This is a genomic window from Glycomyces rhizosphaerae (assembly GCF_042647865.1).
In the GTDB taxonomy this organism is placed as follows: Bacteria; Actinomycetota; Actinomycetes; order Mycobacteriales; family Micromonosporaceae; genus Glycomyces; species Glycomyces rhizosphaerae.
In genome coordinates, this window is the sequence record NZ_JBHRWO010000014.1 from 1 (window position 1) to 90,517 (window position 90,517).

Annotated in this window: 79 protein-coding genes and 1 riboswitch; of the genes, 64 read left to right on the top strand and 15 right to left on the bottom strand. The window is 69.9% G+C overall.

Annotated features, from left to right (window positions below; all coding sequences use genetic code 11):
* Window positions 1–532: 532 nt before the first annotated feature.
* From ACFO8M_RS16855 to ACFO8M_RS16895, 9 genes are all read left to right on the top strand, one after another.
* Window positions 533–3,868 (top strand): DUF4132 domain-containing protein, encoded by a 3,336-nt coding sequence (locus tag ACFO8M_RS16855; RefSeq protein ID WP_387977664.1) that lies wholly within the window; start codon window positions 533–535, stop codon window positions 3,866–3,868.
* A 95-nt stretch (window positions 3,869–3,963) separates the two neighbouring features.
* The gene (locus ACFO8M_RS16860; RefSeq protein WP_387977666.1) at window positions 3,964–6,105 is read left to right on the top strand and encodes a DUF4132 domain-containing protein; all 2,142 of its coding nucleotides are present in this window, start codon (window positions 3,964–3,966) and stop codon (window positions 6,103–6,105) included.
* A gap of 107 nt (window positions 6,106–6,212) precedes the next feature.
* On the top strand, window positions 6,213–9,536 hold the full coding sequence (locus ACFO8M_RS16865; RefSeq protein ID WP_387977668.1) for a DUF4132 domain-containing protein: 3,324 nt from the start codon (window positions 6,213–6,215) through the stop codon (window positions 9,534–9,536).
* On the top strand, window positions 9,533–9,703 hold the full coding sequence (locus tag ACFO8M_RS16870) for a hypothetical protein (protein WP_387977669.1): 171 nt from the start codon (window positions 9,533–9,535) through the stop codon (window positions 9,701–9,703). Before ACFO8M_RS16865 ends, ACFO8M_RS16870 begins: the two co-directional genes overlap by 4 nt.
* Window positions 9,700–10,794 (top strand): ATP-binding protein, encoded by a 1,095-nt coding sequence (locus ACFO8M_RS16875; RefSeq protein WP_387977671.1) that lies wholly within the window; start codon window positions 9,700–9,702, stop codon window positions 10,792–10,794. The genes ACFO8M_RS16870 and ACFO8M_RS16875 overlap by 4 nt, the downstream gene beginning before the upstream one ends.
* Entirely contained in the window at window positions 10,791–13,070 is a 2,280-nt protein-coding gene (locus tag ACFO8M_RS16880) for a DUF5682 family protein (RefSeq protein WP_387977673.1), read from the top strand. The genes ACFO8M_RS16875 and ACFO8M_RS16880 overlap by 4 nt, the downstream gene beginning before the upstream one ends.
* Window positions 13,070–14,221, top strand: coding sequence for a VWA domain-containing protein (locus tag ACFO8M_RS16885; RefSeq protein ID WP_387977675.1), 1,152 nt, complete (start codon window positions 13,070–13,072; stop codon window positions 14,219–14,221). Before ACFO8M_RS16880 ends, ACFO8M_RS16885 begins: the two co-directional genes overlap by 1 nt.
* Complete coding sequence (locus tag ACFO8M_RS16890) at window positions 14,218–16,176, top strand: hypothetical protein (protein ID WP_387977677.1); 1,959 nt, start codon at window positions 14,218–14,220, stop codon at window positions 16,174–16,176. Before ACFO8M_RS16885 ends, ACFO8M_RS16890 begins: the two co-directional genes overlap by 4 nt.
* A 113-nt stretch (window positions 16,177–16,289) precedes the next feature.
* Window positions 16,290–17,423 (top strand): NAD(P)-dependent malic enzyme, encoded by a 1,134-nt coding sequence (locus tag ACFO8M_RS16895; protein WP_387977798.1) that lies wholly within the window; start codon window positions 16,290–16,292, stop codon window positions 17,421–17,423.
* 93 nt (window positions 17,424–17,516) lie between these two features.
* Here ACFO8M_RS16895 and ACFO8M_RS16900 read toward each other — a convergent pair whose 3' ends face one another.
* From ACFO8M_RS16900 to ACFO8M_RS16910, 3 genes are all read right to left on the bottom strand, one after another.
* Complete coding sequence (locus tag ACFO8M_RS16900) at window positions 17,517–18,485, bottom strand: ADP-ribosylglycohydrolase family protein (RefSeq protein ID WP_387977679.1); 969 nt, start codon at window positions 18,483–18,485, stop codon at window positions 17,517–17,519.
* A gap of 221 nt (window positions 18,486–18,706) precedes the next feature.
* Window positions 18,707–19,264, bottom strand: coding sequence for a hypothetical protein (locus ACFO8M_RS16905; RefSeq protein WP_387977681.1), 558 nt, complete (start codon window positions 19,262–19,264; stop codon window positions 18,707–18,709).
* A gap of 104 nt (window positions 19,265–19,368) precedes the next feature.
* Window positions 19,369–20,343, bottom strand: a complete 975-nt coding sequence (locus ACFO8M_RS16910) for a COX15/CtaA family protein (protein ID WP_387977683.1) — start codon at window positions 20,341–20,343, stop codon at window positions 19,369–19,371.
* 165 nt (window positions 20,344–20,508) lie between these two features.
* Between ACFO8M_RS16910 and ACFO8M_RS16915 the strand changes: the two genes are divergently transcribed.
* Genes ACFO8M_RS16915 through ACFO8M_RS16955 form a run of 9 tightly spaced genes read left to right on the top strand, consistent with a single transcriptional unit; the run spans window position 20,509 to window position 27,798 of the window.
* Window positions 20,509–21,243 carry a helix-turn-helix transcriptional regulator gene (locus ACFO8M_RS16915; RefSeq protein WP_387977685.1) on the top strand — a complete coding sequence of 245 codons (735 nt, stop codon included), beginning with the start codon at window positions 20,509–20,511 and terminating at the stop codon, window positions 21,241–21,243.
* 27 nt (window positions 21,244–21,270) lie between these two features.
* Window positions 21,271–22,704, top strand: a complete 1,434-nt coding sequence (gene sufB, locus ACFO8M_RS16920; protein WP_387977687.1) for a Fe-S cluster assembly protein SufB — start codon at window positions 21,271–21,273, stop codon at window positions 22,702–22,704.
* Between the two features lie 34 nt (window positions 22,705–22,738).
* Complete coding sequence (gene sufD, locus ACFO8M_RS16925; protein ID WP_387977689.1) at window positions 22,739–23,947, top strand: Fe-S cluster assembly protein SufD; 1,209 nt, start codon at window positions 22,739–22,741, stop codon at window positions 23,945–23,947.
* Window positions 23,948–24,286, top strand: a complete 339-nt coding sequence (locus tag ACFO8M_RS16930) for a non-heme iron oxygenase ferredoxin subunit (protein ID WP_270109809.1) — start codon at window positions 23,948–23,950, stop codon at window positions 24,284–24,286.
* Between the two features lie 11 nt (window positions 24,287–24,297).
* A complete protein-coding gene (gene sufC / locus ACFO8M_RS16935) occupies window positions 24,298–25,059 on the top strand; it encodes a Fe-S cluster assembly ATPase SufC (RefSeq protein ID WP_387977691.1) in 762 nt (253 codons plus the stop codon).
* A 20-nt stretch (window positions 25,060–25,079) separates the two neighbouring features.
* On the top strand, window positions 25,080–26,348 hold the full coding sequence (locus ACFO8M_RS16940) for a cysteine desulfurase (RefSeq protein ID WP_387977693.1): 1,269 nt from the start codon (window positions 25,080–25,082) through the stop codon (window positions 26,346–26,348).
* On the top strand, window positions 26,348–26,806 hold the full coding sequence (gene sufU, locus ACFO8M_RS16945) for a Fe-S cluster assembly sulfur transfer protein SufU (protein ID WP_387977695.1): 459 nt from the start codon (window positions 26,348–26,350) through the stop codon (window positions 26,804–26,806). The genes ACFO8M_RS16940 and sufU overlap by 1 nt, the downstream gene beginning before the upstream one ends.
* Entirely contained in the window at window positions 26,803–27,141 is a 339-nt protein-coding gene (locus ACFO8M_RS16950; protein WP_387977697.1) for a metal-sulfur cluster assembly factor, read from the top strand. The genes sufU and ACFO8M_RS16950 overlap by 4 nt, the downstream gene beginning before the upstream one ends.
* A gap of 3 nt (window positions 27,142–27,144) precedes the next feature.
* Entirely contained in the window at window positions 27,145–27,798 is a 654-nt protein-coding gene (locus tag ACFO8M_RS16955; RefSeq protein ID WP_387977698.1) for an acVLRF1 family peptidyl-tRNA hydrolase, read from the top strand.
* A 16-nt stretch (window positions 27,799–27,814) separates the two neighbouring features.
* On the opposite strand, the gene ACFO8M_RS16960 is transcribed toward ACFO8M_RS16955, so the two are convergent.
* The 6 genes from ACFO8M_RS16960 to ACFO8M_RS16985 all read right to left on the bottom strand — a co-directional run bounded on the left by ACFO8M_RS16960 (window position 27,815) and on the right by ACFO8M_RS16985 (window position 34,950).
* Window positions 27,815–28,504, bottom strand: coding sequence for an aspartate/glutamate racemase family protein (locus ACFO8M_RS16960; RefSeq protein ID WP_387977700.1), 690 nt, complete (start codon window positions 28,502–28,504; stop codon window positions 27,815–27,817).
* Between the two features lie 53 nt (window positions 28,505–28,557).
* The gene (locus ACFO8M_RS16965) at window positions 28,558–29,172 is read right to left on the bottom strand and encodes an NADPH-dependent F420 reductase (RefSeq protein WP_387977702.1); all 615 of its coding nucleotides are present in this window, start codon (window positions 29,170–29,172) and stop codon (window positions 28,558–28,560) included.
* A 32-nt stretch (window positions 29,173–29,204) separates the two neighbouring features.
* Complete coding sequence (locus tag ACFO8M_RS16970) at window positions 29,205–30,812, bottom strand: MDR family MFS transporter (protein ID WP_387977704.1); 1,608 nt, start codon at window positions 30,810–30,812, stop codon at window positions 29,205–29,207.
* A gap of 61 nt (window positions 30,813–30,873) precedes the next feature.
* Complete coding sequence (locus ACFO8M_RS16975; protein WP_387977706.1) at window positions 30,874–32,781, bottom strand: beta-galactosidase; 1,908 nt, start codon at window positions 32,779–32,781, stop codon at window positions 30,874–30,876.
* A gap of 182 nt (window positions 32,782–32,963) precedes the next feature.
* On the bottom strand, window positions 32,964–33,680 hold the full coding sequence (locus ACFO8M_RS16980; RefSeq protein WP_387977800.1) for a type 1 glutamine amidotransferase: 717 nt from the start codon (window positions 33,678–33,680) through the stop codon (window positions 32,964–32,966).
* A 25-nt stretch (window positions 33,681–33,705) separates the two neighbouring features.
* Entirely contained in the window at window positions 33,706–34,950 is a 1,245-nt protein-coding gene (locus ACFO8M_RS16985) for a Mur ligase family protein (protein WP_387977708.1), read from the bottom strand.
* A 552-nt stretch (window positions 34,951–35,502) separates the two neighbouring features.
* Here ACFO8M_RS16985 and mraZ point away from each other — a divergent pair.
* The 5 genes from mraZ to ACFO8M_RS17010 all read left to right on the top strand — a co-directional run bounded on the left by mraZ (window position 35,503) and on the right by ACFO8M_RS17010 (window position 40,728).
* Window positions 35,503–35,934 carry a division/cell wall cluster transcriptional repressor MraZ gene (gene mraZ, locus ACFO8M_RS16990; protein WP_270123649.1) on the top strand — a complete coding sequence of 144 codons (432 nt, stop codon included), beginning with the start codon at window positions 35,503–35,505 and terminating at the stop codon, window positions 35,932–35,934.
* Between the two features lie 17 nt (window positions 35,935–35,951).
* Complete coding sequence (gene rsmH, locus ACFO8M_RS16995; protein WP_387977710.1) at window positions 35,952–36,920, top strand: 16S rRNA (cytosine(1402)-N(4))-methyltransferase RsmH; 969 nt, start codon at window positions 35,952–35,954, stop codon at window positions 36,918–36,920.
* Complete coding sequence (locus ACFO8M_RS17000; protein WP_387977712.1) at window positions 36,917–37,489, top strand: hypothetical protein; 573 nt, start codon at window positions 36,917–36,919, stop codon at window positions 37,487–37,489. Before rsmH ends, ACFO8M_RS17000 begins: the two co-directional genes overlap by 4 nt.
* Window positions 37,490–37,497: 8 nt before the next feature.
* Window positions 37,498–39,702 (top strand): peptidoglycan D,D-transpeptidase FtsI family protein, encoded by a 2,205-nt coding sequence (locus ACFO8M_RS17005; RefSeq protein WP_387977713.1) that lies wholly within the window; start codon window positions 37,498–37,500, stop codon window positions 39,700–39,702.
* Window positions 39,703–39,813: 111 nt separating this feature from the next.
* The gene (locus ACFO8M_RS17010; protein ID WP_387977715.1) at window positions 39,814–40,728 is read left to right on the top strand and encodes a proteasome assembly chaperone family protein; all 915 of its coding nucleotides are present in this window, start codon (window positions 39,814–39,816) and stop codon (window positions 40,726–40,728) included.
* 61 nt (window positions 40,729–40,789) lie between these two features.
* Here the strand turns inward: ACFO8M_RS17010 and typA are convergent, their stop codons facing one another.
* Window positions 40,790–42,661 carry a translational GTPase TypA gene (gene typA, locus ACFO8M_RS17015; RefSeq protein WP_387977717.1) on the bottom strand — a complete coding sequence of 624 codons (1,872 nt, stop codon included), beginning with the start codon at window positions 42,659–42,661 and terminating at the stop codon, window positions 40,790–40,792.
* Window positions 42,662–42,838: 177 nt separating this feature from the next.
* Between typA and gsmA the strand changes: the two genes are divergently transcribed.
* From gsmA to ACFO8M_RS17035, 4 genes are all read left to right on the top strand, one after another.
* Entirely contained in the window at window positions 42,839–43,900 is a 1,062-nt protein-coding gene (gsmA, locus tag ACFO8M_RS17020; RefSeq protein ID WP_387977718.1) for a sporangiospore maturation cell wall hydrolase GsmA, read from the top strand.
* 200 nt (window positions 43,901–44,100) lie between these two features.
* Complete coding sequence (uvrA, locus tag ACFO8M_RS17025; protein ID WP_387977720.1) at window positions 44,101–47,061, top strand: excinuclease ABC subunit UvrA; 2,961 nt, start codon at window positions 44,101–44,103, stop codon at window positions 47,059–47,061.
* Window positions 47,062–47,173: 112 nt separating this feature from the next.
* The gene (locus tag ACFO8M_RS17030) at window positions 47,174–47,782 is read left to right on the top strand and encodes a prepilin peptidase (protein WP_387977722.1); all 609 of its coding nucleotides are present in this window, start codon (window positions 47,174–47,176) and stop codon (window positions 47,780–47,782) included.
* Window positions 47,783–47,929: 147 nt separating this feature from the next.
* On the top strand, window positions 47,930–48,301 hold the full coding sequence (locus ACFO8M_RS17035) for a hypothetical protein (RefSeq protein ID WP_387977724.1): 372 nt from the start codon (window positions 47,930–47,932) through the stop codon (window positions 48,299–48,301).
* Window positions 48,302–48,412: 111 nt separating this feature from the next.
* Here the strand turns inward: ACFO8M_RS17035 and ACFO8M_RS17040 are convergent, their stop codons facing one another.
* Together ACFO8M_RS17040 and ACFO8M_RS17045 are read right to left on the bottom strand one after the other, a co-directional pair.
* On the bottom strand, window positions 48,413–50,989 hold the full coding sequence (locus ACFO8M_RS17040) for a glycoside hydrolase family 9 protein (RefSeq protein ID WP_387977726.1): 2,577 nt from the start codon (window positions 50,987–50,989) through the stop codon (window positions 48,413–48,415).
* Window positions 50,990–51,061: 72 nt separating this feature from the next.
* Complete coding sequence (locus ACFO8M_RS17045) at window positions 51,062–52,045, bottom strand: LacI family DNA-binding transcriptional regulator (protein ID WP_387977728.1); 984 nt, start codon at window positions 52,043–52,045, stop codon at window positions 51,062–51,064.
* Between the two features lie 281 nt (window positions 52,046–52,326).
* On the opposite strand from ACFO8M_RS17045, the gene ACFO8M_RS17050 reads away from it, so the two are divergent.
* The 6 genes from ACFO8M_RS17050 to nusB all read left to right on the top strand — a co-directional run bounded on the left by ACFO8M_RS17050 (window position 52,327) and on the right by nusB (window position 57,078).
* Window positions 52,327–52,680, top strand: a complete 354-nt coding sequence (locus tag ACFO8M_RS17050; protein WP_387977729.1) for a cupin domain-containing protein — start codon at window positions 52,327–52,329, stop codon at window positions 52,678–52,680.
* Between the two features lie 126 nt (window positions 52,681–52,806).
* Entirely contained in the window at window positions 52,807–53,985 is a 1,179-nt protein-coding gene (gene aroC / locus ACFO8M_RS17055; protein WP_387977731.1) for a chorismate synthase, read from the top strand.
* Window positions 53,985–55,541, top strand: coding sequence for a 3-dehydroquinate synthase (gene aroB, locus ACFO8M_RS17060; protein WP_387977733.1), 1,557 nt, complete (start codon window positions 53,985–53,987; stop codon window positions 55,539–55,541). The genes aroC and aroB overlap by 1 nt, the downstream gene beginning before the upstream one ends.
* The gene (aroQ, locus tag ACFO8M_RS17065) at window positions 55,538–55,963 is read left to right on the top strand and encodes a type II 3-dehydroquinate dehydratase (RefSeq protein WP_387977735.1); all 426 of its coding nucleotides are present in this window, start codon (window positions 55,538–55,540) and stop codon (window positions 55,961–55,963) included. Before aroB ends, aroQ begins: the two co-directional genes overlap by 4 nt.
* Window positions 55,964–56,074: 111 nt before the next feature.
* Window positions 56,075–56,632, top strand: coding sequence for an elongation factor P (gene efp / locus ACFO8M_RS17070; RefSeq protein WP_387977737.1), 558 nt, complete (start codon window positions 56,075–56,077; stop codon window positions 56,630–56,632).
* A gap of 2 nt (window positions 56,633–56,634) precedes the next feature.
* Window positions 56,635–57,078, top strand: a complete 444-nt coding sequence (gene nusB, locus ACFO8M_RS17075) for a transcription antitermination factor NusB (protein ID WP_387977739.1) — start codon at window positions 56,635–56,637, stop codon at window positions 57,076–57,078.
* Between the two features lie 67 nt (window positions 57,079–57,145).
* On the opposite strand, the gene ACFO8M_RS17080 is transcribed toward nusB, so the two are convergent.
* The gene (locus tag ACFO8M_RS17080) at window positions 57,146–57,646 is read right to left on the bottom strand and encodes a transcriptional regulator (RefSeq protein WP_387977741.1); all 501 of its coding nucleotides are present in this window, start codon (window positions 57,644–57,646) and stop codon (window positions 57,146–57,148) included.
* 272 nt (window positions 57,647–57,918) lie between these two features.
* On the opposite strand from ACFO8M_RS17080, the gene pyrR reads away from it, so the two are divergent.
* The 13 genes from pyrR (at window position 57,919) to ACFO8M_RS17145 (ending at window position 73,200) form a co-directional block, all read left to right on the top strand.
* Window positions 57,919–58,497 (top strand): bifunctional pyr operon transcriptional regulator/uracil phosphoribosyltransferase PyrR, encoded by a 579-nt coding sequence (gene pyrR, locus ACFO8M_RS17085; RefSeq protein ID WP_387977743.1) that lies wholly within the window; start codon window positions 57,919–57,921, stop codon window positions 58,495–58,497.
* Window positions 58,494–59,414 carry an aspartate carbamoyltransferase catalytic subunit gene (locus ACFO8M_RS17090; protein WP_387977745.1) on the top strand — a complete coding sequence of 307 codons (921 nt, stop codon included), beginning with the start codon at window positions 58,494–58,496 and terminating at the stop codon, window positions 59,412–59,414. Before pyrR ends, ACFO8M_RS17090 begins: the two co-directional genes overlap by 4 nt.
* Window positions 59,411–60,709 carry a dihydroorotase gene (locus ACFO8M_RS17095; protein ID WP_387977747.1) on the top strand — a complete coding sequence of 433 codons (1,299 nt, stop codon included), beginning with the start codon at window positions 59,411–59,413 and terminating at the stop codon, window positions 60,707–60,709. Before ACFO8M_RS17090 ends, ACFO8M_RS17095 begins: the two co-directional genes overlap by 4 nt.
* The gene (gene carA / locus ACFO8M_RS17100) at window positions 60,706–61,836 is read left to right on the top strand and encodes a glutamine-hydrolyzing carbamoyl-phosphate synthase small subunit (protein WP_387977749.1); all 1,131 of its coding nucleotides are present in this window, start codon (window positions 60,706–60,708) and stop codon (window positions 61,834–61,836) included. The genes ACFO8M_RS17095 and carA overlap by 4 nt, the downstream gene beginning before the upstream one ends.
* Window positions 61,829–65,146: a carbamoyl-phosphate synthase large subunit gene (carB, locus tag ACFO8M_RS17105; RefSeq protein ID WP_387977751.1), complete on the top strand. Its 3,318-nt coding sequence runs from the start codon at window positions 61,829–61,831 to the stop codon at window positions 65,144–65,146. Before carA ends, carB begins: the two co-directional genes overlap by 8 nt.
* Window positions 65,147–65,253: 107 nt before the next feature.
* Complete coding sequence (locus ACFO8M_RS17110; protein WP_387977753.1) at window positions 65,254–66,339, top strand: quinone-dependent dihydroorotate dehydrogenase; 1,086 nt, start codon at window positions 65,254–65,256, stop codon at window positions 66,337–66,339.
* Between the two features lie 19 nt (window positions 66,340–66,358).
* Window positions 66,359–67,276, top strand: a complete 918-nt coding sequence (pyrF, locus tag ACFO8M_RS17115) for an orotidine-5'-phosphate decarboxylase (protein ID WP_387977755.1) — start codon at window positions 66,359–66,361, stop codon at window positions 67,274–67,276.
* Window positions 67,277–67,424: 148 nt separating this feature from the next.
* Window positions 67,425–67,748 carry an integration host factor, actinobacterial type gene (gene mihF, locus ACFO8M_RS17120; RefSeq protein WP_136528615.1) on the top strand — a complete coding sequence of 108 codons (324 nt, stop codon included), beginning with the start codon at window positions 67,425–67,427 and terminating at the stop codon, window positions 67,746–67,748.
* A gap of 20 nt (window positions 67,749–67,768) precedes the next feature.
* A complete protein-coding gene (gene gmk / locus ACFO8M_RS17125) occupies window positions 67,769–68,380 on the top strand; it encodes a guanylate kinase (RefSeq protein ID WP_387977757.1) in 612 nt (203 codons plus the stop codon).
* 54 nt (window positions 68,381–68,434) lie between these two features.
* A complete protein-coding gene (gene rpoZ, locus ACFO8M_RS17130) occupies window positions 68,435–68,707 on the top strand; it encodes a DNA-directed RNA polymerase subunit omega (protein WP_026923083.1) in 273 nt (90 codons plus the stop codon).
* A 9-nt stretch (window positions 68,708–68,716) separates the two neighbouring features.
* Entirely contained in the window at window positions 68,717–69,907 is a 1,191-nt protein-coding gene (coaBC, locus tag ACFO8M_RS17135; protein ID WP_387977759.1) for a bifunctional phosphopantothenoylcysteine decarboxylase/phosphopantothenate--cysteine ligase CoaBC, read from the top strand.
* 117 nt (window positions 69,908–70,024) lie between these two features.
* A complete protein-coding gene (metK, locus tag ACFO8M_RS17140; protein ID WP_387977761.1) occupies window positions 70,025–71,218 on the top strand; it encodes a methionine adenosyltransferase in 1,194 nt (397 codons plus the stop codon).
* 92 nt (window positions 71,219–71,310) lie between these two features.
* Window positions 71,311–73,200 carry a primosomal protein N' gene (locus ACFO8M_RS17145; RefSeq protein ID WP_387977802.1) on the top strand — a complete coding sequence of 630 codons (1,890 nt, stop codon included), beginning with the start codon at window positions 71,311–71,313 and terminating at the stop codon, window positions 73,198–73,200.
* Window positions 73,201–73,241: 41 nt separating this feature from the next.
* On the opposite strand, the gene ACFO8M_RS17150 is transcribed toward ACFO8M_RS17145, so the two are convergent.
* Window positions 73,242–73,751: a DUF4190 domain-containing protein gene (locus tag ACFO8M_RS17150; protein WP_387977763.1), complete on the bottom strand. Its 510-nt coding sequence runs from the start codon at window positions 73,749–73,751 to the stop codon at window positions 73,242–73,244.
* Window positions 73,752–73,832: 81 nt separating this feature from the next.
* On the opposite strand from ACFO8M_RS17150, the gene ACFO8M_RS17155 reads away from it, so the two are divergent.
* Window positions 73,833–74,588, top strand: coding sequence for a DUF72 domain-containing protein (locus ACFO8M_RS17155; RefSeq protein WP_387977765.1), 756 nt, complete (start codon window positions 73,833–73,835; stop codon window positions 74,586–74,588).
* Here the strand turns inward: ACFO8M_RS17155 and ACFO8M_RS17160 are convergent, their stop codons facing one another.
* Window positions 74,589–74,855: a hypothetical protein gene (locus ACFO8M_RS17160; RefSeq protein ID WP_387977767.1), complete on the bottom strand. Its 267-nt coding sequence runs from the start codon at window positions 74,853–74,855 to the stop codon at window positions 74,589–74,591.
* Between the two features lie 243 nt (window positions 74,856–75,098).
* Here ACFO8M_RS17160 and ACFO8M_RS17165 point away from each other — a divergent pair, with 243 nt between their 5' ends.
* The 17 genes from ACFO8M_RS17165 (at window position 75,099) to ribH (ending at window position 90,420) form a co-directional block, all read left to right on the top strand.
* Window positions 75,099–75,578 (top strand): VOC family protein, encoded by a 480-nt coding sequence (locus ACFO8M_RS17165; protein ID WP_387977769.1) that lies wholly within the window; start codon window positions 75,099–75,101, stop codon window positions 75,576–75,578.
* A 94-nt stretch (window positions 75,579–75,672) separates the two neighbouring features.
* Complete coding sequence (locus tag ACFO8M_RS17170; RefSeq protein ID WP_387977771.1) at window positions 75,673–76,923, top strand: sensor histidine kinase; 1,251 nt, start codon at window positions 75,673–75,675, stop codon at window positions 76,921–76,923.
* On the top strand, window positions 76,920–77,561 hold the full coding sequence (locus ACFO8M_RS17175) for a response regulator (RefSeq protein WP_387977773.1): 642 nt from the start codon (window positions 76,920–76,922) through the stop codon (window positions 77,559–77,561). Before ACFO8M_RS17170 ends, ACFO8M_RS17175 begins: the two co-directional genes overlap by 4 nt.
* A gap of 248 nt (window positions 77,562–77,809) precedes the next feature.
* The gene (locus ACFO8M_RS17180; protein ID WP_360416224.1) at window positions 77,810–78,175 is read left to right on the top strand and encodes a GntR family transcriptional regulator; all 366 of its coding nucleotides are present in this window, start codon (window positions 77,810–77,812) and stop codon (window positions 78,173–78,175) included.
* Complete coding sequence (locus ACFO8M_RS17185) at window positions 78,172–79,050, top strand: ATP-binding cassette domain-containing protein (protein ID WP_387977775.1); 879 nt, start codon at window positions 78,172–78,174, stop codon at window positions 79,048–79,050. Before ACFO8M_RS17180 ends, ACFO8M_RS17185 begins: the two co-directional genes overlap by 4 nt.
* A gap of 2 nt (window positions 79,051–79,052) precedes the next feature.
* Window positions 79,053–79,811, top strand: coding sequence for a hypothetical protein (locus tag ACFO8M_RS17190; protein WP_387977777.1), 759 nt, complete (start codon window positions 79,053–79,055; stop codon window positions 79,809–79,811).
* A gap of 2 nt (window positions 79,812–79,813) precedes the next feature.
* On the top strand, window positions 79,814–80,521 hold the full coding sequence (locus ACFO8M_RS17195; RefSeq protein WP_387977779.1) for a hypothetical protein: 708 nt from the start codon (window positions 79,814–79,816) through the stop codon (window positions 80,519–80,521).
* 2 nt (window positions 80,522–80,523) lie between these two features.
* Window positions 80,524–81,228, top strand: coding sequence for a hypothetical protein (locus ACFO8M_RS17200; RefSeq protein ID WP_387977781.1), 705 nt, complete (start codon window positions 80,524–80,526; stop codon window positions 81,226–81,228).
* Between the two features lie 235 nt (window positions 81,229–81,463).
* Complete coding sequence (gene def, locus ACFO8M_RS17205) at window positions 81,464–82,015, top strand: peptide deformylase (protein ID WP_387977783.1); 552 nt, start codon at window positions 81,464–81,466, stop codon at window positions 82,013–82,015.
* Window positions 82,012–82,935: a methionyl-tRNA formyltransferase gene (fmt, locus tag ACFO8M_RS17210; protein WP_387977785.1), complete on the top strand. Its 924-nt coding sequence runs from the start codon at window positions 82,012–82,014 to the stop codon at window positions 82,933–82,935. The genes def and fmt overlap by 4 nt, the downstream gene beginning before the upstream one ends.
* Window positions 82,893–84,308 (top strand): RsmB/NOP family class I SAM-dependent RNA methyltransferase, encoded by a 1,416-nt coding sequence (locus ACFO8M_RS17215; protein ID WP_387977804.1) that lies wholly within the window; start codon window positions 82,893–82,895, stop codon window positions 84,306–84,308. Before fmt ends, ACFO8M_RS17215 begins: the two co-directional genes overlap by 43 nt.
* Window positions 84,309–84,478: 170 nt before the next feature.
* Window positions 84,479–85,843, top strand: coding sequence for a glycoside hydrolase family 6 protein (locus tag ACFO8M_RS17220; protein WP_387977787.1), 1,365 nt, complete (start codon window positions 84,479–84,481; stop codon window positions 85,841–85,843).
* A 226-nt stretch (window positions 85,844–86,069) separates the two neighbouring features.
* Window positions 86,070–86,765 carry a ribulose-phosphate 3-epimerase gene (rpe, locus tag ACFO8M_RS17225; protein ID WP_387977789.1) on the top strand — a complete coding sequence of 232 codons (696 nt, stop codon included), beginning with the start codon at window positions 86,070–86,072 and terminating at the stop codon, window positions 86,763–86,765.
* Between the two features lie 52 nt (window positions 86,766–86,817).
* Window positions 86,818–87,804: a GGDEF domain-containing response regulator gene (locus ACFO8M_RS17230; RefSeq protein ID WP_387977791.1), complete on the top strand. Its 987-nt coding sequence runs from the start codon at window positions 86,818–86,820 to the stop codon at window positions 87,802–87,804.
* Between the two features lie 79 nt (window positions 87,805–87,883).
* Window positions 87,884–88,025: riboswitch (FMN riboswitch) on the top strand.
* Between the two features lie 88 nt (window positions 88,026–88,113).
* Window positions 88,114–88,701, top strand: a complete 588-nt coding sequence (locus ACFO8M_RS17235) for a riboflavin synthase (RefSeq protein WP_387977793.1) — start codon at window positions 88,114–88,116, stop codon at window positions 88,699–88,701.
* The gene (locus tag ACFO8M_RS17240) at window positions 88,701–89,948 is read left to right on the top strand and encodes a bifunctional 3,4-dihydroxy-2-butanone-4-phosphate synthase/GTP cyclohydrolase II (RefSeq protein ID WP_387977795.1); all 1,248 of its coding nucleotides are present in this window, start codon (window positions 88,701–88,703) and stop codon (window positions 89,946–89,948) included. The genes ACFO8M_RS17235 and ACFO8M_RS17240 overlap by 1 nt, the downstream gene beginning before the upstream one ends.
* Before the next feature lies 1 nt (window position 89,949).
* Entirely contained in the window at window positions 89,950–90,420 is a 471-nt protein-coding gene (ribH, locus tag ACFO8M_RS17245; RefSeq protein ID WP_387977797.1) for a 6,7-dimethyl-8-ribityllumazine synthase, read from the top strand.
* The last annotated feature ends 97 nt before the right edge of the window (window positions 90,421–90,517 follow it).

Consider the following 90,517-nt stretch of genomic DNA (forward strand, 5'->3'; position numbering starts at 1 on the left):
GCACCAGGCCGGGAGCTACCCGACACCAATCCTGCTGCAACCCACACTAATCGGCTTGGCTTAGTCTGCGTTGCACCTACCCGACACCTGTACAGATTCCCTGTCCCTGTGCGTACTCCAATCATCCCACCCCACACCCCCAACCGCATCACCCACACGATGACAACATCCTCACCTTTCACACCAACCCCGCAGAGCCGCAACACAACCCCCACCCACCCCACCCCGCCCCGCCACACACCCACCCCGCCCCGCCCCGGGACGATCCCGACCAGACGGCCGACCACGCCCCGACCCGCCACCCGCCCCCGTCGATGCCGCCCTTGTCTTGAACCCCCGGCCCGCAACAAACCCCACCCACGCCGCCACCGCCACCGAACCCCGCAGACACCCCCACACCCGACAACCGCCCCCAACCGAACGCCAGTGCCCCTAGAAACCAAGGGAGAGGCCGCACTGTGTTCTGCGCGATTCGATTACGTTGCGCACCAATGCGAATACGGTGTCGTACCCGGTGCCTATGCTGTCGCCCATGAGTGAATCCGAGACTCCCTCCATTGAGGTGGCGCTGCCCGACGAGGACCGCCTGGCCTTCCCCTCGAGCTGGAACCGTTTCGTGCATCCCCGCCGCGGCGCTAACTCGCGCAAGATCAAGCTCGATCCGGAGGCCGGGCGCGCCCTCCTCGCCGCACGAGGCGATCGGATTCGCATGCACCTCCGTCAATGCGCCGAACATGAGTTCGCCGCCCCTGGATCGGCCTTCCTCGACGGCACGGCCGACGTGCGCGGCGCGGCGGTCGTCATGCTGCTTGCGAAGCTCGCATTCGGGACGACGCCGCCCTCGTACCGACCGATGTTCGACCTGATCGCGGTCGAGCACGGCCTGCCGTTCGCCGCCGCCGCGCTCGCCGAGGCCCTCGCCATCGACCTTGAACGGACCATGCCGCCCAATGACATCAGCCTCTCGTGGCGCCCGCTGACCGACCACGGCTGGTCGAAACTCCAGGACCACAAGGAAATCCGCGAGGTCCGCGCGCTCATCGCCGGGGACGCCGACTACGCGGCCGTCATCGCCGCCCTGGCCGAACGCCGCACCAGCCGCGAACTCCGTCTGGCGGTGAGCGTGCTGGTTCCCGACGAGGAGACCTGGCTGTCGGAGGTCTGCGAAGAGCGCCAGGCCAAGCCGTCCACCAAGGGCTATGCGAAACTGCTCCTTGAGCTGATCACCACCGAAGGACAGCTCGCGGCGCTAGAAGTGGACGCGAGTTCGTTCTACTGGCTGCCGGCCGCCGAAGCGGCCGACCTCCTCCACCGACTCGGAGCCGCAGCGCTGCCCGTCTTCGAACAGCTTCTCGGCGGCTACATCGACTCCAACGATCGGAAGAACCTCTACCGGGCGTTCGCGGCGATGCCGAGCGACGACGCCATGACGGCGCTCCTGGACCGGATCGACGATGCGGCCGCCATCGGATTCGCGATGGAGGCCGCCGCGAACTTCCCCAGACGAGCCCTGAAACTGATCGCCCGCCTCCTCCCGAGCGCCGACGCCGACGAGCGCAAACGCCTGTCCGCGCTCCTCCACTCGAACCCGATCCTCCTCGACGTCGCACTGCCGCACACGGATCCGGCCGTACAGGAGGCGATCGCCGGCCTCACTGACAAGCTCCGTCCTTACCCGGACGCCCCGGACGAGGCCGTTCCGTCGTTGCTCGCCTCGCCTCCCTGGGGCACCGGCACGGCTGCGAGCGAGGCGATCGTCGTCAAGGGCCTGGAACCGGCGCCGATCAGCCGGATGGTCTGGGCCGAAGGCGAGTACGAAGCCTGGTCCGAGGTGCATCAATACCGTTTCAACCGCTACAGCAAAGGCGACTGGGACCAGGCGCGCTGGGAGACCGAGGCGCAGCAATTCGAGGCCAGGACCCCTGACGACCAGTCGACCGTGCTCGCACTCGCGCCCCGAGAGCTCGCCGCCGGACTGCTGCCGAAGTGGCGGGCGGAGCACAACTACTTCCACACCGAGACCCTCCAGCGCATACTGACGAACCTGGGGGCCGACGCGACCCAGCAGGTGCTGAACGCGACGAGTTACGACCCGGACCAGCGCCGCCTCCTGCTGATGCCCATCGCGCACCTCGCCGTGGCCCGGTACGCCGCCGACGCGCTCGTGCGGCTGAAGACCTTGAGGCCCTTCGCGATCGCGTGGTTCGATCGGCACAGCGCCGACGCCGCCGCGCTGCTCGTCCCAGACGCGCTCAGCAAGGCCAAGAAGCGCCGGACCGCCGCGGAGACCGCCCTCGGCTACCTCGCCGCGAACCACGGCGCGGACATGGTGCGCGAGGCCGCCGTCCAGTACGGCGACGAGGCCGCCGCCGCGATCGCTGCGCTCGTCGACGTCGACCCGCTCATGCCCGTCGGCGTCCAGGTCCCCGAGCCCGGCGCTTGGGCCGCACCGATGGCGCTGCCGCAGGTCCTGCTCTACGGTCGCGAGCAGGCACTGCCGAACGCCGCCGTCAAGAACCTCATCACCGTGCTCGCCATCGGCACCCCCGAATACGAGTACGCAGGCGTCGCGGTCGTCGCCGAGACCTGCGACCGAATCTCGTTGGCGCGCTTCTCGATCGCGCTGTTCGAACAGTGGCTCGCCACCGGAGCGCCCTCAGAGGACGGTTGGGCCCTGACGCAGCTGGCGCACTTCGCCGACGACGAGGCGGTGCGCGTGCTCGGTCCGCTCGTCGCGCGATGGCCGGGCGAGAACCAGCACCAGCGGGCCGTCAAGGGCCTCAAGGCACTGGGCGCGATCGGCACCGAGGCCGCGCTGCGGGCGATCAACCAGATCGCCGAGAAGGCCAAGTTCGCCGCGATCAAAGCCGAAGCGGGGGAGCAGATCGACGCGATCGCCGCCAATCTGGGGCTGACCAGCGAGCAGCTGGGCGACCGGCTCGTGCCCGACTTCGGGCTGCGCGAGGAGTCCGCGCTCGTCATCGACTACGGGCCCAGGCAGTTCAAGGTCGGCTTCGACGAAGCGCTCAAGCCGTTCGTCACCGACATGGACGGCAAGCCGCGCAAGAGCCTGCCGAAACCGGGCGCGAAGGACGACGAGCTGCTGGCCGACGCCTCGTTCAAACGGTTCGCGGCCTTGCGGAAGGAGCTGCGAACCGTCGCCGCCGACCAGGTGAAGCGGCTCGAACGGGCCATGGTGCAGGGCCGGACGTGGACGCCCGCCGAATTCGACGAGCATTTCGTGCGGCACCCGCTCGTATGGCATCTGGCGAAGCGTCTGGTGTGGATCGCCGAGGCCGACGGTTCGCGCACGGCTTTCCGCCTCGCGGAGGACAAGGGCTGCACCGATGTCGAGGAAGAGGATCTGAAGCTTCCCGCGCACGCGGCGATCCGGCTCGCGCACCCCGCGATCATGGGCGGGGAGGTCGACGCGTGGGCGGAGATCTTCGCCGACTACGAGATCCTCCAGCCCTTCGAGCAGCTGGGGCGGCCGGTCATGGCGTTCACGAAGGAGGAACTGCAGACCGGCCGTCTGACGCGGTTCGAAGGGGTCTCGGTCCCTGTCGGCAAACTCCTGGGGCTCACCGGCAGAGGCTGGGAACGGGCCGCGCCGCAGGACGCGGGCATCGAACCGGGCATGTCGCACCGGATGGCCGGCAACCGGTACCTCGTGCTCGATCTCGACCCGGGCATCTGGGTCGGCGCGATCGACCAGTGCCCCGACCAGACAGTCCGGAAGGTCGTGGTCGCGTCCAGCAGCCTGAGCGGCTGGAACGTACCTGACCCGAGGACCGACTTCGGCCCGATCGACCCCGTGGTCGCCTCCGAGGCGCTGGTGGCGCTTTCGAAGGCCACTGATGTCGGTTGACAGTCGCACCGTCCTCCAATGCTCTGCAAGACGCCTCCGCCTCCCGAAAGCTGGACATGTCCGATCACGTTGCGCCACAAGAACAGCGACCCGATGTGACCGTCGAACCGACGCCCGACCTCCCCGAGGCGGCGCTTGCCGACCTTCCGAAGGTGCTCGTCTCCCCGCCCTGGGCCGAGCCGCGCAGGAGCCGCCCGCCCAGGGAGATCCCCGGCCTCCGAGTCCCCGCCCCGCAGCTCGTCAGCCGGGCCGGAGAGTTCGAGCGGGCCATGGCCCTCGAACCCGACCTCGTCGAATGGGACCCCGAGACCTATTGGGAAGACTCCGTGGGGGACCGGGTCCACAGCTACCGTCCGGAATGGAAGCTCACCAACAGCCTCCTCTCCCAACTCGCCCGCGGCGGACCGCGCTTCGCCGACGAGGCCGTCGAGCACATCAAGAACTCCCCGTGGCATGGCCGCGCCCTCATCCCGATTCGCAGCACCCCGGCCGCCGCGGTCGCCGCGCACTGGTTCCTCCGGCTCGACGCCGGGCGCAGCGCCGGTCTCGACTGGTTCGACCGGCACGGCCTCCACGCAGTGCCCCTCCTCGTTCCGGAGGCCTTCGGCCCCAAGGGTTACCAGCGCACCACCGCCCGCGGCGCGCTGCGCCTCCTCTCCTGGCGGTACGGCCCCGAGGCCGTCATCCGCGGTGCCGAAACCCATGGCCCCGAAGCGGTCGAGGGCGTCACCGCCGTGCTCGCCGACTACCCCGACCGGCCGCTGCTGAACAACCCGTCCGCGGGCTCGATCCATGCCCAGGACGAGCTCCCGCCCGTCCTCACCGCCGACAGGAAGGCGATCCTGCCGCCCAGCGCCGTCTCGCACCTGATCGCGGTGCTCTCTCAATGGTCGCCGCGTACCCCGTACCCCGCGGTCGAGACCGTCGTCGCAGCCTGCGACACCGCCTCGCTCGCGCGCTTCTCGCTCGCGCTGGCGCAGCGGTACCAGTTCACGAACTGGACGGTGGGCCAGCTCGCCCGCTTCGGCGGCTCCGAGGCCGCCGCCCTGATTGAGGCGCATGCCAAGAAGTCTGGCGCCCGATACCTCGCGCAGACCGGCTTGGCGCTCGAGACTCTTGCGGCCTTCCCGGTCGACATCGGGTTCCCGGTGCTGTATCGCCTCTCGCGCAGCAGAATGCACTCTTCGGTCCGGGAGCTCGCAGAGTCGCAGGCCTCCGCCGTCGCGGCCCGCGCCGGGTCCGAAGTGGAACCACTTGCTGATCGGGGCGCCCCCACGCTCGGCCTCGACGACCCCGCCCGGCTCACGCTCGACTTCGGGCCGCGGGCCTTCCACATCAGGGCGGACGACCGACTCAACCTCAGTGTCGTCGACGCCGCCGGGAAGACCCGTGCGCGCCCGCCGCGCCCCGGTGTCCGCGACGACGCCGAGACCGCCGCCGCGTCCCTCTCCCGCTTCCGCAAGCTCGCCAAGGACCTCGCCGCCGAACGCGAATTCCAGAGCGACCGCCTCAAGGACGCGATGCTCACCAGCCGGGTCTGGCGGCCCGACGAGTTCTCCCACCTCGTCGCGCACCCGGTCCTGGCCCCGATCGCCCGCGGCCTCCTCTGGATCGGCGAGACCTCCGCTGGGCCCCAAGGGTTCCGCCTCGCCGAGGACGGCAGCTTCGCGGACGTGAACGACAAGCCGCTCGATCTCCTCGACGACGCCCGCGTCCGCCTCGCGCACCCCGTGCTCCTCGGTCCTGACCTCCCACTCTGGACCGAGGTCTTCGCCGACTACCAGATCCTGCAGCCGTTCGGTCAGCTCGTCCGGCCGGCGCTGACGCTCACCGTAGAGGAGGCGCGCACCGGCGTCCTCGACCGGTTCTCCGGTGCGACCGCCACGTTCGGCGCACTCAAGGAAGTGCTCGACTGGAAGCGGCTCCACTGGGACGAGCTGCCCGACTGGGCCGTTAGGCCGTACTCCTACCTGTTCGCCCGCGACCTTCCGCGCGCGGCGCTGAACGCCGAGAGTGCCGCTATCGTCGGCAACGCCCACCTCCTCGCCGAGATCGACCCGAGCCCCGACCACGACGAGCCCGATGTCGAAGGCCGCCACCGGATCCTCTGGGTCTGGTTCTCGCCCACCAAGAACCGCCGCCGCGGCGTCCCCACGCTGCGCGGTGACGCCCTCGACCCCGTCCTCGTCGCCGAGCTCCTCGCCGGTCTCGGCCGCGCCACCGGCCTCCACCACTGAGCGGGAAGCCGCCATTGCCGAACGCAGCCGCTGCCGAAACAAAGTCCATAGTGGTCGGTCGGGTAGTTGTTCACGGCATGTCGCACCCGGGTTATACGGTGTCCGGCATGGCGAACCCCCTTCACGAGCAAGCCCCCGAGATCCCCGCCGACTGGGAACCGCTGCTCCTGCCGCGGCGAGGCCGCCGACCGGGGACACCGGTGGCGCTCGACCCCGAGGCCCCCAAGATCGTCCAGGAGCTGCTGAACTGGGGCGAGCTGCAACTGCGGGTGGCGCTCGGCAGGCCGAGCAACCACGCGTTCGCCGAGTCCGGGAACGCGTTCCTCGACGGCGAGGCCGACCCCCGGGGGGCCGCCATCGCAGCGGTTCTCCTGGCAGGCGCTCCAAATCGCAAGTCCACTTCGATCCTGCGGCCCGAACTCGACGCCTGGGTCATCGAGCACGGCCTGCCGTTCGCCGTCTGCGCCACCGTCCACCGGTTGACGGTCGCGAACGCCCGCTACTTCCACCGCACCCGCGACGAGCTCCCGGTAAATATCGATCTCACGCAAGGGAAGCTCGAATGGCACTACTACACCGGGATCGGGCGGGAGCTTCGCTACGGCATCGCCGCGATCCGCGGCCTGCTCGCCGCCGCTTCTGAAGACGAGTACGCCGAGGTGGTCGCCGCCGTCGCCGCCCACCGGGCCACCCTAGCCACGCGCCTGGCCGCCGCGTTCCTGCTGCCCGATGAACGGGACTGGGTCGCCGAGTCGTGCGACGAGTACCAGCAGCACCAGGCCCGCCACCGCAAACCCGATCCGCTGCTGTGGCTTTCGATCGACGATCCGGCGCTCCTCGGCCGGGCGGGTCTGAGCGCGTTCCCGGCCGACGACTGCACGCCCGCTGTCGTGGCCGCGATCGTTGACAACCTGGGACCGGCGAGCCTGCCGGTCCTCACCGAGACGCTGCGCCGCAAACCGAAAGCCGACGAACGCCGGATCCTGCTGCGAGGCATCGCGGCCCTGCCGACCGACGCGGCGATCCAGTACTTGATCGGCCGACTCGCCGAGCCCTTCGTCGCGGAGGCTCTGGCGGAGTCCGCCGAGCGCTTCCCCGTCAACTTCCTCAGGGGCGCGACCCGCGCGACCGGCGCATCGCCGAGGCTCGCCGCGATCGTCCGCCGCGTCGACCCCGAAGCCCTGGCCCGCCTCACCGAACCCGAGCGGGCCGATGTTCAGGCGCTCCTCGACGCCGCCTCTGTGGTCCCCGAGGCCGATCCTGCTCACCTGCCGCCGCTGCTGACCACTCCACCGTGGACCGTCAAGCGGCCCAAGCGGAAACCGGTGGTCATCGAGGGCCTGGTCCCGCCGGACACGAAACGTCTGGAATGGAGCGATGTCGAACGCGCCGAGCGAGCGTCGTACAAACCGGTCTTCGGCGCAGGCTCCTGGAGCTGGCGGATCGGACACCAGGCCGACTACTACCGCGACCTGCCTCCCTTCTACGCCGAAGCGCCGATGGAACTGGTCCGCCCCTTCTTCGACCAGTGGAACGGCGAATGCCGCTACACCTTCGGGGACGAACTCCAGCAGATCCTGTGGCGGTTCGGGGAAGAGGCGATCGACCGGATCGTCGGCCTGCTCAAGACCCGCACTGAGCGCCATGCCGCCCTACCGCCGATCTTCAGCGCCGGGGCCGCCAGGCTCGCCGCCGACTGGTTGCTCCGGCTCAAGACGGCCCGGCCCAGCGCGTTCCGATGGTTCGAACGGCACGGACTGGACGCAGTGCCGATGCTCGTCCCCGATGCCCTGGGCACCGACAAGAAGGCCCGCCAAGCGGCCGAAGCCGCGCTGGCGCACCTCGCCGCGAGCCACGGCCTCGACGCGGTCGCCGGGGCCGCCGAGCCGTTCGGCCCGGAGGCCGCGGCCGCGATCCGCGCCGTCGCCGACCGCGACCCCCTTGAGCCACAAGGCAAGCTGCCGAGTGCCAACGGACTGGCGGACCCGGAGCTGCTGCCGCAGGTCCTGCTGCAAGGCGCAGGGCAGGCACTCCCGGTCGCTTCGGTGCCGCACCTGGTGACCGTCCTTTCGCTGACGAACCTCGATGTGCCTTACGCGGGAACCGAAGTGATCGCCGAGACCTGCGACGCCGCCTCGCTCACGCGATTCTCGTGGGCGCTGTTCGAACTGTGGATCGCGGGCGGCTCCGACGCGAAGGGCAACTGGACGCTCACCCAGCTGGCCCGTTTCGCCGACGACGACACCGTTCGCCGCCTGGCCCCGATGATCCGCGAATGGCCCGGTGAAGGCCAGCACAAACGTGCCGTCACCGGGCTCGCGGTGCTCGGCGCGATCGGATCCGAGGAGGCCCTGCGGGCGATCCAGGGCATCGCAGACAAGGTGAAGTTCAAGGGCCTCAAGGAAGAAGCACGCCGCCAGATCGACCTGATCGCCGAGGACCTGGGCCTCACCAGTGAGCAGTTGGCCGACCGCCTCGTGCCCGACTTCGGCCTCGGCGACTCGGGCGCTCTGGTGCTCGACTACGGTCCCCGCGTCTTCACCGTCGGCTTCGACGAGCAGCTCAGACCGTTCGTCACCGATGGCGACGGCAAACCCCGCAAGAGCCTCCCGAAGCCCGGTGCGAAGGACGACCCCGAGACCGCAGAGGCCGCCTACCGCCGGTTCGCTCAGCTGCGCAAGGACCTCCGCGCCGTTGCAGCGGACCAGGTCCGCCGGCTCGAAGCGGCCATGGTCGCGTCCCGCACGTGGACTCTGGCCGAGTTCCGGCAGTGCTTCGCGGAGCACGCCTTCATGTCCCATCTCGCGCGCCGCGTGCTGTGGCAGGCCACCGTCGACGGTGAGCCGGTCGCGTTCCGCGTCGCCGAGGACCGCACGTACACCGATGTCGAGGACGACGAACTGGAACTCCACGAGGACGCGGTCATCCGCCTCGCCCACCCCCTCCACTTCGGCGAGGCGACGCTCGCGGCCTGGTCGCAGGTGTTCGCCGACTACGAGATCCTGCAACCGTTCCCGCAGCTCGCCCGCCCGGCCATGGTCTTGACGGAGGAAGAACTCGCCACCGGCGAGCTGACCCGCTTCGACAAGATCGAAGTCGAGTCCGGCCCGCTGCTCGGGCTCACCAAGCACGGCTGGCACCGAAGCGATCCTCAGGACGCCGGGATCGAACCGGGACTGTACTTCCCGCTGCCCGGCGGCGGCTCGCTCGTCATGCTCCTCAATGAAGGCCTCTGGGTCGGCGCGATGGACGACGTGCCCGCGCAGACCTTCGAACTGCGCTGGTCCGCAGGAGGATTCCACGATTGGACGGCGGACCGCGAACGAGCGAAGGCCGTCGTGAACCGGCTCGACCCGGTGACCGTCTCCGAGATCCTGCTGATCCTCGACCGCCTCACCGGCGGCCGTGCGGCCGGGAACCCGGTCTCATGACCGATCGCACCGCAGCACGAGAACACCGGTTCACGATCCCCGCGAATCGCCACCCCGACTATGCTGAGCCCCTGCCGGGCAAGGCGATCGACTCTGTCATCGCCGCCGAGCTCCTCGGTGCACTGACCGCAGCCACCCGACCGGACCCCCTGGAAAGCCGAGCATGACCGACACCACCGCGAACACCGCCGAACCGCGCCTCCAGCGCCCGCCCGCCGAGCGCCGCTACGCCTCAGAGCTCGCGAAGCTCGCCGCCGAGGACGAGTCGCCCCGCCCGCCGGGTTGGGCGCTGAGCCTCCAGGCCGCCCGGACCTTCATCTGCGGCGACGACTCGCGCGGCATCAGCCGCAAGTTCGTGGGCGACCCCTCGCTCATCGACCGCGCGCTCGTCACGCTCGCCACCAACCGCGGGCTCATGCTCGTCGGCGAGCCCGGCACCGCCAAATCGCTGCTGTCCGAACTCATCGCGGCCGCCGTCTCGGGCGACTCCACCCTCACCATCCAAGGTGGAGCGTCCACCACGGAAGACCAGATCGCCTACTCCTGGAACTACTCGCTGCTCGTCTCCGAAGGCCCCACCGAACGCGCGCTCGTGCCCGCGCCGCTCCTGCGCGGCATGTCGGAAGGCCGCGTCGTGCGCTTCGAGGAGATCACCCGCTGCCCCCTCGAAGTCCAGGACTCGCTGCTCTCGCCCCTGTCGGACCGGGTGCTCGCCATCCCCGAACTCGAAGGCGACTCGATGGTCTTCGCCCGCGAGGGCTTCAACATCATCGCGACCGCCAACACCCGCGACCGCGGCGTGAACGAGATGAGCGCGGCCCTCAAGCGCCGCTTCAATTTCGAGACGGTCTTCCCCATCGCCGACTTCAAGACCGAACTCGACCTCGTCGAGGCCGAGGCCGCCGCCGCCCTGTCGCGCTCGGGTGTGCCCGCGCCGCCGTCGCGGGACGTGCTCGAAGTGCTCGTGCGGGTCTTCCGCGACCTCCGCACCGGCGACGCGAACTCCGGCCGCCCGCAGGCCGTCATGTCCACCGCCGAAGCCGTCTCCGTCGCCCACGCCGTCGGCATCAAGGCCTGGTACCTGCGCGGCGGCAACGCCGAGGCGGGGGACATCGTGGACTGCATGGCCGGGGCCGCCGCCAAGGACAACGCCGAAGACCTCGCGCGCCTGCGCCGCTACCTCGAACAGAAGGCCCCCAAACACAAAGGCCCGCACTGGGAATCGCTCTACCGGGCCCGGAACCTGCTGCCGGGATGAGCGACCACCTCCACATCCAGGGCGTGCGGCACCACTCGCCCGCCTGCGCCCGCCTCGTCGCCGATCGGATCGAGGAGCTGCGGCCCGCCGCCGTGCTCATCGAGGGCCCGGCGGACTTCAACGACCGCCTCGGCGAGCTCGCCCTCGAACACACGCTGCCCGTGGCGATCTACTCGTACGCGAGCACCGACCTGGCGGTGCAGCGCACCTGGGCGCCGATGTGCGACTACTCGCCCGAGTGGATCGCGCTCACCGAGGGCCGCAAGGCTGGGGCCGAGGTGCGCTTCATCGACCTCCCCGCCTGGCACCGGGCCTTCGACGGCGTCGAGAACCGCTACTCGGACGCCGAGCGCCGCTACACCGACGCGACCGACCGGCTCTGCAGCGCCTTCGCCGTCGACAACGTGGACGCGCTCTGGGACCACCTCGTCGAAGTCGCCGACCCTGAAGGACTCGCCGAACGCCTCGACCAGTACTTCGACATCGTGCGCGGCGAAGCCGACGCCGACGCCACCGACAGCGCCCGCGAAGCGTATATGGCCCACTGGATCCGCGCGACCCTCGCCGGAACCGACGGCCCGGTCCTCGTCGTCTGCGGCGGCTTCCACGCCCCGGCGCTGCGCCGCCTCGTCGAGGACGGCATGGCGGACGCCTCCACCCCTGAACTCCCCGAACCGCCCGAAGGCACCGAGGTCGGCGGCTACCTCGTGCCCTACTCCTTCAAGCGCCTCGACGCCTTCGCCGGGTACCAGTCCGGGATGCCCTCGCCCGAGTACTACCAGCGGCTCTGGGAGGCCGGGCCCGAATCGGCCGCCGACACGCTCGTCCAGCGCATCACCAAGCGCCTGCGCGGCCGCGGACTCCACGTCTCCACTTCGGACCTCATTGGAGCGCGCAGCCTCACCGAGGGCCTCTCGCGCCTGCGCGGCCACGAGCGTCCCGGCCGCACCGACCTCCTCGACGGCCTCGCCAGCGCCCTCATCAGCGACGACCTCGAACAGCCGCTCCCGTGGACCCGCCGCGGTTCCCTCACGGCCGGAACGCATCCGGTGGTGGTCGAGATGACCGCGGCGCTCACCGGCGAACGCGTCGGCACCCTCCACCCGGACACCCCCCGGCCGCCGCTCGTCGACGACGTCGAAGCCGAGATGGAACGCCTCGGCCTCGACCGCGACGGCCCGCTGCGCCTCGACCTCGCCAAACCCAAGGACCTCGAACGCAGCCGCGTCCTCCACTGCATGCGGCTCCTGCGCGTCCCCGGCGTGAGCCGCACCGGCGGCCCCACGGCCGGCGCCGACGTCACCGCCGAGGAGCACTGGACCCTCGACGCCAGCGCCGACCGCCTCCCCGTGCTCATCGAGTCCGGGGCGCTCGGCGCGACGCTCGGCGACGCCGCCCAGACCGTCCTCGAACAGCGCGCCGACGGCGAAAAGGCCCTCGACGCGTTGGCGGCCATGCTGTTCGACGCGGCTCTGTGCGGCCGCGCCCACCTCACCGACCGGCTCGGCACCGCCGTCGAATCCGCTGTGGACGACAGCGGCGACCTCGGCGAGGTCGGTCCCGCGCTCGCCACAGTCCTGGCGCTGTGGCGCCACGACCACCTGTTCGGCACCGCCGGGAGCAACCTCTACGCCGCCGTGGTCACCACCTGCGCCGACCGCATCCTGTGGCTCGCCGAGGGACTCCACGCCGGGCCCGGCCCGGCCGACCTCGGGCGCCTCCACGCGATGCGGGCGCTGCGCGACGCCGTGCGGCACGCTCCGGGACTCACGCCACCGGCCGTGTCGGTTGCCGCTGCGGCCCAACGGATCGCGATCGACGGTCAAGCGCCGCCGGACCTGCGCGGAGCGGCCCTCGGCCTCGCCTGGGCGCTCGGCGCGACAGCGAACGCGGCCGAGGCCGCCGCCGGAGCGGGCGATCCCGACCGCCTCGGCGACTGGCTCGCCGGGCTCTTCGCGGTCGCCCGTGAAGAAGTCCTCGCCGAAGCCGAGGACGGCGGCGTGGTGTCCGCAGTGGACGAACTCGTCGCCGACCTCAACGAGGACGAGTTCCTGGTCGCGCTTCCCGCGCTGCGCCAGGCCTTCGGCATGTTCCCGCCCCGCGAGCGGGGCCTCATCGCCGAACGCCTCGTCGCCGCACGCGGCGGCGGTGACGCCCGCGGCCTCACCGCGAGGCTCGCGGTCGACCCGGTCGTCGTCGCGTCCTCGATGGCCCTCGAAGCCCGCGTCGACGCCGCCCTCGCCCGCGAAGACCTCGTATTCGGAGGAGAGTCCTGATGGGGGACCAGCAACAGCACGCCGACCTGCAGCGCTGGCGGCTGATCCTCGGCCCCGCAGCCGAAGCCAGCACCGGCGGCCTCAACAAGGCGAACGCCGGCCGTGACGCCGCCCTCGACTGGCTCTACGGCCGCGACGACGACCTCGGCAAGCGCGGCGTGCGCCGCGGCGGCACCCGCGACGGTGCGCGCGGTGCGGGGGACGAGGCCTCGGCTCTCACCACTGTGGACTGGCTCGACGGCATCCACAAGCTCTTCCCGAAGGAGACCATCGAGCGGCTCGAACGCGACGCGGTCGAACGCTACGAGATCCACGACGTCCTCACCAACCCCGAAGTCCTCGAACGCATCGAGCCGAGCCCGGCCCTCCTCAAAGCGGTCCTGCGCACGAAGCACCTGATGAACCCGCAGGTGCTCGCGGCCGCCCGCCGCATCGTCGAAGAGGTCGTCCAGCGCCTGGTCGAGAAGCTCTCCGTGCAGGTGCGCACCGTATTCACCGGCAGCCGCACCCGCAAGCCCAGCAGGCACCGCCGCGCCCGCGACTTCGACCTCAAGCGCACGCTCCGCGCCAACCTCAAGCACTACCGGCCCGAGGAGCGGCGCGTCGCCATCGAGCGCCCGGAGTTCCACTCCCGCACCTCGAAGCGCCTGGAGCAGTGGCAGCTCGTGCTCCTGGTCGACCAGTCCGGGTCCATGACCGGCTCGGTCATCCACTCGGCCGTCACGGCCGCGTGCCTGCACGCCCTGCCCGGCCTGAAGACCCACCTGATCGCGTTCGACACCGCCGTGGTCGACATGACCTCCGATGTGGACGACCCCGTGGAACTGCTCATGAAGGTCCAGCTCGGCGGCGGCACCGACATCGCGCGCGCCGTCGAATACGGGGCCGGGCTCATCGAGAACCCGCGGCGCTCCATCGTCGCCCTCATCAGCGACTTCTACGAGGGCGGCAGCGAAGGCAGGCTCGTCCACCTCGTCAAGCAACTGTGCGAGCAGGGCACCCAGGTGCTCGGCCTCGCCGCCCTCGACGAGGACGCCAACCCGATCTACGACCACCACATGGCCTCCCGCCTCACGAACGTGGGCGCCCACGTCGGCGCCATGACCCCCTCCCACCTGGTCGAATTCGTCGCAGAAAGACTCGGTACATGAGAGCCGACCTCCTCGCCCTCACTCCCGACGCCCTTGCGGCCCTGGCCAACCGCGGCCTCGTCAAGCGCGCCGCCAAGGACCTCGACGCCGGCGCCGTCCCCACCGTGTCGCTCGCCGAGGACGGCACCCTCACCGCCGTCTTCCCCGACGGCGCCGAAGCCGTGCTCCCTGCCGCGGGCGGCCTCGAAGGCGCCACCTGCACCTGCGGCGCCCCCGGAAAATGCCGCCACCGCGTCGGCGCGGTCCTCGCCTACCAGCGCGAACAGCAAGCACCCCAACAGGACCCACCAGCCGAACCGCCGGTCGTCGAACCGGTCGCGAGCCCCGCCGCCATCACCGACGAGCAGCTGCGCGAAGTCCTCGGCCACCACGCCCTCAAAGCCGCCGAGCAGACCCGCAAGGCCGGGTACACCGCCCGCCTCGTCTGGCCCGGCCCCGACCGGCCCGCCGTCGCGGAACTGCCCGCGGCCACCGTGAGCTTCCTCGTCCCCGGCCTCGGCTACGTCCACACCGACGCCACCGGCCCCGCCCGCGACGCCAACATCGTCCTCGCCGTCTGGGCCTTCCGCGACGCCGCCGAAGGCACCGCCACCGCCACCGTCAGCGTCGGCGGCGACGCCGCGTCCGACGGCCTCGCCGAAGCCCTCACCCTCGCCGAACGCGTCCTCCTCGACGGCGCGACCGGCGCCGACGGCGTCCTGCGCGCCGCCCTCCAACGCGAATCGAAGGCCCTCACCCGCCGCCGCGCCCACTGGCCCGCCGGGGCCGTCGACGCCCTCGTCGACCAGCTCCAGCACTACGAGGACCGCTCCGCCGCGTACGACCCCCTGCACCTGGCGACCCTCCTCGCCGAACTCCCCGCGCGCGCCCGTGCCTCCTCGCGTCGTTCAGAGGCACAGTCGGACGGCACCCCCACCGCCCAGATCCTCGGCAGCGAGGAGGCCGCCGCCACCCCGCTCACCCTCGTGCGCCTCACCGGCCTCGGCGCCCGCGTCGCCGCCGTCGGCGACACCCGCACCCTCGAGATCTACCTGGCCCAACCCGAGACCGGCATGGTCCTCGCCGTCCAACGCGACTGGCCCGCGACGGAAGCCGACGCCCTGACCGGCGCCGCACTCGCGTCGCGCCGCCTCGCCGGCTGCAAGATCGGCGCGCTGGCCTCGGGCAACACCGTCACCGAAGCGGCCTCGCGCACCGCGGCCCGCGCGCTCAAGCTCGGCACCGGCCGCCTCGCCAAGACCCAGGTGCTCCCGCTCGGCTCGGCCTGGAACGACCTCCCGGCCTCCCTGCGCGCCACCGACCTCGACGCCCTGGCCGCCGAACTCGCCGCCCGCCCGCCCGCACTGGTGCGTCCGCGCGTCGCCGCCGAGTCCCTGCGCGTGATCGCCCTCGAGGAGGCCGAACTCCTCGGCTACGACCCGGCCTCGCAGTGCCTCGAAGGCCGCATCACCGCCACGAACGGCGGCAGCGCCCGCCTGCGCGTCCCGCACAACGCCGCCGCCCCCGGAGCGCTCGAAGCGGTCGAGAAGGCCCTGACCCGCGGTGTCATCGCCGTCGCCGGGCACGTGCGGCGCCACCGCGGTGTGCTCATCGTCGAGCCCACCGCGCTGCTCACCGAGGACGGCCCGGTCATCCCCGATTTCGCCCCGGGGGACGACACCGCCGAGCTGGCCGCCGCGGACGCGACGGCCCCGACCGATCCGGTCGCCGCCGCGATCGAGGGCGCGCTCCTCGCCTGCGCCGATCTCGCGCATCAGGGCCTGCGCGGGGCCCGCGAGCCCTCCCGTGTCCGCGTCGAGGCCGCCGCAGCCGAACTGCGACGTGTCGGACTCCAAAGAGCCGCAGCCGGTTTCGTGCAACTGTCCAAGGCGTTGGGCGACGAGGACGGCAGTGCGAAATGCGCGGCCTGGACGGCCGCGACCGTCCGAATGCTGGTCACCGCTGAGCTACACTGACGGCCTGGGTAACCCCCAGTCTCAACTCCAGCCACTCGTATCTCAGCCGGAGCCATCCGTTCGGCGTTCAAAGAGTCGGCGATCATCATCGAAGCAATGAGGCTTGCACCGTGATCGACCTCCAAGACCCGATCTTCCTCGCCCACCGCGGCGGCAAACTGCGCACCAGCGCCACCGTTCCGCTCGAATCCCGCGAGGACCTCGCCGTCGCCTACACGCCCGGAGTGGCCCGCGTCTGCGAGGCCATCGCCGCCGACGAGTCCCTCGCGCGGACGCACACCTGGCGCTCGAACCTCGTCGCCGTGGTCACCGACGGCACCGCCGTCCTCGGGCTCGGCGACATCGGCCCCGCCGCCTCACTTCCCGTGATGGAGGGCAAGGCCGCCCTGTTCCGCCAGTTCGCCGACGTCGACGCCGTGCCGATCTGCCTGGACACCAAGGACCCCGACGAGATCGTGGCCGCCGTCGCGGCCATCGCCCCGTCCTTCGGCGGGATCAACCTGGAGGACATCTCCGCCCCGCGCTGCTTCGAGATCGAGGACCGCCTCAAGGCCCTCCTCGACATCCCGGTCTTCCACGACGACCAGCACGGCACCGCCGTCGTGGTCCTCGCCGCGCTCACCAGCGCCCTCCGCCTCCAAGGCCGCCGCGCCGAAGACCTCACCGTCGCCATCGTCGGCGCGGGCGCCGCGGGCGTCGCGATCACCAAGATCCTCAACGAAGCCGGCGTCGGCGACCTCATCGTCTGCGACTCCACCGGGATCATCCACGAGGGCCGCGAGCGCCTCAACCCGGTGAAGGAGCGGCTGGCGGCCATGACGAACCGGACCGGCCGCAGCGGCGGCGTCACCGAAGCGCTCAGGGGCGCGGACGTCCTCGTCGGCGTCTCAGGCGGCTCGGTCCCCGAATCCGCGCTCGAAGGCATGGCGGACAACGCGATCGTGTTCGCGCTCGCCAACCCGACACCGGAGGTCGGCCCCGAGGTCGCCGCGAAGTACGCCGCGATCGTGGCCACCGGCCGCAGCGACTATCCGAACCAGATCAACAACGTCCTCGCGTTCCCCGGGATCTTCCGCGGCGCACTCGACGCCGGGGCCCCGCAGATCACCGAGGCCATGAAACTCGCCGCGGCCCAGGCGATCGCGGACATCGCCGCTGAGGACCTCGCCGCCGACCGCATCGTGCCCTCGCCGCTCGACCCCCGGGTCGCCCCGGCCGTCGCCGCAGCGGTGAAAACAGCGGCCTGACAACGACGTGAAAGGGCGGCCCGGCGTGTGCCGGGCCGCCCTCCGTTCAGCTTGGCACACGCGAGCTTTGCTCGCAGTGCGACGGCTCGGGGCTCAAGCGTCGGCGGCCATGAGGCCGGCGAGCGCCGCGATCACTTCGCGTCCCTCCACTTGCGAGGCCCATTCTCGCGGGAGCGCCGCGGCGCCGTACGCGGCGCCGTAGAGGTTCCCGAGGATCGCGCCGGTGGAGTCGGAGTCGCCGCTGTGGCTCACCGCGGCGGTGAGGCCCTTGCGCACGTCGTCGGTGCCGAGCAGGCAGTAGACGGCGATCGCGAGCGCCTCCTCCGCGACCCAGCCCTCGCCGAGCGGTACGCAGGTGTTCGGGCCGGGAGGGACGTTCCCGGCAAGCTTGTAGGCCCGCTGGAGCGCGTCGGCGGTCTCGGAGCGGTCGATGCCGTCGCGCAGGTGCATCATGGTCTCGGAGACGGCGCGCTGCGGAGTCGCGCCGAGCATCAAGTGCGCCACGATCATCGCGAACGCGCCCGCCGAGGCCCCGGCGGTCGGGTGGCCGTGGGTCAGCGCCGAGCACCGCTCGGCGAACGCGAAGGCCTCGACAGGTCCGAAGTAGAGTCCGAACGGGGCCGAGCGCATGACGGTGCCGCAGCCCTTCGAGTTCGGGTTCACACCGGGCCTCGCTCCCTCCTGGAGCCCGGTCATGCAGGCCCGGCCCGGGGCGCGGCGGTCGTAGAGCCACGGTTGGGCGGCCAGGCCCTCGGATGCCATGGGCGGCATGGGCTCTTCCTGCGTCACGAGCCAGCGTAGGTAGGCGAGGCGCACCTGCTCTACGAACGTCTCCGAACTCGCGCCGGGCTGGGCGAGGAGGAGGCCCTCGACGGTGAAGAGGGTCATCTGGGTGTCGTCGGAGATCCTGTTCCGGCGCAGCTCGGTGACCCCTTCGGGCCCCCAGGACTCCTTGATCCGGTCCCAGTGGCTGAACTCGACCTGGTAGCCGAGAGCGTCGCCGACGGCCCCGCCGAGCAGGCACCCGAGGGTGCGGTCGGCTTGCGTGATCGCTGCATGCACGCCGGGATTGTATGGCCGTCTTGCCACCGTTGGTCCGGGGGAGTACGCATTGCCACCGACATCGACCTCGAAGGCCAGCACCTCAAGGGCAAACCTGGGCAACGAGTTCACCTGCGAATTCGAGCCCCACTCGGTCACCTTCATCACCCTGAAACCACAAGAGCGCCAGTAAAACCGAACGCGGCCCCGGGCAAAAGCCCGGGGCCGCAACTGCTTTCGGCTCATTCGCCGCGAGGCCTCCGCGTGATCGCGGCGATCATGAGCGAGCCGAAGAACAGTGCGATGAGCCCGACGAACGCTGCGATTCCCATCCATCCGACCGGGTTCAAGCTGCCGTTGGCGAGGTCCTCGAAGAACACGCCCAGCGTATGGTTCCGGGGGCCGAAGCCGCTTTCGGCGACACCGAACATGGTGAACGAGTAGGCCGCGTACACACCGGTCCCGAGCGCGGTCACCCAGGCCAGGGTGTTGACCTTCAGCCGAGCCCTCGCACTGCCCGAGCGAAGCGGTGCCAGCCATTTGGCGCCGGCCGCGATCAGCAGGATCGTGGCGGTCAGCGGCAGCCAGATCGGAGTGGTGACGAGCGCCCACTCCCAGGCCAGCAGGTCCCACGGATTGCCCTCGTTGGGGTCGTCGAAGTCGTAGACGGTCGCGATCGCGTAGTGCACGATCCCGAGCCCCACCACGACCGCACCCAGGACCATGAGCCCGCGCAACCAGCGAGCGGCGGTCAGATCCCGGTCGCCCGCTTGCGATAGCCCGGATTCGATTGCTGCCATTGAAGTTCGGCCCTTTGTTCGCGGAACGGAGAAGACGCAGAGAATACGCCGCTCACGCTCGCCCCGGTTGCTTCGAGACTTCGCCGATCGACCGGCGAACCGGGTCAGGCGACCGGTTCGGGTTCGATGATGCGGTCGCCTTCGCGGTCGCCGTGGATCTCGTAGTGGAGGGGCACCGCGTGAACGTGCGGCTCGCGCTTCCGCAAGCTGAAGGGGACCGCGACCGCCGAGACCCAGAGGACGCCGGCGCCGAGCATGTGGAGGCCGACCAGGAGCTCCGGCAGGCCCAGGTAGTACTGCGTGTAGCCGATGACCCCCTGCAGAAGCTCGACCGCGAGCAGGGCGTAGGCCACGCGCTTGGCCGATTCCGGGGCCTTCACCGCGTGCAGTGCCGCGATCAGGGCCACGGTCATCCCGAGCAGGAGCCACACCAGGTCGGCGTGGAGCTGGGACATCAGTGCCGGGTCCATGCCGTTGCGCGGGGTGTCCGCGTCGCCCGCGTGGGGGCCCGATCCGGTCACGACCACGCCGAGCACGATCACGGCCGCCGCGACCGCCACAAGGCCCCGTCCGAGCACTTGGACCGCACGCGGTACCAGTGGCACCACCTCGCCGTCCGGCTCGCCCGAGCGCACGTACAGCGCCACCGAGAGCGCCACCAGCGGGATCGAGGCCAGGAAGTGCAGCCCCACGATCCACGGGTTCAGATTCGTCCAGACGGTGACGCCGCCGATGATCGCCTGCGCGGGCACGTACAGCAGCCCCGCCGCGGCGAGCTTCACCAGGGACGTCCGGCGCGGGATCCGCAGCCAGGCCGCCAGGAGCGCGCCCACCGCGACGGCGATGAGCAGGAACGTCAGCACCCGGTTCCCGAACTCGATGACCCCGTAGATCCCCATCTCAGGGGTCGCCACCAGGGAATCGGTCGTGCACGTCGGCCATTCGGGGCAGCCCAGGCCCGATTCGGTCAGGCGCACCGCGCCGCCGGTCACGATGATGCCGACGTTCGCGATCACGCTCGCGAGCGCCCACCGGCGCACCGCGCCCGGCCTGCCAAACCACCGCTGCAACAGGTTCACCGCGCGAATCTAACCCCCGCAGGCAGAACTGTTTTTCTCCGGGTCTCGCAGTGTGGGCTGGAGCGGCGCAAGAGGATTGTGAGGTTAGGCAAACCTGCGTGCCCCGTCTCACCGTCAGCCATCTCGACGTGCCGCAGCGAATTAAGTAACATTTACCTTGTGGAAATGGTGACGAGGGCTATCAGCCACTCGACGGACGGGGACACCCGCCGTCGAGTGACCAGGTTGCTGCTCGAACGCGGCCACGCCACGGCCGCCGAGCTCGCAGCAGCTCTCGGCATCACCGCCACCGCCACCCGCCGCCATCTCGACGTGATGGAAGCCGAAGGCCAGGTCGAGACCCGCGTGGTCAAGACCGCCGGACGCGGAAGGCCCGCGAAGAGCTACCAGCTCACGCCCGCCGCCCGCACCAACAACCTCGGCCACACCTACGACGACCTGGCGATGGAGGCACTGCGCTGGATCCGCCGCTTCGAAGGCGAGGACGCCGTAGGCGGCTTCGCCGCCGAGCAGGTCGCGCGCTTGGAGGCCCGTTGCCGGGCCGCCATGGACGCGGTCGACTCGGACGACCCGATGGCGCGCGCTCAGGCGCTGGCGTCCGCCATGTCGGGCGAGGGCTACGCCGCAACGGCGTCGGTCATCGCCTCGGGCGGGCAGATCTGCCAGCATCACTGCCCGGTGGCGGGCGTGGCCGCGGAGTTCCCGCAGCTGTGCGAGGCGGAGACCAGGGTGATCAGCCGCCTGCTGGGCGTTCACGTCCAGCGCCTGGCGACGATCGCCAACGGGGACGGGGTGTGCACCACCCACGTGCCCGGCACGAATCGCGGCCTCCGGGCCGCGACAGCAGGCGAAGGAGGCGGCCCGGTGCCGCTGCCCGATCCTGAACGCGCAGACCGATAACCCGACAGGTCAAAGGTGAGACTTGAGATGACCGACACGCAGAAGCCCGAGCCGCTCAGCCAGGAAGAGGCCCTCGCCTCCCTGGAGCGGTACGAGTACGGCTGGGCCGACTCCGACGCCGCCGGCGAAAACGCGCGCCGCGGGCTGACCGAACAGGTCGTCCGCGACATCTCCGCGCGCAAGGCCGAACCCGAATGGATGCTCGACCTGCGCCTGAAGGGCCTCAAGCTCTTCGGCCGCAAGCCCATGCCCAACTGGGGCGCCGACCTGTCCGGCATCGACTTCGACAACATCAAGTACTACGTCGAGGCGTCCGAGAAGCAGGCCGAGTCCTGGGAGGATCTGCCCGAGGACATCAAGAAGACCTACGACAAGCTGGGCATCCCCGAGGCCGAGCGCCAGCAGCTCGTCTCCGGCGTGGCCGCCCAGTACGAGTCCACGGTGCTCTACCACTCCATCCGCGAGGACCTGGAGCAGCAGGGCGTCGTCTTCATGGACACCGACACCGGCCTGCGCGAGCACCCGGAGATCTTCAAGGAGTACTTCGGCTCCGTGATCCCGGTGGGCGACAACAAGTTCGCCGCGCTCAACACCGCCACCTGGTCCGGCGGCTCGTTCATCTACGTGCCCAAGGGCGTCCACGTCGACATCCCGCTCCAGGCCTACTTCCGGATCAACACCGAGAACATGGGCCAGTTCGAGCGCACGCTGATCATCGCCGACGAGGGCTCGTTCGTGCACTACATCGAGGGCTGCACCGCCCCGGTGTACTCCTCGGACTCGCTGCACTCCGCGGTCGTGGAGATCATCGTCAAGAAGGACGCCCGCGTCCGCTACACGACCATCCAGAACTGGTCGTCCAACGTCTACAACCTGGTCACCAAGCGCGCCATCGCCGAGCAGGGCGCGACCATGGAATGGGTCGACGGCAACCTCGGCTCCAAGGTCACCATGAAGTACCCGGCCGTGGTCATGGTCGGCGAGCACGCCAAGGGCGAGGTCCTCTCGGTCGCGATGGCCGGCGCCGGCCAGCACCAGGACACCGGCGCGAAGATGACCCACGCCGCGCCGCACACCTCCTCGACGATCGTCTCCAAGTCGATCTCGCGCGGCGGCGGCCGCACCTCGTACCGCGGTCTGGTCAAGGTCGACGAGGGCTCCCACCACTCGAAGTCCACGGTCAAGTGCGACGCGCTGCTGGTCGACACCGTCTCGCGCTCCGACACCTACCCGTACGTCGACATCCGCGAGGACGACGTCGACATGGGCCACGAGGCCACCGTGTCCAAGATCGGCGAGGACCAGATGTTCTACCTCATGAGCCGCGGTCTCACCGAGGACGAGGCGGCTGCGATGATCGTGCGCGGCTTCATCGAGCCCATCGCCAAGGAACTCCCGATGGAGTACGCCCTGGAACTCAACCGCCTGATCGAGCTCCAGATGGAAGGCGCCGTCGGTTAGTCGGCCCGGCTAGGACTAGGAAACCAGAGATTTTATGAGCATCGAATTGGCAGTCGCCAAGCCGCACACCCACGGCGTCGGCGAGGCGCCCCCGAAGACCAAGTCGCAGCTGCTGCGCTCCTACGAGCCCGCGGACTTCCCGGCCCTCACCGGCCGGGAAGAGGACTGGCGCTTCACGCCCGTCAAGCGCCTCGCCGGGCTCGACAGCCTCGAGACCGCCCCGGCGGTCAAGGCCGCCGAGTACGCGATCCGCAGCCTGCCCGAAGGGGTCACCGCCGAAGCCGTCGGCAAGGACGACAAGCGCCTGGGCTCCATCCTCAAGCCCTTCGACCGGCCCAGCGCCATCGCATGGGCCAAGAGCGAGAAGGCCCTGCTCGTCGCCGTCGCGCCCGAAGCGCAGGTCACCGAGCCGGTCTGGATCGACGTGACCGGCGGCGGCCTCGACGGCGCCACCTGGGCCCACACCTTCATCGAGGTCGGCCACCACGCCGACGTCACCTTGATCGTGCGGCACACCGGCCTGGCCCGCCTCGGCGACAACGTGGAGATCTCGGTCGGCGACGGCGCGCACCTGCGCCTGGTCGTCGTGGCCGAATGGGACCGCGAGTCCACCCACGTCGAGCACCAGAAGGCCCGCCTCGGCCGCGACGCCAAACTCGACCACATCGCCGTCACGCTCGGCGGCGACCTGGTCCGCCAGTACCTGTCGGTCGACTACGCCGCCCAGGGCGGCTCCGTGGACGCCTTCGGCCTCTACTTCGCCGACGCCGGCCAGCACCTGGAGCAGCGCCAGCTCGTGGACCACGCGGTCCCCGACTGCCGCTCCAACGTGAACTACCGCGGCGCCCTCCAAGGCGACGGCGCGCACACCGTGTGGATCGGCGACGTCCTCATCCAGGACGCGGCCACCGGCACGGACACCTACGAGATCAACCGGAACCTCGTGCTCTCCGACGGCGCCCGCGCCGACTCCGTGCCGAACCTCGAGATCGAGACCGGCGAGATCGTCGGCGCCGGCCACGCCTCGACCACCGGGCGCTTCGACGAGGAGCACCTGTTCTACCTCCAGTCGAGGGGCATTCCCGAAGCGGAGGCCCGCCGCCTGGTCGTCAAGGGCTTCTTCAACGAGATCGTCCAGAAGATCCCCGACGAGGGCCTGCGCGAAGAGCTCACCGAGCTCGTCGTCGCGCGCCTCGACGCCGGAAAGTTCCTCGCACCCGCGGATGTCGAGGCCGGTGCGTAAATGACCGACAACGACTTCCTGCGCGTATGCGCGCTCGACGAACTGCCGGAGGGCGAGGCCATCGCGGCCGACATCCACGGCACGTCGATCGTGCTCGTACGCAAAGGCGACGAAGCCTTCGCCCTCTACGACGAGTGCTCCCACGCAGCCGTGGCGCTCTCCGAGGGCGACGTCGAGGACTGCTCGATCGAATGCTGGCTGCACGGGTCGACCTTCGACCTGCGCACCGGCAAGCCGTCCGGGCCGCCCGCCACGACCGCGGTCGCGACCTATCCGATCGAGATCCGCGACGGCGACGTCTATCTCAGCCTGAAGCCCAAGACCACCGAAAACGCCTGAAGGAAACAGTTATGAGCAAGCTCGAGATCCGCGACCTGCACGTCTCGGTCAACACCGACGAGGGCGCCAAGCCGATCCTGCACGGCGTCGACCTGACCATCAGCTCCGGCGAGACCCACGCCATCATGGGCCCCAACGGCTCCGGCAAGTCGACCCTGGCCTACTCGCTGGCCGGTCACCCGAAGTACGAGATCACCTCCGGCTCCGTCCTGCTCGACGGCGAGGACGTCCTCGCGATGACCGTCGACGAGCGCGCCCGCGCCGGCCTCTTCCTCGCCATGCAGTACCCGGTCGAGGTCCCCGGCGTCTCGGTCTCCAACTTCCTCCGCACCGCCAAGACCGCGGTCGACGGCGAGGCCCCCAAGATCCGCACCTGGATGAAGGACCTCAAAGGCGCCATGGCCGAGCTGAAGATGGACGAGGCGTTCATCAACCGCAACGTCAACGAGGGGTTCTCCGGCGGCGAGAAGAAGCGCCATGAGATTCTTCAGATGGAGCTGCTCAAGCCCAAGATGGCCATCCTCGACGAGACCGACTCCGGCCTCGACGTCGACGCCCTCCGCATCGTCTCCGAGGGCATCAACCACGCCAAGGCCACGAGCAACCCCGGCGTCCTGCTCATCACGCATTACACGCGCATCCTGCGGTACGTGAAGCCCGACTTCGTCCACGTCTTCGTCGACGGCAAGATCGCCGAAGAGGGCGGGCCCGAACTCGCCGACAAACTCGAAGCCGAAGGCTACGAGTCCTACGTCGGCGCGAAGGCCGCCTAGCCAAAAGGAAGAAGGAGCCCGTGGAGCCTGCAAGCAAGCTCGACGTCGAGGCCATCCGCGCCGACTTCCCGATCCTGCGCCGCAGGATCGGGGACAAGACGCTGGCCTACCTCGACTCGGCCGCGACCTCGCAGAAGCCCGTCCAGGTCGTCGAGGCCATGCGCCGCTTCACCGAGCACTCGAACGCGAACATCTCGCGCTCGGTCCACACGCTCGGTTCCGAGGCCACCGTGGCCTACGAGGGCGCCCGCGCCCGCGTCGCCGAGTTCATCGGGGCCGGGAACCCGAACGAAGTGGTGTTCACCAAGAACTCCACCGAGTCGATCAACCTGATGGCCTACGCGTTCCAGAACGCCGCCTTCGACCCGTCCGCCGACTCGCGCTTCAAGCTCGGCCCCGGCGACGAGGTCGTGGTGACCGAGATGGAGCACCACGCCAACCTCATCCCCTGGCAGCAGCTCTGCCTGCGGACCGGCGCGACGCTCAAGTGGATCGGCATCACCGACGCCGGGCGCCTCGACATCGAGAACCTCAACGACGTCATCACCGAACGCACGAAGGTCATCTCGTTCGTGCACGTCGCGAACCTGCTGGGCACGGTCAACCCGACCTCGCAGATCACCGCCCGCGCCCGCGAGGTCGGCGCCCTGGTCGGCCTCGACGCCTCCCAGTCCGTCCCGCACATTCCCGTGGACGTGGCCGAGCTCGGCGTCGACTTCATCGCCTTCACCGGACACAAGATGCTCGGCCCGACCGGCATCGGCGTCCTGTGGGCGAAGGCCGAACTGCTCGACGCGATGCCGCCGTTCCTCACCGGTGGCTCGATGATCGAGACCGTCACCATGGAGCGCACCACCTTCGCCAAGGCCCCGGCCAAGTTCGAGGCCGGCACGCCGCCGATCGCCGAGGCCGTGGGCCTCGCCGCCGCGATCGACTACCTCGACAAGCTCGGCATGGCGAACGTGCGCGCGCACGAGAAGGAACTCGCCGCCTACATGATCGAGCAGCTCGAGGGCGTCGAGGGCCTCAAGATCATCGGCCCGCGCGTCCCGATCGGGCGCAGCGCCACCGTCTCGTTCACATTCGCGGACATCCACCCGCACGACGTCGGGCAGATCCTCGACGCCGAGGGCATCGCCGTCCGAGTCGGCCACCACTGCGCCAAACCCACCTGCGCGCGCTTCGGCGTCAACGCCACCACGCGCGCCTCCGGGTACATCTACAACACCCACGAGGAAATAGACCGGCTCGTGGAGGCGTTGGGCCAGGTGCGAAAGGTGTTCGGCTGATGAATCTCGACGAGCTGTACCAGGAAGTCATCCTGGACCACTACAAGCGCCCGCGCGGCGCGGGTCTGCGCGAACCCTTCGAGGGCGAGTCGCACCAGGTCAACCCGACCTGCGGCGACGAGATCACCCTCAGGGTCCACGTGGAGGGCGACAAGGTCGCCGACGTCTCCTACGACAACGTCGGCTGCTCGATCTCCAAGGCCTCCGCCTCCGTGATGTACGAACTGGTCAACGGCACTACGGTGGACGACGCGCTGGCGAAGCTGGCCGAGTTCACCGAGCTGATGAACTCGAAGGGCCAGAGCGAGGGCGATGAGGAGTCTCTCGAGGACGCCATCGCGTTCGCGGGCGTCTCGAAGTACCCGATGCGCGTCAAATGCGCGCTGCTGGGCTGGATGGCGTTCAAGGACGCGCTAGTCCGCGCTGAAGCCTCGATCCCCGGAAGGACCGACGCATGACCGACACTGTGAAGGCGAAAGAGGATGACATCCTCGAAGCCATGAAAGACGTGGTCGACCCCGAGCTGGGCATCAACGTCGTCGACCTCGGCCTGATCTACGGCGTGCACGTCGACGAGCAGAACGTGGTCACCCTCGACATGACCCTGACCTCGGCGGCCTGCCCGCTGACGGATGTCATCGAGGACCAGTCCCGCTCCGCGCTGACCAGCGGTCCTGAGGGCGGCCTCGCCGCCGACCTCAAGATCAACTGGGTGTGGATCCCGCCGTGGGGCCCGGACAAGATCACCGACGACGGCCGCGACCAGCTTCGCGCCTTGGGCTTTAACGTCTAAATGGTGAAGATCCGCCCCGCCTCAGGCGGCGGCAAGATAGTCGAGGTCGAACCCGAACGGCTCCCCAGGTGGGTCGCGAACTTCGCCGAACGCAACGGCGGCATCGCGAACCACCACGCCGAATGCGACGCCTGGACGATCGAATCGAACGAGGGAACGTCGGCCAGTGTCACGTGGACACTGGCCGACGGCCTACCCGCCGACTGGCTCCTGGACGACGACCCCCTGAAGGCCGCCGAGCACCTGCGTGATTACGCGCTGGAACCCCGCCGCATCGCGGTCCTGTTGGCACGCAAGGGCGCGTACTCGGTCGGCATCCTCGCGGACGGCCGTGTCGAAGTCTCGAAGACCGACACCGCCTACGTACAAGGCACGACCAAGGCCGGCGGCCAGTCCCAGCAGCGGTTCGCACGCCGCCGCGAAGGCCAGGCGAAGGCGGCCGAGAAGCGCGCCCGGGACGCGGTCTTCGCCGTCCTCGGCAATGCCGAATTCGACGCCCTGATCACCGGCGGCCCGGTCGAGGGCATCCTCGAAGACCCCCGCCTCGCGAAGCTGCACCCGGCCGTCCACTTCGGTGACATCGCCGAGCCGAAGCAGGCCTTGCTGACCGAAACCGCCTACCGCGCCATCGGGTTCCGGATCACCCTCCCCAACTGACCGGCTTCCGCAACGGTCAGTCCAGCGCGAGACCGACGAGGCGCTCGGCGTGGATCCGGGTCGAGTCGAAGACCGGGACGGGGCTGTCGGCGGCGCTGACGAGCAGCGGGATCTCGGTGCAGCCGAAGATGATCCCCGCGGCGCCGCGCTCGGCGAGGCGCGCCATGCCGCGTCGGTAGACCTCACGCGATTCCTCGCGCAAGACACCGAGGGTCAGTTCCCCGTAAATGATGTCGTGGACCGCGGCTCGCTCCTCGGCGGGCGGGACCAGCACCTCGACGCCCAGTTCGGCCATGCGGTCCTTGTAGAAGTCCATCTCCATCGTGTACCGGGTGCCGAGCAGCCCGACGCGAGTGATCCCGGCGGCTTTGACGGCGTCGGCCGTGACGTCCACCAGGTGCACGAACGGCACTGAGATCGCCGCCGTGACCGGTTCGGCGACCACGTGCATCGTGTTGGCGCACAAGGCGACCATGGCGGCTCCGGCCCGCTCGAGCGCGGCGGCGGCCTCGGCCAGGGTCTTGGCCGCGCCCTCCCAGTCGCCGGCCTGCTGGAAGGCGACGATCTCGTCGAAGTCGACGGTGACCATGACGCTCTTGGCGTTGTGCTGGCCGCCGAGGCGGGCCGCGGCGGCCTCGTTGATGAGCCGGTAGTACTCCGCGGACGCCTGCCAGGACATCCCGCCGATCAATCCGATGGTGCGCATCGCCCCATTGTCCATCGCCGAAGGGGGCCGTGCCCCTCCTGTGTCCGTCGGCGTCAGGCCGCGAAGGTCAAGGCCGTGGACCAGTTGCCCTGGATCTCGCCCTGGACCTTCATGTGGAGCAGCTGGATGGCCTCCAGCGCGGCGGCGTGCTTGCGGTCTCCCACGTCGATGGGGCGCAGTTCCGCGTCCGTGCAGAGCCCGGCGACCAGCTTGCGCGCCTCCGCTTCGTCACCCGCGATGAACACGTCGAGCTGACCGGTCTTCGCCAACCGCGAAGCGAACGTGGTGTTGAAGGCCTTGACGACCTTCGCTCCCGGTGCGGCCTCGGCGATCTCGTCGGCCGCGGACTTCCCGGGCGGGGTGACGAGCCTGTCGAAGGTGTCGTAGTCGACCGGGTTGCAGATGTCGATGACGATCTTCCCTACGAGCTGGTCGGCCCACAGTCGCGCGATCTCCTTGCTGCCCTCGTACGGCAGGGCCAGGACGATCACCTCGGCGCCCGCGGCGCTGTCCAGCGGTTCACCGACGGCGTTGGCGCCCAGGTCTTCTGCGAGGTCGGCGGCCTGGTCGGGCTCGCGGGCGGCGATGCGCACCCGGTGCCCGCCGCGCACCAGCCGCAGGCCGATGCCCCGGGCCATGTCGCCCGTGCCGACGATCAGTACTTCCATCGTTCCTCCTATATTCCAGATTGGACAGATGGCTACGGCAGGGTGTCGGCCCGGATCTCGTGGGCCGCGGTGTCGGGGTCGTCGCGGCGCTGCTCGGTGCCGCCGCGCAGGACCAGGTTCGGCAGGAACAGGGTCAGAATGATCGAGACGGCCGTGATGCAGGCGGCCACGAGGAAGACGTCGTCGAGGCCGTCGGTGAAGGCCAGCTGCACCACCGACCTGATCGGGTCGGGCAGGGCCGCGATCGCGGTGGGGGACTCGGTGATCGCCGAGAGGTCGCCGGCGTCGAAACCGGCTGCCTGCTCTGGCGTCAACTGGTTGATCGCGGCCGGCAGGTTCGCCTCGAGCTCACTGTCGAGTGTGGCGTTCATGACCGCACCGAGGACGCTGGTGCCGATCGCGCCGCCGAGGGTCCGCGCGAACGTGTTGGTGCTCGTGGCCACCCCCAGGTCCTCCATCGTCACGATGTTCTGCATCGCGAGCACCAAGGGCTGCATGAACAGGCCCATGCCCAGGCCGAGCACCGCCATGTAGACCGAGCTCAGCCACAGCGGGGTGTCCAGGTGCAGCTGGGTGAACAGGGTCAGCCCGAACGTGGTGACGATCGAACCGCCCACGAGGAACCACTTGTACCGCCCCGCCTTCGAAATGAGGAGGCCCGAGAGGATCGAGGTGATCACGATGCCGCCCATCATCGGGAGCATGAGCAGGCCCGACTCGGTGGGGGAGTAGCCGCGCACCATCTGGAAGAACAGCGGGATGTAGACGATCCCGGCGAACATCGCGATGCCGAAGACGAGCGCGATCACCGCCGCGAGGCTGAACGTGCCCTGCTTGAACATCCGCAGCGGCAGCAGCGGCTCCTCCGCGCGGGTCTCGACCCGGATGAACAGGACCGCGAGCACTGCGGCGGCGGCGAGCAGCCCGATGACGACCGGCGAGGACCACGCGTAGTCCTGTCCGCCCCAGGTGATCGCGAGCAGCAGGCAGACGATCGCGGGGACCAGGAGTCCGGCCCCGAGGTAGTCGACCTTGTGCAGGCGGGTCGGGATCGGGTGCTTGCGCAGGACCGCGTTGACGGCGATGAGGGCGACCAGGCCGGTGGGCAGGTTGATGTAGAAGATCCAGCGCCAGTCCACTTCGGCGAGCCAGCCGCCCAGGACCGGGCCCGCCACCGATGAGAGCGCGAAGACCGCGCCGAACAGGCCTTGGTACTTGCCGCGTTCGCGGGGCGGCAGCACGTCGGAGACGATCGTGAACGCCAGCGTCATGAGGCCGCCCGCGCCGACGCCCTGGAGGCCCCGGAACAGGATGAGCTGCAGCATGGTCTGCGAGAGTCCGGCGAGGGCGGAGGCGATCAGGAAGATCGCGATGGCCAGCAGGATGATCGGCCGGCGCCCGTAGAGGTCGGAGAGCTTGCCGTACAGCGGGGTCGAGGCGGCGGTGGCGATGAGGTACGCGGTGACGACCCACGTGTACTCGTCCATGCCGTCGAGGTCGCCGACGATCGTGGGGAGCGCGGTGCCGACGATGGTCTGGTCGAGCGCGGCGAGGAACACGGTCAGCATCAGGGCCCCGAAGAGGGTGAACAGCTCGCCCCGTTCGAGCCGCTGCCCGGTCCACGCGGTCTCGTCGCTCATGCCGCTGAGCGTATGGCCCGCCTCCGCGGAGGCGGGCCGAAACTCCTCATTCGGGCCGGTGTCAGAGGTTTCTGTCGACGGCCCAGGAGCCGGCGGGGACGATCACGCGCCCGACCTGCTCCTCTTTGTCGTTGTGGTTGACGATGAACCGCCACTGGCCGCGGTCGATCACGTCGAGGCCGGGGCGGCCCGGGCCGGAGAGGCCGAGCTCCTCGAACAGGCGGTCCCAGGCCTCGTCCACAAGCTTGCAGGAGACGTACCAGGCCTCGCCCTCGCCGAAGGGGTTGACGGTGACGGCGGGCTGGTTCTCGATGACGTCGCCTGTCGCATACTGGGTGACGCATTGGGCGCCGCGCAGTTCGACGAGTTCGCAGAAGCGCTCGGCGGCCCCGAAGTTCCACAGGGCGCGCAGTTCCCCGGCGGGCTGCGGCAGGTGCTCGGTGACGCGGATGCCGAACATGTCGGTCATGCCGCCGAGGTACCCCTCGAGCCACACCTGGCAGTGCTCGTCGACGGCGCCGGTGAGGTAGGAGGCGACGAGGCGGCCGCCGCCGGCGGTGAACCAGCGGAGGTTCTCGGCGGCGGCCCGGCTGAGCACGTACGTGGTCGGCGCGATCACCGTCTTGTACTTCGAGAGGTTCCCCTCCGGGGCGACGAAGTCGGCGACGACGCCGCGGTCGCGCAGGACCCGGTGGATCTGGGAGACGTTATCCAGGTAGTCGATCGGCCCGGGCAGGTGCTGGTTCGCGGTGGCCCACCAGGAGTCGGGGCTCCACAGGATCGCGACGTCGGTCTTGACGCGGTGCTTGGTCGTGTGCGCGATGTTCCGGAGCGATTCGCCGAGCGCGGCGACCTCGCGGAACATGCGGGTGTTCTTGCCCGCGTGGGGCAGCATCGCCGAGTGCCACTGCTCGGCGCCGCCGCGTCCGGCGCGCCACTGGAAGAACATGGCGCCCTTGGAGCCGCGGCTGATGTGGATCATCGAGTGGCGGGCCATGCGGCCGGGGGACTTGGCGATCGAGCCGTCCTTGGAGTGGATGTGCGCGGCGGCCTGCTCCATGAGGAGCCAGTCCTTGCCGCCGGCCCAGGACCGCGAGAGGTCGGCGTGGAAGGCGCTCTGCTGCTCGGCGCGCTCGTCGGGCGCCGACGGGTAGGAGTCGAACGCCACGAGGTCCACTTGCCCGGCCCACTTCCAGTGGTCGACCGGGACCCATTGGCCGAACACGAAGTTCGTGGTGATCGGGATCTCCGGGTTCGCGGCGCGGAGGACCTTGCGCTGGGAGATGTAGTGCTTGAGCATCGCGTCCGACGTGAAGCGCTTGAAGTCGAGCTCGTGCGCGGGGTTCGCGAGGTACTGGGTCGCGCGGGGCGCGAGGATCTGCTCCCAGTCGCTGTAGTGCTGACTCCAGAACGAGCCCCACCAAGCGGCGTTGAGCGCGTCGAGGGTCCCGTACTTCTCCTCCAGCCAAGCGCGGAAGGCCTTCTCGGCGTGCACGGAGTAGGTCGCCGTGCCGTATTCGTTGTGGACGTGCCACATCGCCAGGGCCGGGTGGTTCGCGTACCGCTCGGCGAGCTTCTCGGCGATCCGCACCGACGCCTTGCGGTAGGCGGGCGCGCAGATGTCGTACGTGTCGCGCGAGCCGTGGACCTGCTTGGTCCCGTCGGGACGGGTGCCGACCGCGCCCGGGTACTTGAGGGTGAACCACGGCGGCGGCGAGGCGGTCGGGGTGGCGAGGTTGACGCGGATGCCCCCGGCGTAGAGCTTGCCGAGGACCGTGTCGAGCCAGCCGAAGTCGTACTCTTCTTCGCGCGGTTCCAGTCTCGCCCAAGAGAAGACGCCGACGGAGACGAGGTTGACCCCCGCCTCGCGCATGAGCATGACGTCGTCGTCCCAGACTTCTTCGGGCCACTGCTCGGGGTTGTAGTCGCCGCCGTAGCTCAAGCCGCTGACGCCTTTGGGCCAGTCCATGGGGGTCTCCTCGCGCGCATTGCAGAGGCACGGCGCAGGGCCGTGCGGGGGGCTGCGTTAATTCGAACGACAGGGGTTAGTTGTCTGTCAAAACTAACTGTATCCGGGTGGTTGCGCCAGCCTAATGCGAGTGTGCGACACGTTCGGCGGCGCTACTGCACCACAATGCCACGAAACGGCCGCTACTGCGCGGCCGTCAGCGCCTGGAAGCGCTCGGCGCGCAGCCGCTCGGGCCAGGTGTCGTCCATCGGCGGCAGCTGCGCCGGGTTGACCCCGATCGCCCACGCCAGCAGCAGGTCCGCGAGCCTCGGGTTCCGCGCGAGCCCCGGGCCGTGCATGTACGTGCCGATCACGTGCCCGGCCCAGGCCCCCTCGGTCGTACCGTCGTTGCCGACGCCGGCCGTGACGCGCGCGAGCGGCTGGACCGCCTCGCCCAGGTGCGTGCGCCCGCCGTGGTTCTCGAACCCGGTGATCGGGCCGATGCCCAGCTGCGGCGCGGTCTCCCCCGCGATCTCGCCCACCGCGCGCGACGGGCCGCGGTCCGAACGCAGGTCGAGGATGTTCAGACCGGCGTAGGCGCGGCCGTTGGCGTAGAAGGACTCGCCGAGCAGCTGGTACCCGGCGCAGATCGCCAGTATCGGCTTCCCGGCCTCGGCCGCCCGGCCCAGCGCGCCGTCGTCGAGGAGGCGCTCGGCCGCGACGGCCTGCGGGCCGTCCTCGCCGCCGCCGATGAGGTACATGTCCGCGGTGTGCGGGATGCGCTGGTCGCTGCGGACCTGCATCGGCTCCACGTCGATGCCGCGGGCGCGGGCCCGGTGGGCCAGCACCAGCAGGTTCCCCCGGTCGCCGTAGGTCGACAGGAGGTCGGGGTAGAGCCAGACGATGCGCAGGGTGCTCATGGCCACGGTGGGACGCTCTCTCTCGCTAGTTGACCCGGTTGAATTCGGCGCGGATGTCCTGGAAGGCCGTGTAGTTCGCGACGACCTCCACCGGACCCGGCGGCACCGCCGCGATCGCGGCCTTGATGTCGTCGACCACGATGAAGTCGACCCCGTCGACCTCCAGGCGCACGGCCAGGTCGGTGCGGCGGTCGCCCGTCACGACCACCTTGCGGCCCGCGAGCGAGGTGAAGTCCACGTCGTAGATCCACGAGGTGTCGAAACCGTCCACCTCGCGGGCGTTCAGCGACAGGACCACCGGCGGGTTCGGCTCGATCATGTCGAACGACTCGAGCCACCCGGCCGGGTTCTTCGCCAGCAGCAGCCGCAGCTGGCGGCCCTCGCGCTCGACCTTCGCGTACCGGCCGGCCACCGAGGCGACCTCCGACAGGCGCGGCGCGGCCTGGCCCGGGTCGACGCCGAACAGGCTCGCGATCGCCAGCGCGGTGGCGGCGTTCGCGCGGTTCACGCGGCCCGGGAGCTGCAGGTTCAGCTCGTAGCGGCGCCCGTCAGGGCCTACGACGGCCTCGCCGGTCTGCGCCACCGACCACTGCGGGCTGGGCCGGTTGAGGCCGCAGTTGGTGCAGCGCCAGAACTCGCCGAAGCGGTCCAGGTGCGAGCCGCAGTTGGGGCAGATCGCCGAGTCGGCCGTCCAGCTCTGGCCCGCCGCGACCCACACCACGCGCGGGCACACCGAGGCGGCCCACACGATGAGCGGGTCGTCCGCGTTGGCGACGATCGTCGACTGGCCGGCCGAGGTCTGCAGGGTCTGGCGCCACTTCGCGGCGAGCGCCGTGACCTCCATGGCCCGGTCGAGCTGGTCGCGCGAGAGGTTCAGCAGGGCCACGACCTTCGGGTTCGCCGCGTCCAGCAGCTGCCCCAGGTAGTGCTCGTCGCATTCGAGCGCGGCGTACTCCGCCTTGGGCGCCTTCGCGAGCGCGGTCGTGTGCCCCGTCGGCATGTTCGCGCCGAACGAGTTCGTGGCGACCTTCCCGATCGCCTCGATCGCGGCCGTGGTGAAGCGGGTGGTCGTGGTCTTGCCGTTCGTGCCCGAGATGAGCACGACGTGCCGTCCCTCGGCGAGCAGTTCCAGGAGCCTCGGCTCGACGATCAACCCGACGCGCCCGCCGATAACCGACCCGTCGCCCCGGCCAGTGGCCCGCGAGAGCGCGGCCGCGGTCTTGAGGAGCGTGGTGGCGAATTTCGCGCGTGGGGTCAGATTCGCGCTCATGCGGGCTCTCGCTTTCAGCTGGACCGGAATCGACGGCATTTCTCAACGACTATGCAGAAGAGTTTGTCACATGCGCACCGGAACCCGTGATCAGTGGCGGCAGTGCGTGAGCTGGATCCGGCAACGCAACCCGAGGCAGCGATGAACGCCGATGCGCACCCCGCGCCCGGCAGCGGCGACGCTCCGGAACCTCCTCCACTCCCCACCACCGCTCACTCCACAGTGATCGCACCGGCGCGCACCGTGCCCGCGTTCGTCGCCGTCCGTGCGCGGTCCGTCGCGTGATCGCGGGTTCGCTTGGGCCCCTTGGCACCCGCGCGAGTGAAAACTGAGTGAAACTCGCCTTAGGGCGCACGTGTTGCGCAACCGTCACTCCACTGTCCTCCACCAACTCTGACCAGCCCTTTCGCCGCGCCCACCACGAATGTCGCGGAGAAACAACCCCCAAGGGTGGGGGAGAGTGGAGTAAGGTGGGGCGCAATGGTGGGGCCATTGCTCCGCCGACGCGGTCGGAGCGGCCGCGCAGCCTGAGAGTCACGGGGGGTGGCGCCGATGTTCCTCGGCACCCACAACCCGCGCCTCGACGACAAGGGCCGCGTCATCCTCCCCGCGAAGTTCAGGGAAGGACTGGCGGAAGGAGTCGTCATCACCAAGGGCCAGGAACGCTGCCTGTACGTGTTCCCCGAAGCGGAGTTCACGCGCATCGCCGAAGCGCTCCAGCAGGCCCCCATGTCGAGCAAGACCGCCCGCGCCTACAGCCGGGTGTTCTTCGCCTCGGCCCACGACGAGGTCCCCGACAAGCAGGGCCGCGTCACCATCCCCCCGCGGCTTCGCGAGTACGCCGGGCTCGACCGCGACCTCGCGGTCATCGGCGCCTCGAACCGCGTGGAGATCTGGAACACCCAGACCTGGGACGACTACCTGGAGGCCTCGGAAGAGGCCTTCGCCGACATCGAAGAGGGCGACCTGCCCGAAGGACTGTAGAGAAGGAGGTGAGCGGAATGAACGCGCCGCACATCCCGGTAATGCTGCAAGAAGTGCTCGACTACCTCGCGCCCGCGGCCTCGCGCCCCGGAGCGCTGTACGTCGACGCCACCCTCGGCGCCGGCGGCCACACCGAGGCCATGCTGACCGCCCACCCCGGACTCACCGTCATCGGCGTCGACCGCGACCCGACCGCCCTCGAACTCGCCTCCAAGCGCCTCGCCGGCTTCGGCGAGCGGTTCATCCCGGCCCGGGCCGTCTACGACGAGATCCCGGAAGTCCTGGAGGAGCACGGCTTCAAGCAGCTCGACGCGGTCCTGTTCGACCTCGGCGTCTCCTCGATGCAGCTCGACCAGGCCGACCGCGGCTTCGCCTACAGCCAGGACGCGCGGCTCGACATGCGCATGAACCCCGACGACCCGCTCACCGCCGAGATCGTCGTGAACACCTACGAGCCGGGCGACCTCGTGCGCATCCTGCGCGAGTACGGCGAGGAGAAGTTCGCGACCCGCGTGGTGAGCGCGATCGTCAAGGCCCGTGCCAAGGCCCCGATCACCTCCAGCAGCGCGCTGGCGGACCTGGTCCGGGACGCCATCCCGGCCGCGGCCCGCCGCACCGGCGGCAACCCGGCGAAGCGGACGTTCCAGGCCCTGCGCATCGAGGTCAACGGCGAGCTCGAGACTTGGGAGCGCGCGCTGCCCGCCGCGCTCGATCGTCTAGCCCCCGGCGGCCGCGTCGTCGTCCTCTCCTACCACTCACTCGAAGACCGCATCACCAAGCAGGAGCTGGCCCGGCGTGCCACCTCCACCAGCCCGGTCGGCCTCCCGGTCGACCTCCCCGGAACCGAGCCCACCTTTCGACTCCTTACGAAGAAGGCCCAGCAACCGACCCAGACCGAACTCGACCGCAATCCGCGCGCGGCGCCCGCCCGGCTCCGCGCGGCGGAACGCATCGCACCGTCCACAGGACCAGGAGGCGCAACATGAGCGACCAGTACCGTCGCGCTCAAGCCGACCCCGAGGAGATCATCAGGGCCGCCCGTCGGCGGGCCCGCGCCGCGTCTTCGCGTCGCCGTGGCCTCGTGGGCGACGCCGATGAATCCTCGCCTGTGTTCGAGGGCAACCTCGCCGTCCAGCCCGCGACCGTGCCGGTCGAGGCGCCGCCGGTGGAGGCCCCCGCCGCGCCGCAGCGCGAGACGGTGGTGCTGCCGCGCACCCGGACCGAGACGAAGGCCAAGCCCGCGCCCGAGCCGGTGGAGGTGCCGCGCCCGGCGTTCGTCGGCGGCATCCTCGCGCTCGTGGTCGCCGGCATCTTCGGCCTGCTCGTGCTGAACACGGTCATCAACGAGGACGCCTACCGGCTGCAGGAGCTGCGGGTCCAGGCGGGCGAGCTCGACCAGACCGAGCAGGCGCTCGCGGACGAACTCTCGAACCTGAACGCGCCGAACAACCTCGAGGCTGAGGCTTTGAAGTACGGCATGGTGCACCCGGAGAAGGTGACCTTCCTGTACCTGCCCGGCGGCGAGACCGTCGAGGTGCCCTGGAACGAAGAGTAAGGACGTCGATGACCGAATCCGACCCCCGTCGACGGCGCGACCCCTCCTCGATCAGCCGAGCCCGCCGTTACACGCCTCGCGGACGGACCGTCCGCGAGGCGGCGGACGGGGCAGAGGACAACCGGGCCAGGGAGAACGGGGCGCGCGACCGAGAGGCCGCGCGCCGCGAACGCAACCGGACCGCACAGCAGACCGAGGCCGAGGACCTCGCGGCGCGCAGGCGCCGCGAGGCCGCGGCCCGTTCGCGCGAGCGCCGCCAGCGCGAGACCGGCACGATCACCGAACCCCGCAAGCCGGAACCGGAGACCAAGCGCAGCACGAGCACGGCGAAGTCGGAGCCGTTGCGCCGCACCGGGACCGTGCGTCCGACGCAGTCGCGTCGCACCGGCCCGATCAACCCGCCGCGAGGTGGCGGCAGGCGCCCGACGAACCGGCCCACCGGGCCCGTCCCGGTCCGGCCGCTCGCGAGCCTGCCGCGCCTGGGCAGCCCGGCGCGACGCCTGCGGATGGCCGCGGCCTTCGTCATGATCCTGCTGCTCGTCTCGGGCGCGCGGCTCGTGCAGCTGCAGGTCACCGACTCGGCCGCGTATGCGGCGGAGGCGCTGAACCAGCGTCTGACGACCGAGCCGCTCCCGGCCGAACGCGGCGCCATCATGGACCGCAACGGCAACCGGCTCGCCTACTCGATCGAGGCGAACTACATCGCGGTCGACCCGGTGATGCTCAAGGGCGACGCAGCCGAGCTGGCCGCGGGCCTCGCGCCGCTGCTGGGCCGTCCGGCCTCAGAGCTGGAGCCCATCCTCGGCACCAAGGAGACCCCGCAGGGCGACCAGATCCGCTTCGCCTACCTCCAGCGCGGCGTGGACCTCGCGATCGGCGACGAGATCCGGGAGCTGGAGAACCCGGGCCTCATCATCGGCGACGACGAGCGCCGCGTGGTGCCCGGACACGACTTGGCGGCCAACGTCATCGGCTTCACCGGCGGCGACGACGGCGAGGGCCTCGGCGGCCTGGAGGCCGCCTACGACGACTGGCTCTCCGGCGAGGACGGCGAGGTCTCATACGAGCGCAGCCAGTCCGGCCAGCCGATCCCCGGCGCGTTCTACCGCGAAGAGGAAGCGGTGCCGGGCAACGACCTCCAGGTGACCCTCGACGACAAGCTCCAGTTCAACGTGCAGAAGATCCTGGAGTCCACGGTCCAGGAGCACGACGCCGAGTTCGGCTCAGCGATGGTCATGGAGGTCGGCTCCGGCGAGATGCTGGCGATGGCCTCGACCCCGACCTACGACGCGGCCAATCCGTTCGATGTGGACGATTCGGAGGCCTACCGCGACTACGGCACCCAGGCCACGGTCGACCCCGGCTCGATCCACAAGGCGATCGTGTTCGCCGCGGCCCTCGAAGAGGGCTGCATCAAGCCGGACGGCACGATGCCCGTGGAGCAGAGCATCAACAAGGGCGGCACCGACTACGAGGACGGCTACGAGCACGGCAGCGCCGTGCTGAGCCTGGCCGGGATCATCGCGCAGTCCTCCAACGTGGGCACCATCCAGCTCGCCGACTGCATCGGCAAGGAGAAGCTCTACGAGTACCAGCTCGCGTTCGGCCTCGGCGAGGCCACCGGTGTCGGCGTCGCGGGCGAGGCCGCCGGCATCCTCCAGGAACCGCAGAACTGGTCGGGCACTTCTGAGGGCTCGGTCCCGATCGGCCACGAGGGCACCGCCACGATCATGCAGATGGCCGCCATGTACGGCGCGATCGCCAACGACGGCGTGTACGTGCAGCCGCAGCTCGTCGACCACAAGATCAACGCCGACGGCGAGATCGAGGAGCAGCCCGAGCCCGAGACGCACCGCGTGATCTCCAAGCAGAACGCGGAGGACCTGCAGTACCTGCTGCAGGCGCCGATCGCGGCCGAGACCGGCACGGGGCGCAACGCGGAGCTGGAGAACTACCACCTGGCGGGGAAGACCGGTACGGGCAGTCTGGTGGTCGACGGCGACTACGCCCCCGGCAACGTGACCTCGTTCGTGGGATTCGCCCCGGCCGAGGACCCGCAGTACGTGGTGGCCGTGAGCGTCTACGTCCCCGGCGGCGGGGGCGGCGGCTCGACCACCGGCGAGGCGTTCAAGGAGATCAACGAGTTCGCCTTGGGCTACTTCGGGGTTCGTCCCGCGACCGAGCCGGCCCCGGAGTTCGACGTCTGGGGCTGAGGCGGGGCGGGTGCGAGCGTGACGCCGCACCGAAGTTCTCCCCGAGGGGGAATCGGGGGTCGGCCCCGGGCGTTAGCATCGAAGGCGTCAAGGAAGAAGGAGCCGATTGTTTTGAACGTTGACCCTTGGGCACTGTGCGAGGTCCTGGCGGAACCGGCCGAGGCGCGGGGAGCGGTGCTGCTGCACTTCCTCGACGGGTTCATGGACGCAGGGCAGGCGGGTCGCGGGGTGGTGGACCACCTGTTCAAGACCTGCGAGCACACGCCGGTCGCGTCCTTCGACGTGGACCAGCTCATCGACTACCGGTCCCGGCGGCCCAACCTCACGTTCTCGATCGACCGCTGGTCCGACTTCGAGGCCCCGCAACTGGTCGTGTACCTCATGCGGGACGCCTCGGACAAACCGTTCCTGCTCTTGTCGGGCCCCGAGCCCGACTTCGCGTGGGAACGGTTCGTGGACTCCGTGGAGGACCTGATCGAGCACTGGCATGTGCCGCTCACGCTGGGATTCCAGGGCATCCCGATGGGGGTGCCGCACACCCGGCCGCTCGGCATGACCGTGCACGCCACCCGCCCTGAGCTCGTCTTCGACAACCGGCCGGTGTTCAACGAGGTCACGGTCCCCGGCAACGCGGCGGGCCTCCTCGAGTACCGGCTCGGCGAGTCCGGGCGCGACGCGATCGGCCTGTCGGTCCACGTGCCGCACTACGTCATGCAGATGACGTACCCGGCCGCTTCCATGCGCCTCCTCGAGGGCATCCGCGAGGCCACCGGCCTCGACCTGCCCACCGATGAGGAGCTGGAACTCGAACGCGCCCAAGTGGATTCGGACATCGCCGAGCAGGTCGCCGAGTCCGACGAGGTCGCCGACGTGGTGAAGACCCTTGAGGAGCAGTACGACTCGTTCACCGAGGCCGCCGAGGCCGACGAGATGCTCCAGGACGGTCGCATGCCCACCGCCGATGAACTCGGCGCGGCCTTCGAGACCTTCCTGGCCGAGCGCCAAAAGGGCGAGGACGACAAGTAGCGTTCAACCGCAAGCGAAAAGCGGGCCCGACCGGAAGGTCGGGCCCGCTTCGCTCTACGACTTACTTGCCGTGCTTGGCCTTCGAAGCGCTGCGGCCGCGCTCCTTCTGGTCCAGGACGACCTTGCGGATGCGGACGGTCTCGGGGGTGACCTCCACGCACTCGTCGTCGCGGCAGAACTCGAGGGACTGCTCCAGCGACAGCAGACGCGGCGGCACCACGTTCTCCGTGGAGTCGGCCGCGGCGGCGCGCATGTTGGTGAGCTTCTTCTCCTTGGTGATGTTGACGTCCATGTCGTCGGAGCGCGAGTTCTCGCCGACGATCATGCCCTCGTACACCTCGGTGGTCGGCCCGTAGAACAGGACGCCGCGCTCTTGGAGGTTGATCATCGCGAACGCGGTGATGGCCCCGGCGCGGTCGGCCACGAGCGAGCCGTTGTTGCGGGTGCGCAGCTCGCCGAACCACGGCTCGTGCTTCTCGTAGATCGAGTGCGCGATGCCGGTGCCGCGGGTCTGCGTCAGGAACTCGGTGCGGAAGCCGATGAGGCCGCGGGAGGGCACGAGCCACTCCATGCGGACCCAGCCCGAACCGTGGTTCGTCATGGTCTCCATGCGGCCCTTGCGGGTCGCCATGAGCTGCGTGATCGCGCCCAGGTGCTCCTCGGGGGAGTCGATGGTCATGCGCTCGACCGGCTCGTGGGTCTTGCCGTCGATCTGCTTGGTGACCACCTCGGGCTTGCCGACGGTGAGCTCGAAGCCCTCGCGGCGCATCTGCTCGACCAGGATGGCGAGGGCCAGCTCGCCGCGGCCCTGCACCTCCCAAGCGTCCGGCCGCTCGGTCGGGAGGACGCGGAGCGAGACGTTGCCGACCAGTTCGCGGTCGAGGCGGTCCTTGACCTGGCGGGCGGTGACCTTGTGGCCCTTGCCGCCCTTGCCGACCAGCGGGGAGGTGTTGGTGCCGATGGTCATCGAGATCGCCGGCTCGTCGACGGTGATGAGCGGCAGCGCGACCGGGTTCTCCGGGTCGGCGAGGGTCTCGCCGATCATGATGTCCGGGATGCCCGCGATGGCGCAGATGTCGCCGGGGCCCGCCATCTCGGCGGGCTTGCGGGTGAGCGCCTCGGTCATGAGCAGCTCGGTGATGCGGACGTTCTGCTGCGAGCCGTCGCGCTTCATCCAGGTGACGGTCTGGCCCTTGCGCAGCTCGCCCTCCTCGACGCGGCACAGCGCGATGCGGCCGAGGAAGTTGTCGGCGTCGAGGTTCGTGACATGGGCCTGGAGCGGCGCGCCGGGCGTGTACTCGGGCGCGGGCACGTGCTCGATGATGGTGTCGAAGAACGGCTTGAGGCTGTCGGAGTCCTCGGGGACGGTGCCGTCCTTGGGCTTGCTCAGCGAGGCGACGCCGTCGCGGGCGCAGGCGTAGACGATCGGGAACTCGATCTGGTCCTCGTCCGCGTCGAGGTCCAGGAAGAGGTCGTAGGTCTCGTTGACGACCTCGTCGATACGGGCGTCGGGCCGGTCGGTCTTGTTGATGCACAAGATGACCGGGAGCCGCGCGGTGAGCGCCTTGCGGAGCACGAATCGGGTCTGCGGGAGCGGACCCTCGGAGGCGTCGACGAGCAGGACGACGGCGTCGACCATGGACAGGCCGCGTTCGACCTCGCCGCCGAAGTCGGCGTGGCCGGGCGTGTCGATGATGTTGATGACCATCGCGGAGCCGTCGGCCGGGTTCGTGTAGTGGACCGCGGTGTTCTTCGCGAGGATCGTGATGCCCTTCTCGCGTTCCAGGTCACCGGAGTCCATGACGCGGTCGTCGACGGCGGCGCCTTCTCGGAAGGCGCCCGCCTGCTTCAGCATGGCGTCGACGAGCGTGGTCTTGCCGTGGTCGACGTGGGCGACGATGGCGATGTTGCGCAGATCAGAGCGTGTAGACACGACGACCATTGTCGCTTAAGCACGAGACGGGCCTGGCGTCAACCCAGGTGATCGCGGCCACCAGATTTCCCGGCAAACGGCCGAGGGTTGTTCACATTACTCCTTTGCGGGACAGTAAATCCCTCAAAATCTAGACTGCCGTTTATGCGCGTATTCCATGATTCCATCCGATTCGTTATGGTTCTCGCACTCGCCGCCGGAGCGATCCTCGTCGGCGCACTGCCTGCGAACGCCAAGATCACCGGTGCGATCATCGCCACGGAGGGCGGCACGCTCAACGTCCGCACCGGCCCGGCCACCGACCAGAAGACCGCCGGAACCCTCGCCAACGGCGCGAACCCGGAGGTCATCTGCCTCGTCCGCGGCGAGGAGATCAACGGCTACGTGCGCACCACCTCCACCTGGCTGCGCATCGGCAAGAACCGCTGGATCTCCAACGCCTACGTCAACTGGTCGCCGTCCCAGCCCGTGCCCTGGTGCTCGGCCTCCACCAAGGCCGCCACCATCGCGAACGTGAACACCGGCGGCGGCGAGCTCAACATCCGCGCCGCCGCCAATTCCAACTCCAGCCGCCAGGGCGGCTACGCCGACGGCACCGCCGTCAGCGTCCGCTGCCAGGTCTGGGGCCAGGAGGTCGACGGCACCGCCCGCACCACCGGCGCCTGGTACCGGATCGACGAAAAGCGCTTCGTCTCGGCCGCGTACATCAAGTGGAGCGCGGGCGAGCCGTGGCTGCCCTGGTGCGGCCAGGCTCCGCCTTCGGTCCCGCGAGGCGGCAACCAGGGCTTCATCGACGCCCATGCCTCCGCCGCGCAGGCCAGCGCCCGCGCCACCGGCGTGCCCGCCTCGGTGACCCTCGCGCAGGCGATCCTCGAGACCGGCTGGGGCCGCGGCGTGCTGGCCCGCGAGGACCACAACCTGTTCGGCATGAAGTGCTTCGGCTCGCCCGGCGACCACGCCATCGGCTGCCGCGACTACGCCACGTTCGAGTGCAGCCCGACGGGCGGCTGCTTCGACATGAACGCGACCTTCCGCGCCTACGCCAAGGTGGCCGACTCCTATCGCGACCACGGCGACCTGCTCTCCAACTGGTCCCGCTACGCCACGGCCATGGACCACGCCGGCGACCCGAAGCGCTTCGCCAAGGAGATCCACAAGGCCGGTTACGCGACCGACCCGAAGTACTCCGAGAAGCTCATCGGGATCATGAACGACTACAACCTGTACCAGTACGACTGATTCACCCGAACGACTTGATTCCTGCCATCGAGAGCGGGCCCGGGCACACAGCCCGGGCCCGCTCTCGTACGGTGAAAGGTGAGTTAAAGGTCACATCAGCGTGGAAAGACGCAGCATGCGGGGGAGTAGCCTCGTAGGGCGGCCCTCCTTCGAACAGCGGGCCTCCCAGAACTGTCGGACCCGAACGTTAGATTCCCACCGTGGCCAACGAGCACCTTCCGATCGAACCTAAACAGCACTCCGCAGGCACCATCGTGGTGCGGGGCGCGCGAGAGCACAACCTCAAGGACGTCGACCTCGACCTCCCCCGGGACTCCCTGATCGTCTTCACCGGCCTGTCCGGTTCCGGCAAGTCCTCCCTGGCCTTCGACACGATCTTCGCCGAAGGCCAGCGCCGCTACGTCGAATCGCTCTCGGCCTACGCCCGCCAGTTCCTCGGCCAGATGGACAAGCCCGACGTCGACTTCATCGAGGGCCTGTCCCCGGCGGTGTCGATCGACCAGAAGTCGACCTCCCGCAACCCGCGATCGACCGTGGGCACCATCACCGAGATCTACGACTACCTGCGGCTCCTGTTCGCCCGCGTCGGCGTCCCCCACTGCCCCCAGTGCGGCGAGCCCATCGTCAGCCAGTCGCCGCAGCAGATCACCGACCAGATCATGGCGATGCCCGAGGGCACGCGCTTCCAGGTCCTGGCCCCGGTCGTGCGCAAGCGCAAAGGCGAGTTCGTCGACCTGTTCGGCGACCTCCAGCAGCAGGGCTACGCCCGCGCCCGCGTCGACGGCGAGGTCTACGCCCTCACCGACGTGCCGAAGCTCAAGAAGCAGGAGAAGCACGACATCGACGTGGTCATCGACCGCCTCGCCGTCAAGGCCTCCTCGGTCCAGCGCGTCACCGACTCCGTCGAGTCCGCGCTCGGGCTCGCCGACGGCGTCGTCGTGCTCGACTTCGTCGACATCCCCGAGGGAGACCCGAACCGCACCCGACGCTTCTCCGAGAAGCTCGCCTGCCCCAACGACCACCCGCTCTCCCTCGACGAGCTCGAGCCGCGCACCTTCTCCTTCAACGCCCCCTTCGGCGCCTGCCCGGTCTGCCACGGCCTCGGCATGCGCAAGGAGGTCGACCCCGAACTGGTCATCCGCGACCAGGAGGCGACCATCCGCGACGGCGCGCTCGCGCCGTGGTCCTCGGTCGGCATGGGCGACTACTTCCTGTTCCAGATCGTCGCCCTCGGCGAGGCCGTAGGCTTCGACGTCGACACCCCCTGGGCCGACCTCCCCGGCCGCGCCCAGAAGGCCGTCCTCTACGGCTTCGACGAGACCCTCCAGGTCTCCTACCGCAACAAGCGCGGGCAGCGCCGCTCCTACGAGACTCGCTTCGAGGGCGTCGTGCCGTGGGTCGAGCGCCGCCACACCGAGACCGACTCCGAGTGGACGCGCGAGAAGTACGAGCAGTTCATGCGGGAGATCCCGTGCTCGACCTGCGAGGGCACCCGGCTCAAGCCCGAGATCCTCGCGGTCACCGTGGAGGGCCTGTCCATCCACGAGGTCTGCACGCTCTCGATCGCCGACTGCGCGACCTTCTTCGACGCCCTGGGCCTGTCCAAGCGCGACATGATCATCGCCGCCCCGATCGTCAAGGAGGTCAAGGCCCGCCTCCGCTTCCTGCTCGACGTCGGCCTCGACTACCTCACGCTCGCGCGCGCCGCCGGGAGCCTCTCGGGCGGTGAAGCCCAGCGCATCCGCCTCGCCACGCAGATCGGCGCGGGGCTCGTGGGCGTCCTGTACGTGCTCGACGAGCCTTCGATCGGTCTGCACCAGCGGGACAACAACCGGCTCATCGCCACGCTGGAGCGGCTGCGCGACCTCGGGAACACCCTCATCGTGGTCGAGCACGACGAGGACACCATCCGGGTCGCCGACCACATCGTCGACATCGGCCCCGGCGCCGGCGAGCACGGCGGCGACGTCATCTACTCCGGTCCCGTCGCCGGCCTCACCGAGGCCAAGGGCTCCATCACCGGCGACTACGTGGCCGGCCGCAGGAAGATCCCCGTGCCCGACAAGCGCCGTCCGGCCGACCACGGCCGCGAACTGGTCGTCAAGGGCGCCACGGAGAACAACCTCAAGAGCATCGACGCGGCCTTCCCGATGGGCTGCATGGTCTCGGTGACCGGCGTGTCCGGCTCCGGCAAGTCCACGCTCGTCAACGAGATCCTCTACAACACGCTCGCCGCAGAGGTCAACGGCGCCAAGATCGTCGCGGGCCGGCACCGCACCATCACCGGCATCGACCAGGTCGACAAGGTCGTCGGCGTCGACCAGTCGCCGATCGGGCGCACCCCGCGTTCGAACCCGGCGACCTACACCGGCGTGTTCGACAAGGTCCGCAAGCTCTTCTCGGGCACCCCCGAGGCGAAGGTCCGCGGCTGGGGCCCCGGGCGCTTCTCTTTCAACGTCAAGGGCGGGCGCTGCGAGGCCTGCAGCGGCGACGGCACGCTCAAGATCGAGATGAACTTCCTGCCGGACGTGTACGTGCCGTGCGAGGAGTGCGGCGGGGCCCGCTACAACCGCGACACGCTCAAGGTCCACTACCGCGGCAAGACCATCTCGGATGTGCTCGACATGCCCATCGAGGAGGCCGCCGACTTCTTCGAGCCGATCCAGACGATCCACCGGCACCTGAAGACCCTCAATGACGTCGGCCTCGGCTACGTGCGCCTCGGCCAGCCCGCGCCGACCCTGTCCGGCGGCGAGGCCCAGCGCGTGAAGCTCGCCTCCGAGCTCCAGAAGCGCTCGACCGGCAAGACCGTGTACATCCTGGACGAGCCGACCACCGGCCTGCACTTCGAGGACGTGCGCAAACTCCTCGGCGTGCTCGACGGCCTGGTCGACAAGGGCAACACCGTGATCACCATCGAGCACAACCTCGAAGTGATCAAGTGCTCGGACTGGGTCATCGACCTCGGCCCCGAAGGCGGCGACAAGGGCGGCACCCTCGTCGCGGCCGGCACTCCCGAGGAGGTGGCCGCGATCGCGGCGAGCCACACCGGGGCGTACCTGCGTCCGCTGCTCGGCATGGAGGGCAAGGGAAACGGCACCGGCGCCGCCGCGAGGCGGGCCAAGGCCGGGAACGGCCGCAAGACCGTCGCCAAGCGGTAGCCCACCGGGCGTCGGCAAGCGGCGCAACCGAAGACGTGTGACATGAGCGACGCGGCCTGAACCGGCCGCGTCGCTCCCACGTTCCGCCGCAAGGCAATGCGAGCATCGCCGGGTGCTCTTCCCCGGTGCTCTCTACATTGGCGCGGCCACTGCCGCCCTCCTCGCCGGCCCAGGACTGGGCCGATGCGTCGCCCTGGCGACCGACCGGCATCCCGATCCGCGGCTGATCAAGGGCGTGTGCCTGTTCGTGGCTCTGCTGATCGCTTGGCGCGCAGAGGGACTCCTCCACGGGGTCGCGCTCGGCACGGTCGCGGCGGCCGGTATCGCGGCCGGATGGATCGACGTCTACCAGCGGCGGCTGCCCGACCTCCTGATCCTGCCCGCGTACCCGTTGGCGGCCGTGCTCTTGATCGCCACGGGCGATGCCGACACGATGCTCCGGGCCGCGGCCTGCGCGGCAGCGGCCATGGCGCTGTATGGAATCGCCTGCGCGACCGGCCAGGTGGGCTTCGGCGACGTGAAGCTCGCGGGCCTGCTCAGCCTCGTACTCGGTTGGGCCGCATGGGAGACGGCCGTGATCGCGCTGGTGGCGTCGGCGGTGATCGGCGGCGGGCAGGCCGCGGCGGTGATGCTCAAGGGAAGGAGGGACTTCCCGTACGGCCCGGTGATGCTGTTCGGAGCGGCGGCGGCCATCGCGATGACCCCTTGGATCGCGCTGTGACCGCGTCGGCGCGTCGGGCGTTCCTTCCGGGTGTACCGCGCCGGCGATCCACGGGATTTCTCGATTCTCCGAATGCGGCCCGCAGCGAAGTTATATTCATGGCCGACCTAGTACAAATGGGTCACATGAGACACCGAGCACTGAGAGGTGACAGTGATTCGCTTCATCACAAAGACCGCCGTCGCGGCAGCCGCCGCCGGAGTCCTCGCCGCCGGCATGGCCGCACCGGCCCTCGCCGCCCATTCCGGGCCTGACGCAGCACGCCCGTCGGCCCAACCGCTGGATGCCGAGGGCGTCGAGAGCCTGGACCTGTGCGTCGGGGGCACCGTCTCCCTCAACCTGTTCGGCCCGCCCCACTGCGCCATGGCGGACCCGCACCAGAGCGGTGTCGACATCGACGCGGACCTGGGCGGCGTCGACATCGACGCGGACCTGTGCGGTCTGGACTTGCGTCTCGTCCTCGACCTCGCTCGGGACGACGTCGTCGACCTCGACCTGTCCTGCTCTCAAGACAATTAGGGACGAGCGCATGTCGCGCGATGCGGGAGGCAGGCCGCGCTGACGGACGCGGCGTGAAGAACGTGGGGCGGCCACCGATATCGGTGGCCGCCCGTCGTCATACCCGGGTGCTCATGCCGTCGAGCAGGTCACCGACGCCGGTGCGACCGCGGTCCGGGCGTCCTTGTCCCCGATGAACCCGAACGTGAAGGTCCGCCCCGGCTTCAGCGCCTGGCCTCCCGCGAGTTCAGTCGCCGTCACCGTGTGGCCCTCCTGGACCAGCTCCACGCTCCACGAGTGCACGATGGACTGACCGGTCGGCAGCGCCCAACGGAGCTTGAGCCCCTCCAGAGACTCGTCCCCGGTGTTGCGCACCAGGATCTGCGCGTTGAACCCGCCCGGCCACTGGCCGTTGATCTTGTACTCGACCTCGCACGAGGGCGACGCCGCGACAGTGGCGAGCTGGTCGGCCGCGAAGGTCGCGATCTGCGCGAGCGGGGCGTTCCAGTTGACCGTCAGCTCGTTCGTCGCCCACGAGCCGATGTCGTCGATGTAGCACCGCTGCGGCGCGCAGCCGTTCAACCAGCGCTGCGCGACCGGGTCCCAGGTCGCCGTGACCGAGTTCGGGCCGCCCGCGAGCGTCCCGGCCGGCGGGTTCGGCAGGTTCGGGTCGAGCTGGTTGGCGAACCAGCGGCTGTGCATGTTGTGGGAGTCGTGCGAGCCGTAACCGGTCACATAGGAGTTCCCGAGTGCGTTGCGCCCCAAGAGGTAGTCCAGGCCCGACATGACCCCGTCGCGGTACTGCGCCTCGCCGGTGAGGTCGAAGGCCGTGGCCACGACCACGAGTTCGTTGAGCACGGAGCTGTTCGAGCCCCAGTCGAAGGTCCCGTTGGACCCGTATGAGAGGCCCCACGGGCTCGCCGCCTGCAGCTCGAGGTAGTGGTCGGCCCCCGCGACGACCTGCGCGACCACGTCATCGCGGCCCGGCAGCGCGTTCGGCACCAGCGCCAGGTCGAGCTTCGCGAGCGCGGCCACGCTGCCCCAGTAGAAGGCGCCCGGGCCGTACGAGTCGGCGTCGTGCAGCTTCGATTCGAGCACGAACTCCTCATAGGGCTTCGCGCCGGTGGTCAAGAACAGTTCGGATGCGGCCCAGTAGAACTCGTCGGTGACGTTGGAGTCGCCGTAGGGGCCGCCGCCGGCCGGGCTCGTCTCGGGCGCGTACAGGTCCGGGTGCGCCAGTGCCGCCGCCCAAGCGGTCTCGGCCGCCTCCAGGCACTCGGCCGCGAACTCGGCGTCGTAGCGGGCGAACAGGCGCGAGGCCTGTGCGGCCGCCGCGGCCAGGTTCAGCGTCGCCGCCGTCGACGGCGGGTAGAGGTACCGCGCCTGCGGGTCGTCGGCGGGCATGAGCGGCAGTCCGGTCCAGTTCTCGTCGTGGATCTTGTGGTGGGCCATGCCCGCCAGTTCCTCGCCCGCGGGCACCTGCATCGAGAGCAGGAACTCCATCTCCCAACGGGCCTCGTCGAGCACGTCGGGCACGCCGTCGCCGTGCTCGGGGATGCGCAGGCTCCCGTCCGCGAGGCGGGCCGCGTCGCCGGTGGGGGCGTGCAGGGCCCGCTCATACACCGACATCAGCTGTGCGACCGAGATGCCGCCGTTGACGACGTACTTGCCGTGGTCGCCCGCGTCGTACCAGCCGCCGGTGACGTCCAAGGTGTAGTCGCAGGCATCGTCGTAGCAGGGCACCGCGCCGTCGCCCTGGTTCGGCGCGACGTCCACGTGCCCGGCCTCGCGGCCGTATCCCGGTGCGATCGCGTCATCGATCGCTAGACCTGAGCGCATCGGGTAGTAGAAGGACATCGCGTCGACCGCCAAGTCGCCGTAGGCGTTGCCGCCGATGGCGAACGGGTAGGAGGTCTCGCCGTCCGCGGTGATCGTGAAGCCCTCGCCGGTCGCGGACACGTCCGAGAAGTCGATCACGTGCACCGATTCACCCGAAGTGGACTCGGCACCGTGCGGGGCGGAGTCGCCTTCGGCGACAAGCGCTCCCGCGGCGTCGTGGAGCTGCCACGGGACCGGGTCGGTCGCGTCCGTGACGAGCGTGGCCCCCTTGGGGCCGTCGGGGAAGTACGCGACCTGGTTGACCCGCACGCGCGGCCCGGTGTCGGGCTCGTAGACGGGCGGTTCGGCTCCGGTGAGCAACTGGACCTCCGATAGGCAGAACTGCCATGGCTCGGCTTGGCGGCCGATCTGGAACGCGAGCTGCGCGTCGGTCCAGTCTGCCGCGGAAGTGAAGGAATAGCTGAAGGACGCCGCCTCGGTGCCCAGCAGCGGCAACTCCTCGACCGCGGTCGGCCAGGGGTCGACCGGACGCTGCACGAGGGCTCTGACGCTCACGTCGGTGGAGGCGCGGGCGGTGAAGCGCAGCTCGTACGACTCGCCGGTGACCAGCGGCAGGGAGTCCTGGCCGACGATGGCGTCCCAGGCGTTCGCGGTGCCGCCGGGCACGTCGACGCACCACTCGCCGTCGGCGACGGCGCCGGTGAGGTTGGCGGTGGACCACCAGCCGGTGTTGCCGGAGGCGAAGTCGCCGTTGATGATGAGGTCGGCGGGCTCGTCCTGCGCTTGAGCTGGCGCCGCGGCGGCGCCTAGCGCGAGTGAGGCCATGACGGCGATGACGAAACGTCTGCGGCGAGGTGCGGTTCGCGGCATGAGATGCCCTCCGAGAGATTTGGGAGCGATACCACACGCCATCTTGTCATCGAAGCATGTAAATGTCAATCGTTACGAGGCCGGCGGTCCGCTCGTCCCGCGCACGACCAGCTTCGACTCCAGCTTCAAATACACGCCCGGTTCCCTTGCACCCCTGAGCTGTTCATCGGCGGCCTCGACCGCCAGCTGCGCGAGCCGCGGCACGTCCTGGCGCACCGTCGTCAGGTCGATGTGGCTCAGTCCGGCGATGTGGCTGTCGTCGTAACCGACGATCGAGACCTGCTCGGGGATCTTCACCCCGGCCCGGGTGAACACGTCCAGCAGCCCGATCGCGCACTGGTCGTTCGCCGCGAACATCGCCGTGGGCAGCGGTCCGTCCTCTTCCAGCAGCATCCGGGCCGCCTCGGAGCCGCCCTCCTGGGAGTGGTTCCCCGGGATCACCCGGATCCGGTCCTCCAGCCCGTGCGCGCGCATCGCATCGCGGTAGGCCCGCCGCCGCTCCGGCCCTCCCGGCCGGTTGCCGGCGTCCACGTGCACGATGTCGCGGTGCCCGAGCCCCACCAGGTAGTCGACCACCTCGCGGGCGCCCGGCCGGTCGTACGAGGTCACGACGTCGACCCGGGCGTCCTTGATGTGGCGGCCCAGCACCACCGTGGGGACGCGCGCTCCCAGCTCCGTCACGTCCTCGTCCGGGATCGTCGGCCCGCACAGCAGCAGCGCCTCGCTGCGGTGCCCGATGAGCGCCTCGATCGCGTTGTGCTCGTTCCGGGTCGGCACGGTGGCGCTCAGCACCAGGTCGTAGCCCAGTTCCTCGGCGGCCGGGTAGATCGCTTCCACCAGGTCGATGTGGTACGGGTTCCTGGCGGTGAACAGCACGCCGAGGACCTTGCTGCGCCCGCGGGCGAGCAGCCGCGCGGCCATGTCCGGCTTGTAGCCGAGTCGGGCCGCGGCGTCGAAGACCCGTTCGCGCGTGTCGGGACTCGCGCCGGGTTGCCCGCGGAACACCAGCGACACCAGCGCCCGCGAGACGCCGACCTCCGCGGCGACGTCCGCCATGGTGGGTTTGCGAGACCGCGGTGCCGGGGTGCGGTCCGGGGATTTCCGCGCGTGTTGGGGGCTCATCGCACCGTCGTCCTTCCTTATGCAGCTTTGTTGAATTTTTCAGTATCGAGGGGTTGACCTGCGAACGAAGTGCCCAGTGTAGCCGCACGTCCCCAGGCGGCCGGGCCCTGCGGACCGCGGGCGCCCGCTTCGGCAACCCCTTGCAGGCACCGGGCCGTCGAAACGCGAACGCTCTTCTCAATGCGGCCATAGACTCGAGCTCGGGGGTGAGAACCATGCATCAACTGGCAGTCAAGAACTTCAGCAAGCCCGACCAGACCGTCAATCTCAGCGGCCACGGCCACAAGGACACGGTGATGCTCGACGGCATGGCCGTCGAGTTCTCCGAGTTCGAGAAGGGATGGCGCTGGTCCAACGACGTCAAGCCGATCGTGGGCGGTGAATCCTGTCAGGCCAACCACCTCGGCTACTGCGTCGAGGGGCACCTGAAGGTCCACATGAACGACGGCACCGACAAGGACATCAAGGCCGGCGACGTGTTCGAGATCCCGCCGGGGCACGACGCGGAGGTCATCGGCGACCACAAGGTCGTCCTGGTCGACTTCGGCAAGGCCGTCGCCGCCATGTAGCCGCGAGGGCGCAAGACGACCGGGCCGCTCCCGCGCCGCGGGGGCGGCCCGAACCATGCCCAGCCCCTGGGACATGCTTTCCACCAGGTGCCTGATCACATCCGGCCGGGTGGCAGACTTGACCGCGTGTTGCGATGGATGACAGCTGGAGAATCTCACGGACCCGAACTCGTGGTCACCCTCGACGGCCTGCCCGCCGGGATCGAGCTGACCACCGGTGACGTGGCCGCCGAACTCGCCCGACGCCGCCTCGGTTACGGCCGCGGCGCGCGCATGAAGTTCGAAGCCGACGCCGTCAGCTTCATCGGCGGCGTCCGCCACGGCCGCACCCTCGGCTCGCCCGTCGCCATCCGCGTCGGCAACTCCGAGTGGCCGAAGTGGGAGACCGTCATGGCCGCCGACCCGGTCGACCCCGCCGAGCTGGAGGGCATCGCCCGCAACGCCCCGCTCACGCGCCCGCGCCCCGGCCATGCCGACCTCGCCGGGATGCAGAAGTACGACCACGAGGACGCCCGCCCGATCCTCGAGCGCGCCTCCGCCCGCGAGACCGCCGCGCGCGTCGCCGGCGGCACCGCCGCCAAGGCCTTCCTCAAGCAGGCCTTCGGCATCGAGATCGTCTCCCACGTGAAGGCCCTCGGCCCCGTCCGCGCCAAGGAAGGCCTCGTGCCGACCCCCGACGACTTCGCGGCCGTCGACGCCGACCCGCTGCGCTGCATGGACCCCGAGGCCTCCGCCCGCATGGTCGCCGAAGTCGACGCCGCCAAGAAGGACGCCGACACCCTCGGCGGCGTCGTCGAGGTCCTCGCCTACAACCTCCCGCCCGGGCTCGGCTCCCACGTCCAGTGGGACCGCAAGCTCGACGCCCGCCTCGCGACCGCGCTCATGTCGATCCAGTCGGTCAAGGCCGTCGAGATCGGCGACGGCCTCATGCAGGCCGCCGTCCGCGGCTCCTCGGCGCACGACGAGATCGTGCCCGGCCCCGACGGCGTCCAGCGCCTCACCGACCGCGCCGGCGGCCTCGAAGGCGGCATCACGACCGGCCAGCCGCTGCGCGTCTCGGCCATGCTCAAGCCCATCTCGTCGCTGACGCGCCCGCTGCGCACCATCGACACCGTCACCGGTGAAGCGGCCGAGGCCATCAACCAGCGCTCCGACGTCTGCGCGGTCCCCGCCGGGGCCGTCGTCGCCGAGCACATGGTCGCCTACGTCCTCGCCGAAGCCGCCCTGGAGAAGTTCGGCGGCGACTCGGTCGCCGAATCCCGCCGCAACTTCGAGCAGTACATCGAACACCTGCGGGTGAAGTAGTGTCGCTCGTCGTCATCGTCGGGCCCCCGGGCTCGGGCAAGACCACGATCGGCCGCGCGCTCGCCGCGGCGCTCGACGCGCCGTTCCGCGACGCGGACGCCGACATCGCCGAGGCCGCGGGCAAGCCGATCCCGGACATCTTCGTGGACGAAGGCGAGGAGCACTTCCGCGCCCTCGAACGCGAAGCCGTGCGCCGGGCCGTGGCCGAGCACGACGGCGTCCTCGCCCTCGGCGGCGGCGCGATCCTGGCCGAGGCGACCCGCAAGCTCCTCGCCGACGTCACCGTCGTCCACCTGCGCGTGGACCTCGGCGAGGCCGTCAAGCGCACCGAGATCGACAAGGGCCGCCCGCTCCTCCAAGTGAACCCGCGCGCCACGCTGCGCCGCCTCATGGACGAGCGCCTCCCGCTGTACCGCGAGGTCGCGACCATCGAGATCGACACCACCGGAAGGGACGTGGACGACCTGACCGCCGAAATCGCCGCGAAGCTCGCCATCCGCACCGTCACGGTCAACGACGCCGAGCAGCCCTACCCGGTCCTCATCGGACGCGGCTCGACCGATCGCCTGCCCGAGTTCCTCGGCAAGGCCGCCCGGGTCGCCGTGCTCCACACCGCCAGCACCGCACCGCTCGCCGAACGCGTCGGCGCGCTGCTGCCCGACGGTGTCGAGGCCACCCTCATGGAACTGCCCGACGCCGAAGACGGCAAGACCATCAGCGTCGCCGAGCAGTGCTGGGAGGCGCTCGGCGCCGAAGGCTTCACCCGCACCGACCTCGTCGTCGGCGTCGGCGGGGGAGCGGTCACCGACCTCGCCGGGTTCGTCGCCGCCTGCTGGCTGCGCGGCGTCGCGGTCGTTCACGTCCCGACCTCGCTGCTCGGCGCGGTCGACGCGGCCGTGGGCGGCAAGACCGGCGTCAACACCGCCGCCGGGAAGAACCTCGTCGGCGCCTTCCACCCGCCCCGCGCGGTCCTGGTCGACCTCGACCACTTCACGACCCTGCCGACGCGCGACCTCGCCGCGGGCCTGGCCGAGGTCGTCAAGGCCGGATTCATCGCGGACCCGGTCATCCTCGACCTCGTCGAGGCCGATCCCGAAGCGGCCCTTGACGCCGCGAATCCGGTCGTCGCCGAACTCGTCGAGCGCGCCATCGCCGTCAAGGCCGAGGTCGTCGGCTCCGACCTCAAAGAGGGGGGCCTCCGCGCCATCCTCAACTACGGGCACACCTTCGCCCACGCGGTGGAGAAGCTCGAGCACTACCGCTGGCGCCACGGCGACGCCGTCGCCGTGGGCATGGTCTACGCCGCCCACCTGAACGCCATCACCGGCCGCGTCGACCTCGTCGAACGCACCGAGTCGGTGCTCGCCTCCCTCGGTCTGCCGACCACGTACGAAGCCGGGCGCTGGGACGACATCCTCAAGGTCATGAAGATCGACAAGAAGAACGTCGGCGCCACCCAGCGGTTCGTGCTCCTGGACGCGCTCGCGAAACCGGTCGTGGTCGATGACGTGACCGTCGACCAGCAGCGCGAGGCCTATGAGAGGCTGACCGGATGAAGACCTTGGTGCTGAACGGCCCCAATCTCAACCGGCTCGGCAAGCGGGAACCGGCCATCTACGGCTCCCAGACGCTCGCCGACCTCGCCGACCTGTGCGTCACCACGGGCAAGGAACTCGGCCTCGAAGTCGACTTCCGGCAGACCAACCACGAGGGCGAACTCCTGGAGTGGCTCCACGAGGCGGCCGACAACGGCTACCCGGTGGTGCTCAACGCCGCCGCCTGGACCCACACCTCGGTCGCGATCGGCGACGCCTGCGCGCAGCTCACCGCGCCGCTCATCGAGGTCCACCTCTCCAACGTGCACAAGCGCGAGGCGTTCCGGCACCACTCGTACGTCTCGGCCCACGCGGTCGGCGTCATCGCCGGCCTCGGCCCGGGCGGCTACACCGCGGCCCTGCGCCACATCAGCGAGAAATAACGGCTGCGCCGCTGGACACAGCGGCAACCGCCGCGTCAAGGCCCAGCTCGACCGACCGATACCATTGACGGTCGGTCAAGACAGAACCTCTATCGAAAGAGACGAACGCCCGTGGCATCCACGAACGACCTCAAGAACGGCCTGGTGCTCAACCTGGAGGGCCAGCTCTGGCAGGTGCAGGAATTCCAGCACGTCAAGCCCGGCAAGGGCCCGGCGTTCGTGCGCACCACGCTCAAGCAGATCCCCTCGGGCAAGATCGTCGACAAGACCTTCAACGCCGGCACCAAGGTCGAGACCGCCAACGTCGACCGCCGCAACATGACGTACCTGTACAAGGAAGGCGACGACTTCGTCTTCATGGACACCGACACGTACGACCAGATCCCGGTCGGTCCCGCCGTCGTCGGCGACGCCGCCAAGTTCCTCCTCGAGAACTCCGACGCGACGGTCGCCCAGCACGACGGCAAGGTCCTCTACGTCGAGCTCCCCGCCTCGGTCGAGCTCACCATCACCTACACCGAGCCGGGCCTCCAGGGCGACCGCTCCTCCGGCGGCACCAAGCCCGCCACCGTCGAGACCGGCGCGCAGGTCCTCGTGCCGCTTTTCATCGACAACGGCGAGAAGATCAAGGTCGACACCCGCGACGGCAAATACCTCTCCCGGGCTTAGTGGTGGGAAACCAGCACAGCAGCAGTCCTGACCGGCTCTCCGCCCGCACCAAGTGGCGAATGCGGGCCGTCGAGATCCTGTACGAAGCCGAGAGCCGCGACACCGAGCCTTCCAAGGTCCTCGCCGAACGCGCCGACCGGGCGTTCAAGGACCCCGAGGCCCCGCGCCTGCCCGCCTACGCGGAGCAGCTCGTGCGCGGCGTCGCCTCGCACCTCGACGAACTGGACGCCGTGCTCGGCAAGGCCTCCACGAGCTGGTCGGTCGACCGCATGCCCGCCGTCGACCGGAACGTCCTGCGCGTGGCCCTCTACGAGATCCGCCACGTCGACGACGTCGACACGGCGGTCGCCATCAAGGAGGCCATGCGCGTGGCCCTGCAGATCGGCTCCTCCGACGACACCTCGTTCGTCAACGCCGTTCTCGACACCGCCGCGAAGTCCGAATAGCGACTGGGCGCAGAGAAACGGCCGAGCCTCCCGATCCGGGGCCCGGCCGTTTCCTTTTCGCTTGGTACTACTCGGCGTCCGAGGCGAAGAACGCCTGGAGGTCGTGCACGAGGACGCCGAAGTCCTCGAGCTTCTCGATCAGACCCGAAGGCGTGGTCGAGTACACGACCGCGAGGGTGTACAGGTCATCGGCGCGGATCGAGAGGATCCGGCCGTTGTAGTCTCCGCGGCGCTGCTGGATGGAGCGCGCCAGTTTTGCGACGTGCTCCAGGTCGGCGTCGGGGTGGTCGTAGAGCGCCTCGAGGTTGAGGACGATCTTCTCGGCCTGCTCGACCGGGAGCGGAACGCCCTCGGGAAGCAGCTCGGAGACGGGGATCCGGTAGAAGTCGGCCAACTCGGCGAGACGGCTGACGGTGATCGACCGGTCGCCTCGCTCGTAGGAACCGATGACGACGGCCTTCCACTTGCCGCCGGACTTGTCCTCGACGCCTTGCAACGACAGCCCCTGCTGCATGCGGATGTCACGCAGCCGGTTGCCGAGCGCCTTGGCGTAGTCAGATGTCGCCATGCTGGGATCAACTCCAATTTTCGGTACGAGAGGAATCCTATTCTTGACTACGGTCGGTCACCATCGGCCGTTGGGGTGCCCCCAAACAGTGTTCTTCGTCGCGTAGGCCCCACGCAACCGCCTGGCAAACCTATGGAAAACCGACATCATGGCCGCTACCGACCTCATGCTTTTGGGATCCGCCTTTACGCTCCGTCACCGGCGGCGTAAGCTGAGCCGCGACGAAACCGTTCTTTAACAGACCGTCCAGTGAGGCGGAGAAGGAGGTTCGCGTGGTTTCCCCTGCCCTCAGGCAGCACGAGGAAGACCCGTCGGGCAAGCAGATCCTCTCGGGCGAGGACATCGGTCGGATCCTCGACCGCATCGCCCACCAGATTCTCGAGAAGACCAAGGGCGCTCCCGACACCATGCTCCTCGGCATCCCCACTCGCGGCGTCGCGCTGGCCGGACGGCTCGCCGACCGGATCCGCCGCTTCGCCGACCTCGACGTCCCCGCCGGGACCCTCGACATCACCCTCTACCGAGACGACCTGCGCCGCAACGCACTCCGGGCCCTCGGCCCGACCGAACTGCCGCCCGGCGGCGTCGACGACCAGCGCATCATCCTCGTCGACGACGTCCTCTACTCCGGACGCACCGTGCGCGCCGCGCTCAACGCGCTCTACGACCTCGGCCGCCCCGCCAGCGTCCAGCTCGCCATCCTGGTCGACCGCGGCCACCGCGAGCTGCCGATCCGCGCCGACTACGTCGGCAAGAACATCCCCACCGCGCGCGACGAGAGCGTTTCCGTGCGCCTGACCGAGTACGACGGTCTGGACGCCGTGGTCCTCACTGGAGGCCGGGAGCGATGAAGCACCTGCTCACCACCAAGGAGCTCACCCGCGAGGAAGCCGAGCTCATCCTCGACGTCACCGAGCAGATGGCCGAGGCCGTCACCGGCCGCGAGGTCCCCAAGCTCCCGGCGCTGCGCGGGCGCACCGTCGTGAACCTCTTCTACGAGGACTCCACGCGCACCCGCACCTCCTTCGAGACCGCCGCCAAGCGCCTGAGCGCCGACGTCGTGAACTTCGCGGCCAAGACCTCGAGCGTCAACAAGGGCGAGAGCCTGCGCGACACCGCACTCACCTTGCAGGCCATGGGCGCCGACGCGGTGGTCATCCGCCACCCGGCCGCCGGGGCCCCGCAGCGGCTCACCGAATGGCTCGACGGCGCGGTCCTCAACGCCGGGGACGGCACCCACGCCCACCCGACGCAGGCCCTGCTCGACGCCTACACGATGCAGAAGCGCCTGGGCGGCGTCGAAGGGCGCACCGTCGCCATCGTGGGGGACATCCTGCACTCGCGCGTGGCCCGCTCGAACATCTGGCTGCTCACCAAACTCGGCGCGAACGTGCGCCTGGTGGGCCCGCCCACGCTGCTGCCCAAGGACATCGACGACTGGCCCGTCGAGATCGGCTACGACCTCGACACGAGCCTCAAAGGGGTCGACGCGGTGATGATGCTCCGCGTCCAGCACGAGCGCCAGAACGCCGCGTTCTTCCCCACCGCCAACGAGTACTCCCGCCTCTACGGGCTCGACGAGCGCCGCCTCGCGCTCATGCCCGACCACGCGATCGTCATGCACCCCGGCCCGATGAACCGCGGCATGGAGATCGCCGCGTCCGTGGCCGACTCGCCCCGCGCCACCATCACCGAACAGGTGACCAACGGCGTCTGGGTCCGCATGGCCGTCCTCTACCTCCTGCTGACGAACGGAGAGAGCAAGTGAGCGAACTGCTCATCAAGAGCGCCGACATCGTCGGCAAGGGCCGCAAGGACATCCTGGTCCGCGACGGCCGCGTAGCCGAGGTCGGCTCGATCAGCGCCGCGGGAGCGGAGGTCGTCGACGCCGACGGCCTCGTGCTCCTCCCCGGCCTCGTCGACCTCCACACCCACCTGCGCGAACCCGGCCGCGAGGACGCCGAGACCGTCCTCTCCGGCACCCGCGCCGCCGCCAAGGGCGGCTACACCGCGGTGTGCGCCATGGCGAACTCCTACCCCGTGGCCGACACGGCCGGAGTCGTCGAGCAGGTCGCCGCACTCGGCCGCGCCGCCGGCTACGCCGACGTCCAGCCCATCGGCGCCGTCTCGATCGGCCTCGAAGGCAAGCGGCTCGCCGAGATCGGCGCGATGGCCCACTCGGCCGCGAAGGTCCGCATGTTCTCCGACGACGGCCACTGCGTGCACGACCCGGTGCTCATGCGCCGCGCGCTCGAATACGTGAAGACCTTCGGCGGGCTCATCGCCCAGCACGCCGAGGAGCCGCGCCTCACCGAAGGCGCGCAGATGAACGAGGGCGCCGTCTCGGCCGAACTCGGCCTGCCCGGCTGGCCCTCCGTCGCCGAAGAGGCCATCATCGCCCGCGACGTGCTCCTCGCCGAGTACACCGGCGCGCGCGTCCACTTCTGCCACGTCTCCACGGCCCGCTCGGTGGCGATCATCCGCGAGGCCAAGGCCCGCGGCGCGAACGTCACCGCCGAGGTCTGCCCGCACCACCTGCTCCTGACCGACGACGCCGTGCGCAGCTACGACCCCGTCTACAAGGTCAACCCGCCGCTGCGCCGCGAAGCCGACGTCGAGGTGCTCCGCGCCGCGCTCGCCGAAGGCGTCATCGACGCCGTCGCGACCGACCACGCCCCGCACGCCCCGCAGGACAAGGAATGCGAGTGGGCCGCCGCCCGCCCGGGCATGCTCGGCCTCGAGACCGCCCTGTCGATCAGCGTGCTCGCCCTCGGCGGGCCAGCGGACTGCGACTGGGACGTCCTCGCCGAGCGCACCTCCCGCACCCCCGCGCGCATCGCCGGACTCGAAGCCCACGGCCGCGACCCGAAGCCGGGCGTCGAAGCCAACTTCACCCTCGTCGACCCCTCCGCGTCCTGGACCGTCGTGCCCGAAGGCCTCGCGTCCCTGTCGCGCAACACCCCCTACGCCGGGAGGGAACTCCCGGTCACCGTCCAGGCGACGTTCCTCCGCGGACGCGCCACCGTGCTGAACGGGAAGATCGAAGAGGAGACCCAAGCGTGAGCAGCAGAGCACCAGCGATCCTCGTCCTCGAGGACGGCCGCGTCTTCCGCGGCGAGGCGTACGGCTCGGTCGGCGAGACCTTCGGCGAAGCGGTCTTCAACACCGGCATGACCGGCTACCAGGAGACCCTCACCGACCCGTCCTACTACGGACAGGTCGTCGCCCAGACCGCCCCGCAGATCGGCAACACCGGCTGGAACGACGAGGACGACGAGTCCCGCCGCATCTGGGTCGCCGGCTACGTCGTGCGCGACCCCGCCCGCACCGCCTCGAACTGGCGCGCCAAGCGCGGCCTCGAGGACGAGCTCGCCTCGCAAGGGGTCGTGGGCATCAGCGGCGTCGACACCCGCGCCCTCACCCGCCACCTCCGCGAGGCCGGGGCGATGCGCGTCGGCATCTCCTCGCGCGACACCGATGTGGCCGCCCTCCTCGCCAAGGTGCAGGCCACGCCGCACATGGCCGGGGCCAACCACGTCGGCGCCGTCACCGCCTCCGAGCCCTACACGTACGAGGCCAAGGAGCCCAAGTACACCGTGGCCGCCCTCGACCTGGGCATCAAGCGGAACACGCCGCGCCGCCTCGCCGAGCGCGGCATCACCACCCACGTCTATCCGGCCTACGCCGAGGTCGACCAGGTCCTCTCGGGCAACCCCGACGCCGTGTTCCTCTCCAACGGCCCCGGCGACCCGGCCACCGCCGACCACCAGGTCGAACTCACCCGCGAGCTGCTGCGCCGCCGTGTCCCGGTCTTCGGCATCTGCTTCGGCAACCAGATCCTCGGCCGCGCCCTCGGCCTGGAGACCTACAAGCTCAAGTTCGGCCACCGCGGCATCAACCAGCCGGTGCTCGACCGCCACACCAACAAGATCGAGATCACCGCCCACAACCACGGGTTCGCCCTCAAAGCACCCGAGACCGGCGAGTTCTTCGAGACCGAGTTCGGCCGCGTCCAGGTCAGCCACGTCTGCCTCAACGACGACGTCGTCGAAGGCCTCACCTGCCTCGACGTGCCCGCCTACTCCGTCCAGTACCACCCCGAGGCCGCCGGCGGGCCCCACGACGCCGACTACCTGTTCGACCGCCTGATCGAACTCATCGAGACCGAAGGGGCGAAGACCCATGCCTAAGCGCGACGACCTCAAGCACATCCTGGTCATCGGGTCCGGACCCATCCAGATCGGCCAGGCCTGCGAATTCGACTACTCCGGCACGCAGGCCTGCCGCGTGCTCCGCGAGGAGGGCATCCGCGTCACCCTCGTCAACTCCAACCCGGCCACGATCATGACCGACCCCGAGTTCGCCGACGCCACCTACGTCGAGCCGATCACCACCGAGGTCATCGAGCAGATCATCGCCAAGGAGAAGCCCGACGCGATCCTGGCGACCCTCGGCGGCCAGACCGCCCTCAACGCCGCCGTCGGCCTCCACGAAGCCGGCATCCTCGAGAAGTACGGCGTCGAACTCATCGGCGCCGACATGGACGCCATCCAGCGCGGCGAAGACCGCCAGCAGTTCAAGCAGGTCGTCCTCGACGTCGGCGGCGAAGTCCCGCGCTCCGCGGTCTGCCACACCATGGACGAGGTCCGCGACACCGTCAAGGACCTCGGCCTGCCCGTGGTCATCCGGCCCTCCTTCACCATGGGCGGCTTGGGCTCCGGCATGGCCTACACCTGGGAGGACGTGGACCGCATCGCCGGGAACGGCCTCGCCGAGTCCCCCACCACCGAGGTCCTCATCGAGGAGTCCGTGCTCGGCTGGAAGGAATACGAGCTCGAGCTCATGCGCGACCACAAGGACAACGTGGTCGTCGTCTGCTCCATCGAGAACGTCGACCCCATGGGCGTCCACACCGGCGACTCCGTCACCGTCGCCCCCTCGATGACCCTCACCGACCGCGAATACCAGCACATGCGCGACATCGGCATCGCCATCCTGCGCGAGGTCGGCGTCGACACGGGCGGCTGCAACATCCAGTTCGCGATCGACCCCGCGAACGGCCGCATGATCGTCATCGAGATGAACCCGCGCGTCTCCCGCTCCTCCGCGCTGGCGTCGAAGGCCACCGGCTTCCCGATCGCGAAGATCGCCGCGAAGCTCGCCATCGGCTACACGCTCGACGAGATCCCGAACGACATCACCAAGGCCACCCCGGCCGCGTTCGAGCCCACCCTCGACTACGTCGTCGTCAAGGTCCCGCGCTTCACGTTCGAGAAGTTCCCCGGCGCGGACCCGACCCTGACCACCACCATGAAGTCCGTCGGCGAGGCCATGAGCCTCGGCCGGACCTTCCAGCAGGCCCTCCAGAAGGCCCTGCGCTCCACCGAGACCAAGCAGGCCGGGTTCTGGACCCGCCCCGACCCCGAGGGCGCCACCCTCGAGAACACCATCGAAGCGCTGAAGACCGCGCACGACGGCACCCTCTACACCGCCGAGCGCGCCCTGCGCCTCGGCGCGTCGATCGCGGAGGTCCACGAGGCCTGCAAGATCGACCCGTGGTTCCTCGACCAGGTCGCCCAACTCATCGACCTGCGCGACGAGATCGAGGCCGCCGCCGTGGTCGACGAGGCCCTGCTCCGCAAGGCAAAGCGCGCCGGATTCTCCGACGCCCAGGTCGCGGCCCTGCGCCCCGAACTGGCCGGCGAGGCCGGCGTGCGCCGCCTGCGCCACCGGCTCGGCCTGCGCCCGGTCTTCAAGACCGTCGACACCTGCGCCGCCGAGTTCGAGGCCCACACGCCCTACCACTACTCGACCTACGAGGACGAGACCGAGGTCGCGCCCTCCAACCGGCCGAAGGTGATGATCCTCGGCTCCGGGCCCAACCGCATCGGCCAGGGCATCGAGTTCGACTACTCGTGCGTTCACGCCGTGCAGGCCCTGCGCGAGGTCGGCTACGAGACGATCATGGTCAACTGCAACCCCGAGACCGTCTCCACCGACTACGACACCGCCGACCGGCTCTACTTCGAGCCGCTCACCTTCGAGGACGTCACCGAGGTCTTCCAGGCCGAGCACGAGAGCGGCCAGTCCGCGGGCGGCCCCGGCGTCGTCGGCGTCGTCGTCCAGCTCGGCGGCCAGACCCCGCTCGGCCTCGCCGAACGCCTCGAGAACGCCGGGCTCCCCGTCGTCGGCACCTCCCCGAAGGCCATCCACAGCGCCGAGGACCGCGGCGTCTTCGGCCGCCTCCTCGACGAACTCGGCCTCGTCGCCCCCGACGGCGGCACCGCCACCTCCTACGAGGAGGCCCGCGAGGTCGCCGCCCAGATCGGCTACCCCGTGCTCGTGCGCCCGTCGTACGTCCTCGGCGGCCGCGGCATGGAGATCGTCTACGACGAGGACACCCTCGCCGGGTTCATCTCCCGCGCCACCGAGGCCAGCCCCGAGCACCCGATCCTCATCGACCGGTTCCTCGACGACGCCATCGAGATCGACGTCGACTGCCTCTGCGACGGCACCGACTTCTACCTCGGCGGCATCATGGAGCACATCGAGGAGGCCGGCGTCCACTCCGGCGACTCCTCCTGCGCGCTCCCGCCCATCACCTTGGGCGCCACGGTCATCGAGCAGATCCGCGACTACACCGCGAAGCTCGCCTTCGGCATCGGCGTGCGCGGCCTCATGAACGTCCAGTACGCCCTCAAGGACGAGCAGCTGTACGTCCTCGAAGCGAACCCGCGGGCCTCGCGCACCGTCCCGTTCGTCTCCAAGGCCACCGCGGTCCCGCTCGCCAAGGCCGCCGCCCGCATCGCCCTCGGCGCGACCATCAAGGAACTCCGCGACGAAGGCCTGCTCCTGCCCGAAGGCGACGGCTCCGACGCCGGACCCGAGGTCCCGATCTCGGTCAAGGAAGTCCTCCTGCCCTTCAAGCGCTTCCGCACCGTCGAGGGCGCGGGCCTGGACGCCGTGCTCGGCCCGGAGATGAAGTCCACGGGCGAGGTGATGGGCATCGACTCGTCCTTCGGCCTCGCCTTCGCCAAGGCCACACTCGCGGTCTACGGCAAGCTCCCCACCTCCGGGAAGCTCTTCGTGTCCGTCGCCGACCGGGACAAGCGATCCATCGTCTTCCCGGTGCGCCGCCTGGTCGACCTCGGCTTCACCGTGTACGCCACCGAAGGCACCGGCCTGGTCCTCAAGCGCCACGGCATCGACTTCACACCCGTCGCCCGGCACTCCTCGGGTGAAGCGGTGGACGCCGTCAGCCTGATCGCCTCCGGTGAGATCGACCTGGTCATCACGACGCCCTCGGCCTCCTCGGGCCCGCGCACCGACGGCTGGGAGATCCGCTCGGCCGCCGTCGTGGCCGACGTCAGCTGCGTGACCACCATCCAGGGCGCGGCCGCCGCCACCCAGGCGATCGAGTCGGCCTCCCGCGGCGAGATCCGCGTCGCCTCGCTCCAGGAACTGCACCAGCGCCTGCGCGGCAGTGAAGTAGCTGTCTAACAACTATGGCGAAGCCTGCGAGCCATGCATTAGCAGAGCACCGGGTGGGCGACGCCATGGCGTAGCCATGTCGCTCACCCGGTGAATTGACGTATACAGGAATGACCATGCTGTATCAGAATCTGGCCCGTCCGGTCCTGTTCCGGATCGGACGCGGCGACGCCGAAAAAGCGCACGACACCACCCTGCGCTGGCTCACCCGCCTGTCCAACCAGCGACAGGCCCGAAACGCCCTCATCAAGGTCAACCAGCTCAGCGCCCCCGTCACCGTGTGCGGCATCCCCTTCCCCAACCCCATCGGGCTCGCCGCGGGCATGGACAAGAACGGCCTCGCCGTCGGCGCCTGGCCCGCCCTGGGCTTCGGCTTCGCCGAGATCGGCACCGTCACCGCCCAGCCCCAGCCGGGCAACCCGCAGCCCCGCATGTTCCGCATGCCCCGCTCAGAGGGCATCGTCAACCGCATGGGCTTCAACAACGACGGCGCGCAGGCTCTCGCGGCCCGGCTCACGGCCGCCCCCGCGATCAACTGCCCGCTGGGCATCAGCATCGGCAAGTCGAAGGCGGTGCCGCTCGAAGGCGCGATCGAGGACTACCTGCAGTCGATGCGGTTCCTCTACCCCTTCGCCGACTACATCGCCATCAACGTCTCCTCGCCCAACACGCCGGGCCTGCGCCAGCTTCAGGACGCGGGCGCGCTCCGCGCCCTGCTCGGCGCGCTGCGCCAGGAGGGCGTGCGCCTCGCGGCCGGGCGCCAGCCGCGCCCGGTGCTGGTCAAGATCGCCCCCGACCTCACCGAGCCCGCGATGGCCCAGCTCCTCGAGGTCTGCCTCGAGACCGGCGTCGCGGGCGTCATCGCCACGAACACGACCCTCGGGCGCGACGGCGTGGACCCGAGCGAGGACGCGATCGCCGCCGAGCCCGGCGGCATGTCCGGCAAGCCCCTCACCCAGGTCTCACGTGAGATCGTCCGCTTCGTCCACCGCGAGACGAACGGCAACCTGCCGATCATCGGCTCGGGCGGGGTCATGACCGCCGACGACGCGCAGGCCATGTTCGACGCCGGGGCGAGCCTCGTCCAGGTCTACTCCGGCCTCATCTACAACGGGCCGGGCATGGTGCGCCGCAGCGTGCGCCGCTACCGGTCCGCCGCCCGCCGCGGCCCGCAGGGCTCACGAACCCCTCAGAACAGCTGACGACAAGGAAGCGAAAGCGATGCCAATCAACAAGGATTTCGGAACCCGGGCCCACCACCTCTCGCAGGTGCGCGGTCCGCTGTGCGCCGGAATCGACCCGCACGGCGCGCTCCTGCAGCACTGGGGGCTCGACGACGACCTGGCCGGGGCCGAGCGCTTCGCGATGACGATCGTCGAGGCCACGGCCGAGACGTGCGCGTTCATCAAGCCCCAGTCGGCGTTCTACGAACGCTTCGGCTCGGGCGGCATCGCGCTCCTCGAACGGGTGATCGCCGAGTCCCGCAAGGCCGGCGCGCTCGTCATCCTCGACGTCAAGCGCGGCGACATCGGCTCCACGATGGCCGCCTACGCCCAGGCCTACCTCGACCCGGCCTCGCCGCTCGCGGTCGACGCGATCACCCTCAGCCCGTTCCTCGGCACCGGCTCGCTCCAGCCCGCGTTCGACCTGGCCAACGCCCACGGCAAGGGCCTGTTCGTGCTGGCCCGCACCTCCAACCCCGAGGGCAAGCAGGTGCAGATGGCCAAGCGCCGCGACGGGAAGTCCGTGGCGCAGGGGATCATCGACGAGGTCAACGAGCAGAACGGCGACGCGGAACCCATGGGCTCCTTCGGGATCGTCATGGGCGCCACCATCGGGGCCTGCGCTTCCGAAGGCGAGGCGCGCCTGCGTGAGTCGACTTACGGAATCACGCACACCACCGTGCGCCAACGTGACACCGCTCACGACCTGTCCCAGTTCAACGGCCCCATCCTGGTCCCGGGCATGGGTGCGCAGGGTGGACGCCCGAGTGATCTTCCGCGCGTCCTCGGCCCCGCAACGAACTTCGCAATCCCGTCCTATTCCCGACAAATCGCGCAGCCGGGGCCTGCCGTGGCGAGCATTCGCACAGCCGTCGAGGCGTTGCAGTCGGAATGCCGCGCCGCAATGGGGGAATAAACCTGCGATTTCCGCGCCCGGAATTTGCCCCACCCCCGGTCGCAGGCGTGTCGGACGCTGGGGTTACCGTTCCCGAGCTGGGTATGCTTCAGCGATACCCGCACGTCAAGGTCCACAGGGACGAAACCATCGACTGCAAGGAGACCCCGTGCCGCTCCCTAAACTGACTCCGGAACAGCGCGCCGCAGCCCTTGAGAAGGCCGCCGCGGCCCGTAAGGCCCGCGCCTTGCTCAAGGAGAAGCTGAAGTCGGGCGAGACCACCCTGGAAGCGGTCCTCAAGTCCGCTGCCACCGACGACATCTCCGGAAAGATGAAGGTCTCGGCTGTGCTGAAGGCCCTCCCGGGCATCGGCGACAAGCGCGCCACCCAGATCATGGAGAAGCTCAAGATCGCCGACTCGCGTCGGCTGCGCGGCCTGGGCGAGCACCAGCGCGCCGCGCTTCTGGATGAATTCAAGGGCGACCAGGCCTAAGTTCGGGTAGTAGTAGTCGCGTGAGCATCGATAGTCACCACGCAGCCCTGGCCCAGCGCCTCACGGTGCTGTCCGGTCCGTCCGGAGTCGGCAAGGGCAGCGTCAAGGCCCTCATCCAGGAGTACTACCCGTGGGTCTGGCTCTCCGTGAGCTGCACGACCCGCAAGCCTCGCCCGGGTGAGGCCGATGGCGCCGACTACCACTTCGTGTCGACCGAGCAGTTCGAGTCGATGATCGCCGCGGGGGAGTTCCTTGAGTGGGCCTCCTACGCGGGGAACCTCTACGGAACCCCCCGCGGCCCGGTCGAGGAACGCCTGCGCGCCGGACTCCCGGCGCTGCTGGAGATCGAACTGCAGGGCGCCCGCCAGGTCCGTCGGGCCATGCACGACGCCCAACTGGTGTTCCTGGCACCGCCGTCGTGGGACGAACTCGTCCGCCGCCTCACCGGGCGGGGGACCGAGGACGAGGCCACGATCGCGCGCCGCCTGGACGCCGCCCGCCAAGAGCTCGCCGCGGAGGCCGAGTTCGATCACACAGTCACCAATGTGTCGATCGAGCAGGCGGCCGCCGAGCTGGTAGAGTTGCTCAGTTCCCCCGCTTTCGCCACGGCGAAGCTGGCGAGCCACAACTGAGGCCCGGCACACCGGAGCCTCTGAGCAACACGAGTCGCACACGAAGGATTACACGTGTCAGGGACTGTCGCCGACCCGGTCGGCATCACCAACCCGCCGATCGACGACCTGCTCGAGAAGAGCCAGTCGAAGTACCAGCTGGTCATCTACTCGGCAAAGCGCGCGCGCCAGATCAACGCGTACTACTCGCAGCTGGGCGAAGGCCTGCTCGAGTACGTCGGCCCGCTCGTCGAGACCACGCCCGAGGAGAAGCCGCTGTCGATCGCCATGCGCGAGCTCGACAAGGGCCTCCTCGAGACGAAGGCGTTCGACGACCCCGAGGCGTAAGCTTCGCGCGTGAACATCGTCCTGGGCGTGTCGGGCGGCATCGCCGCCTACAAGGCCTGCATCCTGCTCCGCCTCCTCAAAGAGTCCGGTCACGACGTGACCGTGATCCCGACCGAGGCGGCGCTCAAGTTCGTCGGTGAAGCCACCTGGGAGGCCCTGTCGGGCCACCGGGTGGCTTCCGGCGTCTTCTCCGACGTATCCGAGGTCAAACACGTGCAGCTCGGCCGTCAGGCCGATCTCGTGGTGGTCGCCCCGGCGACCGCGGACCTCCTCGCGCGCGCCGCCCAAGGCCGCGCCGACGACCTCCTCTCCAGCACCCTGCTGACCGCGACCTGCCCCGTCGTGTTCGCCCCGGCGATGCACACGGAGATGTGGGAGCACCCGGCCACCCGCGCGAACGTCGCCACCTTGCGCGAGCGCGGAGTGCACGTGATCGAGCCCGACTCGGGCCGCCTCACCGGTGCCGACACCGGCCCCGGGCGCCTGCCCGAGCCCGAATCGATCTTCGCCCTCGTCAAGGGCTTCTTGACTTCACCGGCACGGGACCTGGTGGGCCGCAAGGTCCTCGTCACCGCCGGCGGGACGCGCGAGCCGATCGATCCGGTGCGCTTCATCGGGAACCACTCCTCGGGCCGCCAGGGCATCGCCCTCGCCGCCGCTGCCGCCGCGCGCGGCGCGGAGGTGCACCTCATCGCCGCCCACATCGACGCCCCGCTGCCCGCGGGCATCAGCGTCGAACGCGTCTCCACCACGGGCGAGCTGCACGAGGCCACGGTGAAGGCCGCGCTCGAGGCCGATGCCGCGGTCCTCGCCGCCGCGCCCGCCGACTTCACGCCCAAGGAGTCCTCGGACCGCAAGCTGAAGCGCAAGGGCGACCTCGACTTGGCGCTCACCTCGACGCAGGACATCGCCGCAGTGGTGGGCCGTACCAAGCGCCCGGGCCAGGTGCTCGTCGTCTTCGCCGCCGAAACCGACAACGGCCCCGAGCACGCGATGCGCAAGCGCGAGGCGAAGGGCGCCGATCTGGTGGTGCTGAACGACGTCTCCGGCGGGGCCGTGTTCGGCGCCTCGGAGAACTCGGTCACCTTGTTCGACGAGAGTGGCGAAGTCGACGCCCGCGAGCACGCCACCAAGGAAGCCGTGGCAGACGCCATCTGGGACGCCGTGTCCGAGCGTCTCCCGGTGGGTGGACGCGATTGACACCGCGTGAGCGCCGCGTGCCGACTTGGTGGGAAGATCTTCAGCGCATAGACTTGTGAGCTGCGAAGTCAGTTGAAGAGCGCCGTTTTGCGGCGTGGATGTGTGTTGAGGAGTGCCGTGGCACGTCGCCTGTTCACCTCCGAGTCGGTCACTGAGGGCCACCCGGACAAGATCGCCGACCAGATTTCCGATGGAATTCTGGACGCGCTGCTCGCGGAGGACCCCTCCAGCCGGGTCGCGGTCGAAACCCTCATCACCACCGGCCAGGTGCACGTGGCGGGCGAGGTCACGACCCACGCTTACGCGGACATCCCCCGGATCGTGCGCGACGTGATCCTGCGGATCGGCTACGACTCCTCCAAGAAGGGCTTCGACGGCGCCTCGTGCGGCGTGAACGTCTCGATCGGCGGCCAGAGCCCCGACATCGCCCAGGGCGTCGACAAGGCCTGGGAGTCCCGTGTGGACTCCGGCGACATCGACGAGATGGACCTCCAGGGCGCGGGCGACCAGGGCCTCATGTTCGGCTTCGCGTGCCGCGAGACCCCCGAGCTCATGCCCCTGCCGATCGCCTTGGCGCACCGGCTCTCCCAGCGGCTCACCGAGGTCCGCAAGGACGGCACCGTGCCGTACCTGCGCCCTGACGGCAAGACCCAGGTCACCATCGAGTACGAGGGCAACAAGCCCGTGCGGCTCGACACCGTGGTGGTCTCGAGCCAGCACGCCCCCGACATCTCGCTCGACTCGCTCCTGTCGCCCGACGTCGCCGAGCACGTCATCGCGCCGGTCGTCGCCGGCCTCGACCTCGACACCGACGGCTACAACCTGCTGGTGAACCCGACCGGCCGCTTCGAGATCGGCGGCCCGATGGGCGACGCCGGCCTCACCGGCCGCAAGATCATCGTCGACACCTACGGCGGCTACGCCCGCCACGGCGGCGGCGCCTTTTCCGGCAAGGACCCGTCGAAGGTCGACCGCTCGGCCGCGTACGCCGCGCGCTGGGTCGCCAAGAACGTCGTGGCCGCCGGGCTCGCCGAGCGCTGCGAGGTCCAGGTCGCCTACGCGATCGGCAAAGCAAAGCCGGTGAGCATCGCCGTCGACGCCATGGGCACCGAGACCGTCGACCCCGCGCGCATCGAGCGCGCCGTCCTCGACGTCTTCGACCTGCGCCCGGCCGCGATCATCCGCGACCTCAACCTGATCCGGCCGATCTACTCCAAGACCGCCGCCTACGGCCACTTCGGACGCGAGCTCCCGGAGTTCACCTGGGAGGCCACCGACCGCGCGGCCGCCCTCAAAGAAGCCGTGAACTAGGCACTGGATTCAGCCGCCGGGCGGCTCCGCTTGTCGGAGCCGCCCGGTACTTTTATGGGATGGAAGAGTCCCCGGCGTTCGCAGCGGTGTGCATCGACGAACCGCTGCCCCAGCTGGACAAGCTCTTCGACTACCGGATCCCCGAGGACATGGCGTCCCAGGTCAGGCCCGGTTGCCGGGTCAAGGTCCGCTTCGGCCGCCGCAAGGTCAGCGGCTACGTCATCGCCCTCAAACCCGCCACCGACTTCACCGGCAAGCTCCTGTGGCTCTCCGAGCTCGTCTCTCCCGAGCCCGTCCTCAGCCCCGAGATCGCGCGCCTCGCCCGCGCCGTGGCCGACCGGTACGCCGGGACCCTCGCGGACGTGCTGCGCCTGGCGGTCCCCGAGCGCCGAGTCAGGGTCGAGTCCGAACAGCGCGGTGAGACCCTCGCAGTGGCCGCGCCGACCCCGGATCACTGGAAGAGATATATCGCTGGCGAGGCATTCCTGCGCGCGTTGCGCGAGAACAAATCGCCGAAGGCCGTCTGGAACGCCCTCCCCGGTGAGGACTGGCCCGCCCGCCTCGCCGAGGCCGCGGCGGCGACCGCCGCATCCGGTCGCGGCGCGGTGCTCGTGGTGCCCGACCAGGACGACCTCGACCGGCTCGACGCCGCCCTCGAAGCCGTACTCGGCCCCGACCGCCACGTGACCCTCTCGGCCCAGTTGGGCCCGACCAAGCGCTACCGCTCGTTCCTGAAGGCCGCCAGGGGCGAAGTGCGGATCGTGGCCGGCACCCGCGCCGCGTCCCTCGCGCCCGTGGCCGACCTCGGTCTGGTGGCGATCTGGGACGACGGCGACGAGTCCCACGTGGACCGCCACGCCCCGTACCCGCACGCCAGGGAAGTCCTGCTCACCAGGGCCGGACTCGCCAACGCCGCCTGCCTCGTCGGCGGCTACGGCCGCACGCCCCAGGCGCAGCTGCTGGTCGAAACCGAATGGGCCGTCTCTATCACCGCTCCACGAGACGAGATCCGCAGCGCCGCACCGCGAATCGTGCCAGTAGGGGACGAGTCCGACCTGGAGCGGGACCCGTCGGGAGGCACCGCCCGGCTTCCCACCGTCGCTTGGGAGGCGGCACGGGCGGCCCTCGCGAAGGACCAGCCGGTCCTGGTCCAAGTCCCCAGGCGCGGTTACGTTCCGGCCGTCTCGTGCCAGCGCTGCCGCACCCGCGCGGCATGCCCGAACTGCTCGGGTCCCTTGCGGCTCATGGGCGCTCGCCGGGCTCCGGTGTGCGGCTGGTGCGGCACCGTGGCCGAGGACTTCCGGTGCGCCGAGTGCGGTTCGAACCGCGTGCGGGCCGTGATCATCGGCGCCGAACGCACGGCCGAGGAACTGGCCCAAGCGTTCCCGGACACGGCCGTAGTCGAGTCGACGGGCCTGAACCGGCTGGAGTCGGCCCCGAAGGGCGCGGCGGTCGTCGTCGCGACGCCGGGCGTGGAGCCTCCGGCGCCTGGAGGCTACGGCGCGGTGCTGCTCCTCGACACGTGGGCGCTGCTGACGCGAGCCGAGCTGACGGCGAGCGAAGAAGCGTTGCGCCGCTGGATGAACGCGGTCGCCCTGGCCCGTCCCGGCGGCACGGCCGTGGTGGTCGCCGACGGCGGTTTGCCGGTGGTGCAGGCGCTGATCCGTTGGGACCCTGCCTGGTTCGCTCGTCTCGAACTCGGCGAGCGGTCCGAGCTCGGCTTCCCGCCGGTGATGAAGTTCGCCGCGCTGACGGGGCCGAACGGCGAGGCCGAGAAGATCGCCGCGAACCTGCCCTCGGCCCTGGGTGCCGAGGTCATCGGCCCGATCCCCGTCGACGAGCACACCGAGCGCGTGCTCCTGCGCGTCCGCCGCCGCGACGGCGCCGCCCTCGCGAGCGTCCTCGCCAAGGCGACGGCCGAACGCTCGAGCGCGAAGGCGGAGCCGGTGCGCATCCGCATCGACCCCCGCGAGATCGCCTGATCCGGTTGCGGCTCAGGCGACTGCGCTAGTTCTCGAGGCCGCTAGTACCCGACGGTGCCGGCACCGGCGACGAGGAGGACGCGGAGCACGATCCAGGCGACCGCGATCCAGCCGAGCACGATCCCGGCCGTCGCCATGCCGGCTCCGGCCTGGCCGGTCGCCTCGATCTGGCGCCTCGCGACGTTGCCGAAGATGATCCCGAGGAAGCCGAAGCAGAAGCAGAGCCCGACGATGCCGACGACCAGGGCCGCCACAGCGAAGCCGTTCGTCCCCGGCATCGGCGGCTGCCAGTAGTACGGCGGGGGTGAACCGTACGGGGCATATGGCGGCGGGGGCGAGGCGTACGGGTCGTACGGCGGTGGCGAGATCACGGGATCGGCGGTGGCGCCTGCCGATCGTTCCGAAGCGGGCCCCGCGGCCTGGTCGGGGAGGCGGTTCGGTTCAGCGCCGGGCTCGGGCGACGGTCCGGGGACCGGGTCCGATGCGACCGCCGGCTCCGGCACCGGTTCGGGCGCGGGATCGGACGCGGGGCGGGCTTCATCCTGGGTCATGATGGGGTCCTTCACCTCAGGGGAAACCCAATTGTCGCAGCTCCTCCCCGGGAGGGGTCCCGGCGCGGGACAATGGGGGACATGCCGGTCCTCGTCGGCACCTCTGGTTGGCAGTACCGCGACTGGCGGGGCGTGCTCTATCCGGAGGGCGTGCCGCAGCGGCGCTGGCTGGAGCACTATGCCGGGCATTTCGCCACCGTCGAGAACGACGGCGCGTTCTACCGGTTGCCCGCACATGCCGTCTTCGAACGGTGGCGTTCCGAGACGCCAGAGCGGTTCGTCATGGCGCTCAAGGCGAGTCGCTTCCTCACGCACTTGAAGCGGCTGCGCGACCCCGCCGAGCCGGTGCGGCGTCTGACCGATGCCGCGTCCGGGCTCGGGAACCGGCTCGGCCCGTTCCTGCTGCAGTTGCCGCCGACGCTCAAAGCCGACCCCGACTTGATGGCCGCATGCCTCGACCGTTTCCCGAAGGGCGCGCGCGTCGCCGTCGAGCCGCGGCACGAGTCCTGGTGGAACGATGACGTGCGTTCGGTCCTGACCGAGCGGGACGCGGCCCTGTGCTGGGCCGACCGCGGCGGCCGTCCCGTGACCCCGTTGTGGCGCACCGCGTCCTGGGGCTATCTGCGACTGCATGAGGGCCGGGCGAAGCCGGCCCCGAGCTACGGCGACGCGGCGCTGCGGTCGTGGTGCCGACGCATCGACGAGGCGTGGCCCGAGGGAGCCGACTGCCACGTCTACTTCAACAACGACCGGGGCGGCGCCGCAGTGGTGAACGCCTTCCGCTTCGCCCAGCTGATGCGCCGTTTCGGCCGCGAGGTTCCCGGGGCGCGGCCGTGACTATTCGGCTTCGCTCCGCCTGGCCTTGGCGCGGATGCCGGCCCACAGGGCGCTGAGGCGCTGGCGGAGGAGGTACGCGACGCCGAGGACGATGAGCACGAACGGGATCGCGATCGGCAGGACCGTGGTGAACCCGAGGAGCACGATGAGCGCTTCGACGCCGATGAGCGAGACGACGCCCATGTAGCCGACCACGGTGAACGCCTGCATGCGGTAAGCGAGCGCGGCGATGGCGTTGCGGAGGCGGCCGGGGCGTTCTTCGGTCACCAGCCATGTATAGCAGGCGAATTCGTGCACCGCTGTCGTCGCGGGGCCAGGCGGGGCTCAATCGACCAAGACCGGGGCCGGCCGGTGCTGTCGCCGGTCCGCTCCTCCCGGCCGCTCCGGAGCGGCCGGGAGTCTCACCGGAAAGGTGGCGCCGAACGGCACCGATGCGATGAGTTTCGGCTCGCCGCGTCGTCTCAACTGATGCAATCGGCTTATCAGCTCCGCTCGGAAGGACGAACCGTCATGCAGAAGATCGTCACCAACATCTGGTACAAGGACAACACCGCCGAGGAGGCCGTCGAGTGGTATCTCACCCTCTTCGACGACGCCAAGATCACCAGCAGCATCCCTTATGTCGAGGACGCCCACGGTGCCGTCGGCGACGTCATGGTCGTGAACTTCGACCTCGCCGGGCAGTCGTTCACCGCGATCAACGGCGACGACTCCGCCAAGCACGACCACGCCATGTCCCTGCTCATCAACTGCGACTCCCAAGCCGAGGTCGACCGCTTCTGGGACGCGTTCCTCGCCAACGGCGGCACCGAGATCCAATGCGCCTGGATCGCGGACAAGTGGGGCGTCAACTGGCAGGTCTGGCCCACCGAGGCCGACCAGTACGTGGGCGGCCCCGACAGGGACGGCGCCGTGCGAGCCGTCAAGGCGATGTACGAGATGAAGAAGATCGACCTCCAAGGCCTCAAGGACGCCTACGAAGGCAAATAGCACCCATGAAGGGCCGGCCCGGTCCCCCGCGCGGGGGACCGCGGCCCCGCTCCGGAGGGAGGCCGCAGGCCGCGGCGCCTGCGACGCTGGATCGGTGAACACCGTCCGCCGCTGGCACAATGGCCCCATGCGCCTCCTCGCCCCGCTCTGGTCCCGGGCCACCTACCGCGGGTGGGTCTGGATCATCCTCGGCGGCGCGCTCATGATGCCGTTCATGATGGTCGGCGCCATCGGCCACAACTTCCTCAACCCCGACAGCGGCTTCGACGGCATCATCGAACCCTCGGTCTTCGCCGCAGTGCTCCCGCTCGTCGCCGCCGCCTCGCTCCTGCTGCCCGACCGCGAGGTCGAACGCACGGCCGCCCGCCGCCTCCTCGGCGCCGAGTTCGACTCGCCCGCCGACGACTCCTCCTGGAACTCCCGCTGGCGCACCGGCCTCTGGTTCACCCTCCACGCCGCGGTCGGCGGGGTCGTCAGCGGCGTCACCCTCGCCGTCGTCCCGTTCATCCCGTACGTGGCCTACTACGGGTCCCGCTTCGCCTTCACCGACATCGCGACGGCGCCCGGCGCCTTCACCGGATGGTTCCTCGAATGGGGCCTGCTCACCGCCCCGCTGCTCCTGGTCGCACTGATCGCCCTCGTGGCCGCCACCAGTGCCGGCATGAAGGTCCTGGCCCCGAAACTGCTCGGGCAGGGCGCGAGCGACCGCCTCGCCGCCTCGCGGGCCGAGGCCGCCCGCCTGGCCGCCCGCAACCGCATCGCCCGGGAACTCCACGACTCGGTCGGCCACGCCCTCTCGGTGGTCGTCGTCCAGTCCGAGGCCGCATCGCGGCTCATCAACGCCGACCCCGCGTTCGCCGCCCAGGCCATGACGGCGGTCGGCGACACAGCCCGTGGCGCGCTGGCCGAACTGGATGCCGTGATCGGGGCCCTGCGCGAGGACCGGGACGACTCGCGGGCGCCGCAGCGGGACCTCGCCGACCTCGCTTCGTTGGCCGCCGAATCGGGTGTCGCGGTCGACCTGCAGGTCACCGGCGATCCTGAGACTTTGGGGCGCTTGGCCTCACGCGAGATCTACCGGATCGTGCAGGAGGCGCTGACGAACGTGCTGCGCCACGCCGACGAGCCGCGGGCGACCGTGGAGGTCGACGTCGGCGAGGAGGCGGTAGCCGTGAACGTGACCAGCCCGGCGACGCGCCGACCGCGCCCGCGGCCCGGCGGCAGGGGGCTCATCGGCATGGCCGAACGCGCCGCCGTCCTCGGGGGGACCGCCGAGACCGATTGGACCCCAGGCGAATGGAGCGTCCGCGCCACCATGCCGATCGAGACGAAAGGCCGGGAATGACCGCACCGCTGCGCATCGCGCTGATCGACGACGAGGCCCTGATCCGCTCCGGGTTCGCCGCGATCATCGGGGCCGAACCGGACCTGGAGGTCGTGGCCCAAGGCGCCGACGGCGTCGACGCCGTCGCGATCGCCCGCTCGGGCAAGGCCGACGTGCTGCTCATGGACGTGCGGATGCCCACGGTCGACGGCATACAGGCCACCGAGCGGATCGTGTCCGAAATGGATGCGCCGCCGAAGATACTGGTGGTCACCACCTTCGACAACGACGACTACGTGTGGCAGGCGCTCCGGGCCGGGGCCGACGGGTTCCTGCTCAAGCGCACCCGTGTCGAGGACCTGCTGGCTGCGGTGCGGCTCGTGGCGCGCACGGACGCGCTCCTGTTCCCCGAAGCGGTCCGCCGCCTCGCTGCGGCAGCACCGGCACGGAAGACCCCCAAGGGAATCGGTGACCTGAGTGAACGCGAGCGGGAGGTCCTCGTGCTCGCCGCCAAAGGCCTGTCCAACGTGGAGATCGCGGGTGACCTGTTTCTCGGCCGCGAAACCGTCAAGACCCACCTCAGCAGCGTCTACGCCAAGCTCGGCGTCCGCGACCGCACGCAGGCCGTGATCGCGGCCTACGAAGGCGGCCTCGTCTGAGCGACCTGCTGTTGTCACCGACGCCTTTGGGGTGACATTCCCGCAGCCGGCCATATCGGACTCGGTGCCGACCTCCGCCTGCCGCAGCACGCAGCCACAACCCCCGGTCCGACCAGTGAGTCCGGGCCGGGGTTCTCGCGTGCGCTGCGCGGGTTGACGGATGCCGGTACCAACGTGCTATGGTTCATTAGTCAAGTAATGAACCTCTGAACCAACCAACCTGTTCCATCTACATCAAAGGAGGCGAGATGTTCGATGACGGCACACCGATCTATCGGCAGATCGCCGATCAGATCAAGGCCGAGATCATGAACGGCTCGCTCGAACCGGGAGGCAAGGTCATGTCGACCAACCAGTACGCCGCCTTCTACCAGATCAACCCCGCCACCGCGCAGAAGGCGTTCCGGGAACTGGTCGACGAAGGCGTCCTCTACAAGCAGCGCGGCGTCGGCATGTTCGTCGCCGAGGACGCCCGCGAGCGACTCGCCGCCGACTTCCGCGAGCGCTTCTTCGAACGCGTGCTGGCCCCCCTCGTCCAAGAGGCCCGCCAGGCCGGCATCTCCCTCACCGACATCATCGACTACCTCGAAGCACAGGAAGGCGCCCGCAAATGAGCTTCTCCGCCACCCTCCGCGACGTCACGCTGAAATACCGCGACACCGACGCCCTCGCCGACGTGAACCTCGAACTCGAGGCCGGCAAGATCTACGGCCTGCTCGGACGCAACGGTGCCGGCAAGACCAGCCTCCTCAGCCTCCTGGCCGCCTTCCGCAAGCCCACCACCGGGCAGATCCTCGTCAACGGCGAGCCGGTGTGGGAGAACGCCGGGATCGTCTCGCGCGTCGCCCTCATCCGCGAAGGCGGCGACTTCGACGACACCGACTCCGTCAAGACCGCCATCGAGACCGGCCAGATCCGCCCCGGGTTCGACACCGCCTACGCCCTCAAGCTCGCCGACCGGTTCGAGCTGCCGCTCAAGAAGAAGATCCGCGAGCTCTCCCGCGGCAAGCGCTCGGTCCTCGCCGCGGTCTGCGGCCTCGCCGCCCGCGCCGAGCTCACCATGTTCGACGAGGTCCACCTCGGCATGGACGCCCCCACCCGCGACGCGTTCTACAAGGAACTCCTCGCCGAGTACATGGACCGCCCCCACACGGTCGTCCTCTCCACCCACCTCATCGACGAAGTCGCCAACTACCTCGAAGAGGTCGTCATCGTCGACCGCGGGCGCGTCCTGCGCCACGAGGAGATCGAGGTCTTCCAGAACATGGGCGCCACCCTCACCGGGCCCACCGCGGCCGTGGACTCCCTCACCGCGAGCCTCGAAGTCCTCGCCGAACAGCAGCTCGGCGGCACCAAGAGCACCACCATCGCGGCCGCGCTCGACCCCGGCATGCGCGAGCGCGCCTCCGCCGCGGGCGTCGAGATCGGCCCGGTCGGCCTCCAGGACCTCTTCATCCACCTCACCGATCCGACCCGGAACGGAGCCTGACGATGCCGTCCCTCCAGAACCTCACGCTCCCGAGCCGCCGGTACGCCTTCGGCGTCGGCATCGCGGGGGAGGGCCTGAAGTACTTCAAGTACTGGATCATCGCCGCAGTCCTCGTGTCCTTCCTCGGGCCGTTCGCGCTCTCCTTCAACACCGACATCGACCTCTCGACCTGGTTCTACACCGCGAACGTCGCCAAGTGGTTCACCGCGTTCGTCGGCGGCGGCTTCGTGTTCAGCCTGGCGCCCAACATGATCGCCGCCGGGATGACCCGACGCGAGCTCGCCGTCTCGATGGGCGTCTTCGGCGTGCTGTGGTCCCTGGCGATCGGCGCCGCGGTCTTCGCCGGACTCCTCGCCGAACGCGCCTACTACGACGCGATGGGCTGGTCCCAGGGCATCGACGCCGACGGCTCGGTCACCGCCATCGGCTCCTGGAGCGAAACGGCCGCGTTCGCCGCGGTCTACCCCCTGATGTACCTCGCCTACTTCGCCGCCGGCACGGTCATCGGCGTCGCCTCCTACCGCTGGGAGAACAGCGGCTGGCTGCTCCTGATCCCGATCCTCCCGGTCGTCTTCAGCCTCGACAACGCCCTCTACAACACCGAGCCGTTCGGCCCGGGCTGGCTGGGCTTCCTCGGCCGCTTCATCGACGAATGGGGCCGCCTCCCCATCCTCGCCGGGGTCGCCCTCGTGGCGGTCGCGCTCGCGTTCGCCGCCCGCCAGATCCTCATCGACCTCCCGCTCCGCTCCAAGAAGGCCTGACCATGAGCACCGCATTCGAAAGCGCCGTAAGCAACCGCGCCAGGCTCGACCGCCGCCGCTACCGCCTCGGATGGCGCCTCTTCACCGGTGCCTCGGCATGGGCCCGCCTGGCCCTGCTCGTCGGCGCCGCAATCGCCCTCACCTCCTCCGCAGTGTTCGCCCAAGCCATCGAGACCGGCATCTGGGCCATCGCCGCCACCGTGCTCCAGTGGTTCGCGGCCGTAGCAGCCGGAGGGATCCTGTACGCGAACCTGCCGGTGTGGATCTCGCGCGGCTGCACCCGCCGCGAGATCACCGTCGCCTACGCCGTCTTCGGCGCCCTGACCGCCATCGCCCTCACCGCCTTCACCACAGCCGGGTTCGCCGCCGAGCACGCCCTCCTGACCCTCACCGGCGACGCGCCCCGCTCGTGGGGCGAAACCCTCGGCCTCGGCGCCCGCTACCTGGCGATCACCCCGATCTACTTCTTCACCGGGACGTTCATCGGCGTGGTCGCCGCACGCTTCGGCGGCAGGACCTGGTTCACCGTGGCGGTCCTCTTCGGAGCCGCCGGCCTCTACGCCGGCGTCCTCGGCCTGGAGTTCGGCTCCCTCGGCGGCGAGTGGCACCTCGCGGCCTGGGCGGGCACCGCACTCGCCGTCACCGCCGTCCTGATCGCCGCCTACGTCCTGGCCCTGCGATCCCTCCCCGTCTCAGCGAAACGAGCCTGACCGTGACCACGCTTCTCGCGCAACGCAAGTACCGACTCGGCCTGCAATGGGCCGCCGAAGTCGGCAAGACTTACGGCCTCTGGATCCTGATCGCCTTCACGGTCCTCCAACTCCTCCAGCTCGGGCTGCGCCTCGCTATCTCCTTCGACGGGGAATACAGCGACTACGTCCTCCGCTACCTTCCGCTGGTCCTGACCGGCATCGGCTGGGTCTACCTCGTCAGAGACTTCCCCCTCGCGATCACCACCGGCATGACCCGCAAGGAGTTCTTCGCCGCGTACGCCCTCTTCGGCGCCGTCGTCATCGCCGGAAGCGTCGCCTTCGCGGAGCTGGTCAGGCTCTCCCACAACCTGTTCGCCGCAGAAGGCGCCGGCAGCCTCGACCTCGGCGGCATCGCCCTGCTCGAAACCCTGATCCGCTCGGCCGTCTACTTCACCGCCGGGGCCGCCGCCGGAGCGGTCATGGCCCGCTTCAACGCCAGACCCCTCGGCGCCGCGCTGGCGGGCGTGCTGATCGCGGCGCTGATCCTCCGGGCGATCCCGTTCCAACTGCTCTTGACCGAGTTCGCCGCCGGCATGGTCCTCGAAGTGGAGTTCCCCGGCAGCGAGGAGCTTTACGCCCCGTTCGACGCCGTCCTCACCGGCGTGTTCGTCCTGGTCGTCTGGCTCGCGCTCGCCCGAGCGCCGATGCACCCCAAGAAGGCATGAGCCATGCGACTCCTCAACGTCGAACTGCCGCTTCCCGTGGTCGTGCTGCTGGTCTGCGTCGCTGCTGGGATGGTCGCCGGGCTGATGCTCCTGAGCGGTCCCGCCGCCGCGCCTCGCCCCCATCGGGGCGCGGCGGCCCCGGTCCGGGCCACACCCGGCGCCGACCCCTCACGGAAAGCGCCCGGCGGGTGGGACACTGGTGGACGGCCAGTACACGCATCGGAAGGTCAGCACATTGTCGATCCAGCCCATCCGCATCTTCGGCGACCCGGTCCTGCGCACCGCGGCCGAGGAAGTCGACACCTTTGACAAGGAACTGCGGGGCCTCGTGAAGGACCTGCTCGACACCATGCGCGACGAAGGCGGCGCGGGGCTCGCCGCACCGCAGCTGGGCGTCAGCAAGCGCGTGTTCTCCTTCGACGTCGACGACGTCATCGGCCACATCGTCAACCCCGTCCTCGAATTCCCCGACGAGGAGGAGCAGGACGGCCCCGAAGGGTGCCTCTCCCTCCCCGGGCTCTACTTCGACACGGTCCGCCGCCAGAACGTCGTCGCCAAGGGCTTCAACGAATACGGCGACCCCCTCCAGATCGTCGGCACCGGCCTCATGGCCCGCTGCCTCCAGCACGAGACCGACCACCTGGACGGCATCATCTTCATCGACCGCCTCGACTCCGAGCGCCGCAAGGCCGCCTTGTCCGAGATCCAGGCCCAGGACTGGTACAACGAAGACGTCAAAGTGAAAGTCACCCCCCACGACTCCAAGGGTGTGTTCTTCAAGCGATGAGGATCGTCTTCGCCGGGACCCCGGAGGTCGCTCTGCCGACCCTCGAGGCCCTCCACGGCTCCGACCACGAGGTCGTCGCCGTCCTGACCCGACCCGACGCCCGCACCGGCCGCGGCCGCAAGGTCTCCCGCTCGCCCGTCGCCGCCTGGGCCGACGACCACGGCGTCGAAGTGCTCACCCCGGCCAAGCCGCGCGAGCCCGAATTCCTGGACCGCCTGCGCGAACTCGACGCCGACATCGTGCCCGTCGTCGCCTACGGCGCGCTCGTCCCGCCCGCCGCGCTCGAGATCCCGCGCCTGGGCTGGATCAACCTCCACTTCTCGCTCCTGCCCGCATGGCGTGGCGCCGCCCCCGTCCAGCACGCCGTGCTCGCGGGCGACGAGATGACCGGCGCCTGCGTCTTCCAGCTCGAAGCGGGCCTCGACACCGGACCCGTCTACGGCCGCCTCACCGAGCCGATCGAAGCCACGGACACCTCCGGGGACCTCCTCGGCCGACTCGCCGTAGCCGGTGCCCGCCTCACCCTCGACGTCGTGAACGCCCTCGAAGCGGGCATCATCGTCGGCGAGCCCCAACCCGAGGACGGCATCTCCTACGCCCCCAAGCTCACCGTCGACGACGCGCGCGTCCGCTGGAGCGACCCGGCCTTCGCCGTCGACCGCCGCATCCGCGCCGTCACCCCCGCCCCCGGGGCCTGGACCGAATTCGAGGGCCAGCGCCTGCGGCTCGGCCCCGTCCGGCCCGATCCCGAAGGCCCGCGCCTCGCGCCGGGCGAGGTCGCCCTCGCCAAGAAGACCGTCCATGTCGGCACCGCCACCGACCCCGTGCTCCTGCACGAGGTCCAGCCCGCCGGGAAGAAACCCATGGACGCCGCCGCCTGGGGCCGCGGCCTCCAAACCGAGAGCCCGGTGTTCACATGAGCGACAAACGAAACCGCCGACGCGAAGCCGAACGCGACCTCCCGAAGGTGAACCCGCGCCGGGTCGCCTTCGACGCGATCAACGCCGTCACCGCCGACAACGCGTACGCCAACCTCGTCCTGCCGAGGATGATCGCCGAGACCGACAACTCCGGCCGCGACGCGGCCCTCGCCACCGAGCTCACCTACGGGACGCTCCGCAGCCTCGGCACCCTCGAGGCCATCCTCGCCGCCGCCTCCGGCCGCGAGATCCGCCAGCTCCAGCAGGACCTCGTCGACGCCCTCTGCCTGGGCGCCTACCAGCTCCTGTACATGCGCATCCCGGCCCACGCGGCCGTCGCCACCACCGTCAGCCTCGTCAAGGCCGCCGTCTCGCCGCGCGTCTCCGGGCTCGCGAACGCGGTGCTGCGCAAGGTCGCCGCGAAGGACCTCGACGAGTGGACCGCCGAGCTCGCCACCGGCGACCGCCGCCACGACCTGTCCCTGCGCTATGCGCACCCGGAGTGGATCACCGCCGAGTTCGAGGCCGTCCTCGGCCCCGAGGAGCTTCCGGCCGCGCTGGAGGCCGACAACGTGGCGCCGCCGGTGCACTTGTGCGCCAAGCCCGGTCGCATCACCAAGGGCGACCTCTCGCGCGAGTCGCGCGGGGGCGGGCACGGCCAGTGGTCGCCGTACGCGGTCTACATGCCCAGCGGCGACCCGGGGCGCCTTCCGGCCGTGGTCACGGGCCTCGCCCATGTCCAGGACGAGGGCAGTCAGCTGGTCGCCCTGCAGCTCGCCGAAGCCCCGTTGGAGGGCTCGGACAAGACGTGGGTCGACCTGTGCGCCGGGCCCGGCGGCAAGACCGGTCTGCTCGGAGCGGTTGCGGCCCAAAGGGGCGCGACGATCGACGCGGTCGAGATTCAGCAGCACCGCGCTGAACTTGTCGCCAAGGCCGCGCGCGGTCTGCCGGTCACCGTCCACACCGGCGACGGCCGCGAGTACGGCAAGGCGAACTCCGCCGACCGGGTGCTCGTGGACGCTCCGTGCTCGGGGCTCGGCGCGCTGCGCCGTCGTCCGGAGGCCCGCTGGCGCAAGCAGCGCAGCGACATCGACGACCTCGTGCCGCTGCAGCGCGAGCTGCTCGCCTCTGGTCTGCGCCTGGCGCGGCCGGGCGGGATCGTCGCGTACGTGACCTGCTCGCCGGTGGGCGCCGAGACCGTCGAGGTGGTCGAGTCGGTGCTGAAGGCCGGGGGAGCGGAGCTCGTTCGTCCTGAGTGGCTCACCGGGCGCGTACCCGGTTCGGAGCGCGGCGAGTTCGTGCAGCTGTGGCCGCACCGCCACGGCACGGACGCGATGTTCCTCGCATTGCTGCGCAAAACCGGCAACCGATAACCTTCCAGCTCTTCGGCTTCCCTCTGCGGAACGGTGCGAACCGGTCGCAGGGGGAAGTCCTTTTTTGACGGGTGGGGTCGCTCAATCGAGCGAATTGGAAGCGCTACCATTCATTGACAGGGGTGAATATTTCCCCGGGTTACCGGCACAACTGACCCTAGGAGCATCAGATGGAACGACGACAGCGTCTCGCGGCGATCGTCGCGGGAGCCGCCACAGCGGTGGCGGCCGCGCTCAGCGCGGGCTTCCTCCTCAGCCCCAACGCGGGCGCGCAGGAGGATGCCAACGCACAGGCCCAAGCACTGTGGACGAACCCGAACACGGGAGCGGCCCGCTGGGTCGCCCAGAACCCGAACGACTCGCGCGCGAGCATGATCCGCGACCGGATCGCCGAGACCCCGGCGGGCACCTGGTTCACCCAGTACAACCCCACCGGCGGGATCGCCGCACAGGTCGCCGCGGTCGTCGACGGCGCGGCCGCGGACGGCGCGGCCCCGGTCATGGTCGTCTACGGCATCCCCAACCGCGACTGCGGCGGGCACTCCGGCGGCGGCGCCCCGAACCACGAGGCCTACCGCGGCTGGATCGACCAGATCGCGAACGAGATCGACGGGCCCGCGTACATCGTGATCGAACCCGACGTGCTCGCGCAGGACTGCCACAACACCTCCGAACGCGCCCAGATCAACGCCTCCCTCGCCTACGCGGCTCAGAAGCTCAACGCCGCCGACGCGCAGGCCAAGGTCTACCTCGACGCCGGGAACTCGGCCTGGCTCACCGCCGCCGAAGCCGGCCGGCGCCTCCAGGCCGCGGGCATCCAGTACGCGGACGGCTTCTCGCTCAACGTCTCCAACTACCGCACCACCGACGAGGCCACCGCCTACGCCAACCAGGTCCGCGGCATCGTCGGCTCCGACAAGGGCGTCGTCATCGACACCAGCCGCAACGGCAACGGGCCGCTGAACCCGCCGAACCCCAACGACTGGTGCGACCCGCCCGGCCGGGCCATCGGCAAGTTCCCGACGACGTCCACCGGCGTCACCGGCATCGACGCGTACCTGTGGGTCAAGCTCCCCGGCGAGGCCGACGGCTGCGCCGGCAGCGCGGGCCAGTTCATCCCCGACCTGGCCTACCAGCTCGCCAACAACGCCGGCAGCGGCTGGCCCGGCCAGGTGGAGCCCACCGACCCGGTGACCGACCCGACCTCCGACGCGCCGACCGACGACCCCACCACCGGCGGCCCGAACGAACGGGACTGCACCGTCCACATCGATGTCGTCAGCGACTGGGGCACGGGCTGGCAGGGCAAGGTCTCCATGACCAGCGAGCAGGCCGTCAACGGCTGGACGCTCAACTGGACCTGGCCCGGCTCGCAAGCGGTGACCAGCAGCTGGAACACCCAGCTGACCACCTCCGGTTCCACCGTGACCGCCAAGGACGTCGGCTGGAACGCCTCGGTCGCGGCGGGCCAGACCAAGGAGCTGTTCGGCTTCGTCGCCTCCGGCCCCGCGGCCGCGATGGACGTCGAATGCTGACCTGAGCCACATCCGGCACTCAGGGCTCGGTGTGAGGACCAGCGTGCTGAATCCGGCCCATCCGACCGCTCGGTGCGTTGTCGGGGCCTCTGCATACAACACCGGTATGCAGAGGCCCCTCCGCCTCGCGAGCGAACCAATGGTCTCGGGTTCGGCTCCGCGCTGGTCCTCACACCGAGCCCAGGTGTCCGGCCTGCGTCGCGGTTTCGCGACCTACACTGTCCGTGTGGCACAGTTCCGAACGGCGCAGGCCGACACCGTCATCGCCCCGAGTCTCCTGGCGGCCGACTTCGCCCGCCTGGCCGAAGCGGCCGACTCGGTCGAAGGGGCCGTCGACTGGCTCCACGTCGACGTCATGGACAACCACTTCGTCCCCAACCTCACGCTCGGCCCGCCGATCGTCAAGTCCCTCAAGGCCGCCACGGACATCCCGCTCGACTGCCACCTCATGATCGAGGACCCCGAGCGCTGGGCCACCGGCTACGCCGAACTCGGCGCCTACAACGTCACCTTCCACGCCGAGGCCTCCGCCGATCCCGTCACGCTCGCGAAGGACCTGCGCGCGGCAGGTGCCAAGGCCGGGCTCGCGATCGACCGCGACACGCCAGTGGAGGACTACCTCGAGATCCTCCCGGCCTTCGACACGCTCCTGATCATGACGATCAAGGCCGGCTTCGGCGGCCAGGCGTTCATGCCCGAGCTGCTCGACAAGGTCCGCACCGCCCGCGCCCACGCCGACTCCGGCCACCTGGAACTGCGCATCGAGGTCGACGGCGGCATCGCGGACGACACCATCGCCGCCGCCGCAGAAGCCGGAGCCGACGCGTTCGTCGCCGGCACCGCGATCTACGGCGCGGCCGACCCCGCCGATGCGGCCCGGCGCCTGCGCGCCCGCGCCGACGCGGCGCGATCATCCGGATGACCCCCGATGCGCCCCCCAGCGATTCACCCCCACCCGACGGCGAGTTGACGCTGTGCCGAATCCCCTCGAACTGGTCCTCATCAGTGACAACGACCCCGAGATCGCCGAGTTCCTCGCCGCTCGGCTGAGGGCCGACGGCTTCGACACCGCGCTCGCCCGCGACGGCTACCAGGCCCTCGCCGGGATCGCGCTCCGCCGCCCCGGCATCGTCCTCCTCGAAGCCGACCTGCCGTTCATCGACGGCCTCGCCCTCACCCGCCAGCTCCGCGCGGACCCGGCGACCGCGAGCCTGCCGATCATCCTGCTGGGCGCCGGGCCCTCCTCGGCCGACAAGATCGCCGGGCTCAAGGCCGGCGCGGACGATTACATCGCCAAGCCCTTCGACCCCGCCGAGGTCTCCGCCCGCATCGACTCGGCGATCCGCCGCCACCGCGAGGTCCGCGAATCCTCGCCGCTCACCGGCATGCCCGGCAACGACAGGATCCTCCGCGAACTCCAGTCCTGGATCAAACGCGGCGACCCGTTCGCCTTGTGCTACATCGACATCGACCAGTTCAAAGCGGTCAACGACGTCTACGGGTTCGTGCGCGGAGACGAGTTCATCAGGGCCCTAGCCGAATGCGTCTACGCCGCCGCCGGAGACGCCGGGGCCGCCCCGGTCTTCCTCGGCCACGTCGGCGGCGACGACTTCACCATCCTGTGCCTGCCCGAGCACGCCGAGGCCGTCACCGGCTTCCTCAACGACCACTTCGCGCGCCGCGTCCGCCAGCTGTGCGACCCCCTCGACGCCGAGCGCGGCTACATCGAGCACGCCGACCGCACCTCCCGGCGCCTCACCCGCTCCCGCCTGCCCACGCTCTCCACCGGTGTCGCCCTCTCCACGGTGCGCCGCTTCGCCGACGCCTACGAGGCCGTCGCCGAGGCCACCACCCTCAAGAGCGTCGCCAAATCCCACCCCGGGAACTACGTGGCCTTCCCCGAGGGCCGCACCCCCGGCCGCACCAACCGCCGTCCCGTCTTCTGGACGAACGACCGCTGAACACGCCTGTGATCAGTAGGGTGCGTCACAGTGCGGACCACGGAGGAATATCCCCGTGGCACAATTCCTTGTAGCAAACGCGCGTCAGCGGGGTCGGTGAAATTCCGAGCCGGCGGTGAGCGGCGAAAGCCGCGAGTCCGCGACCCGTCCGCAACCAGCGGACGGTTGACCTGGTGAGAATCCAGGACCGACGGTTAAAGTCCGGATGGGAGCAGACGCAACGTAGGTGGCCATCGCTGGCCCCTGCGAGCCATTCTCCTGCCCCCGCCTGCGTGCCGCACAGACCGCAGCAGGTAGGGAGTTCCAATCGTGTTCACCGGAATCGTCGAAGAACTCGGCGAAGTCGTCAAGGCCAGTGAAGCGTTCCTGGCCGTTCGCGGGCCCGTCGTCAGCTCTGACGCCGCCCTCGGCGACTCCATCAGCGTCAACGGCGTCTGCCTCACCGTCGTGAGCGTCGAAGGCGATGTCTTCACCGCCGACGTCATGGAGGAGACCTACCGCCGTTCGGTCATCGGCAAGCTCGAACCCGGCGACAAGGTCAACCTCGAACGCGCCGCCACCCTCACCACCCGCCTCGGCGGGCACCTCGTGCAGGGCCACGTCGACGGCGTCGCCGAGATCGTCAAGCGCACCCCCGCCGCCGAATGGGAGGAAGTCACCTTCCGCCTCCCCGAAGGCCTCGCCAAGTACGTGGTCGAGAAGGGCTCCATCACGATCGACGGCACGTCCCTGACGGTCGCCTGGATCGAGGGCGACGAGTTCAGCGTCGGCCTCATCCCCACCACGCTCGAAGCGACCACCCTGGGCCGCAAGCAGATCGGTGACCCGGTCCACATCGAGACCGACGTCGTCGCCAAGCACGTCGAAAAACTCCTCCAGTCAGCCGGGAGCATCTGATGAACGAGATCCACCTCGACCGCATCGAAGACGCCATCAACGCGATCGCCGCCGGACGGCCCGTGATCGTCGCCGACGACGCCGACCGCGAGAACGAAGGCGACATCGTCTTCGCCGCAGAAGACGCCACGACAGAGCTGATGGCCTTCACCATCCGCTACACCGGCGGCTACGTCTGCGTCGCCATGCCCTCGGAGACCGCGGACCGCCTCGACCTGCCCCCGGCGCACCACACCAACCAGGACTACAAGGGCACCGCCTTCGCGGTGTCCGTCGACGCCCGCAAGGGCGTCACCACCGGCATCTCGGCCGCCGACCGCGCCCAGACCATCCGCGTCCTCGCCGCCCCCGAGACCCTCGCGACCGACCTCAACCGGCCCGGCCACGTCGTCCCGCTGCGCGCCAAGGACGGCGGCGTCCTCGTCCGCCGCGGCCACACCGAAGCCGCCGTCGACCTCACCCGCCTCGCCGGGAAGCAGCCGGTCAGCGCCATCTCCGAGATGATGAACGACGACGGCACGATGATGCGCCTGCCCGAACTGCGCGCCTTCGCCGACGAGCACGACCTGCTCCTCATCACCGTCGCCCAGCTCGCCGAATGGCGCCAGCGCAACGAGGTCCACGTCAAGCGCCTCGCCGAAGCCCGCCTCCCGCTCGAGTCCGGCCAGTTCACCGCCATCGGCTACCGCGCCGTGTTCGACGGCAACGAGCACGTCGCCCTCGTCAAGGGCGACATCGGCGACGGCATGGACGTCCTCGTCCGGGTCCACTCCGAATGCCTCACCGGCGACGCCTTCGGCTCCCTGCGCTGCGACTGCGGCCCCCAGCTCCAGGCAGCGCTGCGCACCGTCGAGGCCGAAGGCCGCGGCGTCGTGCTCTACATGCGCGGCCACGAAGGCCGCGGCATCGGCCTGGTCCACAAGCTCCAGGCGTACCAGCTCCAGGACCAGGGTCGCGACACTGTGGACGCCAACCTCGAACTCGGCCTGCCCGCCGACGCCCGCGACTGGGCCATCGGCGCGCAGATCCTGTCCGACCTCGGCATCAAGTCGATGCGACTCCTGACCAACAACCCGGAGAAGCGCGCCGGCATCGAAGGCCACGGCCTCGAGGTCATCGACCGGGTCGCCCTGCCGACCTACGCCACGCCGGACAACCTCGCCTACCTGACCACGAAGCGCGACCGCATGGGCCACCTGCTCTCGGACCTGCCCGCGCCCGTCCTCGCCACGAAAGAGGCCGCCTGACATGGCCGGACACGGAGCACCCGAGATCAACGTCCCCGACGCCGCCGGGCTCACCCTCGGCATCGTCGCCACGGACTGGAACACCGAGATCGTCGGCCAACTGCTGAAGCGCGCCTTGGTAGCAGCGGCCGACGCCAAGGTCGCCGACGTCAAGGTCCTGCACGTGGCCGGGGCCGTCGAACTCCCGATCGCCGCCCAGGCGCTCGCCCGCAAGTACGACGCCGTGGTCGCCCTCGGCACCGTCATCCGCGGCGGCACCGCCCACTTCGACTACGTGTGCAAGTCCGTCACCGAAGGGCTCACCAGGGTCGCGCTCGACGAGTCGACCCCCGTCGCCCACGGCGTCCTCACCGTCGACAACCAGGAGCAGGCGCTCGCCCGCGCAGGCTACCCGGACTCCACCGAGGACAAGGGCTACGAAGCGGTCGTCGCCGCCCTCGGTGCGGCGCTGGCGATCCGCTCGCTCGACTAGCCGATGTCCAAGGGCCCCTGTCGGTTTGGCGGTTTCTAGGGGTGGTCGCAACACCGCTGGTTATTCGCTGTTGGTGAGGAGTTTAGCGAGGTGCTCG

Excerpts from the sequence above, each read along its gene's own strand:
- ACFO8M_RS16855 (WP_387977664.1), top strand. The coding sequence starts at position 533 with ATGAGTGAATCCGAGACTCCCTCCATTGAGGTGGCGCTGCCCGACGAG.
- ACFO8M_RS16865 (WP_387977668.1), top strand. The coding sequence starts at position 6,213 with ATGGCGAACCCCCTTCACGAGCAAGCCCCCGAGATCCCCGCCGACTGG.
- ACFO8M_RS16870 (WP_387977669.1), top strand. The coding sequence starts at position 9,533 with ATGACCGATCGCACCGCAGCACGAGAACACCGGTTCACGATCCCCGCG.
- ACFO8M_RS16875 (WP_387977671.1), top strand. The coding sequence starts at position 9,700 with ATGACCGACACCACCGCGAACACCGCCGAACCGCGCCTCCAGCGCCCG.
- ACFO8M_RS16880 (WP_387977673.1), top strand. The coding sequence starts at position 10,791 with ATGAGCGACCACCTCCACATCCAGGGCGTGCGGCACCACTCGCCCGCC.
- ACFO8M_RS16885 (WP_387977675.1), top strand. The coding sequence starts at position 13,070 with ATGGGGGACCAGCAACAGCACGCCGACCTGCAGCGCTGGCGGCTGATC.
- ACFO8M_RS16890 (WP_387977677.1), top strand. The coding sequence starts at position 14,218 with ATGAGAGCCGACCTCCTCGCCCTCACTCCCGACGCCCTTGCGGCCCTG.
- ACFO8M_RS16905 (WP_387977681.1), bottom strand. The coding sequence starts at position 19,264 with ATGGCAGCAATCGAATCCGGGCTATCGCAAGCGGGCGACCGGGATCTG.
- ACFO8M_RS16915 (WP_387977685.1), top strand. The coding sequence starts at position 20,509 with ATGGTGACGAGGGCTATCAGCCACTCGACGGACGGGGACACCCGCCGT.
- sufB (WP_387977687.1), top strand. The coding sequence starts at position 21,271 with ATGACCGACACGCAGAAGCCCGAGCCGCTCAGCCAGGAAGAGGCCCTC.
- sufD (WP_387977689.1), top strand. The coding sequence starts at position 22,739 with ATGAGCATCGAATTGGCAGTCGCCAAGCCGCACACCCACGGCGTCGGC.
- ACFO8M_RS16930 (WP_270109809.1), top strand. The coding sequence starts at position 23,948 with ATGACCGACAACGACTTCCTGCGCGTATGCGCGCTCGACGAACTGCCG.
- sufC (WP_387977691.1), top strand. The coding sequence starts at position 24,298 with ATGAGCAAGCTCGAGATCCGCGACCTGCACGTCTCGGTCAACACCGAC.
- sufU (WP_387977695.1), top strand. The coding sequence starts at position 26,348 with ATGAATCTCGACGAGCTGTACCAGGAAGTCATCCTGGACCACTACAAG.
- ACFO8M_RS16950 (WP_387977697.1), top strand. The coding sequence starts at position 26,803 with ATGACCGACACTGTGAAGGCGAAAGAGGATGACATCCTCGAAGCCATG.
- ACFO8M_RS16960 (WP_387977700.1), bottom strand. The coding sequence starts at position 28,504 with ATGCGCACCATCGGATTGATCGGCGGGATGTCCTGGCAGGCGTCCGCG.
- ACFO8M_RS16965 (WP_387977702.1), bottom strand. The coding sequence starts at position 29,172 with ATGGAAGTACTGATCGTCGGCACGGGCGACATGGCCCGGGGCATCGGC.
- ACFO8M_RS16970 (WP_387977704.1), bottom strand. The coding sequence starts at position 30,812 with ATGAGCGACGAGACCGCGTGGACCGGGCAGCGGCTCGAACGGGGCGAG.
- ACFO8M_RS16975 (WP_387977706.1), bottom strand. The coding sequence starts at position 32,781 with ATGGACTGGCCCAAAGGCGTCAGCGGCTTGAGCTACGGCGGCGACTAC.
- ACFO8M_RS16980 (WP_387977800.1), bottom strand. The coding sequence starts at position 33,680 with ATGAGCACCCTGCGCATCGTCTGGCTCTACCCCGACCTCCTGTCGACC.
- ACFO8M_RS16985 (WP_387977708.1), bottom strand. The coding sequence starts at position 34,950 with ATGAGCGCGAATCTGACCCCACGCGCGAAATTCGCCACCACGCTCCTC.
- mraZ (WP_270123649.1), top strand. The coding sequence starts at position 35,503 with ATGTTCCTCGGCACCCACAACCCGCGCCTCGACGACAAGGGCCGCGTC.
- rsmH (WP_387977710.1), top strand. The coding sequence starts at position 35,952 with ATGAACGCGCCGCACATCCCGGTAATGCTGCAAGAAGTGCTCGACTAC.
- ACFO8M_RS17000 (WP_387977712.1), top strand. The coding sequence starts at position 36,917 with ATGAGCGACCAGTACCGTCGCGCTCAAGCCGACCCCGAGGAGATCATC.
- ACFO8M_RS17005 (WP_387977713.1), top strand. The coding sequence starts at position 37,498 with ATGACCGAATCCGACCCCCGTCGACGGCGCGACCCCTCCTCGATCAGC.
- gsmA (WP_387977718.1), top strand. The coding sequence starts at position 42,839 with ATGGTTCTCGCACTCGCCGCCGGAGCGATCCTCGTCGGCGCACTGCCT.
- ACFO8M_RS17040 (WP_387977726.1), bottom strand. The coding sequence starts at position 50,989 with ATGCCGCGAACCGCACCTCGCCGCAGACGTTTCGTCATCGCCGTCATG.
- ACFO8M_RS17045 (WP_387977728.1), bottom strand. The coding sequence starts at position 52,045 with ATGGCGGACGTCGCCGCGGAGGTCGGCGTCTCGCGGGCGCTGGTGTCG.
- ACFO8M_RS17050 (WP_387977729.1), top strand. The coding sequence starts at position 52,327 with ATGCATCAACTGGCAGTCAAGAACTTCAGCAAGCCCGACCAGACCGTC.
- aroQ (WP_387977735.1), top strand. The coding sequence starts at position 55,538 with ATGAAGACCTTGGTGCTGAACGGCCCCAATCTCAACCGGCTCGGCAAG.
- ACFO8M_RS17080 (WP_387977741.1), bottom strand. The coding sequence starts at position 57,646 with ATGGCGACATCTGACTACGCCAAGGCGCTCGGCAACCGGCTGCGTGAC.
- ACFO8M_RS17090 (WP_387977745.1), top strand. The coding sequence starts at position 58,494 with ATGAAGCACCTGCTCACCACCAAGGAGCTCACCCGCGAGGAAGCCGAG.
- carB (WP_387977751.1), top strand. The coding sequence starts at position 61,829 with ATGCCTAAGCGCGACGACCTCAAGCACATCCTGGTCATCGGGTCCGGA.
- ACFO8M_RS17110 (WP_387977753.1), top strand. The coding sequence starts at position 65,254 with ATGCTGTATCAGAATCTGGCCCGTCCGGTCCTGTTCCGGATCGGACGC.
- pyrF (WP_387977755.1), top strand. The coding sequence starts at position 66,359 with ATGCCAATCAACAAGGATTTCGGAACCCGGGCCCACCACCTCTCGCAG.
- ACFO8M_RS17150 (WP_387977763.1), bottom strand. The coding sequence starts at position 73,751 with ATGACCCAGGATGAAGCCCGCCCCGCGTCCGATCCCGCGCCCGAACCG.
- ACFO8M_RS17155 (WP_387977765.1), top strand. The coding sequence starts at position 73,833 with ATGCCGGTCCTCGTCGGCACCTCTGGTTGGCAGTACCGCGACTGGCGG.
- ACFO8M_RS17165 (WP_387977769.1), top strand. The coding sequence starts at position 75,099 with ATGCAGAAGATCGTCACCAACATCTGGTACAAGGACAACACCGCCGAG.
- ACFO8M_RS17175 (WP_387977773.1), top strand. The coding sequence starts at position 76,920 with ATGACCGCACCGCTGCGCATCGCGCTGATCGACGACGAGGCCCTGATC.
- ACFO8M_RS17180 (WP_360416224.1), top strand. The coding sequence starts at position 77,810 with ATGTTCGATGACGGCACACCGATCTATCGGCAGATCGCCGATCAGATC.
- ACFO8M_RS17185 (WP_387977775.1), top strand. The coding sequence starts at position 78,172 with ATGAGCTTCTCCGCCACCCTCCGCGACGTCACGCTGAAATACCGCGAC.
- ACFO8M_RS17190 (WP_387977777.1), top strand. The coding sequence starts at position 79,053 with ATGCCGTCCCTCCAGAACCTCACGCTCCCGAGCCGCCGGTACGCCTTC.
- ACFO8M_RS17195 (WP_387977779.1), top strand. The coding sequence starts at position 79,814 with ATGAGCACCGCATTCGAAAGCGCCGTAAGCAACCGCGCCAGGCTCGAC.
- fmt (WP_387977785.1), top strand. The coding sequence starts at position 82,012 with ATGAGGATCGTCTTCGCCGGGACCCCGGAGGTCGCTCTGCCGACCCTC.
- ACFO8M_RS17220 (WP_387977787.1), top strand. The coding sequence starts at position 84,479 with ATGGAACGACGACAGCGTCTCGCGGCGATCGTCGCGGGAGCCGCCACA.
- ACFO8M_RS17240 (WP_387977795.1), top strand. The coding sequence starts at position 88,701 with ATGAACGAGATCCACCTCGACCGCATCGAAGACGCCATCAACGCGATC.
- ribH (WP_387977797.1), top strand. The coding sequence starts at position 89,950 with ATGGCCGGACACGGAGCACCCGAGATCAACGTCCCCGACGCCGCCGGG.